The organism is Citrobacter sp. CK189, from assembly GCF_030333505.1.
GTDB lineage: Bacteria > Pseudomonadota > Gammaproteobacteria > Enterobacterales > Enterobacteriaceae > Citrobacter_B > Citrobacter_B koseri.
In genome coordinates this window covers 267,759-377,821 of sequence record NZ_JAOWFV010000040.1, presented here as the reverse complement: position 1 = coordinate 377,821, position 110,063 = coordinate 267,759, and the positions used below count along the sequence as shown (strand labels likewise).

The window sequence follows — 110,063 nt, the reverse complement described above, 5'->3', positions numbered from 1 at the left end:
TTTATCGACATATGGCTGGAATGTGTCGATGCGGTAAACATATCCAGAAGACATGTTTAAAAAAGCGAATTTCATCGACATATAATAAGAACGTGTCGATGCCATAAGCATATTCCGGCAACACGTTTAAAAAAATGAATTTTATCGACATGTTCTAAGGTTTTCACCATAGACTATCACATAGACATCATCACCACTTTTCTCGTCTGGCTAGAGAATCTCTATATTTATCAGTTAACTTATATGAATTTATGGCTGATGAAGCCAATGGAGAAGAAAGTTCTATTTCAACGCCCAACACAGTAAACACTTTGAACAACCGCTCAATACTGGCGCTACCTGGGTTCGCCTCCAATCGCGCATAGGTTTGCTGTGTTACGCCAAGCCTCTCTGCAATATCCTTTTGGGTCAGTCCATTTACTTTACGAAAGCCAATCAGAAGAGGGCGTAACTGATTTAAGGTCTTCAACGGATAAACAGTATTCATAAGGCATTCACCATTTTCTAGAACGTTTTACAGCCTATAAGCTGTTTTTAACCAATACTCCCTATAGACTGTAAAAAAGACGACTTAACCTAATGAACTCTACTCAATCACCGAGCTGAAACGGGAAATTGTTAAATTCCCCAATTCAAGTTTTTCGCGCGAATAACTTGAAGAAAAGGTGTGAATTAATTCTAACGCCAGATGGTTGGGCTAAGAGTGACAAATAAGGGAGTTTTTTATCTCTACATAAAAGAGAATTTTACGTGCCCTTTATGTAGAGATAAAAGGAAAAATAAGCTTTGATGCCAGTGAAATCACATCAATACCTATCAATCCAACACCAATCAATAGGTAAAAGGGTGATGCCATTGGCATCACATAAACGTCTATCAATCCGCAACTAATCAATAGGCAAAAGATGATTCCAACGGCATCACATGAATACCTATCAATCCATCACAAATCAATAGATAAAACGACAATATCACTGGCTAGCCAAGAGAGCAGTATTATTCCACAGAGTTTTTAGTTAGACATGCTTGGTAACAATGAATGAAATATTAATAACCATAGTATTGCTTTGATTTAAAATAAAGGCTATAAAAGCAAATAACTATAAAACATGAAAATAATGATTCTATTATATATGTACATTAGATTTAAGTATTCACTGACTTAGGGGTAATAAAGTGATCATACAGATGTCACTAACGAAAAACACAGGAAAACTTAACTGCTTGCATTATAAAAATAAGTACAATGCTTTTATGAAAATTAAAACCACAAGAAAAGTATAAAAATCATCATTTACTAAAAAAATCAAGTGGAGATAAAAACTTCACACTATATAATATTTAGAACTGAGGTTAAAAGATATGCCCGTTAATGAATCAGAAGAGAGGTTGCTTAACTTCACAAAGAAAACATTTCTGTCAATGTGGTCTCACAGTAATATTTTCTATAAGAAAGGAAAGGAATTTTGCGATGTAATGGTCGTCTTTGGCAATGATGTAATCATCATGTCAGATAAACTTATTAAGTATAATATTGAAATTGACGAAAAAATCGCATGGAATAGATGGTATAAAAGTGCTATCGAAAGCAGCATAAAACAGCTAAATGGTGCATATAACCATATAAACTCATATCCCGACAATCTATATACTGATGCTCAAGCAACAGAGCCATTCTCAATGGAATTACCACATTCGGATGAAATATGCATTCATTTAATTGCTATCGCAAATGGTTGCTCTAACGCATGCTATAGAAAATACGGTCGCTATGGATTAAATATTGATACAGCATGTACCGGAAAAGACACCTTATTTACTATAGGTATACCCACAAGAAAATTCGTCCATATATTCAATGATAGCAGCCTAGATAAAATATTTACATGTTTAGATACAACCAGAGATTTCATTGATTACATTCAAGCTAGGGAAAACTTACTTACAACTTCAGATAAGCACATTAAAATATATGGCGAAGAAGAGCTATTGGCAGCCTGGATGCTTAGCCAGCCAGGTAATGCTCCGTTCCATATGCCATATGAACTATTTCGTACAGCAGATGACATTTATCATATCGGCCCAGGCCTTTGGGAACAATATAATAGCGATGAAAATCAAAGAATAAGACATGAAACTCGACAAAACTCCTATACTATAGATAATTTGATAGATCACATTCATACCGAATATGAAAACCAAAGTTTAATCATTGGTCAAGATGAATCAATTAATTACCACGAGAGGGCTTTCAGATTATTAGCCTCTGAATCAAGACTTGGACGTCAACTTATTTCAATGCCATTAATTGAAGTCGCACAAGAAGATCCTAGATTCTTTTGGGCTAACATTGTCGAATCCAATGATTTTCCGGGATTGTTATACTTATGGTTAATTTACCCTGAGATACCAGAAGATGTATCTGATGATATTGTTCTAAATATATTATTTTCTCAACTCAGTAAATATTTACTTGTTGCACAATCCAAGTTTAGAGATATGAAAATAATTTTTGGTGCATGCTTGCCGAATATACAATCATCACGCAGGGATCGCCTTTTTATTGTTAATGATGCGTCACACTGGAATGAAGAGATGCAAAAGCTAGCAATTGAATATGAAAAAAATGAAGGTATACTTGCTAATATAACCAGCACTAAGAATTTTAGCATTAGAGCATAGCCTTTCTGGCGTTGATAATTCAGCGCCAGAATGACATTAATTTATAGATATAAAAAGTGAAAGTATATAATTAAAAAACAAAGTTACAGGGATAACTAATCCTCGACATCAATTAATAAGAGGGAAGTCCTTACAAACTTAAAAATATTATCTAACCGAGTATAACGTTATTAATCTCTCTCCCAGCAATCTTCCCGCCTGCGTTTTTGTTTTCCCATTGCTCACAACCCCTCACGCCATCACTCTGCGCGAACACCCACCCGCAACAGGAAACACATATGTCGGACTACACCTTCAACATGGGTCCCCTGCGTAGTGCGATCCATATTCAGCTTCACACCCATAACGCCACCCGACTGTGGACCGGGCGACGGGCAACCGAGAATGGCCCTGCACCAATCATCGGAATGCCGCGCTTTATCGAAATCCTCAACCAGATGCGCATTGCCGCAGAACATAACGATCCTTACGCCGATCTGTGGATGCTGCGCATGGAAGAGAAACTGGTGCAGTCGCGTAAGTTGATGCAAGTGATGCTGGATCAGGCGAAAGCCATGTTCAGCGAATTGCCAGAAGGCATCGATATTGAAACCTGCTTCAATGTTCAGCCTGCCCGCTTTCCGCTATTTATCAACGCCCCGCTGGCCTATCAGGGTGTTTATCTGCTGACCGACTTCGACCAGCTCGCACGCCAGCTTTTGCTGGCCTCGCATATCGCCGTCATCTCCCGCAGGGAAATGCACAACCGGTTAAATAACGGCGCAACGGTTATTCGAAGCGCCTTCGGCCTGGCGCAGAAATATCACGGCTCCGGGCTGACCCGTCAGGACTTTATCGACGATACACCGCAGGCCAGAGCCGCCATTGAACGTTTAGGCCCGCTACCGGAAGCGATATTGAGCGGCAAGCTGCGCTCATCGTTTTCATCACCATTGCCTGGCAAGACCGACAACCCCGGAGCTGCCGATGATGAATAACCTCGTAACCGGCTATCAGTCGCTGGCTGATGAAGACTATAAAATGCTGGCTTACGTCTCCTCGCTAAAAGGCCTTTTAAAGCCTTTTAAGAGTAAGGGGGAGCTGGAGTTGCTCGAGAGCAATGCCCGAAGCGTGCGCGAGATGATGGAACCTTTGATGCAACGCCTGATCCAGAGCGCCAGACGCTACCCCGTGCGCCAACTGCCGCTGATATTCACCATCGGCCCAGCCCCGTCCGGCGCAAACTTCCTGCGCTGGCGGAACCAGCAGAACAACAAATCCGGCACTCCGGCATTCTGCAACCTGATTGGCGATCCCAAAATCCCGCAACGCGCCAGAGATGCCTTGCTGGAAATCGAGCGGGACCGCATCGTATTCAATATGCAGATGTCGGTACTGACCTTCATTATCCGCCAGGCGCGGGAGTGTCAGGAAAAGATGGAACAGGCGGAAAAGCTGTATCAGGGGCGGCAAAATAGCTGACGCAGGACATGAGTTGCAGCGCGACACTAAGCGACTGCACGATTACTCTCACGCCATACCTGACTGCGCGGCTTGTTTTGCCTGTTCGCGCTCGTGACGTTTCCGTCGCGCAAAACAACCTTTACGCTCCTGTTCAGCCTCATTCCGAGCGGATAGCCAGCCGACAGCCGTCTCGCTATCCGCCCGGACCTCCTGCATTTTTCCGGCGCCCACCGGATAACAACGGGATCCGTTTGTGCGCAAGCGCCAGTTATTGCGATTTACACTGCTGGCAGAAATCGCGCGTAACCCTACGCGAACAGTGATACCTTCAGCCCGCTGCACCTTAACAGCCTCCGTACGGAACACGATATTTAAGGTGCAGCAAACAGAATATCGTCTCGCAATTTCTCTTCCCCCTCGTTTAAATCCCCTTGCTTATCTGGTAGCCGGAACCTGCACGCTACCCGCCGTAAGGCGTGGTTCCTGACACACAATCCTTTTAATTGCGCAGCATCACACAGGCGCATCCCTTTCACCCGATGCACTCTGCATATCACCAGGTAACGCGTGTTGTCACGCGGGAGGATCCTATGAGCGAGAAAACTTACTTCAATCTGTACACCAGCGGTCTGGGTTACGTTAACCGTGTCCGCACCGTCACCCCAAAACGCGGCGAGCCTTTTTTATGCTGTGACATTGCCGCATTAAGCGGGGCCGCCGATGACGTGGACTATGTCCGCTTTGACTGCAAAGTCACCGGTAGCGAAGCGCGTAAGCTGATCGCCCGTTGCGACCAGGCGGTCAATGAAAAGCGCAAGGTGCTAATCCACTTCCGGTTGGGCGACTTATACGTCGATATGTTCACCTACAGCAAAGGCGAGCGTAAAGGCGAAACAGGCGTCAGCCTGAAAGCCCGGCTGCTCTATATTGGCCTTGTCAAAATCGACGGTGAAGTCGTCTGGCAGGCCGGAAATCAGGAAGCAGAGGCGGAAGCTGATGCAGCCTGAATCTTTATCGTGACGCCCATTCCGGGCGTCTTTTTTTCATCACCAAAAAACAATTTCCCGTTGTTTGTCCTCCCTCCTTTGCACACCCTCTGGCTATTCCTCACCAGACTCAAAGAGACAATGGCGCGAATAACAAGATGGATTATCACACTTCTGATGCTGGGCGGCTGCACCACACCCCAACAGCCTGCTGTGCCTGCGCCAAAACCAGTGCCCGCACCCGCGCCTGAAGTGGTGCGCTATGACCGCTATCTACTGATTAACACCCGCCCCGACGAAGCCCAGCGCAACCCGCTGCACCAAATCGTCAACATCAACCTGCCGCTGAACCTGAAGCTCACCGTTGGCGACGCCTTCGCCTGGCTGCTGAAACAGAGCGGCTACAGCCTGTGCGTCGATGACCATCCCACGCAGTTTCTGGCTGGCAAACCGTTGCCGCTTCCGCAATACCGACTCGGCCCGATGCGGCTGGAAGAGGCACTGAAAACGCTGGCCGGGCCGGGCTGGTTGATGCAGACCGATGTACTGAATCGCGAAGTCTGTTTTCACCTGAACACGCCGGGAACGGGAGACCATCATGCTTAAACGTCTGGCTTACCTGACTACCGGCGCTGCTCTCCTGCTGCTGGCGACGGCGATGTTCTGGTGCGTCAACCGCCTGAACACCCTGACACTGGCGCAGCAACAAACACAACGCCAGATAAATCAGCCGCAGCCAGACAGCGATTATCACGAACTGGAGGTTGCCGTAAAAAACATCACCGATCGCACGGAAGCCCTTGCCAGACAGCTTAACAATGCCGCCAGCGCGCAGGCCGAACAGCTTCAACCCATTAACGAACAGATCAAGGAGCTGGAGAGACAGGTCCAGACCCTGAGCACCAGTTATCAACACCTGCAACAACAGTCCGCCACGCGCAGCCGCGCCACGGCAAAGCGTCCCGTCCTCTCTCCGCTTTGGGCCGCAAAGGCCCCTTTTTCTCTCATTGGCAGCGAGTTTCGCGCCGGGCGGCAGTTCGCCATCATCGCCCCATCCGGCTATCGCTCGCTCTCACAACTTCAGCTTGTGGCCCCCGGCGACAGCGTGCAGGGCTGGCAATTGCTGCAACTGGACGGCAGTCACGCCACATTCCGCAAAGGCGGGCAGCGGCTGACGCTGAACGCCGGAGGATAAACCGCAATGCGCAGATATCTGTTGCTGTGCCTTTTGCTACTGCCGCTGTTTGCCAGCCCGCAGCAAACCCGTATTGAAGAACAGACCATCACCCACACGCAGGCACAGCAGTGGGGATTAACCGACAGCGAATGGCAGCACTACCAGCAACTGCGGCAGGGCGAGCGCGGTATCTGGTCGCCGGGACTCGATCCTCTTACCACCCTCGGCGTGGAGGCCAACAGCGACACCGAACGCCAGCGCTATGCCGAGCTGTTGGTTCGTAAAGAGCATCAACGGGTGGAGAAAGAGCTGGCGTTCCAGCGAGCCTACAACCAGGCGTGGAAACGGCTTTACCCGACGCTGACGCCCATCCGCAGCGTCGTCCAGCCACGACTGGCGCTGTTCGTTAGTGAAAAATGTCCGGTCTGCGAGACGCTGGCGCAGAAGCTTATCAACGACGACCGCCCGCTGGACATCTGGCTGGTCAACAGCCGTAACGACGATGCCAGCCTGCAACGCTGGGCTCAGCGCCAGCATATTGATATGCGCAAAGTCGAACGCGGGCAGATAACGCTTAATCACGATAACGGTCGCTGGCAACGCCTCGGCGGCGGAAAGCTGCCGTTATTACTCGAACAACAGGGGGAGCAATGGCGTCCCGTCTCAGCCCCCTGATAATCGGCCTGCTTATCAGCGCCCACGCCTGCGCCGTACCACCACTGTATGCGCAAATCGCCCAGCAGCAGCAGGTTCCGGCGGAACTGCTCTACGCGGTAGCCCGCGCTGAAAGCGGCACCCGACTGGCGCAGGGACTGCATCCGTGGCCGTGGACGCTGAATATTGCTGGAACCGGCTACCGTTACCCCAGCCGTTCTTCAGCCTGCCAGGCATTACTGGCCTTCGCCCGCACCCGCAGCCTGAAACGCATCGATGCCGGGCTGGGACAGATTAATCTCGGCTGGAACGGCCAGTGGTTTCCGTCGCTGTGCGCCAGCTTCGATCCGGCGGATAATCTCACCGTCACCGCCCTGCTGCTGCGTCAGTGCTACAACGCTTCCCCCGGAAGCTGGCTGGACGCCGCCGCCCACTACCACCATCCCGCCGGAGGCAAGCCCGCCGCCGTTTACCGCCAGAAAATCAGCCTGCAAATCCGGCTGCTCTCCGCATCAGGGACGTCGCCATGAAACACCTTATTCCAGCCATGCTGCTGTTTACTGCCGCCGCGATTGCCGGACCTGCCGTTCCCATGCAGGCGCTGGATGAGGCCAGGTTACTGCCAGTCATCACCCACAATCTGCATCCCGGTCAGCAACCCCATCTGGCGCTCAGCCTGCCGGGGATGACGCCGCTGTTCTTAATCGGCGACGATCCACAGTCCACAGAATGGCTGCGCCAGCACCGGGACGTGTTAAAAACCCTGCACGCCACCGGGCTGGTCGTGAACGTCACCACGCTGGCGCGGTTGAATGCCCTGCGGACCATCGCTCCAGCGTTAACGCTGCTGCCCGTCAGCGCCGACGATATGGCAAAACACCTGCCCATCACCGCGTATCCGGTACTGATCACCGACAAGGGGCTGGAACAGTGAGGCTCGATTTTATCCTGCGCCCAGCGGTGGAGCTTTACAGCGCCAGCGCGGCCCTGCTGGCGGCAGTATGGTGCGTGACGGCACCACAAACACTATTACTTACGCCCTGTTCCGGCTGGCTGCTAGCGCTGGCATTACTTGCGCTGTCCGTCCTGCGGCTAAATCAGGGATTATGCATCCTGCGCTTTCGCCGTCGCGTGCGTCATCTGCCGCTCTGGATGCTCTCCTCCAGCCGCATCCCATTACTACCTGACGCCCTGTTTCTCGGACGCGGCTTTCGCTGGCTACCCACACATACCCAGCGGCTGTATCTGTGTCGCCTGCCACAGTGTGAGCACTGGCTGCGCGCGGATCGTCCTTCTGCCAGCGGCGGCGATCCACTGCTGCACGGCGTGGAGCTGCACGAAGGCAGCGTCACATTGCCGCTGCGCGACAGACCGGGGCATACGCTGGTGCTCGGCACCACCCGCGTCGGCAAAACCCGGCTGGCGGAGCTACTGATTGCCCAGGATATTCGCCGTGGTGACACGGTGATTGTTTTCGACCCGAAGGGTGATGCCGACCTGCTGCGCCGCGTGTGGGCGGAGGCGCACCGTACTGGACGGGAAAGCGTCTTCTGGCTGTTTCATCTGGGATGGCCGGAGATCTCCGCGCGCTATAACGCCGTCGGACGCTTTGGTCGCATCTCGGAAGTTGCCAGCCGCATCGCCGGGCAGCTTTCCACGGAAGGGAACTCCGCCGCCTTTCGCGAGTTCGCGTGGCGCTTCGTCAACATAATAACCCGCGCCCTGGTGGCGCTGGGCCAGCGCCCGGATTATGCCCGTATCGCCCGTCACGTTATCAATATCGACGAACTGTTTATCGACTACGCCCGCGTCTTTCTACCCGGTCACGACCGTCAGGCATGGGACAACGTGGTGCGGATTGCCGGTGGCATCACCGAGAAAAACACGCCGCGTAACCTTCAGGGACGGGACAGCTACGTCGTCGCGCTGGAGCAGTACCTTTCCACCACCCGCCTGCATGACCCGATCCTCGATGGCCTGCGTTCCGCCGTCCGCTACGACAAAACCTATTTCGATAAGATCGTCGCCTCGCTACTACCGCTACTGGAAAAACTGACCACCGGGAAAATCTCCCAACTGCTGGCCCCGGACTATGGCGATCTCAACGATCCGCGCCCGGTATTCGACTGGCAGCAGGCCATTCGCCAGCGGGCGATTGTCTATGTCGGGCTGGATGCGCTGTCCGATGCGGAGATTGCCGCCGCTGTCGGCAATTCAATGTTCGCCGATCTGGTCAGCGTCGCCGGGCATATCTACAAGCACGGCGTGATGGACGGTCTGCCGCAGGCGGAAGAGAAAGCAGCCATCAACCTGCACTGCGATGAGTTCAGCGAGTTGATGGGCGATGAATTTATTCCGCTGATTAACAAAGGCGGCGGCGCGGGCGTGCAGGTCACGGCCTACACCCAGACGCTTTCCGATATCGAAGCCCGCATCGGCGATCGCGCCAAAGCGGGCCAGGTAGTCGGCAACTTCAACAGCTTGATCATGATGCGGGTACGGGAGACCGCCACCGCCGAATTGTTGACGAAGCAACTGCCGCAGGTGGATGTGCTCAGCAACAGCGTCAGCTCCGGCGTCACCGACAGCGCCGACGCTCAGGGTAATATCGGGTTTTCCAGCAACACCCAGGATCGAGTGAGCAGCGTACAGGTGCCGCTACTGGAACCAGCGTCACTGGTGCAGCTCCCCAAAGGCCAGGCGTTTGCCCTGCTGGAAGGTGGCCAGCTCTGGAAATTACGCATCCCGTTACCGGATACCGCGCACGATCCGCTGATGCCGGAAAACATCGCGCAAATCGCCCGTTATATGGAAAAACAATACGACAGCGCGCCCGTCTGGTGGAACCGCCCGGAGACAGTTGTAACGGAGAAAAATGACCCTATTTTATGGCTGAATGACAGCGAAACCACGGAGAAACTGACCGATGACACCCCGGACACACCGCCAGCTCGTGAGCGTTGAAGTGATGTGGCCTGCGCAAACGCTGCCTCTTCCCCTGCAACAGGCGGTGGAAGCGCTGACGCAGGGAGAAACGCCCGACCAGATTATCGCCCGCATGAATTTACAGGGCTTTCAGGCATGGCGCGAAGCCACGTCGCCGCAGGGCGAACACGACATTTTTCAGATACGGCTGGATGAGGCGCACGAGGCTCGATTCCTCTGCCACTATACCACTCTGCCGCTGCACTGATGCCCGACCACGCGTCACCAGGACCCGTGCGTCGCCCCGGACTGCTCGGCTGGATAGCATTACTTCCCGGCGTGCTGGCTGGCTTTTGCCTCGGCGCATGGATGCTGACAATAGCGCTGGAGTGGCTGGGCGATGCATTGTTCTGGCAGAATGCCTGCGCCAGCCATAGCGAACAGGTATTGCAGGCAACATGGCAGTGGTGGCGGGGTTCAGCTAGCGCACCAGTGTGGTTAGTAGAAGATCTGGCGCTTGTCAGCGGTACGTTGCAGCAAGGGATTGCGACACTGGTTCATTCGCTCAACGGGCAAAGTGGGTTGTTCTGGACAGAGACGGTCACTACGGTGATCCGCTGCGCGTTACTGTCTGCGGGTAACGTCACCCTAACCTTTTTGCTGCGACTGGCGATTTTGTTGCAGGCTCTGCCGCTGTTTGCGCTCACCATTACCATTGGCCTCATCGACGGGCTGGTAAGACGCGACTTACGGCGATTCGGCGCAGGCCATGAGTCCGGGTTTGTTTATCACCATGCCAGGCGTATGGTTTCTTCCAGTCTTGCTGCAATAGGGTTGGCATGTTTGTCGCTGCCTTCCTTGAGCCAAAACTAATCTTTATGCCAGGAGCTGTAGAAATAGGTTTTATAGTATTTATGATATTTAGCTCTTTTAAGAAATATTTATAATCGAAGTCAATCACAGGTTTAAGTAGCAGATTAACATCGTATCAACCTGGAGAAGAGGTAATTGTTAAAATAACAATCCGTTAAAATAGCACCAAACACATAAATATACCCCACAACAAGAACACTATATAAAGCCCCCTCACACCTTATATTAGGTAATGAGGAGGGCGTGTCAGCCTATATCAATTAAACATTATTCATCCGACTATTAAAATCATCAAGTATAGATTGAAACTCTGTTCTATTTTTTTCTTCAATTAAATACTTTAGTAACCGAGGCATTTCAGTTTCAACCCCTGCAACGATAAAATCCAAGTCAGATAGTTTACTAGGTATATTACACTTAATAAATAACGCTAGTTCCTCTAAAAAACTAGCAGACATAGGATATCCATTAGCCAATAGCAACAGACGTTCTATATAATCCTTTGGTGTTACACACGGTAAGATCAGAACATCTCCCACGATAAAATCATCTATAATACGTTTAACTTTCTCCGAACCAATGCGCTTAAGATTCAACAATAATTTATCTGTAATAAATTTTTTCCACTCATCACTACGAGCTTTAATTATCAATAAAGCATTTTTTATCAACTCAGTATTTTCGTAAATATGATTGTGATTCTCAGACAAAGCATAAATATTGCGCAAAGTATTGGTCTGTATAATTTGTTGGTCATAGCCATTTAATTTATTGTTAGCTATTTTTATCAGTATGACATCAAGAAGCCTTAAGATATCAGGATGTGTTTTTTTATATAAAATAGCATTCACAGCCAGAAAATATTGTGTATTTTCAAAAACCATCATATTTTTCGTTCTATGTTCTAGTAAAGAAATCAAGCTATCAATTATTAACTTCATTTGATTTTGATTCCATTTTACATAACCTATCAGAATCAATAAGTTATTAAGCCACTTATCAATGGATGTCATATGCATTAAATTTGGATTTTGCATATCAAATAATTTAATTAAATTCTTTAAAGTTAGAAGAAAATACCTTTTAATAAGAGAAATTTCTTTGAGGTTGAACTCGCTTATATTTATAATTTTCTGTTCTTTAAGCATTTTACCAGCAAATTCTTTAATTTTCTTCTCATCACAATATTTTATCAAAATAAACAGATCCATAATATTTACATGGAATTTTCCCTCAATGAAATAATGTTCTAAGCTCCCCAGCATGATGGACTCAAAGAATTGTTTCACCTCTCTAAAATCTTCAATAAAAATATCATTACCCAAAATAAAACACACATATGGATACAACTTTGATCTTATACTAAATTCTCCGTCGGAAAATGCAACGCCACCTTCCTTCCTAATCCTGGCATAACCTAAGTTCTTTTGATTCTCAATATTAAATTTATAATATGCTTTATATATTTCATTAAATTCAAGAATATCTATCAAGTCGTGTAGATCTTTTTGCATTTCCCTGGGAAAGTCCAGCACTTTATTCTTATAATCAAATAGTGAAAATTTCTCTAGTATTTTCTCTGATCGCTCTTTAAATTCATCAAATTTAGTTGATACAGTACTCTGAACAAAACTATAAATAAAATCAAAGTTAGCCATATAAATGGTTGCACGTATATAGTTTCTTTCTTTGAGAAAATACTTTACTTCTGATATTAGGTATTCCAATGATTTTTTGTAATCATTATTAATAAAGGATATATCCACACTATTCTTAGAATATTCGAAAGTGATCTTTTTATAAATCACATCATTAAAAAGATATGTCGACTTTCTTAATTCATAAGAGTTTTTATCGTAATTAATTTTATTTATAAACGCCTTCTCTAAAATAGATAGGAAGTTATTCGTATATTTACTTCTAACACTTAGTATATTGTTAAGAAATATACTATTGATTTTTCTGCTATGTCTATTATAATCACCAGTCAGAAATTGCCCGTGAGATATCAATGTGATATCAGAGGAATTATAAGCAATAGTACTGTTTGTCAGTCTTCGACTAATCTGCTCAGGCAACAATACTTTATACTGAGATAATGTCTTAAATTTATTATCCAAGGCCTTATTTATTTTGCTTGTAAGGAAATCATAAATATGGTCCTTTGCGTTTTCCTTATCTGTAATTGAGGCATTTATATCTTCATCTACTTTTATTAATTCAATTTCAGCAGAAATCAAAATCTCCTTAATAAGTTCATCTTGGTTATTTATAGTTTTCAGGTTCTTAAAAAGATTTGAATATAATTCATGATAATCGATGTTAGGCTTTATTGGCGTGAGTAAGGATATCCCATGATTTCTTAAGTAGTAGGCTTGGGCATCATCAAACGTCCGTTGAAGCAAATACTTTTTAGGTGTCGCCTTAGATATACTTGTAATCCAAGACACTATCTGCTTTAAATCATAATCACTATAAGAATAGCCCAAAAATACTATTGTGCAGGTTGAAAAAATACCTTTTATATAATTTTCTACAAGAGGGAAATTTTGACTATATTGCAAATAATCGTCTTCTTTAAAGACAAAATTATGTTGTCGAAAATCCCCATGCATTTTTATAATTTTCTTGTCCAACTGACTTTGCGCCAAGTCTACATCAGAACTGATCAGATCGTAGGCAAGCCCCATATCCTGTGCAGTTTTCTCAATTAAGTCATCCCAATTAGTTGTAATAATATAGTGGGGATTTAAATCAAATAAACTTTTATGGAAAGAACTAGGCTCTAAGTCTTTAATGGAAGATTTTATTTTCTGAACATACGAGTGCTGACCGTATTTGAGAAAATACAGTTGTGCAATTTTTAAAAAATCGCTTTCATAGGGAAGATTTAAATCTTCTTTTAACTCATTGATCAACTCAGTCCAGTCAGGAATTTTTACAAACTCAGTTTCACTAAATTTAGAGAAACCAGAACCTATAAAAAACACCAATTTATTGTCTTGTGCCGATGTCAATATTTCCTTTAAATCATGCTCGGGAAATGAAAGGTAATTAAACTTAACCATAAACTAACTCCACAATTCGACATTACAAAATTATAATATCTTAACCGAAGCATGCCTAATAAACCATAGGCATCTCAAACAGATACATAAGAATTTAAAATAATCCGGCAAAAAGCCAAGGCGTAGTTTGTTTGTTTACACCTTATATATTTTATGTCAAATAAATATTTTTCACGGACAATCCGATATCAAATATTGATATCGTATAATGTGATTGCAATCACATTAATACCATTAATTTTACAACTTAAAAGATATTGCTTCTAAATCTAGTAACTGCATTTTCAATTTCGTACTGCCACCCCTTCTGGTTTGTAGCATGTTATCTAATAAATAGGAAAGGGGAAAACCATACCATGCAGTTGATCACTTCACTTCTAATCGCCCTATTCTGTGCTTCTCCCGCCTTCGCTGCCCCCCTCACCGAGCGCGAAGAGCTAACCCTGTCCCTCAACCAGCTTAGCCAAATCGAAGCCTCGCTCCACCGCGCCCAGCAAAGCGCCAGAACCGGCATTAACGAGCGCTACTACTTCGACTATCCGCGTATCCACGGCGATATCACCACTCTACGTAGCGGGATTGAACATTACCTCACACCCACCCGCGCCCAGCCGCGAAATACAGCAACGCTGGTCGGGCAATACCGTGAGGAGAAAACCACGCCATGAGTCCTGAACAAATCAGCGCGTTCCGGGCCGCCAGTCTGGTGAAGCCCGATGCTGTCAGCCTGGTGATGCTCAGCTTGTTCAGCGCCTTCCTCCTGTTGTGGGTGGTCTGGGTGCTGAATGATGCCTACCGGGGCGTGGCGACTGCGCGAGTGAGCTGGCGGGCGCTGGGCAGCATCGGCGGGCGCACCATCTTACTGCTACTGGTCAGCTTCTGGCTGGTGCTGAGCTAGCGGATTTCAGGAGGCACAATGAAAAAACGCATCTTCAGATGGCTGCTATGGTTCCCGGCCCTGCCTGCATATGCCGATCTGCCAGAGATGGAAGATCCCTCACGCGGTCAGGGCGACGGCATCATGGAGACGTTGCAGAACTACGGCTATGACATCGTGATCCTGATGACGCTGGGCGTCTGCGCCGTAGGCTTTCTGGTGGTCGCCAACAACTGCATCGCCACCTACTCCGAAATTCAGGGCGGACGGAAGCAGTGGAAAGATTTAGGCGCAATGGCGGGCGTCGGCGCAGTTCTGCTGGTGATCACCATCTGGTTGCTCAACCAGGCCTCGGACATCCTGTAAACCATGAGCACCATCCCCTTTCTCCCGGAACGGCTGAACCGCGAGCCTGCGGTGTTTCGCGGCCTGACGGTCAGCGAGCTGCTGATAGCACTGCTGGTCGGGCTGGCTACCGGTGCAATCGCCGGGACCATTCCGGCAATACTGTGGCGCAACTGGAGCCTTATCCCCGGCAGCTCCCTGCCCGGCGGTGCGCTGGCGATCCTCTGCGGCGGGCGCTGGCTGGCACGACTAAAACGCGGTCGCCCGGAAAGCTGGCTGTACCGGGCGCTGGAGCTGAAACTGGCCTGCGTCGGCATCGGCGCACAACGTTTTATCCTGCACGATGGCGTCTGGGCCATTCGCCGGAGCCGACGATGAGCGCCTTTAAACATGCACTGGCCGCGCGGGATGCGCATATCCGCATCCTGCATATTGCGCTGGTCGCGTTATTCCTGCTGGCATCAGGCATGGGATTCGGCTGGTACAGCGCCCCTCACCAGCTCACTGTGTACCTGCCGCCGGATCTCCGTGCCGCCAGTCAGCGTCCGTGGTGGGAAGTGCCGCCCGCCACGGTGTATGCCTTCGCGTTTTCAGTGTTTCAGCAGATTAACCGCTGGCCGACCAACGGCGAGGCCGATTATCCCCACAACCTCAGTGCCCTACGCGCTTACCTCACTCCCGGCTGCTACAGCCAGATTGACCATGAGTTTCGCCAGCGTCTGCAAAACGGTGAACTGCGCGACCGGGTGCGCGGCGTGTATGAAATCCCCGGTCGGGGATTCAGCGACAAGCGGGTGCAGATCCTCGACCGCGATAACTGGATTGTGACGCTGGATCTGACCGTCGATGAGTATTTCCACTCCGAACCCGTCAAGCGGGCGATGGTCCGTTACCCCATCAAAGTACTGCGCTATAACATCGACCAGCAGAAAAATCCGTGGGGACTGGCGCTGGACTGCTTCTCATCGCCGCCGCAGAAGCTGGAGGCGGCTAAACCATGAATGTCCGCCCACTGCTGATCCTGCTGGTTACCCTGCCCCTGCACGCCGTCGAGCTGGTGAAGTGGGAGCGCATCCCGCTGCCGGTGGCGCTGAACATCGGGCAGGAGCGGATCGTCTTTGTCGATCGTAATGTCCGGGTGGGCTATCCCGCCGCGCTGGAAGGTAAGCTGCGCATCCAGAGCAGCAACGGCACGCTGTATTTACTCGCCAGCCAGCCGTTTGCCGCCACCCGGCTACAGCTTCAGGACACAGAAAACGGCGAGCTGATGTTGCTGGACGTCTCCGCCAGCAAGGGAGAGCGCATCCGGGAACCGATGCGCATTGTCCGCGAAGAGAAAAAGGCGACTGACGCGAAGCCCGATGCAACTCCTGAACCCTTACCCTCCACGCCGCTGCCGGTCGCGCTCACCCGCTATGCCGCGCAGATGCTGTATGCTCCGCTACGCACCGTCGAGCCTTTGCCGGACGTGCAGCCCGAAGGCGTGCGGCTGGCAAAAACTATCACCACGCTGCTGCCCGCGCTACCCGTCCGCGCCATACCGATCGGCGGCTGGCGACTGGATCCTTATCACCTGGCGGCGATCCGGCTTCAGAATAAAAGCGCCACCCGACTGGAACTCGATCCGCGCCAGCTTCAGGGGCAGTTTTACGCCGCCTCCTTTCAGCATCGCTGGCTGGGGGCTGCGGGCAGCGCCGAAGACACCACCGTGCTATATCTCATCACCCGCAATCAGCATCCTGAACAGGCGATCCTGCCGGAGCCTGCGCCGGAGAAGAAAAAATGAAGCTCCAGGCGAATATCCTATTGCGGGTTCTGACGCCGCTCATCCTGCTGGCGGGAAGCATTCTGCTGTTCCATGCCTGCCAGGATCGCAAAACCACGCCGACAAAATCCTCTGCACCTGCAACGCCCCTCAGCCACGACGAGCTGAAAGCGCTGGGAATTGAGGGCGACACGCCAGCCGATACCGTCGCCACGCTGGTCGGCCAGATGAAACTCTGGCGTAAGGAACTGGAAACGGTAAAAGCCAGTAACACCGCGCTGTTACAGGAAAATCAGCGCCTGCGTGAGCGCGAGCAGAACACCGACAGCCGCATCAACGAAGCTATTAACCGCCAGCAGACCAGCGCCTCAGAGCAGCAAAATGAAATGCTCAGTTCGTTACAGGCGCAGATCCGGCAGCTTAAGGGCAACAGAACAACGGACGACTCGCTGGCCGGGCTGGGCATTGATGAACCGGAGGCAGCTTCCGGCGAACCACTGCGCTGGATAGCCCCCGCCGACGCCCTGCCAACGGATAAAAACGGTCGCCCGCTGCAACCTGCACTGGCCTTTCCTTCCGCGATGCAGAACACTGCGCCACAACCAGAAGTACCGCCTCCCGCCGTCGTCAAACCGGTCTACACCCTGCCGCAGAACAGCACGTTAATCGGCTCGGTGACGATGACTGCGCTGCTGGGGCGCATTCCGCTTAACGGCAGCGTCACCGATCCTTACCCGTTCAAGGTGCTGATTGGCCGCGATAACCTCACCGCCAACGGCATCGAGTTGCCCGATATTGAAGGCGCGGTGATCTCTGGCAGTGCCACTGGCGACTGGACACTCTCCTGCGTGCGCGGCAGTTTAACGTCAATCACCTTTGTCTTCCGTGACGGCACGGTGCGCACGCTACCCGCCGAAGGCGATAAAACCGGAAGCGGTACGGAAGGTAATATCGGCTGGCTGTCCGATCCCCACGGTCTGCCCTGCATCCCCGGCGAACGCAAATCCAACGCCGCCGAATATATCGGCTCGCAGTTCCTACTGGCCGGATCGTCCGCCGCCGCGCAGGCACTGGCAAACAACCAGACCACCTCCACCGTGGAAGATGGTTCCATCACCACCGCTCTTACGGGCGACAGCGGGCAGTACGTTCTCGGCCAGGCGCTGGGCGGCGGTCTGAAAGAAAGCGCCGACTGGTTTAAACAACGCTACGGCCAAATGTTCGACGCCATTTACGTGCCGCCCGGCCAGGACGTCGCCATCCATATCACTCGCCAGTTAGCTATCGACTACGAGCCTGACGGACGGCGGGTGAACTACCGCACGGCGGGCGAACGCACTGGAGACCTAGACTGATGCGTACTCTGATACTGCTGTTATCACTGCTGCTGACCGCCTGTAGCACCGACCAGAAAACCCTGCTGCCGGTGGATGAAAACACCACCATGCTGAACATCTGGGGCCGACAGAATAACGATGCGCAGGCGCTGTACGATGCACGCTCAGTCCTACGTCGCCCGCTGGATGACGCCACGCTAACCGAGCAACAGCAGCAGACCACACGCAGCGACGGCAATGCCACGCAGGCGCTGTTCCGGCGGCTGCCGAATCCGGATCTGGAGATGTATATCTTCCCTCATCTGGCAGGCAGCGAAGGTGTCCCGGTGCCAGGCTACACCACCATCTTCCCCTTCTATAACCGGGTGCAATACGCCCTGCCCGGCGAGCGGACCGATCCGCTGTGATGATGCGCAGCGGCACCCTGACCGAACAGACGGTAGACAGCCTGTACCAGAAAGGCGCGTCGTTCGTCGATTTTCTGCCGTGGGTGGAGTACCAGCCGGAAAGCAAAACGCTGCTGCTGGATGACGGGCGCTCGGTCGGCGCGGTGTACGATATCACGCCGTTCGGCACCGAAGGCCGCTCTCCGGCACGGCTGGAAGAATTACGCGATATCCTGAAGGACGCGCTCCAGGACAGCTTCACGGAATACGACCGCCATCCGTGGGTGGTGCAGTTTTACTGTCAGGATGAGGACGACACCGCAAGCTGGCTGGCCGCACTGCATGACTACGCCGTACCGGAAGCACGGAACTCTGATTTTACCCGTGCCTGGCTGGAGGAAATGGAACGCCATCTGCACGCCGTTTCCCGCCCGGAAGGCTATTTTCTGGACGATGCCGTCAGCCATACCCGCTGGCGTGCTCAGCAACGCCACACCCGCATAGTGGTCTACCGCTGGCTACCCAATAAATCCCGCGATCCGCTGGAAGACTCGCCGGAAGAGGCGCTGAACACCGTTTGCGAACGGATGATTTCCGCACTGGCGGGCGCGGGTATTCACGCCCGCAGGCTGGAGTGTGAGGCCATTCGCCACTGGCTGCTGCGCTGGTTTAATCCCGCCCCGCAGATGGCCGACTCGCCCCGGCAATTTTGGCAACAGATGACGCAGCAGGATGACTCGCCGGAGTTGAACGATTTTGCCGAGAGCCTGCTGTGCAGTGAACCACGCTCGCAGTCCGCACAAGGGGCATGGCTGTTTGACCAGCGTCCTCATAAGGTCATCGTACTGGACAGGCTGCGCAAACCGCCCACCGTCGGCCATATGACCGGAGAAGCCGCACGCGGCGACGGCATTAACGCACTGTTCGACCTGCTGCCGGAAGGGGTAGTTATGGCGCTGACCATCGTCGTCTGGCCGCAGGATCGGCTGGAGGAACATTTAAGCCGCCTCAGCGACCGCGCCATCGGTGAGAACGTCGAATCGGAGTACACCAAAAAAGACTGTCAGGAGGTGCGCCACTGGCTGAAGGACGGCCACAAACTCTACCGCAGCGCGCTGGCGTTTTATCTTTCCGCCCCGGATAACGGCGAACTGACCCGACACGTGCGCAGCCTGAACAGCCTGCTGCTGAACGCGGGTATGGTTCCGGTACAGGAGAATGACGAACTCGCCCCGCTCAGTTCATGGCTGCGCTGGCTGCCGATGTGCTTCGACCCAGCGCGAGACAAGCGCCAGCTCTATACCCGCTTCAGCTTCGTACAGCATCTCGCCAACCTGCTGCCGCTGTTTGGCCGCGAGAGCGGCACCAGGCATCCGGGCGTCAGCTATTTCAACCGGGGCGGCGGAATGCTGTGCTGGGATCTGCTCAACCGTGAGGACCGCGCCCAGAACGGCCACCTGCTGCTGCTCGGCCCGACTGGCGCAGGCAAATCAGCCACCCTGAACGCAAAAATTGCGCAACTGATGGCGCTGCATCGACCGCGCCTTTTTATCGTCGAGGCGGGCAATTCCTTCGGGCTGATGGCCGATTACGCCCGCGAACATGGCCTGACGGTGAATAAAATCAGCCTGAAACCCGGCTCCGGCATCACGCTGCCGCTGTTTGCCGACACATGGAAGCTGGCGGAAAGCGACGCGCCTTCAGCAGAACCGGATGATGACGATCCAGAAGACGCCGATAACGAACAGCGCGATCTGCTGGGCGAGATGGAGATCACAGCCCGCCTGATGATCACCGGAGGTGAGCTGAAAGAGGATGCCCGCCTCACCCGCTCTGACCGGGCATTAATTCGCGAAGCGATTCTGCACGCGGCCCGGCTCACCACCCGAGAGAAAAGACAGACGCTGACCCAGGATATCCGCGATGCTCTGTTTACGCTGGCACAGGATGCAGCGCTACCGGAATCCCGCCGTAACAGACTGTGGGAGATGGGCGAAGCAATGAATATGTTCTGCTCCGGGTTTGAAGGGGAATTGTTTAACCGCGAGGGTGAGGCGTGGCCGGAGGTAGATATCACTCTGGTGGATCTGGCGATGTTTGCCCGTGAAGGATATGAAGCGCAACTGGCGATCGCCTATATCTCTCTGATTAATCATATCAACAACCTTGGTGAGCGTGACCAGCATCTGGCCCGGCCCATCGTCAATATTACCGACGAGGCACATATCATAACCGTCAACCCGCTGCTGGCGCGGTTTCTGACCAAAGGCTCGAAGATGTGGCGCAAGCTGGGGATCTGGCTGTGGCTGGCGACGCAGAACCTGAGTGACTTCCCGGACGATGCGAAAAAACTGCTCAATATGATCGAGTGGTGGGAACTGCTGGTGATGCCGCCCGAGGAAGTAGAACAGGTCAGCCGCTTTAAATCTCTGACGCCAGAACAGCGTCAGCTCCTGCTCAGCGCGACTAAAGCGCCAGGAAAATATACCGAAGGCGTGGTGCTTTCGCCGCGAGTGGAAGCGCTGTTCCGGGTAGTCTCCCCTGCCCTGTGGCTGGCGCTGGGGATGACGGAGAAACATGAAAAGGCGGAAAGGATGCGGATTATGCGGGAGTTTGGGTGTAGTGAACTGGAGGCGGCGATGAGGGTGGCGGAGAGTGCTTTACAGGTAGATGGCTTGTATTGATACGCTGTTGCTATAAAAACCAGTGGTCAGTCCGGGCCAAAAAAGAGCAATAACCTTAGAAAATTCATCAGTTGAAATGATAGTGTTTACGCGCTAGCTTAAAGGTCAGCATTCATGGTAGCTGGTATACCGATCTAATAAAATACTAGTGACCATATTAATTTAAAAGATTCTGGGAGCTAGTGATATATGCAAGAATACAAGAAAAGCTGTGAAGACGAGCTAGACTGGGTAATAGTTAATCAACTTCATGAAGCAACCTTGCAAATAAGCAAGAGTTGTTTTGAATTCAAAAAAATATGCGTAGGACTAATTGGGGTTAGTTTAACTTTATTGGTCAAGCTTACTGATAGCAAACTTGACTACTCTTATTTTATTATACCGCTTCTAATATGTATTGGTTTCTGGATAGCAGATTCTTCGGCATATTACTTTCAACGAAAAACTCGGATAGCAATGAATAGAAAATTAATTTCCATTGCTAATAGAAACTCAATTGATAAATATCAAGCTGAACAATTAACTGTCACCAAACTTAGCGCAGTATTTAATCATTCAATGAGCCTTTACTACATATTATCTATTATCGGTTGTGGTGGATGGTTAGCTTATTACTGCTCAGGAAATTAAATGCGTATTTTTGTAAGTTACACAACTAAAGACAGCTATATAGATCGTGAGTTGTTAAACGATTTATATAAAATTATCTCACGTTGTGGTGATTGCTATATTGACTTATTACACAACAATGCAAATAATAAACAACATCATGTTGAAAACATGTTATCCCAGGCTGACTTACTTGTTTTAATCGAATCAAGTTCAATAGTCAAATCGAGTTGGGTACAGTGGGAATTAGCCGAGGCCAAAAAGAATAATATACCAATTATTGTGATCAAAGCTATGCCTGAAAAAAGTATAACTTTAGCCAACTTAAAAAATACATTACTTCATGAACAACTCACCCCATACTAACAATTACACTTAAAAAATGAGAAGTTATTATCTAAATATTGATCTTTTATTCTGCAACCTCATTGGTTATTAAAGGATATCAGATTAAATAAATTACCTTAAAATTTTATTATTTTTTATTGGAGTTCAGATCAATGCAACATGAACAATCACTTGCAGATATGTTTAGAGATTTTATGAGAGAGCAATCACATGCAGCAGGTTGCCGTTTTCATGCTTTCTCTCTTGATGGACAAGATCGCGATACGGGGGCTGATTATGTATTAACCGACGCAGATAGATTTGCAATAGTTGAATTCAAATATACAGATAAAAATTTAGTTAGTGAAAAATACAAACCTAAACGTTTAACGTTGTGTCAGAAATTATTGACTCGTGAAGATATGACTCGATATCATGACAAGTGTCATTTTATATCTTGGGCTGATTCAAAAAGCAATCAAATAAAAACAAACATTTACCGTAAAGAAATTTGTAACATTACCGTTTTTGGTTGTAAATGTGGATTACCAGATTTAAATCCTGTTCATTCAGAACAAATATCTGCACTTGCGTTTGCTCAGGACTTTTTCAATATTCAAGGCTTACGTTCATTATCACTTCCTGAATTTGAGGCTTATTTAGCCTGGGTGCTTACTGAAACAAGTGCTTCAACAAACTCTACTCTCGAATTACTTGCAAGAAATCCTAATACTAAAGAACTAATGATTATGAGGCTTAATTCCCTTTCTGATGCACAAAAATGGGTGAAAGATCATATTAAACCTCCGTCACCAAGAAAACATATGGGTATGGGCTATTAATCAGAGACATCATCATTAACATAAAGTAACCTACTATCATTAGATACGTTGATTAATTATAATTTCACTTATTCGAAATGAGAAAAAACCACCTACAGAGGAGGTGGTTTAGGGATGATAACAAAATTCTAATGCAGGGCTGTAAAGAGCTGCACTAGAAAATAATCATTATGTTCTGAAATTTCTTGTATAATTATTAACTATATCTGATGCACGTAGCCTGCACGATATTAGCCTTTCACGAATAAATGTTTCATCATGTTTTTTATCACAGCTACATATAGCATTAATAAAATCTAAGATTGATTTTTTGAAATTATCAAGATCTGCTATTGTCATGATCCTAGAGCCTTCATTTAAAGTTGCTGCGTACTCTGGAAAATTAGAGTGATGTATCATTATAGGACGGAAGGTGGCAGTTTGATCATACATACTTCTGAACCAAGCCCCTGAACCATTCAGTTGATTACAATCATGTTTACTGATTCTATCTGCTGTAGCGCCATTTTTACATTCAATCACCAGGTAATCATTGTCACCCATTGACCATAAATTATCAGGCCCTTTCCCTGTATCATTCTCAGGACGTTGACTTCTAAATCCAATTAATTTTGCAACTTGGTCGATTGCATTTTCAAATGGATTTGAGGTACCTTCCATAAAAATCAAATTTTCAAGAGTAGAATTCGTATAGACGACTATTTCATTATTATTCTTAAAATTTTCCCTCAGATAATTACTACACTCCTTTGCTTGTTCCAATGCGGCTCCATCTAATCTACTATATCTAACTCCAGACAAAGGTTTTAAGACTCGATAATTATCACCAGATGCGGACTGCAATAATACCTGGGCTTCACTTTGGTCATAAAGATTAACATATTCAGCCGCATGTTCCTTCAAAAAGCCTTTATGAATAATGTCAGTAACATTGCTATCACTTTTTAAAATTTGTGCGGCTTCGTGTGCCATATTCCTTGATGCAAAATCATACGCTCTTCTTTTATTGATCGTATGAGAATCAATTTCTTTTGGACTTGAAGTTAATCCAGCTAATGCACCTTTACTCATTGAGGTCCATCCCTGTTCTCTTAATAAACAATAATCTAGAGCACCTTTAATAGTCGCAATAGTTGAATCAGGGAATATCCTAACCAATTCTTGTGATAGTTTTATTTGAGCTTTTGTTGCAGGTGAGAATTTTTCTAACGATGTACCAAGAAATACAGCACCATTTAATGCTTTACCAAGTAATATTACACCGCAGAAATCATCGCTGGAACGTACACCACGCCCCATGCCCTGTTCAATTTTTTGTATAATTTCATCTTTAGTTTTTTCACTACCTAAGAGCATACTTTGAGTTGTTTTATCTACCAATCTGCGAACATCTGGAAGACCATCAATGACCAAAAGGCGACATGCTGTGTTTGGCAAGTCAATACCATCATATCTATTAATAAGAACAACAAGACCAACATGTCGGTTTTTAAGGTCTTTTACCCCATCATACAAATTATCTTTATCAAGTGTCTTATCTGCAACATCCTGCCAAAATCTTGCTCTATATTCAGAGGGAACTATGACAACAACATTATGGTTACTTGAGATCTCTTTACACATGGATTTAATTTCTAAATCACTTAGCTCAGGATTAATAACCTGTGGCATCAAGATCATTCTATCACCAATATCACCTATTGTTTTTGGTGTAATAGGGCTAGATAATGAATCATCCGTAATACCGAAGTGACTTGCTAATATTGACTCATCAACAAGCGTTGCTGTCATGAATATTTTTCGGCGAGCATTTGCTAGACTTGGAATCATATGAATAGGAATGCAATGAGGTGATATCTCAATTTTACTTGCGCTTACTATACATTTCGAGAGGATTAAATTTTCTTTTACCAATGACCATTTAAAGTTAAGATCCTTATGATCTTTATTAGCCAGAAGTATTTTTGTTATATCATTAATACTCTCTTGCCACTTCCAAAATGGGACTCTCACATATGCATTTCTATCTCCAGATTTTATCTCTAGAGTTTTAGCACTCCCTTGTGTCATTAAAGAATTTTCAAATATTTTAAATAAATTATCATATGCAGGGTTATCTCTGCTAATACTTAAAGTAAATTGATCTTCAATCGTTGAAAGACAAGCATGGGCATCATCAATTATTATAGAACCAATGGATATTTTCTCACCTTCATCTCCAACCCCAAAAACAGAGCGCCCATTGACCAATTTAAAAATATTTGTAACAAGAATTTCCTGCCCTGCAATAAATTTTTGAGATTTCTCATCTGATGTTACTGGAATACCAAGCTGATTCGCCTCTTCAATAACTTGTTCGACTAAATAGTTATCAGGAACAAGATATACTACGGGACCAACCCCTTCATTAATACAACTTTTTAAAATAATCAATCCTACAGAGGTTTTTCCGCTACCAGTATTCATTTTAATAACGGTAGTAGGATTATTTCTAATGTTAAACCATTTTTCCCAAACCTCTGATTGAACATCACGTGGATACTGAAATTTAGCATTTTTACCAGGAAGAGCGGTGAATATATCTCTTGGAGGAATTGCGGTATTACTATCGACACCTTTAGAAAGTTTTGACAAATCAAGAAAAAGCCCAGGCATGATATTTTCCTTTAGTCTAATAAATGAACATATAGCCAATTTTCCCTATAATAATTAGCATAATCTGAATGTTCGTGCAGTAAATTGTACATTTTATTTTTCAGTTAACAAAAACACCTTAATGTTAATTTTTGGTTAAACACAACCTAATGATGATCAATCAACCTCCGCAACAAAACCAGCTTGCATCTTTTAACAAACTATCAATGTAGTCATAGCAAAAAGATGAGGTGTTCGCCAAAAATTAGAGGTGTTAGGTTACCTTTTATTTAATCGCTCTTGAGGTGTTGTCCACTTAAGCAATCGCTCAACAGCAGTATCCACCGACAAAAGCTGGCGGGCCAGCTGTAGACGCTCCATTACCTGTCCCTTATGCTTTCCTTCAACCAGAGATACATCCGATTCTGCTTCACGAAAAAACTGCTCTATACGCTTATCTTCCACCCACTGCGCCATGATAGATTTCAATTCAGCTAAACTGGCGTTATACGCCTCTTTCTCTTCTTTTATTCGATCCCGCTCCCGATATCTCTTCTCATCTAGTTCCCACTGGATCCGCCGAGCTTCTGCTTTGACTCTCGCCTCTTCCAATTGCTTCTTAATCAACGGAACAGCTTCATGCATCGCAGAAATGATTTTCGGGATTTGGCTTATAAGCCCGCACTGTTTTGTCTGGCGAAACTCAACCTGCCAGTTAGTTGACGAGTATGGCGAGTAGAGCTGTAGAAAGAATCGTCCGGTAGGTAAGGCATGTTTAAGGACATAGCGAAATGGCTTGTCATATTTTCCCCTCATCCAGCGGATCATCGTTTCATCGCGGATGTATCGACCATCAACCTCTTCTGCTGGAACATATTCCGTCATTTCAGCTAGGTTAAAGGCGAACAGCATATCCCCAACGCAGATAATACTGGCTGAACAAGGGCGCCATAAGCTGTCATAACGCAAACCGCCCTCTTTTGGGTCTTCTTTGATATCTATGCCCTGACAATGAAGTCCTTCATTTCCTTCAGCTAACCTTACCCAATAACCTTGCTTTCCCAGTGCAGCAAAAAACCGACTCAGAAAATCGATAGCACTATTGAATGCCGTTTCTGAAACATTCAGATCGAGTAGCTTCTTTTTCGTTGGTTTGTAGTAGCCGTCTTTTGTGACGGAAGAGACGGGAAGGTAAGTTTTGAGATCATCGATCAGTGCATAGCCACTACCCTCTGTCCTCACTCGCTTTCGCGGTGCTGGCGTTACTACTTTCGATGATATTTTTGTGGGAGGAGGAATGGCCTGGCTGGTTTTTCTGGGGGATTTTTCTACCTTGCCACTCTTCAAATCAGGCAAAGCAGGTACCGCCGGTGCAGTTCCTTTCGCTAGCGCCTTCCAGTATCCGGCGAGCGGTCTCGGTATTAGTAATTCAGCGCATCGTTTTGTCAGTTGTTCTTTGCTGATGCTATAGAGGGAAGTGATTCGCTCCGCAGGCTCGCGCCAGACAAGGTGATACAGCTCTTCCCTATCGTCAGGTAACGTTTGAGTGACATTAGGTTGCAGACTTTCTAACATGGCATCCTCCCTTTGCGGGAGACATTATCAGAGAATCTAACAGGCAAGTGATTGAACCAAGTCACTTTTTGGCAGTATATTTCCTAAGAAAAGGAATAATTAAATGACCTATAAAATTAATTAACTAAATTCAAAAAGCTTACTAATTTCAATCTCTAGCCCTGCCGCAAGGACACTGATCACTTCAAGAGTAGGATTTCTGACCCCTCTTTCAATACCACTCACATACGTACGATCGAGGCCACACTTGTCAGCAAATGCTTCCTGAGATAAGCCTGATTCTAACCTGAGCTTTTTAAGATGCGCTCCAAAAAGAGCTTGAATACTGGATGAATTTTTCATCCAGAAAAGATGACGTGTTGATGCCTATCAGACCACGGACTATGAGTCACAAGGCGTGGTTTCTATTTCTACTTTGGTATTTGTCTCGAACATAAACAGATGACTAAGATCTAAATCCAGACCACCAGATATTGCCCACAAAATTTCAAGTGTAGGATTCCGTACTCCGCGCTCAACTCCACTCATGTATGAACGATCAATACCGCATTTGTCGGCAAAGTCCTCCTGAGACAGCCCCATCTCCCGACGAAGTTCCCTGATTCGGTTGCCTAGCAGTTTTTTGATTGATCCGGTCTTTTCCATAGGGCCAGCATCAATCTTTGTCGCCTATTGTTCCACGGACTATAAGTCACATAAAAAGCGTGCTAGCATACTCATACGTGACTTATAGTCTACAAAAAAGGTAACAGGAATGACTAAACAAGACTGGCACCCAGCCGATATCATCGCCGCCCTGCACAAACGCGGCACCAGTATGGCGGCAGTATCGCGGGAAGCGGGGCTGGCCTCTTCCACGCTGGCGAATGCGCTTTCACGTCCCTGGCCGAAAGGCGAATGGCTGATTGCTCGCGCACTCAACGTTCACCCTGCGGAAATCTGGCCCAGCCGTTACGAGGAAGAAGGCGAACAGCGGCAACCAAAAAATCCGCTCCCCGTCAGGTGCAGGCTATGATTATTCCAGACACCAACCTCCACAGTATCTCTACGCCAGTTCAGGTTCAGCAGGCCGCCATACCACCGCCGGTGGAGATGCCGTTTCTCGCAGCTCCAGTGCGCAACCGCTCCGCCTTCCACTACGCCCACTTTTCCCGCCATGCCCTGCTACGCCCTATCGCTCGTGAAACAGGAAGCAAAATCTATCTACAGGAAGAACCCATCTGCGGCTTTTGGTATCTCAACCATGGCGTCGTCGGTTTACACCACACGCTGGAAAATGGCAAAGAGATGCTGGTTCGCGCCTGCCAACAGGGGGACTGGTTTGGCTATCTGGGGTTGTTTGGCTCTGAGTTCTACCACTGCCACGCCTGCGTTTTGCAGACAGCATCGCTGTGCCACGTCATTCCCCACTCCAACAGCGACTTCCTGCGCTATCACCCGCAGTTCACCCAATTTCTGTTAAATCAGGTGGTGGCAAGTCTGTCTGATTCGGAGCATCGCATGACCTGGATCGCTCGTTACCGCACCCGTCACCGGGTCCTGAGCAGCCTCTGGTATCTGACGCAGTATTTTCCCGGTTATGACTGGACGTGGCGTGAAGTAGCCGAGTTTGCAGGATGTGAGACTGAAACCGCTTTACGGTTCAGCAAAGAATTGAGACAGGCAAGCATACTGGATGACTCACAGCGTCGCCTGCATGTTCTTCACCCGGTGCGGTTACTGGCATTGCTGGATAACAGTATCATTGCACCTCAGCAGTAAAGCCTTATGTATAGCATTTGATGTACTTAATCAGTCGCATGATGAACATATAATCCCCGTTTTTCTTGTGTTCTCTTGGTGGTGATATGTTTGAAGACAATTCCCCTTTTAGCTCAATTAAAGATGCTTTCTTGCAAAGAATAAATAATTCTTTTTTTGGTTTTATAGCACTCTCATTTTGTGTGGATAACTGGCGAGATATTATATATGCGTTCTCTACATCTACAAATGTAGATACCAGAATAAACTATATAGCACAGAATACCTCCATCATATTCCCTATCGTGTTTGGGTGTATAGCAGCGGCTTTGTACCCATATGTACAGTGCCTCTTCGAAATCATACATAAAAAGGCAATCATATTTCGCTGGACATTAAAATCCTCAGAGCTGATTGCTAAAAAAGTTGCCGAAGATTCTGTCACCTATGACAAAGAACTTCGTGATGCAAAACAAAAAGCCGCATTAAAAGAAATAGAATATAGTGCTAAAATAAAAAACCTCGAAGAGTCCATCAAGGAATACGAGGCAAAGATCGTACAATCAGAAGATGACAGCAAGATGGCCAACATTCGCTTTGACCAAATTAATAATCAGCTACAAGAATATATCAGGATGCGGAATGGCGTCTACTCTGACATTGAAACCGGGCTCTCGTTTATTAACGAAATTAAGAATGCTATAAATAAATCTTTACCTTACATAGATGACCTTAACAATACTGATCATGCTGAAAAACTCAGCTATTACATTGAGACAATACACGATAACTTCAAAAATATTAAGACTGATAAAATGGTAAAATTCACAAATCAAATACTTAATAATAAGCACGATTTACCCGCTAAATTTTAATCATTCTTAGGAACCGGGGGAATCTTCACCCGGTAATTTCATCCTTAACATGAGAGCTACGTTATCAGTTATGGCAGCACGTGATGTCGCAGGCATGTTATTACTAATATGCAACGCAATGTCATTCGCTACCGACATCACCCCAGCCGGAGACTGCTGCATACGGATCTGCTGCGCCATATAGGTCATATACGGATCCATATGGCTAAACATCATGCGATATCCGGCACAAAGATGATTCAGCCGCTCGTGTAGTCGATGCTTTGGACAACCACCCTGGCAGGCAAAGCGCCACGGACAACGATGGCAATCATCCGGGAGCTGCGCTTTCTGCTGGCCGAACCGTCGTTGTGCTTTACCCACAACCAGCTTTTCCAGCGGCTGCTGTAGCAGATTGCCTAACCGATGTTCCACATCCACATAGTGATCGCAACTGTAAACATCTCCGTTCTGCTCAACCACCAGCCCCCGTCCACAGGTAGACTGCATCACGCACAGCGCCGGACGTTCACCCAGCCACGCCGCCAGTGCGTTATCAAAAAGCTGAACGAATACCCTCCCGACATCATGACGTACCCATTCATCGAAGATGGCGATCATAAATCGCCCGTAATCTTCCCCCGTCACTGACCAGGGCAGCAGCCCGCGCTGGGCGTCATACTCCACCACCGGAATAAACTGGAGAAATTCAGCTCCCACCTCACGCGTCAGGAAGCGGTAAATGTCCAGCGGAGCCTGTGCCGTCACATTGTTCACCACGGTCAGGATATTGACGTCCACACGATGGCGCTTCAGGGTATCCAGCGCCGCCATCACCTGTTCAAACACAGGCTTACCGCAGCCCGTCTTGCGGTAATGATTATGCAGATGCGCCGGACCATCCAGCGATATCCCTACCAGAAACCGATGCTGAGCCAGAAATGCCGCCCATTCGTCGTTAATCAGTACGCCGTTGGTCTGTAAGCTGTTAGTGATACGTTTATTCCCGGCAAAAAGTTGCTGGAGCGCCACGGCCCGGCGATAAAAATCCAGCCCGGCCAGCGTGGGCTCGCCGCCCTGCCAGGTAAAGTTCACCTCCGCGCCGGGCGATGCCGCGATGTACTGGCGAATATACGTTTCCAGCACCTTATCGGACATATGCCGCTGTCCGCTAGTATCCCGCAACACCCCCTGCCCTTTTGCCAGGTAAAAACAGTAATCACAGGCCAGATTACAGCGCCAGCCCGCAGGTTTTGCCATCAGATGGAAAGCGTGTTTCATAGCGTCACCAGAATCAACGTGGCAATCATCAGCAATACTCCGGAAAAAACGCGCTGTAGCCAGCATTCAGGTAGCAAAGTGCGCAACCTCATGCTGATCGGCTGAAACGCCAGCGTGCAGAGAAAGATCACGGCCACAATAGCCATATTGACGTAACCAAACTGCAACGCCGGTAGTAATGCACCGGTATCCGGTGCAGTGCGATACAGATAGCTGACCACCGTTCCGGCGCTGCCGAACAGCATCATCCAGTTGCAGTACACAGCGATATGCTGGCGCGGGATCCCGGAGAGCTGCGACATCAACGGCGCGAGCACGGAACCGCCGCCCAGCCCGGTTAACCCGGCCACAGCACCGCCAGCGGTACACAACAGCATCCCGGCGCTGCGCGTCCGGCTATCCGGTTGTACGTTTTGCTGAGTTGTCGGGTGCGAATATCCACAGCGCAATGCCAGCCCCACCAGGACCAGCGCAAACAGTATCAGCAGCATCTTATCCGACAGCAAAAAGCTGGCGTACACGCCTGCTTGCATTCCCGTCGCCATACCCAGCGACCAGAGCACCAGCAGCTGCGAATTTAACCGGATACCCTGACGCCAGAAGGCGCAGACGTTAATCAACGCACTCAGCATCACCACCGTCAGGGACGTCGCGGCCAGCACCTGCACAGCGCATTTCGGAAAGAGCAGATGCAGTACCGGCACGAGCAGGATACTGCCCCCGACGCCAAATAGCGCCGAGAGCAAACTGGTTGCCATACCACAGCCGCATAGCGCGACAATCATCCATCCAGTCATCACTTACTCCACAGGGACAATGACGGGCAGGACTTCACCAATCGCCGTCATTTTGCGGCCAATATCCTGACGTAATTTTTCACGGATCCGCGCATGTTCCGGGCTGGCAATCAGGTTCTGGCGCTCCCATGGGTCATTCAGCAGATCGTAAAGCTGGCTCTCTACATAGATCTCTGCGGCTGCCTCATTCCACGGATCGCTTCCGGGCGCGACAATTTCATATTTCCAGCGAGGTGTGCGCAGCGCCCGCCCTACTTCCGACTCACTAATCTGGATAAGCACCTCTTCATCCCAGTGCTCAGTATCCAGAGCCGTTTGCAAATCACGCCCCACCATGGCATCAGGCACCGTAATACCTGCGGCGCTCAGCATCGTGGCCGGGATATCCAGCAGCGTCACCAGATGTTCCACCGTTCTGCCGCCGCTGAACGGCCCGCCCCGCGCCACGCAGGGAATACGAATGCTGGACTCATGGCATGAGCGTTTGTATTCATCGTTACGGGTACGGAAGTGACAGCCGTGATCGCTGAAGAACAGGATAATGGTGTTGTCGTATTCGCCGCTGGCCTTCAGGTAATCGACGATACGCCCAAGGTTTTCATCCAGGTTCTGGCACATGCCGTAATAATCAGGAAGGTTTTGCGGCCAGTCGCCGGGGCGGTTAATCAGATCCGGCGGCACCGATGCGGTCTGAAAGCGTTCAGCGTAGCCATCCGGGGCGACAAAACGCGCCATATCATTCTGGAAGTGCGGTTCCAGGTAAGAGAGAAACAGCAGGAATGGATTATCCTGCTGGCGATTTTTCAGGTAATCGAGCGCGAACGTGGTCTGGTCATCCACCCGGTAGCCATCAAAATGCACTGGCTGGTTATTGTTATCAAAAAAGTGACCGCCGTAAGGATGCGATGTATGTTCCAGCGCATCTGCCGCCAGCCAGTATTGCCAGCCACCGCGCAGTGCTTCCGGCACCGGTTTTTCATCCAGATCCGCCAGGTGCCATTTCCCGATGTAGGCAGTGTCATATCCCGCCTGATTGAACAGCTTCGCCAGCGTCACCTCATCCTGTCGCATGGCGATATTATTGCGGTAACAGCCGTTCTGCGTCGGGTAACGCCCGGTTTGCAGGCAGGAACGCGCCGGGCCGCAGACCGGCTGGACGGTAAAGGCGTTTTCGAACTTCACACCCTCGCGGGCAAGCTGGTCCAGCACTGGGGTAGTACTGACAGCAGGGTTATAGCAGCCCACCGTGTCCCAGCGCTGTTGATCGGTGAAAAAGACCAGAATATTCGGTTGCATAATGTTCTCTCCGTTAGAGTGTGGCGGGCGCGCAGGCGTCCGCCGTTTTTTGGCGTGGGGTTGAAGTCAGCAGGAAAGCGGACAGCAGAGTGAACGCGGCAGTAATGCTGCCGAGGATAAGATAGGTGCTATGGAAGCCGATGGTGTCGTACAAATGACCTGCGACTGTTGATAAAACAATGGCGGCGGATTGCTTGATAAACATCACGCCCACCAGATAGATAGTCCCTGACAGGCGAGTATCAAAAACATCAGTAATATATTTGAAAATACCAATCAGCAGGAAAGGTACTTCAAAATTATGCAGCATCCGTAAAAAGAGCACTTCGATCGGTCCGGTGGCAAAGGATGAACCAACGATCCGAATCGTCATAATGGTACCGGTAATTAATAATGCATTCTTACTACCAATATATTTATTAATCAGTAGTGGAATAAAAAACATCACCGCAGCATCACCAAGGTTCCCGGCGGTAGTGATATAACCGAATGCTCTTGCCGCCTGTTCCTGATGGTCGAAGAAACGGGTAAAGAAATTAATAAATTGCTGGTCGAAGACATCATAAATACAGGCCACACCTAATACATATAAGGTGAAATACCAGAACCGGCGGAGTTTAAACAACTCCCACACGCTGACCTTCTGCTGGCGGACTTTTTCCGCTTCAATGCCCGGCAATGGCTCAGAGCGGGCAACCAGCAGGATCACCACCAGCAGTAACGCCAGCGCCGAACCAATCCAGTAAATCCATGTCGGATCGAAGCCATACAGAATGCCGGAGATAGTCGCGCAGGCTGCCGACCCAAAGCAGCCAAACAGCCGGGGGCGGCCATACTCAAAGCCCCGATTACGGCTGACTTTCTCGACAAACGCCTCCACCGCGCCATAGCCCGCGTGGAAGATAAATCCCAGATACAGCCCGCCCACTACCAGCCCAATCGCAAAGTGGCTTTGCAGCAGCGGGGTATACACGTAAATAAAGAACGGCGCGAAGAGCACCATCAGGATAACGATCAGCCACAGCAGGTGTTTTTTCGGCCCCAGCTTATCTGTTACCCAACCCAGCAACGGTTGCAGGCAGATAGCGGCCACAGCGAAGGAAGAAAACACCATACCAATATGCGTTTTATCCAGCCCCACCATCCGGGTTAGCCACATGGGTAAAAACAAAAAGCAGGAAGACCAGTTGTAGTAATAGAACAGGAAAAACAATCCCCAGAGGATCACATTCCATCGGGTGTCATGTGTTTTAATCATTGCCGCCCCCTTAAATAAGCATCATCAAACAGAGGCACTGTTTTCCGACGACAACGACGCAGAACAGTGTGCGGGAATGGTAAAAAACAAAGGGCCAGAATGCTTATAACAACTGTCATATCAAAATTGATAATTTTGTGACTCTTACCACATTCGTGAGCAGAAACGTCGTTTCATACCCGGTATTTACCGTCTGTATCAAACCGTAAGCAAATGGCACCGTGTGGTCTGTCTGGCAATATCCCTTTCTTAATTTTGTTAATGATTAACAGCCAGTTTTATTACCCCGATTTATTCAGAAATGAGGCTAATATCATGACAACTTATCTATCAAAGAATATCAGCCGGTATAAGGGGAGTAATCTGCGGTACAGGTTATTCTTTACGGCACTCACGCTGTTATTTTCTTTTTCCCTCCAAGCACAGTCACTTTATATAGATTGCTCCGCTACCGTTGACGGTGATGGTACCGCCAGCAATCCTATTAATTCGATCAGTACGCTTAACAACCATGAGTTGCATCCGGGAGACAGCATACTGTTTCGCCGTGGCACTACCTGTAATGGCGAAGTGGTCGCCGCAACTTCCGGCTCAGAGAATGCCCCAGTTATCTATGATGCCTGGGGCGAAAGAACGGCGTTACCTCGCATAGAAGCAAACGGCAACGAAGCGGCTTTCCACATGACAGATGTCAGTTGGGTAACGGTACAGAATCTGGAACTTTCGGCCAGCGGCGATGGAAAATCCCCCCGCCGGGGATTATGGGTTAGCGCCACCGACAGTGGAGAACATCAGGGGATCCGCCTTCAGCACCTGAATATTCATGATGTCCGTGGAGAAATGCCAGCCACAAAAAATCCTTCGGACAGCAGCATAGGCAAATATGCCCATGCTTCCGGCGGCATTGTGGTGGAGGCGCTCGGTAACACCACACCCACCTGGTTTAGCGGGCTGGATATCAGCGATAATATTATTCACGCCGTCGATCGCGAGGGTATCTACACCTGGTCCAACTGGTGTCAGCGCCCGGAACTGGTCGAGTTCTGGTACAGCTTATGTACTGCGAAATGGCAGCCATTCAACAATACCCATATCAGTCATAATATGCTTTCTGACATTGGTGGCGATGGCATCGCGCCCATGACCAGTACGGACAGTACGGTGGAATACAACGTACTGAACGGTTTTAATATGCGCTCCGGCTCGCCAAATGCCGGAATGTGGTCGGCCAACAGCGACAATATCGTTTACCAGTACAATTTCGCTTCAGGCGGCCATACCACACAGGACGGCATGTCTTACGATGTCGATCACTCAACGAATGGCATTGTCTATCAGTACAATATTTCCTCGGGTAATGAAGGCGGCTTTTTCCTGCTTTGTCCCTATGGGTACGATGTACCCGGCAAATCGCGCAACTTCGTAATCCGCTATAACCTGTCCGTAGCGGACAGAACCCGCACCTTCCAGGTATGCAGCGGCGGCGTGATTAACGGACAGATCTATAACAACACCATTCTGCTGCCGCCAGACACAACCAGCGCCCATCTCATTCTGACAGAAGGGGCAACCAACGATGGTGCAGTTGAGCTGAAGCTGACTAACAATATCCTGATGGGCGATGGCTCTGGCGTTACTCCAGTCTGGGACTACAACGACTCCGCAATTACTGGCGACCACAATCTCTACAACCATGTTCCGGTAATGCCCTCTGACAGTTATGCGTTAATCGACAATCCACGACTGGCTAACCCCGGCCCGGAGAATGTGCTCTGGAGAGACTATTTGCCGCAACCCGGCTCACCAGCCATTAATGCGGGGATCGCTGTTACAGGCGCACCTGCACACGATGCGTTAAATCAGGCTATCGGAACACCACCGACTATCGGCGCGCTGGAGCCGGAAAGTAGCTCCCGGCGATAACCACAGCAGTATATCTTTCCAGGCAGTATTGAATTTCTTACTGCGCTAAATGCTTCCTCCGCGTACACCATTTTGTATTCATCGTGTCGCGGAGGAAACATGCTCAGGCGTAAATTGTTCTTCATACCGCTACTGTGCCTGTCCAATCTCGCGCAGGCCATCACCACGCCAGAAATCGCCGCCTCAGCCCTGTCGCCGACGTGCGTAAAATATCAGGTAGTCGGTGTCTGCTACTGGCTGTTCTGCACGCCGTTTGGCTGCTCGGTGCGTACATCGGTGAAGGTTCGCCATTTCCGCCCGGACCTGGTGGTATCAGCCTACAGCGTGACCGGGCAAAACCCGTGGGCCGAGATGTCGCCGTTAAGCTCTCCGCTGCCCGGTATCGCCGAAGCCGGCGGCGATACTAATCCCCGTGCCGTCGGCCAGCACAGCAAAGTCCGGTTTAAGAACGCTGATGCGATTGGCTTCCCTGCCGGTGATGCGCTGGCAAAATTCTTCGCCCAGTTTGGCTACGTCTGCGCCCCATCGTCACAGCCTTTTCTCCCCTACTTTCTCAGCACGCTGGATGCGCTCGCCTGGCGCAACGGCGTGCCGGAAATGTTCTACCCGGAGGCGTTAACACCCGGACTGCGTGAGGTGAGTAAAGACGGCGATATGTGGGGCAATATCTACCCGCGAGCCGGGGCGCTCAGCCAGACGCATGACTACAAGGCCGGGGCAGTCATCGCCCAACGCGCTGCCGATCTGGTAACACGCAATGGTCAGCTGCATGTTTATATTCCGCTGGCTGCCAGTTCACACGATGGCTACTGGCCTCCAGATCCGGTCACGGAGGGCGACAGCAGTAACCATCAGTGGCAGATGCTGGTTCCAAAAAAATCCACCTCCTGCGCCATCTTCCCTGATGGCTCCGCCACTGACTCTTACGCCGATAAACTGGCGGAGGATGGCGCATATGTCTGGACGCTGTGGCGGCCCTATAAATGCTGCCCGCGTCGTGGGCAGACCTTTCTCGGCAGCAGCGGAGGTTAAAGATGCGCTCAGCCTGGTGTCTTCTGTTCGTCGCCTTTCTCGCCTCGGCGGCTGATAAATACCAGTATCAGCAACAGGGGGCGATCAGCGACTGGATGTATTACCGCATCGGCGGCGGTGCGGCCATTCCCCCTTCAGCAACCCGGCGTAACACCTTCCCCCTGACGGCAGGCGTAAGCTGGAACAGCGATATGATGTGCGGCAATTTCGATATCGATACCACAGTCCGTAATCAACTCAACGGCGTGACGGACGGCTTCCAGCAACTGATGGGCGAGGTTATCGAAAGCGCGACCAGTGCGGTCGCCAGCCTGCCCGCGATGGTAATCCAGCGTGCCAATCCTCAGCTCTACGATCTGCTAACTAACGGTGTGCTTCAGGGACGGCTCGACTTCGATAAATCTCTGCTAAGCTGCCAGAAGATGGCAGGCAAGATGACGGATTACGCGCTCGGCCCGGCGTGGACGCAGAGCGCCCAGGCAGAGAACTATCAGGGCATTGCCGCCAGCGAAAAAGACGCCGTTCGCGCCGACCAGCGAGCGGCTGAAGAAGCAGCAGAGAAAGGCAAACGCTGGGTTGGTGGTGAACATCGCGGCGGCAAAAGTCAATCGCCCATCAAACTGGTTCGCGATACGACAGTCGCAGGCTACAACATCCTCAATAATCGCAGCGCGACCAGCACCAGTTCAGTATCCAGCAACGACTGCCAGGGTGAGCTGTGTAAGGTATGGAGCAAACCCGACGACGCTGCGCAATGGCTGACTCGGGTGGTTGGCGAGCAGACCATTAACGTCGCCCCGGATAACGATCAGTCCGGTGATACGAGCCAGCAAAGCGGCGCACAATCCGGCGTCGGGCTGACGCCGCTGATTCAGGAAGAGCAGGATAAGATCCAGCCGCTGATTATCGATATGGTGAACCGCAGCCAGCCCGTTAACGATGACACGCTGGCGCAGGCCAGCGGCGGCGAACTGCATCTGACGCGCGGCGTGATTGAGGCGCTACGCGACGATCCCGATGCTGCGGTACTTATCCAGCGACTCTCCGGCGAACTGGCGCTCTCCCGCGTGATGGAGCAGGCGCTGATGGCCCGACGCACGCTGCTGGCCGGAATGCGCGAACCCAATGTATCCGGTGAAAAAGAGGCACAAACCGCGCTGACCCAGACCACTGCCCAGCTCGACCAGGAACTGTCACAGCTTAAGCTGGAACTGGATATGCGTCAGGCACTCGCGGATAACGCGGCGCTCACAATCCTTGAACGCCAGACAACGCGAGCGAAGACCAAAGGCCTGGCGGTCGGCGTGGAAGACGACACCGACAAACGGGTGGACGATCTCAGCAAACCCACAGGCGGAGAGACGCAATGAAACGGCTGATGCTCTCTGGCATCATGCTGCTGGTTTGTTCAGCGGTGGTGTTTTATCTCGCATCGGGTAACACGCCGCAGATTAACCGCAGCGATCTGCTGCTCTGGCGTATAACTCTGTACGGCGTGGTTTGTGGTGTGGGCTGGCATCTGTATGACCGCTTACCGCTACATCGTCCGGCAATCCGCCGTATCGCACTGATATTTATCGTACTGATTGTACTCAACGAAATCGTGCCGGAGGTATTCCGGTGACAACTAACAGCTATCTGGAATACTTTCTGACGCTGCTCGGCTGGGTGGTCAATAACGGACTGTGGAACGCGATCAGCGCCACCGGATTATTCGCCCTGCCGCTGCTGATTAAGTTGCTGGCGCTGTGGCTACAGGCCAGAAGTCAGGGAGCCGATGAAGGCAACAAAGCCGCGCTGTCCCTGGTATGGACCGAGCACCTGATGTACACCTCGCTGCTGGTCATTATGTTCACCTGCGTGCCAATGTTGAACATCGACCTCGATACCATCAAATATGACACCACCCGCTCGAAGCAGTGCGGCATGTCGGTGCCGCAGCCCGCCGATACCGGCTATCAACCGATTATAAACTCGCTGGGCGGTAAAACCGCCGCCGTCCCGGTCTGGTGGTATTTTATTCATGTGATCAGCAAAGGCATCACTAGCGCAACGGTTGCCACCCTTCCCTGCCAGCCGGATCTGCGTCAGATCCGCTTTGAGGTACAGCACACCCGAATTAAGGATCCGGCGCTGGCTCAGGAACTGCGGGATTTTGTCGAGGAGTGTTATGCCCCTTCCCGCGCCCGTCTGAAATTCCGCGCCGGAGAGCTGGACGATGACACCAGTGACGATACGGCCTGGCTGGGATCATCGTACTTTCTTAACACGGCGGGTTACTACGATACCGATCATGCGCTTTCACCACATAGCGACTGGTCGTATAGCGCATCACGCGATGCTGGGCTGGTCGATACAGGTGCCGGTGGCTACCCTACCTGTAAACAGTGGTGGGCCGATGACACCGTTGGTCTGAAAGCCCGGCTACTGCAACTCCCGGCCCCGGATATCTGGACGGCGTTTAAAAAGCTCGGTCAGTCGCAGGCAGTATATGAAGAGGCCGTGCTGCGTTCGTTGGTCAGCGAGCGCAATATGCAGGTATCGCAGAATGGTCGCGTTTACCCCGGCTATGGCGGCAATGTCGATGGCACCGTCGCTAATGCCGCCACCCGGTTGGCATCCAGCGCCGGAAATATCCTCGGCAGCATAGCGGCGTTCCCGGCATTCGACAGCGTGCGTCAGGCACTACCGATGGTACAGGCGCTGCTGCAAATGGCGCTGGTGATCTGTATTCCGCTGATAACGCTCTGTTCGACGTGGGATGTGAAGGTGGTGATGACGCTGACGTTTGTGCAGTTCGCACTGTTCTTCCTCACCTTCTGGTGGGAACTGGCGCGGTGGCTCGATAGCTGGCTGCTGGATGTACTCTACAACAGCGATACCCACAGTAGCTGGAATCTGGCTGGGATCCAGAATACGCAGGATGACGTGATTATCAATCTAGTGATGGGGTCGATGTTTTTGGTGCTGCCGACATTCTGGCTGGGGGCTATGACGTGGGCAGGAGTGAGGGTTGGTGTGACGGTGAATGGGGCGCTAGCGGGTGGGGTTAAGGTGGCTCAGGATAGTGGAGGCAAAGCTGGGGGAAAATTGTTGTAGCAAGTAGGCTGGTCAAAGTAGACTCTCGTCTTCAACAACTAACAACTGTGATGATGTGCTTTGGCGCACAAAATGCGCAGTTCAATTTTATCCCGGCTAAGAACATAGCTGGTGCGGTAGCTATGGCCTTACTGATTTATCGCCTAATATTATAGATTTTAACATTCTAGTGAATTACTAGCTCATGCTGGGTATTTTAAACATCGAGAATTCAAAGAGTTATATTTCTTATTGGCACAATAGCTTTTTCGTCACACACGAGCCGAATTTAAGTCAGATGGTTACAGATAAATCAAAAAATGCCAAATGGACGAATCTAGCGGCAGTAGACAGGGAAGCATTGAGACTAGATCTTAAGAATGTTCCCGAATTACATTTTGTTATTAGCCGCAAATGTGAATTTAGAGGATAAAAGAGATTGACATATGTTATTGTTTTGTTGCAACAAGCAACTTCAATTAGCCAAGCAGGCTTCTTGGCAAACCAAAACTCCAACCAGTCCAGTTTGTACACAAAAAACGCAATGGTTATCTGAACAAAACAACTGTATATATACACAGCATAAAAAATATGATAACATGTGCAACAAAGCTATGCTTAACGAGATTAAATAAATGTTAAATATCAATACATTAGGTTTCTTTTCTGGTGGTGGTGGTCTAGACCTTGGATTCTCTGCCGCTGGGTATAATATTATTTTATCTTCAGATATTGATGCTCACTCCTGCGAAACATTAAAGCTTAATCAGGGGAAAAAAAGTTATGTGAAAGAGCATCCTGTTTTATGTGAAGATGTTAGAAAAATTGATAAAAAAGCGATTAAAGAAATCATCGGAGATCAAAAGATTGATTTTGTGATTGGTGGGCCGCCATGCCAATCGTTTTCGGTCTTTGGACGGCGTAAAGGTCTTGATGATCCACGAGGAAACTTAGTTTTCGAATATGTAAGATTAATAAAAGAATTAAACCCAAGAGGGTTTCTATTTGAAAATGTTGCTGGGCTAAAAAGCATCCATGGTGGTGAACTATATAAGGAGCTAGCTAAAGTCCTTTCAATGGATGGGAAATACAAAATATCAGCACATGAATATGAAGTTGCTGAATATGGCATTCCACAATTTAGGAAAAGAATATTTTTCATAGGTTCATTAGACGGTAAAACAATACCTCCAATGGTACCAACCCATGCTCAGGAAAATGCCTTACCATTAGATTTTAAAGCATTTAATACTGTACAACAGGTATTAACAGGATTACCTACACCTATAACAGATTGGAAAGCTGCGCCCTATGTTAATGGACATGTTGGAAGAAAACATAGCCAGTTAATTATAGATAGATATAAATCCTTAATATACGGAGAGAGAGATCACAAAACTAGAATTAATAAATTAGATCCAGATAAACCTAGCTATACAATTATTGTTGGCTCGGATGCTGGTGGTGGAAAAGGACATGTTCATCCTTTTGAACCTCGTGAAGTAACACCAAGAGAAAGTGCAAGAATCCAAACATTCCCTGACTGGTGGGAATTTTTTGGTACTGGACGTCATATAATCCGACAAGTTGGGAATGCTGTCCCGCCATTGTTTGGTGCATTAATAGCAAATCATGTTGCAAAAGAAATGTTCTCTATCGATACAGAACGAAATATTGATGATTTCATAGACATTCTTGATTTGGGGTTTTTCCAAAATGCTAATAACGGATCTCTTCAGCCACAAGATACATTCGAGTGGTGATGATTGGCCAGAAAAATTAATAGATATAGCCACAATTTTTAATAAGTTCGATGGTCATCCTTACGATAGGTTGGCTATCGAACAAGAGTTGCTAAAAATCAGTCCAAGAGCAACTAAGGTTGCTCGTGACCCTTCAAAATTCAGGGATGAAATAAGTGCATATCCAGCTTATTTAGGTCTATATCGCCTTAGTATTGTAAATGGAGTTTGGCATATTTATCTAAGTAATTCTGCTAAACGATTCTTAGTTAATGAAGAACCAAATGTATCGGCTTTTTTATTAATACAGCTATCAATATTCCAGTATCCTAATGGAATGGGAGTAGCTTATAGCTCAGGGAGCTCTAACCTGCGAATCCAGGCAAACACAAAGGAAAGAACTCTTAGTTTTATTAGAGATAACATTCATTTATCGCCTTTAAGACTGATATGTAAAGCTATTCATGCTGATTCTATAGTAAATAATATCGATATTTTTGAAGCCAGTGTATCTTATGAGGAAATATTTATTCTGGCAAATGATAAAGATATAAATACTAATGCATCTCCTGATGAATCATTGATACAAGAAAAGTTGTATTTAATAAGAGATCAAGGCATTAAATTCCAAGGAAAATATGAAAGCCGCTTTCATATTTTGAAACATACAGATCTTTTTGAAGTTGAACGTTCTCGAATAAAGTTAAGAGCACCAATAACTAAAGCCGAGAAAGAATTAATTTTCGATAAAATATCCACAATTAATAATATTAGTATTCAGTTCAATGGATTTGACAACGTTGAAAATGAGGTTGATTTACATAACGAACTTCGAACTTGTTCATGGTCTAATTATTATGATGCTTTAAAAACTCTTGACCAAGAGACAATTTTTAAACTAACACACGAAAACAATGTTGTTACTAGTGATTTAGCAGATTTTACCGAAAAAGGAAAAATGGTTGAAATTATCTCCTCTGATAAGCTATATGAGCTCAGAGAAATAAATAAATCTATTTCGACAAAGCAAAACAACTACAAAAACAAGGTATATGTAGACCCTGAATTGACAAGAATTCGACGCCAAAGAGCAAATCTCACACACAAAATATTACTTGAAAAACTTAACGATTATTTAGTATCAAAAGGTGCTACATCTCTTGAAAATGAACATATTGATTTATATGCCAAATTAAAAAACAATAAAAAATTCTTATTTGAAGTAAAGAGCATTGATGATAAAAACCTTTTAAGTCAAACCAGAAAGGGAATCAGCCAATTATATGAATACAGATATCGATATCAAAACATCATTGGCTATGACGTTAATCTATGCCTTGTCTACCCCCACGAGCCTAAATACGTTCCATGGTTGCAAGAGTATCTATGTACAGATCGAGATGTAGGTATTATGTGGTTCGAAGAAGATAAGCCTATTTTTTCAAAATTCTGTGAGCATCTTGAAAAGATTATTTAAATCTAGAATATGAAAAATTCACGATATTCAGTAACTACATTGTGAATTTTTCATATTAGTCAGCCCATTACCAAATTAATTCCTATGATATCTGTCGAAACGCTGCAATCAGCCATTTCCAACGTTTCTGTATGGCGTCATGGAGACGTATGTGCTCCGCATAAACCGTTGCTGCTATTGTATGTGTTGTCACAGTACAAAGCAGGCCACCCGCGCCTGTTTAACTACGGCCTGGAGATCCACGAACCGCTCACTCGCCTGCTGAAAGAGTTTGGCCCCAAGCGGCGTACTGACTATCCCAATATGCCTTTCTGGCGGCTCAGAACTGACGGCTTCTGGGAAATTGCCAATGCGGAAGGCTGCAAACCCCGTAGAGGCAACACCCAGCCGACAAAGAAAGAGCTGATTGATAACCAGGTAGTGGGCGGCTTTGATGAAGCCGCTTACCAACAGTTACTTGCACACCCTGAAGTAATCGACCAACTGGCCCAGAAAATCCTGATGGACCGCTTCCCCGAAAGCATTCAGAGGATCCTCGCCAATCAACTGGGTCTGGATTTTATCGACCGATCAAAGAACCGCGATCCGCGCTTCAGAGACATCGTTCTCCGGGCTTACCATTCGCGATGTGCTTTCTGCGGTTACGACCTACGGCTGGATGGTGCGCTGGTTGGTATTGAAGCAGCCCATATCCACTGGAAAACCTATGGTGGGCCGTGTGTAGTAAACAACGGTCTGGCACTGTGTTCACTGCACCATGATGCTTTTGATATGGGCGCATTCGGGCTGGATGAGAATCTGACTATCCACATCTCCGGCGGCGTCAGCCGTAGCCCGGTGGTGGATAACCTGTTCTGGCAACGGAACGGCCAGCAGTTGCATCTTCCTCATGACACATCACTGTGGCCCACTGAACAATATGTCGGCTGGCATCGTAAGCAGATCTTCAAAGCCTGAGATCGTGAGCTTCGCAGGTATCATCGAGTGCCCAATATGCTTTATCCCCTAAAGAGGATAAATTGCCTTTACCCCTATAGCGGATAAATCACACACCAGACTAGCTCTTGATTATTATTAATCCCGTATTAATCTGTACGAAGTTCAATCCGCAACCAGAGCCTTCAGGTTGCCACCTTCCCGGTGAGGCTCGCCTTTTCGTCCGCTCCGTATCATCCTCGCGGACAGCGCTTAGCGCCTGATACATCCTCTACCCCACCATGCAGGGAACCCTCCCTGCCGGGCGGTGTTTCTCTGCTTTCATCACTGGAGAAACACTATGCCAACTTCATCTTGCCCCGAAGTAAAATCCTTATCGTTGTCTGTCTCAACCGAAGCCTGGGAAAAGGTAGTCAGTTTTCCACCCGATCCCTCTCAGGAAGACGACCGTCTCGAAAACCTGATTGTCGCCACCATGCTGACATTCAAAAGCGCTGGCCCGGACCGTGAGAGCATTAATTTCGGTCTGTACTGTTTGCCTTCTGATGGCAGCAGCAACGTACCGCTGATGACGCCGCTGCGCTTGACGCTTGAAGATAACCATCTGTTGGTTACTGCCCTTCATACCAGCTGATTACCTCAGCATCCTTCACTCCCGTGCCGGGCGACTCCCGACCGGGAGCGCTGTACCCGGCTTCTTTATCATGAGGTTACGCTTATGAACAGAAGCAACGATCTTTACCAGAAAGTCACCGATGAAATTATCGCCGCGCTGGAGAAAGGCGTGATCCCTTGGGTTCGCCCGTGGCGGGAAGGGGAGCCGGTGGTGCCGATGAATGCCCTGTCCGGGCGGTTTTATCACGGCATCAATATTCCTCTGCTCTGGAACAGCGCAGAACGACAGGGATATGAGAGCGATCGCTGGCTGACCTTCACACAAATTCGCAATGCAGGCGGTAACATCCGCAAAGGCGAAAAATCTACACTGGCCGTTTTTTATCTGCCCCAGCAGCGTGAGGTAGTGGACAGCAACGGGAACACGGTTCTTGATGCTGACGGCAACCCCAAAGTGACGTCTTACGCCGTGGTACGCGAGTTCCGGCTGTTCAACCTTCAGCAATGCGAAGGACTGCCGGAAGCCTTCTCACAGCCTGTGGTGATGGTCGATGATCCCATCGCCGCTGCCGAGCAGGTTGCCCGACAAAGCGCGGTGGTAATCACTCACCGACGCCAGAACCGGGCGTATTACTCCCCAGGACGCGACTGCATCATCATGCCGCATCCTGAGCAGTTCACTTCACGTGAAGATTACTATGGCACGCTGCTGCATGAACTGACGCACGCTACCGGACACGCTTCACGGCTGAACCGGGACGGCATCACTGCCGGAAAGCATACCTTCGGCGATCCGACGTATAGTTTCGAAGAGCTCGTCGCCGAAATGGGTGCAGCTTTCCTCTGTGCTCATGTTGGCATCCAGTCGAAGCTACAGCATGACAGTTACATCGCATCGTGGCTGAAGGTGTTGCAGCAGGACAAAAAAGCGATTTTCCGCGCCAGTGGATTAGCGCGTAATGCCTGCGAATATCTGCTTGAACGGGCGCAGCAGCCGTTAGCGCTGAGCGCATGACCTTCATATCAACGGCGGAGCATCCCTGCTCTGCCGTTTTTCTCCACTCCAATAAATTTGCGCGACCCAATAAACAATTTCACCCCAAATCTGACGGCACCAAAAGGCAAAATCCAAAAGGTTAAGGGGAAGAGAGTGAAGGGGTAACGGGCTTACCCGGAAAAGGGGAAGAGCCATTATGCGGATATGGCTGACGCGCAAAAAATCAGAGACCATACCATCCGACGGCAAGCCGAGCGCCACGGAGGGGTGGCTGCATCCTGAATCGGCACAGACGTTACTGGTTGAAGCTACCCGCCAACAGCTGATCCAGTTTATTCGCCAGAGCACCGCGCTTCCTGCCTCACTATTTGAACACTTCTGGCTGATACCAATCCACCGCTTCGCAGAACTGGCGCAGTTGTTCCCAGCCTCGGAAAACCACCACCACTCCCACGCAGGTGGCCTGCTCGATCACAGTCTCGAAGCCGCCTGCTATGCCGCACGACTGCGGCAGAGTTATCTTTTTCCGCCTGATGCAGCGCCGGAAGATCAGGCCGCGCAGTCCGAACGCTGGACAACGGTCATCATCTACGCCGCGCTGTTGCACGATCTGGGCAAACTCATCACCGACATCGAAGTGGAAGATATTAGCGGGAAACGCTGGTTTCCATGGCATGGTCCGCTGACCCAGCCTTATCGGTTCCGCTATCTGCCACAACGTGATTATCTGCGCCATCCGGCTGCGGCAGCCCTTCTGCTTGCACAACTTCTCCCGCCAGAAAGCCTCGACTGGCTCGCCGCCGATGCCGCTGCGTTATCCACTCTGCTGCACTGCCTGAACGGACAGTATCAGTATGCCGGGCTGGTGGGTGAACTGGTGCAGAAAGCCGACCGGGCGTCGGTGGCGTTTAATCTCGGCGGCGATCCGGTCAAGGCTATCCACCGCCCACAAACCTCGCTGCCGCAGCAAATCATCGCCGCCCTGCGCGACCTGCTGGCAAATGAGTTCCGACTCAACAACCCGAATGGTGGTTCTGACGGCTGGCTGACGGAGGAAGCTCTGTGGCTGGTCAGCAAGAACGCTGCCGATGCTGTCCGTGGCTGGTTGCTGCGCCAGGGTATTGACGCCGTACCGCAGCATAACGTGCGGCTGTTCGATGAGATGCAGGCACACCAGTTACTCATCCCCTGTGAGGACAAAGCCATCTGGCATTGCCGGATTGAGGCCAGCGGCGGCTGGAGCAGTGAACTGACGTTACTGCGCTTTTCCCCTTCACTGATTTGGGAAGATCCACAACAGCGGCCCGCAACCTTTAGTGGAACCGTCACACCGATAGCGGGGGTCCAGAATGCGACAGAAACAGTGATTGCACCGGACTGCGTAGTAGAACAACCATCCCCTCTACCCGAACAGGACGATACCCCACTTTCAGGCGAAGCCTTCTGGCAGTGGCTGATTCGTAATGTTCAGGCTCAACATCTGGAAGTCAATGAACCTAACGCCCGGATCCATACCGTCGCCGGGTCGGTGTTTCTGGTGACGCCCGGAATTTTCAAACTCTGGCTTAGCACCTGCGGTCAGAATGTCCCTGAAGAATACTGGCGGGAGGTACAGAAGAAGTTCCAGAACCTGAATCTTCACCGAAAACAAAAAAACGGCCTCAACATCTGGCACTGCGCCGTTGTCGGCCCACGCCGTTGTTCACGTCTGAAGGGATATCTGCTTGACGATCCCACGCCGCTTTTTGGAGATGACGTTCCCTTTAATAACCCTCATCTCTTGCTCAATGAAGGAAGTCACTCAAATGACCTTTGAACAGATCCTGGAAGAGTATTTTTTTGCCCGCTTGTTGCGACCTGACACCCAGAGCTGTTATCGCACGGCAGTAAACCAGTTCACTCACTGGCGCAACGTGTTACCCGCCGAAGTGACGTCGCATATGGTGCTGGAGTGGCGTCATTACCTGCTAAATGTGCGCTGTATCAAGCCAGTGAGCTGGAACCACTATATGCGCCATATGCGGGCTTTATATAACTTCGCCATTGAACAGGGATTACTGGAGCAGTTCATCAATCCATTTCAGAAAACATCGCTGCGGGAATCTCGTAAGAAAAAGAAAACCCTGACCCGCGAGCAAATCCTCGCATCCCGTAAAGTGCTGAACCAATATATCGAACGGGAGAAAATGCAGCGTGGCTATCGTTCGCCTTTATATCCGGCATGGTTTTGGCTGACCGTGGTTGAAACCTTCAACTACACCGCTATCCGGCTGAATCAGCTTATTCACCTGCGGGTCAGGGATATCGATCTGGTCCATGACACGCTGTTTATTCAGAGCGAAGGCAGCAAAAGCCATGATGAACACGTTGTTCCTATCGCCTCCCGGTTACGGCCCTATCTGGAGCAGATGCTTGAAGAAGCGAAAACAAAGGGAATGCGGACTGACGATCAGTTGTTCAACATCAATCGTTTCAGTCGAAGGACGCTGCGCCAGGGTAAACCGATGACAGAAAATCAGGTGAGTTATTTCTTTGCCAAACTCAGCAATGCCTGCCACAGCCGTTTTTCATCACATCGCTACCGTCATACCGTTGCCACAGAATTGATGCAGAAACCGGAGCAAAATTTGTATGTCACGCAGAAACTACTCGGCCACCGCGATATTAAGGTAACGCTCAGCTATATTGAACACAATGTCGAGATGCTCAGAAGTTGCGTGGAGAGAGATTGACAAAACAGGGAGTGAGTGAAAAGATCCGGCCCGAGGCTTTATAAACAAAAAAAGCCGGAGATGCGGCCATTTTGTAGTTGCCGTCAACGTCCAGCTTCATTGTACAACGTACTGATTGTTGTAGATTTTCCGATTATCACAATCGTTTTTGGTGCCGAAGGCCGGACTCGAACCGGCACGTATTTCTACGGTTGATTTTGAATCAACTGCGTCTACCGATTTCGCCACTTCGGCACTGAAGAGGTATGCGGAAAACGTTGTGGATTATACCTGTCACACGCCACCATGCAAGCGGTAGCATATGCCCGGCTCGCTAAGTGTTGAAAAAATCAGCACAACCCCACGGCTGGCACCTCCTTAACCCCTCCTTCTGCGAAGCGACTCCGTTTCCCATGCTCTACACTTCCAGTTCAACACCACACTGAGGGAAACACGATGTCTATTATAAAAAGCTATGCCGCAAAAGAGGCGGGCAGCGAACTTGAACTCTATGAATATGATGCGGGTGAACTCAAGCCGGAAGATGTTGAGGTACAGGTAGATTACTGCGGTATCTGCCACTCCGATCTGTCGATGATCGACAACGAATGGGGCTTTTCTCAGTATCCACTGGTTGCCGGGCATGAGGTGATTGGCCGCGTCGTGGCACTCGGCAGCGCCGCGCAGGATAAAGGTCTGAAGGTAGGTCAACGCGTCGGGATTGGCTGGACGGCGCGCAGCTGTGGGCACTGCGATGCCTGTATCAGCGGCAATCAGATTAACTGTCTGGAAGGATCGGTGCCAACCATCCTCAATCGCGGCGGCTTTGCAGAGAAGCTGCGAGCAGACTGGCAATGGGTGATCCCGCTTCCAGAAAGCATCGATATTGAATCCGCAGGCCCTCTGCTGTGCGGCGGCATCACCGTCTTCAAACCGCTGCTGATGCACCACGTTACCGCCACCAGTCGTGTTGGGGTGATCGGTATCGGCGGCCTCGGCCATATCGCCATTAAGCTGCTGCACGCGATGGGCTGCGAGGTTACCGCATTCAGCTCCAGCCCGGCCAAAGAACAGGAAGTGCTGGCGATGGGCGCCGATAAAGTGGTCAACAGCCGCGATCCAGAGGCGTTGAAAGCGCTGGCAGGTCAATTTGATCTCATCATCAACACCGTCAATGTCGATCTCGACTGGCAGCCTTACTTCGAAGCGCTGGCCTATGGCGGCAACTTCCACACCGTTGGCGCGGTGCTGAAGCCGCTACCGGTTCCGGCGTTTACCCTGATTGCAGGCGATCGCAGCATCTCCGGTTCGGCAACCGGTACGCCGTATGAACTGCGCAAGTTGATGAAATTTGCCGGGCGCAGCAAGGTCTCGCCGACGACCGAGCTGTTCCCGATGTCGCAAATCAACGAGGCCATCCAGCACGTTCGTGACGGTAAAGCTCGCTACCGTGTGGTACTGCAAGCCGACTTTTGATTGCCTTCACCGGGCGGCATTCGCTGCCCGGTTTTGTTCCCCCTTTTGGAATTCTTCTCGCAATCTCCGCAATTTAGCGGTGAAGAGTACGCCGCAGTTGCCTATACTCCAGGCAGGATAAATGGAGAAAATCTCATGAGTGCACCCCTGTTAATTGCCCGCACGCTGGAAAGCGAACTGTTCCTGTTGCCGGGCATGACCAACCGTCACGGGCTGATTACCGGCGCAACCGGAACCGGCAAAACGGTTACCCTGCAAAAACTGGCTGAGTCCCTATCAGACATCGGCGTTCCGGTATTTATGGCGGATGTGAAAGGTGACTTAACCGGCGTCGCGCAGGAAGGCGAACCTTCTGAAAAACTGCTCGCACGGCTGAAAAATATCGGCATCACCGACTGGCAACCGCACGCTAATCCGGTGGTGCTGTGGGATATTTTTGGCGAAAAAGGTCATCCACTGCGGGCGACCGTCTCCGATCTTGGGCCGTTATTGCTGGCTCGCCTGCTGAACCTGAACGAGGTGCAGTCCGGCGTGCTGAATATTATCTTCCGCATCGCCGATGACCAGGGGTTGTTGCTGCTGGACTTTAAAGACCTGCGGGCGATCACGCAGTATATCGGTGATAATGCCAAATCCTTCCAGAACCAGTATGGCAATATCAGCAGCGCATCGGTCGGGGCGATCCAGCGCGGGCTGTTGTCGCTGGAACAGCAAGGCGCGGCGCACTTCTTCGGCGAACCGATGCTGGACATCAAAGACTGGATGCGTACCGATGCCAACGGCAAAGGCATTATCAACATCCTTAGCGCCGAAAAACTCTACCAGATGCCCAAACTGTATGCCGCCAGCCTGCTGTGGATGCTCTCCGAACTGTATGAGCAACTGCCGGAAGCGGGCGATCTGGAAAAACCGAAGCTGGTGTTCTTCTTCGACGAAGCTCACCTGCTGTTCAACGACGCTCCGCAGGTGTTGCTGGATAAAATCGAACAGGTTATCCGCCTGATCCGCTCCAAAGGCGTGGGCGTCTGGTTCGTCTCACAGAACCCTTCCGATATCCCGGACAACGTGCTCGGTCAGCTAGGCAACCGCGTACAGCACGCCCTGCGCGCCTTCACCCCCAAAGATCAGAAAGCGGTGAAAGCCGCCGCGCAAACCATGCGGGCGAATCCGGCGTTTGATACCGAGAAAGCGATTCAGGAACTGGGCACCGGCGAGGCGCTGATCTCCTTCCTGGATGCCAAAGGCAGCCCGTCAGTGGTTGAACGAGCGATGGTCATCGCGCCGTGCTCACGCATGGGGCCGGTGACGGACGATGAGCGTAACGGGCTTATCAATCACTCCTCGCTGTACGGCAAATATGAAGACGAAGTCGATCGCGAATCGGCGTATGAAATGCTGCAAAAAGGCGTTCAGGCCACCACCGAGCAGCAAAACAATCCGCCAGCAAAAGGCAAAGAAGTCGCCGTTGATGACGGAATTCTTGGCGGGCTGAAAGAGATATTGTTTGGCAGCACCGGGCCACGCGGCGGCAAACGTGATGGCGTGGTGCAGAGCGTCGCCAAAAGCGCAGCGCGTCAGGTAACGAACCAAATTATCCGGGGGATGTTAGGTAGCCTGATGGGCGGTAGAAAACGCTAGCAGAAGGAATCCTGGTTTGCTAAGCGCAGCGCTTGATGGCGCTGCGCTGTATCTGGCCGGATAGCGGCGTAAACGCCTTATCCGGCCAACAACGAGAGATCGATTTTACGACTTACGCATCATCAGCCAGAGGCTAATCAGGAAGAACGAGGCGCTTGGCAGCAGCGCGCCGATAATCGGCGGAATGCCATAAACCAGCGTCAGCGGGCCGAAAATTTGGTCCAGAACGTAGAAGACGAAACCAAAGCTGATCCCGGTCACCACACGCACGCCCATCGGCACGCTACGCAGCGGGCCAAAAATGAACGACAGCGCCATCAACATCATTACCGCCACGGAAAGCGGCTGGAAGATTTTACTCCACATATTGAGCTGATAACGTCCGGCGTCCTGGCCGCTCGACTTCAGATACTTCACATAGTTATGCAAACCGCTGATGGAGAGCGCATCCGGGTCCAGCGCCACCACGCCCAGTTTGTCCGGCGTGAGGTTGGTTTTCCAGGTGCCGCTCACGGTCTGCGAACCGGTGATCTGTTTCGGGTCTTTCAGGTCAGACTCGTCCACCTGCGACAGACGCCAGACCTTGTTGTCTGCGTCGAACTTCGCAGACGCGGCATAACGCACTGACTGTAAGCGACGCTGATCGTTAAAGGCGTAGATGCTAATGCCCGCCAGCTCTTCGTCGCCCTTCACCCGCTCGATATAGACGAAATTGTTGCCATCTTTCGCCCACAGGCCTTGCTGAGTAGAGAGCAGCGAACCGCCGTACATCGCCTGCGCACGGTAGTTACGCGCCATCTGTTCGCCCTGCGGAGCGACCCATTCACCGATGGCCATTGTCAACAGCACCAGTGGAATAGCGGTTTTCATCACCGACAGCGCCACCTGCATCCGGGTGAAACCCGAAGCCTGCATCACCACCAGTTCACTGCGCTGCGCCAGCATCCCCAGCCCCAGCAGCGCGCCAAGCAGCGCCGCCATCGGGAAGAAAATCTGCACATCTTTCGGCACGCTGAGCAGGGTATACATCCCCGCGCCCAGCGCATCGTAGCTCCCCTGCCCGGCTTTTTTGAGCTGGTCAACAAACTTGATGATGCCGGAGAGCGACACCAGCATGAACAACGTCATCATGATGGTGGTGAAAATGGTTTTACCGATATAGCGGTCAAGTACACCAAACGGCTGCATTATACCGCTCCTTTACGCAGAAGACGGGCGCGCAGGCGGCGTACCGGCACCGTATCCCAAAGGTTCAGACCAACCGCCAACGCCAGATAGATCAGGTTGACCGCCCACATCCAGATAACCGGGTCCAGTTTGCCCTTACCGCCGTTTGATTTCAGGGAGGTTTGCAGGAGGAAGAACAGCAGATACAGCAGCATAGCTGGCAGCATCGACAGCACGCGCCCCTGTCGCGGGTTAACCACGCTCAGCGGTACAACCATCAGCGCCATCATAAATACGGTGAATACCAGCGTAATACGCCAGTGCAGTTCCGCACGGGCGCGATTGGTATCGGTCTGCCACAGCGTGCGCATATCCATCTGATCGGTATCGTTCGGGTCCAGCGCAACGGCTTGATGACCAATAATAGCCTGATAGTTCTGGAAATCGGTGATGCGGAAGTCACGCAGCAGGGCAGTACCTTCAAAGCGCGTCCCTTTGTTCAACGTCACAACCTGGGAGCCGTCGCGCAATTGCGTCAGATGTCCAGAATCGGCCACCACCACAGAAGGACGGGCGTTGCCTTTCGGGCGGATTTGCGCAAGGAACACATCTTTAAAATCGCTGCCGTCAACGCTTTCAATAAACAGCACGGCGCTGCCATTGGTCGCCTGCTGGAACTGCCCTTGCGCCAGCGCGGCCATGCCGGGATTGGCTTTTGCTTCCGCCAGTACCTCATCCTGGTGTCTGGATGACCAGGGCCCCGCCCACATGACGTTGACAGCGGCGACAACGCCGGTAAACAGCGCCAGCACCATCGCGGCTTTCACCAGCACAGCCCGGCTCAGACCACAGGCGTGCATGACCGTTATTTCACTTTCGGTATACAGTTTGCCCAGCGTCATCAACAGCCCGAGGAACAGGCTTAATGGCAGAATGAGCTGCGCCATTTCCGGCACGCCCAGCCCCAGTAGCGAGAGCACCAGATTTGCCGGAATGTCACCGTCAACCGCCGCCCCGAGGATCCTCACTAGCTTTTGACAAAAGAAGATCAAAAGCAGGATGAAAAGAATCGCCAGTTGGCTTTTGAGCGTCTCCCGCACCAGATATCTTATGATTATCACTTTAAATACGCCCGTAAAAACTCGTCTTTTGCAGGAATTTAGCTTGTTTCATGGCTTAAACGTCATTTATTCTCTTGAGTCGTCGAAATCGTCGCTAAAATTATTATACTCAGCGGATTCGCCACTCAGAACGCGTTCTGACGTGCCAATGCCGTAATAACGTTAAGATTAACACGAAGTCACCGCAACTGCGGACATGAGTTACGAAAGCTTGCAATTCTAACTGTAGCCGCCGCCGTTGTCTTTAAGATTCAGGAGCGTAGTGCATGGAGTTCAGTGTAAAAAGCGGTAGCCCGGAGAAACAGCGGAGTGCCTGCATCGTCGTGGGCGTCTTTGAACCACGCCGCCTTTCTCCGATTGCAGAACAGCTCGATAAAATCAGCGACGGGTACATCAGCGCCCTGCTGCGTCGTGGTGAACTGGAAGGAAAACCGGGGCAGACCCTGTTGCTGCACCATGTTCCTAACGTTCTTTCCGAGCGAATCCTCCTCATTGGTTGTGGCAAAGAGCGCGAGCTCGATGAGCGCCAGTACAAGCAGGTCATTCAGAAAACCATCAATACGCTGAATGACACCGGCTCAATGGAAGCGGTCTGCTTCCTGACCGAACTGCACGTCAAAGGCCGCAACAACTACTGGAAAGTACGTCAGGCTGTCGAAACGGCCAAAGAGACGCTGTACAGCTTTGATCAACTGAAGACCAACAAGAGCGAGCCGCGTCGCCCGCTGCGTAAAATGGTCTTCAACGTGCCGACCCGCCGCGAGCTGACCAGCGGCGAGCGTGCGATCCAACACGGTCTGGCGATTGCCGCCGGGATTAAAGCAGCGAAAGATCTCGGCAATATGCCGCCGAATATCTGTAATGCCGCCTACCTGGCCTCTCAGGCGCGCCAGTTGGCCGACAGCTACAGCAAGAACGTCATCACCCGCGTCATCGGCGAACAGCAGATGAAAGAGCTGGGTATGCACTCTTATCTGGCGGTCGGTCACGGTTCGCAGAACGAATCGCTGATGTCGGTTATCGAATACAAAGGCAACCCGTCCGAAGACGCGCGTCCGGTTGTGCTGGTCGGCAAAGGGCTGACCTTTGACTCCGGCGGCATCTCCATCAAGCCTGCCGAAGGCATGGACGAGATGAAGTACGATATGTGCGGCGCGGCGGCAGTGTACGGCGTGATGCGCATGGTCGCGGAACTTCAGTTGCCGATTAACGTCATCGGCGTGCTGGCAGGCTGCGAAAACATGCCTGGCGGGCGAGCGTATCGTCCGGGCGACGTGCTGACCACCATGTCCGGCCAGACGGTCGAAGTGCTGAACACCGATGCCGAAGGCCGCCTGGTACTGTGCGACGTGTTAACCTACGTTGAGCGTTTTGAGCCGGAAGCGGTGATTGACGTCGCGACCCTGACGGGCGCCTGCGTGATTGCGCTGGGCCATCACATCACTGGTCTGATGTCGAACCACAATCCGCTGGCGCATGAGCTGATTAGCGCGTCCGAACAGGCGGGCGACCGCGCATGGCGCTTGCCGTTGGGCGATGAGTTCCAGGAACAGCTGGAGTCTAACTTTGCGGATATGGCGAACATCGGCGGCCGTCCTGGCGGCGCAATCACCGCCGGTTGCTTCCTGTCGCGCTTTACCCGTAAGTACAACTGGGCGCACCTGGACATCGCCGGCACCGCATGGCGTTCCGGTAAAGCGAAAGGCGCAACCGGTCGTCCGGTGGCGTTGCTGTCGCAGTTCCTGCTCAATCGCGCGGGTTTTAACGGCGAAGAGTAAGTTTGCATGATTGCCGGATGGCGACGCATATGCGCCTTATCCGGCCTACATGGAGTATTTAACCGTAGGCCGGATAAGCGTAGCGCCATCCGGCTTCGCATTTAAATTCACCACAAGAAGCCCCATATATGAAGAATGCAACGTTCTATATTCTGGACAATGACACCACCATTGATGGCCTGAGCGCCGTTGAACAACTGGTGTGCGACATTGCCGCAGAACGTTGGCGCAGTGGTAAACGCGTGCTGATTGCCTGTGAAGACGAAAAACAGGCCATCCGTCTGGATGAAGCGCTGTGGGCAAGACCGCCGGAGAGTTTTGTCCCGCATAATCTGGCGGGAGAAGGTCCAAGAGGCGGCGCGCCGGTGGAAATCGCCTGGCCGCAAAAACGCAACAGCAGCCCGCGTGATATTCTGATCAGCCTGCGTACTGGCTTTGCAGATTTTGCCACCGCTTTCACAGAAGTGATAGACTTTGTCCCTTACGAAGAAACTTTGAAACAACTGGCGCGCGAACGCTACAAAGCCTACCGCGTGGCTGGTTTTAACCTGAATACGGCAACCTGGAAATAATGGAAAAGACATATAACCCACAAGATATCGAACAGCCGCTTTACGAGCACTGGGAGCAGCAGGGCTACTTTAAGCCGAATGGCGATGAAAGCCAGGAAAGCTTCTGCATCATGATCCCGCCGCCAAACGTCACCGGCAGTTTGCATATGGGTCACGCCTTCCAGCAAACCATCATGGATACCCTGATCCGCTATCAGCGTATGCAGGGTAAAAACACCCTGTGGCAGGTCGGTACTGACCACGCCGGGATCGCTACCCAGATGGTGGTTGAGCGCAAGATTGCCGCAGAAGAGGGTAAAACCCGCCACGACTATGGCCGCGATGCCTTCATCGACAAAATCTGGCAGTGGAAAGCGGAATCCGGCGGCACCATTACCCGTCAGATGCGCCGTCTGGGCAACTCCGTGGACTGGGAGCGCGAACGCTTCACCATGGACGAAGGTCTTTCCAATGCCGTGAAAGAAGTGTTTGTCCGCCTGTACAAAGAAGATCTGATTTACCGTGGCAAGCGCCTGGTCAACTGGGACCCGAAACTGCGCACCGCGATCTCTGACCTGGAAGTGGAAAACCGCGAGTCCAAAGGCTCTATGTGGCACATCCGCTATCCGCTGGCTGACGGTGCGAAAACCGCAGACGGTAAAGATTACCTGGTGGTTGCCACCACCCGCCCGGAAACCCTGCTGGGCGATACCGGCGTAGCCGTCAACCCGGAAGATCCGCGTTATAAAGATCTGATTGGCAAATTCGTGGTGCTGCCGCTAGTGAACCGTCGTATTCCGATCGTGGGCGACGAGCATGCCGACATGGAAAAAGGCACCGGCTGCGTGAAGATCACCCCGGCGCACGACTTTAACGACTATGAAGTGGGCCGTCGTCATCAGCTTCCGATGATCAATATTCTGACCTTTGACGGCGATATCCGTGAAAGCGCGGAAGTGTATGACACCAAAGGCGAAGAGTCCGACGTTTACTCCAACGAAATCCCGGCTGAGTTCCAGAAGCTGGAGCGTTTTGCCGCGCGTAAAGCGGTGGTTGCCGCTATCGATGCCCTCGGCCTGCTGGAAGAGATTAAACCGCACGACCTGACCGTACCGTACGGCGACCGTGGCGGCGTGGTTATCGAACCAATGCTGACCGACCAGTGGTACGTCCGTGCCGACGTGCTGGCAAAACCGGCGGTGGAAGCGGTAGAGAACGGCGATATCCAGTTCGTGCCAAAACAGTACGAAAACATGTACTTCTCCTGGATGCGTGACATTCAGGACTGGTGTATCTCCCGTCAGCTGTGGTGGGGCCACCGCATCCCGGCATGGTACGACGACGCGGGCAACGTCTACGTTGGCCGTAGCGAAGACGAAGTGCGTCAGGAAAACAACCTGAGCGCCGACGTTGCGCTGCGTCAGGACGACGACGTACTGGACACCTGGTTCTCCTCCGCACTGTGGACCTTCTCGACTCTCGGCTGGCCGGAAAACACCGACGCGCTGCGTCAGTTCCACCCGACCAGCGTGATGGTCTCCGGTTTCGACATCATCTTCTTCTGGATTGCCCGCATGATCATGATGACCATGCACTTCATCAAAGATGAAAACGGCAAGCCGCAGGTACCGTTCAAGACCGTCTACATGACCGGTCTGATTCGCGATGACGAAGGCCAGAAGATGTCCAAATCCAAGGGTAACGTTATCGACCCGCTGGATATGGTTGACGGCATTTCCCTGCCGGATCTGCTGGAAAAACGTACCGGCAACATGATGCAGCCGCAGTTGGCTGAGAAGATCGCCAAACGTACCGAGAAACAATTCCCGGACGGCATTGAGCCGCACGGTACTGACGCCCTGCGTTTCACCCTGGCGGCGCTGGCCTCTACCGGCCGCGACATCAACTGGGATATGAAGCGTCTGGAAGGCTACCGTAACTTCTGTAACAAGCTGTGGAACGCCAGCCGCTTTGTGCTGATGAATACCGAAGATCAGGATTGCGGCTTCAACGGCGGCGAGATGACCCTGTCACTGGCAGACCGCTGGATCCTGGCGGAATTCAATCAGACCATCAAAGCGTACCGCGAAGCGCTGGACAGCTTCCGCTTCGATATCGCAGCGGGCATTCTGTACGAGTTCACCTGGAACCAGTTCTGCGACTGGTATCTGGAGCTGACCAAGCCGGTCATGACCGGCGGCTCTGAAGCAGAACTGCGCGGCACCCGCAACACGCTGGTCACCGTGCTGGAAGGTCTGCTGCGCCTGGCACATCCGATCATCCCGTTCATCACCGAGACCATCTGGCAGCGTGTGAAAGTGATTTCCGGCATTACCGCCGACACCATCATGCTGCAACCGTTCCCGCAGTACGATGCCTCCCAGGTGGATGAAGCCGCGCTGGCCGATACCGAATGGCTGAAGCAGGCGATCGTTGCCGTACGTAACATCCGTGCGGAAATGAATATCGCGCCGGGCAAACCGCTGGAACTGCTGCTGCGTGGTTGCAGCGAAGAAGCGATTCGCCGCGTGAACGACAACCGCAGCTTCCTGCTGAACCTGGCGCGTCTGGAAAGCATCACCGTGCTGCCAGCCGATGACAAAGGTCCGGTTTCCGTGACGAAGATTATCGATGGCGCCGAGCTGCTGATCCCGATGGCGGGGCTGATTGACAAAGAAGCCGAGCTGGCGCGTCTGGCGAAAGAAGTGGCGAAGGTCGAAGCTGAAATTGGCCGCATTGAAGGCAAGCTGGCGAACGAAGGTTTTGTCGCCCGCGCACCAGAAGCGGTGATCGCCAAAGAGCGTGAGAAGCTGGAAAACTACGCGGAAGCGAAAGCGAAGCTGATTGAGCAGCAGGCGGTTATCGCGGCGCTGTAACTTGATGGAAACGCCGGAGCCCCTCTTCGGCGTTTTCTTTTATAAGGCATTTTTTATTCGTACCAGCTTCCCGTCCGGCATGGTGATCCAGTAATACTCTATGTTGCTGAAAGAAAATCTTTCGTAAGATCCCGCGTCGAATTCCACGATTAGCAGCACATTTTTTTCAATACAATTTTCTTTTGTGTTTTTTTGTGGCGGAAAACAAAACAGATCACCATCGCCTGATTTCTCATCATCGATAAACCCGCCGCCAATATCCCAAAAAACAATATAGTAAGAGGCACTTGTTGGTATATGGTATTTTGCCTTCAGCTCATTTTTGTGCTGCAGATACCAGTGTATCCGTCCCCACTCGGTTAATGCAAAGTGCTTAACTGCAATATCATAAGCCTCAAAATCCATAAAACCACGTTCACTGCTAACATAAAGCCCATGAAAAAGCGTAGGATCATACTCAAATCTCTCGCCAGCCCGAAGGATTGTCACAGGTCGTTGAGCCCAGAGGAGATAACCGCATATCAGCAACACCAGGCTGCCGATAATGACGTTACGTTTCGGCTTCATACGCTTCCCTTAATATGCGCATGAGCATTTAAATTTGTCAGAAACGGCCTGTACGCATAGTCACGATGACGCTGTAGAAAAAACCAGATGCGGAAGAAGCGAAAGTTTTTATATAACGTATTGGTAATATCCTCTTTGCCCAGACCAAAATGATCCTGCCCTTTAAAAGAAAGTAATCCCTCCCATGACATGGCATAGCGCTGAAAACGCACCAGTTTGATTCGTTGTGCATAAATATCATGTACGCTTACCCCCAAACCATTTACCCTGTCGATATAACGGTTGAATTTTGGCAGTTTAGAATCTTGCATTTCTGATTTAAGTCTTACAAAGAAGAAATCATCCAGGCGTGCGTCCCGTTTACTATGCAATTGTTTATTGATCTCATCCCGAATTTTCATCAACATATCATTCGTTCCAGCTCCCCTAATGACATCTGCATACGCGCGATTTAGAAGTTCTCCAAACCATGGCTGCCCGTTACCGTAATGGAAATGATCAATCAGTTCCCCAATAATAGGAGAATATAACCCTTTAGCGAATTGTGCTGACAGTTCTTTCATCTCATCAAACAGAATATCTGCACAATGCTGGCGACTAATCGGCCTGCCTTGTGGTTGTTGATGGCCGAAATCCAAAGCCTGCGAATTAAAAGTAGTCATCATATCAAATTGCAAATACCTGAACGGGTCAACCCGAGCAGAGATATCCTTCAACCCCAGAGTGTAAAAATCCCAGTCGTCCAAATCACCATACTGCATATCATCAATATGATAATCTTCAAAGCGATGGGATGTAGCAAATATCTCACGGGGCAGAGACATTAATAAATACATATCATTATTCATAACTCATCATCCTGGTAAATAATATAATCGCGTTTTACTCCGGGAGAAAAATTAAGATAAGCTCAAATAATAAAACTTGAGCAATGCAACGAAAACAGCAGGTTAATGATAAAAATTTTTCTCAGAGAGAATAACAGTCTTGCATGTTCGAAAAGAGGGTGGTATCAAATATAACTATGATAATTTATCATTTGATTGAGTAATAAAATGAGTTCTACGCTATTTCCCCTTACGCTACGTCGTCTTACCGCTGACGATAACGCCGCTATCGCCCGCGTCATCCGCCAGGTTTCCGCTGAATACGGCCTGACCGCTGATAAAGGCTATACGGTTGCCGATCCTAATCTGGATGAATTGTTCCAGGTTTACAGTCAGCCAGGCGCGGCCTATTGGGTCGTCGAGCAGAGCGGTCAGGTGGTGGGCGGCGGCGGCGTGGCGCCGTTAGGCTGTAGCGAACCGGATATCTGCGAACTGCAAAAAATGTACTTTTTGCCGACGGTACGCGGCCAGGGGCTGGCGAAGAAACTGGCGCTGATGGCGCTGGAGCACGCGCGTGAGCAGGGGTTTAAACGCTGCTACCTGGAAACCACCGCATCCTTACGCGAAGCAATTGGCCTGTATGAACATCTGGGATTTGAGCATATCAGCGAACCACTGGGCTGCACCGGGCATGTTGACTGCGAAGTCCGCATGCTGAAAACGCTGTAAGTCACCCACTAGCCGGATAAGGCGACGCCATATCCGGCAATTTATGCAAACATTCCGCTTCTGAGTTAGTGGCGTACGCCGTCATCGTCTTCGTCGACGTAATCTTCATCGTCGCCGTCTTCACCCTCTTCACCGTTCGGATCTTCGAAGTACGTACCCCAGCCGTCATATTCCACGTCAAATTTCTCAGCCAGGTTCATCAGTTGTTCAACCTGAGCATCAATCAGATCGGCATTCAGCGCACATTCGCTGAGGATATCGCAGCAAATCACCGTATCGCCTTCTTCCACTTCCAGCTCTTCCGGCTCGGTCACTTCATAACCGAGTTTGAACGCTTCTACGGCTGCTTTTTCCAGCGTTTCGAAGTCGTCAGCGGAAAAGTGATGCTCGATAGTGTACAGCGCATCTGGATCGCTGCCATCTTCAAGTAATTCTTCAATAATCAGACGCGTCTCTTCACGCTGCTCTTCCAGTAGTTCCGGGTTTGCCATGGCTCGTTCCTCATAAATGTCCTGCCGATACTCTTATTGTCACACACCGCTGTCATTGCCTCCACCTTTCCAGGAAAGATTTGTTAAATGGGGTTGCAAATGCATAATCATCCATATAAATTGAATTTTAATTCAACAAATGGCCTTTGCCATGTGAGGGAACCATGCCTACGTTTTATCAGAAACATTTTTTGAAATTACTCGATTTCACCTCCGCTGAACTCACCGCTCTGCTGCAACTCGCCGCCAAACTGAAAGCCGACAAGAAAAACGGCGTAGAAGTCGCCAGACTGACCGGCAAAAACATCGCGCTCATCTTCGAAAAAGACTCGACCCGCACCCGATGCTCTTTCGAAGTTGCCGCATACGATCAGGGCGCTCGCGTAACGTACCTTGGGTCAAGCGGCAGCCAGATTGGGCATAAAGAGTCAATTAAAGACACCGCCCGCGTGCTGGGACGCATGTATGACGGTATTCAGTACCGCGGCCACGGCCAGGAAGTGGTAGAAACGCTGGCGGAATATGCAGGCGTTCCCGTGTGGAACGGGTTGACCAACGAGTTTCACCCCACGCAGCTGCTGGCGGATTTGCTGACCATGCAGGAACATCTGCCGGGCAAAGCCTTCAATGAGATGACCCTGGTTTACGCTGGCGATGCGCGTAACAACATGGGAAATTCCATGCTGGAAGCCGCCGCGCTGACAGGACTGGATTTACGTCTGGTGGCTCCGCAGGCCTGCTGGCCGGAAGCAAGCCTGGTCGCAGAGTGCAAAGCGCTGGCGCAAAAGAACGGCGGCGATATTACGCTGACTGAAGATATCGCAGCGGGCGTGAAAGGCGCGGACTTTATCTATACCGACGTATGGGTGTCGATGGGTGAAGCAAAAGAGAAATGGGCGGAGCGTATCGCACTGCTGCGTCAGTATCAGGTAAACAGCGCAATGATGGCGCAGACCGGTAATCCTCAGGTGAAGTTTCTGCACTGCCTGCCCGCATTCCACGATGATCAGACCACGCTTGGCAAGAAAATGGCCGAAGAGTTCGGTTTGCACGGCGGGATGGAAGTGACCGATGCGGTGTTTGAATCTCCGGCCAGCATCGTGTTTGACCAGGCGGAAAACCGGATGCACACCATCAAAGCGGTGATGGTGGCGACGCTGGCGAAATAACGATTACGTCTTATCCGGCCTACAGATCGTGCTCCCGTAGGCCGGGTAAGACGTTTTGCGTCGCCACCCGGCAATGCAACTTACTCGACCAGCAGCTTAACGACCGCTTTGCGTACCTGAGCAGGTGCCCCTACTGCGCACAGCGGCTTATGGACTTCCCCCGGGTAAAAGACCACAAAATCGCCTTCATTAAGGATCACCGTTTTCTCCTCTGCCCCTTCAGGCAAAAACGCGATATCTTTATCCGCCAGCCAGTCAGTTTCCGGCGCGCCCGCAGGCTGGGTGCTGAAGGTCATTCCTTCCTGCCCCTTTAATACGATCTGAATATCGAGATAGCGCGCATGATACTCCGCACGACGCTTTTCAAACGGCTCGGTCATGTCTTCCGAAACCAGATAAAACAGGCGATTGCCGTCGATATCATGCTTACCCTTTGCCGTTTCATCCGTCACATGCGCTTTAATATGTTCAATGGCCTGACGCAGCGCGTCCGGCAGCCAGGGTTGCAGATTGTGGATATTGCCAACGATCATCACAGACTCCTTAAATAAAACAACGTTTCATTTTTATGGTTATACGAAAAAAACCGCTGCCATACCACTTCTATTTCACGATGTTTTGCGTCAGCGCATGTTTATCGCTGAAGATGTTGTCCGACTGTTAATCGTCATCGAAGATTATGCATATCCTTTGCATAACTTTCCCCCTCCACTTTACAGTAAAAACCGTAATATGCTGTTATAAAAAGGTTTATTAGAAAAACACCTTGTTGATCACACTTCCTTTTCCCTGCATAACCTGCATTTATCACCATAGTTATTTTATGATTTACGTTAAGGTAAAAATAATAAAATAACCCTCCCGCATACCTATGCACAGACAAAAATAAAACACCATAAAATCAACAAGATAGAATTAAATAATAAATTTAGATTATCTACAAATAATTAACAAGAAAGAATAACAAGACATTTTATTGCGTAGTAATTCAGTTATTACTCTCTTTATTTTTCAATTTCTCTGACCTCGCTCATATATTAAATAAGAAAAATTAAATATCCCTTCCGATGTGAAACACATCACATTATCAGACCGAATTAGAATCAATGATGATTTCCGAAAATTAGCTGAACAGTAATGACTGCAAACAATTTAATTATTTGCAGCCACCACTTCTTTATTCCTGAATAATTGAGTAAAAGGTATCGTGATGGAAAAACATTATGTCGGTTCTGAAATCGGTCAATTACGTAGTGTGATGTTGCACCGCCCTAATCTCAGTCTGAAAAGACTGACGCCGTCAAATTGCCAGGAGCTGCTTTTTGATGACGTTCTGTCGGTGGAACGCGCAGGCGAAGAGCACGATATTTTCGCTAATACGTTACGCCAACAAGGCATAGAGGTGTTGCTGCTAACCGACCTGCTGACGCAAACACTGGATGTTATCGAAGCCAAAACCTGGCTGCTGGAAACACAAATCTCCGACTATCGCCTGGGCCCGACTTTCGCGGCGGATATTCGCGCCTGGCTGGCGGATATGCCGCATCGGGAATTAGCGCGCCATTTAAGCGGTGGGCTGACATATGGCGAAATCCCCGCCTCGATTAAAAATATGGTGGTTGATACACACGATATTAATGACTTTATTATGAAGCCATTACCCAATCACTTATTTACCCGCGATACCTCATGCTGGATATATAACGGCGTGTCGATCAACCCAATGGCAAAAACAGCGCGCCAGCGTGAGACCAATAATCTGCGGGCAATTTATCGCTGGCATCCACAATTTGCAGATGGCGAATTTATTAAATATTTCGGCGACGAAAACATTAATTACGACCATGCCACGTTAGAAGGCGGAGACGTGCTGGTTATTGGTCGCGGCGCCGTACTGATTGGCATGTCTGAACGCACCACCCCGCAGGGGATCGAGTTCCTCGCCCAGTCGCTGTTTAAACATCGCCAGGCCGAGCGCGTCATCGCCGTTGAGTTGCCAAAACACCGTTCCTGCATGCACCTCGATACCGTCATGACCCATATCGACATCGACACTTTCTCCGTCTACCCGGAAGTGGTTCGCCCGGACGTCCAGTGCTGGACCTTAACACCGGACGGGCGCGGCGGGCTGAAGCGTACCCAGGAAAGCACGCTGGTACACGCCATCGAAAAAGCCCTCGGCATTGATCAGGTGCGTTTGATCACCACTGGCGGCGATGCCTTCGAAGCCGAACGTGAGCAGTGGAATGACGCCAATAACGTTCTCACCCTACGCCCCGGTGTGGTGGTCGGCTACGAGCGCAACATCTGGACCAACGAAAAATACGACAAAGCGGGCATCACCGTTCTGCCCATTCCTGGCGATGAACTGGGACGCGGACGCGGCGGCGCGCGCTGCATGAGCTGCCCGCTGGAACGCGACGGCATTTAAGGAAGCGATTATGGACAACAAACCCACTCTGGTTGTCGCACTGGGCGGCAATGCGCTGCTCAAACGCGGCGAACCGCTGGAAGCGGATATCCAGCGCAAAAACATCGATCTGGCGGCAAAAACCATCGCCCAACTGACGCAACAGTGGCGCGTGGTGCTGGTACACGGCAACGGCCCGCAGGTTGGCCTGCTGGCGTTGCAGAACAGCGCCTATGACCGCGTCACCCCCTACCCGCTCGATATTCTCGGCGCGGAAAGCCAGGGGATGATCGGCTACATGCTGCAACAGTCGCTGAAAAACCAGCTTCCGCAGCGTGAAATCAGCGTCCTGCTCACTCAGGTGGAGGTGGACGCCGACGATCCGGCATTCCGCAACCCAACCAAATATATCGGCCCGGTTTATGACAGCGCCCAGGCCAACGCGCTACAGGCGGAAAAAGGCTGGATTTTCAAAGCCGACGGAAAAGCGTTTCGCCGCGTAGTGCCTTCGCCACAGCCCAAACGCATCGTTGAGAGCGACGCGATCCGCGCCCTGATCGCCCGCGACCATCTCGTGATCTGCAACGGCGGCGGCGGCGTGCCGGTAGTGGAAAAAGCCGATGGTTTTCATGGCATTGAAGCGGTGATCGACAAAGACCTCTCTGCCGCTCTGCTCGCCAGTCAAATCCACGCGGACGCGCTGCTGATCCTGACCGATGCCGACGCGGTGTACCTCGACTGGGGCAAGCCGACCCAACGCCCGCTGGCTCAGGTAACGCCGGAACTGCTCAGCGAAATGCAGTTCGATGCCGGTTCGATGGGGCCGAAAGTCACCGCCTGCGCCGAGTTTGTCAGCCACTGCCAGGGGATTGCCGGTATCGGTTCACTGGCCGACGGCCCGGCCATTCTCAGCGGTGACAAAGGCACCCTGATTCGACCCGAAACCGTCGATTACGACGCATAAGGCGATTTCTGCCGGATGGCGGCGGCGCCTTATCCGGCCTACAGCACGCGCATAACCGTAGGCCTGATAAGCGCAGCGCCATCAGGTAATTCATTTTAACAAGGACACTGTAATGGCTACTTCACTGAAAAATCGCAACTTTCTTAAACTGCTCGACTTCACTCCGACGGAGATCCAGTACCTGATCGATCTGGCCATCGAGCTGAAAGCGGCAAAAAAAGCCGGACGCGAGAAGCAAACGCTGGTCGGTAAAAACATCGCGCTAATTTTCGAAAAAACCTCCACCCGCACCCGCTGCGCGTTTGAGGTCGGCGCATTCGATCAGGGCGCACAGGTGACCTATCTCGGGCCAAGCGGCTCGCAGATTGGGCATAAAGAATCCATGAAAGATACCGCCCGCGTGCTGGGCCGGATGTATGACGGCATTGAGTATCGCGGTTTTGGTCAGCAGATCGTTGAAGAACTGGGGCAGTACGCGGGCGTACCGGTGTGGAACGGCCTGACCGATGAATTTCACCCTACGCAGATCCTCGCCGACCTGATGACCATGCTGGAACATGCGCCGGGCAAAACGCTGCCTGAACTCAGCTTCGCTTACCTCGGCGACGCCCGCAATAACATGGGTAATTCGCTGATGGTCGGCGCGGCAAAAATGGGGATGGACATCCGCCTGGTCGCGCCGAAATCCTTCTGGCCGGACGACGCGTTAGTGGCGCAGTGCCGCGACATCGCCAGCGTCACCGGCGCGCGCATTACGCTAACCGAGGACGTGGAGGAAGGCGTTTATGACGTGGATTTCCTCTATACCGATGTCTGGGTGTCGATGGGCGAACCAAAAGAGGCATGGGCGGAGCGCGTCAGCCTGATGAAGCCATACCAGATCAACCAGCAGGTCATCAACGCCACCGGCAATCCCAACGTGAAGTTTATGCACTGCCTGCCCGCCTTCCACAACGAGCACACCAAAGTGGGCCGCGAAATCGAGGCCGCCTATGGCCTGAAAGGACTGGAGGTGACGGAAGAGGTGTTCGAGTCAGCCCACTCCATCGTGTTTGACGAAGCGGAAAACCGTATGCACACCATTAAAGCGGTCATGGTGGCGACGCTCGGCGACTAACCCCTCCGGGCATGTGCCGCCTGACGACGCATGCCCGTGTTATCTGGAGAGAACACCATGGGCAAATTTAAATTTCCCAGCGCGTATACCATCCTGTTTATTCTTATCGCACTGGTCGCTGTGATGACCTGGATTGTCCCGGCGGGCAAATACCAGATGGCGATGAACCCCACGTTGGGTAAAGAGGTTCCGGTCGCGGGCACCTATGCTCCTGCCGAGTCGCATCCGCAAGGGATTACCGCCGTACTGTTGGCCCCCATTGACGGCCTCTACAACCACGAAACCTATACCGCAGGCGCAATCGATGTGGCGCTGTTTGTACTAATCATCGGCGGCTTTCTCGGCGTGGTGAACAAAACCGGTGCAATTGATGCGGGTATTGAACGCGTCACGGTACGGCTCAACGGCAAAGAGGAGTGGATGATCCCCATACTAATGGGACTCTTTGCCGCAGGCGGGACGATTTACGGGATGGCGGAAGAGTCACTCCCCTTCTACACGCTGTTGGTCCCAGTGATGATGGCCGCCCGCTTCGATCCGCTGGTCGCGGCCGCCACCGTGCTGCTCGGCGCAGGTATTGGCACACTCGGTTCGACCATCAACCCTTTTGCCACGGTGATTGCCGCCAACGCCGCCGGAATCCCGTTCACTCAGGGTATGCTGTTACGCATCATTCTGCTGGTCGTTGGCTATGTTATTTGCGTGGTCTGGGTGATGCGCTATGCCCGCAAAGTGCGCAGCAACCCGGAGTTATCTATCGTGGCGGATAAGATGGAGGAGAACCGCGCTCACTTTCTTGGCAACCGTTCCAGCACGCTGCTGGAGTTCACCGCAACCCGCAAATGGATCTTGCTGATTTTCGCCGCCGCCTTTGCCGTGATGATTTACGGCGTCGCGGTTCTCGGCTGGTGGATGGCGGAAATTTCCGGCGTTTTCCTGGCGTCCGCGATTATCGTCGGCGTTATCGCCCGGATGAGCGAAGAGGCGTTCACCAGTACGTTTATCGACGGCGCGCGGGATCTGCTTGGCGTAGCGCTGATTATCGGTATTGCACGCGGCATTGTGGTGGTGATGGATAATGGCATGATTACGCATACCATTTTGCACAGCGCGGAAAATCTGGTATCTGGCTTGTCCACCACCATTTTTATCAATGTCACTTACTGGCTGGAAGTATTGCTCTCATTCCTGGTGCCCTCTTCCTCTGGTCTGGCGGTGTTGACCATGCCGATCATGGCGCCGTTAGCGGACTTCGCCCATGTGCAACGGGATCTGGTGGTGACGGCGTATCAATCGGCGTCCGGGATTGTGAACCTGATTACGCCGACGTCGGCGGTCGTAATGGGAGGGCTGGCGATTGCGCGCGTGCCGTATGTGCGGTATCTGAAGTGGGTCGCGCCGCTGCTGCTGATCCTGACGCTACTGAATATGGCTGTTTTGAGCGTTGGCGCAATGCTGTAACTCCCGCCGGATGGCGCTTCGCTTATCCGGCCTACAAGTTACGCATTTCGTAGGCCGGATAAGGCGCTTTAGCGCCGCCATCCGGCAAACGAACGCAGCCAATACGCTTTCTTTTTTGACTGGCTTCTCACTTTCCTGCAAAACCGACCGGTTGATTCGTTATCAATGTGACAAACAGGATGAATTTCGCTAGTCCATTGATATCAATGACAAAGCAAGGTGCATATATGAAGGAATACAATGATTGCTCCGCCAAAGAACAGCAGCAACTGGCGGTATGTCAGCGCCTGATTACAGAAAAAAGTTACTTATCCCAGGAGGAAATACGTCGCGATCTGCAAAACCACGGCTTCGAAGGCATCAGCCAGTCGACCGTTTCACGTCTGTTGAAACTGCTCGGCGTCATAAAAATAAGAAATACAAAGGGACAAAAAATTTATTCCGTAAATCCGCAATTGCGCCCCGCTCCTGACGCTGCGCGATCGATATCCGAGATGGTGGTCAGCGTGGAACACAATAGCGAATTTATCCTTATCCACACGGTGGCCGGTTATGGCCGCGCCGTTGCCAGAATCCTGGATTATCACGCCCTGCCGGAAATTTTAGGTGTGATCGCGGGCAGCAGTATCGTCTGGGTCGCGCCACGGGTCGTACAGCGCACCGGGCTTGTTCACAAGCAAATTAATTATTTATTAAAAATGAATTCTTATTCATGAGAACCGTTTGCGATGAATAAAATGTGCATTAATCGCTTGATCCCATAACATAGCTGAGTATAATCGCGGACAATTTGCCGGGAGGAAGTATGGTTCAGTGTGTACGACATTCTGTCTTACCGCGTCTGAAAACAGACGCTGGACTGCCGTTTTTCTTCCCGTTGCTCACCTATTCCAGGCCCCTCATTGAGGGGCTTTTTTTTTGCCCAGGCGTCAGGAGATAAACATGGCTAACCCGCTATACCAAAAACACATCATTTCCATAAACGACCTCAGCCGCGATGACCTCAATCTGGTCCTGGCGACGGCGGCGAAATTAAAAGCCAATCCACAGCCGGAGCTGCTGAAGCATAAAGTGATCGCCAGCTGCTTCTTCGAGGCATCCACACGCACCCGCCTGTCGTTTGAAACCTCGATGCACCGCCTCGGCGCCAGCGTGGTGGGCTTCTCCGACAGCGCTAACACGTCGCTGGGCAAAAAAGGCGAGACGCTGGCAGATACCATCTCCGTTATCAGCACTTATGTGGACGCGATTGTGATGCGTCACCCACAGGAAGGCGCAGCGCGTCTGGCGACCGAGTTCTCCGGCAACGTGCCGGTACTGAACGCCGGCGACGGCGCAAACCAGCATCCGACCCAGACGCTGCTGGATCTGTTTACCATTCAGGAAACCCAGGGCCGCCTGGACAATCTGAACATCGCCATGGTCGGCGACCTGAAATATGGCCGAACCGTACACTCACTGACGCAGGCGCTGGCGAAGTTTGACGGCAACCGCTTCTACTTTATCGCGCCGGACGCGCTGGCGATGCCGCAATACATTCTGGATATGCTGGATGAGAAAGGCATTGCCTGGAGTCTGCACAGCGCCATCGAAGAGGTGATGGCGGAAGTGGATATTCTGTATATGACCCGCGTGCAGAAAGAGCGTCTGGACCCGTCCGAATACGCCAACGTCAAAGCGCAGTTTGTCCTGCGCGCCAGCGACCTGAACGGCGCGCGTGAAAACATGAAGGTTCTGCATCCATTGCCGCGTATTGATGAGATCACCACCGACGTAGATAAAACGCCGCACGCCTGGTATTTCCAGCAGGCAGGAAACGGTATTTTCGCTCGCCAGGCGTTACTGGCACTGGTTCTGAATAGCGATCTGGCACTGTAAGGGGAAAAGAGATGACACACGACAATAAACTACAGGTTGAAGCGATCAAACGTGGCACCGTAATCGACCACATTCCCGCGCAGGTTGGCTTTAAATTACTGACGCTGTTCAAACTGACCGAGACCGATCAGCGCATCACCATCGGCCTTAACCTGCCGTCCGGCGAGATGGGGCGTAAAGACCTGATTAAAATCGAGAACACTTTCCTGACCGAAGAACAGGTTAACCAGCTCTCCCTGTACGCGCCGCAGGCAACGGTAAACCGCATCGACAACTATGATGTGGTGGGCAAATCGCGCCCGAGCCTGCCGGATCGCATCGACAACGTGCTGGTCTGCCCGAACAGCAACTGCATCAGTCATGCTGAGCCGGTTTCATCCAGTTTTACAGTGAAAAAACGCACAGATGACATTGCGCTCAAATGTAAATACTGCGAAAAAGAGTTTTCGCATTATGTGGTGCTGGCCAACTAATTGAGGTTGGTAATGGGTATCCGGCTCCCTATAATGGCCTGTACCTAATTTACCGCTGTAATTCAGGAGAAATCATGAGCAAAACTATCGCGACGGAAAATGCACCCGCAGCTATCGGCCCATACGTTCAGGGCGTTGACCTGGGCAGCATGATCATCACTTCCGGTCAGATCCCGGTTGATCCAAAAACCGGCAGCGTACCGGATGACGTGTCCGCTCAGGCGCGCCAGTCGCTGGAAAACGTAAAAGCTATCGTCGAAGCCGCAGGCCTGAAAGTGGGCGACATCGTGAAAACAACCGTGTTCGTTAAAGACCTGAACGACTTCGCGACCGTGAATGCGACCTATGAAGCATTCTTCACCGAGCATAATGCGACCTTCCCGGCACGTTCATGCGTTGAAGTTGCGCGTCTGCCGAAAGACGTAAAAATCGAGATCGAAGCGATCGCTGTTCGCCGCTAAGTCTCCTTAAAAATATGTCTGCGCCGGATGGCGGCTTTGCCTTATCCGGCCTACGACAGTGCCGTTTGTAGGCCCGGTAAGCGCCAGCGCCACCGGGCATTGCGCCGGATGGCGGCTTCGCCTTATCCGGCCTACGGCAGTGCCGTTTGTAGGCCCGGTAAGCGCCAGCGCCACCGGGCATTTATCACATCACCCCAAACAGTTTCGGCAGGAACAGCGAGATCGCCGGAATATAGGTCACTAACATCAACACCAGGAAGAGTACCGCGTAGAACGGCAGCATCGCCTTCACCACCTGCTCTATTTTCTGCTTACTCACCGCACTGGCAACAAACAGCACCGATCCCACCGGCGGCGTAATCAGGCCGATCCCAAGATTCACCAGCATGATCATGCCGAAATGCACCGGATCAATACCCAATGCCGTAGTGACCGGCAGCAGAACAGGCGTCAGGATCAGGATCAGCGGCGCCATGTCCATCAGTGTCCCGATCAGCAGCAGCATAATGTTAATGCACATCAGGATGACGTATTTGTTATCTGAAATACTGGTGAACGCCTCGGTAATGCGCATCGGCAGCTGCATGTAGGTCATGATGGCGCCAAATGCGGCGGCGAACCCGATCAGGATCATCACAATGGTGACCGTTTTTACCGTGCGGTACATCAGCTTCGGCAGTTCAGACCATTTGTAGTCGCGGTAGATAAACATAGTGACGAAGAAGGCCCACAGACAGGCGATCGCCGCCGATTCCGTCGCGGTGAAGATGCCAGAGAGAATCCCGCCCATGATGATGACAACCGTCATCAGCCCCCACAGCGTATCGACAAAAATCTTCAACGCCTGGCGAAACGGCACCCGCTCGCCTTTCGGATAGCCGCGCTTATGGGCAAAACCGACGCACATCACCATCAGGGTAAAACTTAACAGCAGCCCCGGCAGAATGCCGGCGATAAACAGCGCGGCAATCGACACCGTACCGCCCGTCGCCAGCGAATAAATCACCGAGTTGTGGCTGGGCGGCGTCAGGATCGCCTGTACGGAGCCGCTGGCGGTGACCGCCGCCGCAAAGTCACGCGGATAGCCTTTTTTATCCATCTCCGGGATCATCACCGAGCCGATAGACGCCGTATCCGCGACGGACGAGCCGGAAATCGCGCCAAAAAAGGTAGACGCCACAATGTTCACCAGCGACAGCCCGCCGCGTATAAAGCCGACAAAGATGTAGGCGAAGTTCACCAGGCGACGCGCAATACCGCCCTCCGCCATAATCGCCCCCGCCAGAATAAAAAATGGGATCGCCAGCAGCGAAAATTTGTTCACGCCGCTGGTGAGCTGGATCATGACCGCTTCCAGGGGAATGTCGATATACCAGGCGCCAATGATCGCGCTAATGCCCACCGCGTATGCTACCGGCACCCCAATCGCCAGCATAATGCCGAGCGTAAAGACGAGAATAAATGCATCCATCTGCTTTCCTTTATGAAGTGGGGTCGCGCATTAATGGGTTGAGCCCAGCATGACGACAGGACGTTGATACTGCGAACCACGGAAAATTTTCTCGATAATGAAAAGCAGCGTGATGGCAGAGCCGACAGGCAACGGCAGGTAGTTCTCACCCGCTGATAACAGAGGAAATTCCGCCACCGGCTGTTCCCACAGGTCGTAGCACAGCAGGGAGCCGTACCAGAGGATAAACAGGCTGACGGCCATCAGCATCAGATCCGCCACAATGAAACAGATTCGCTGCGCGCCCTCGCTCAGGCGGTCGGTCACCATGCTGACGGCAATATGGGAACCCGCGCGATAGCTCACCGCTGCGCCAACAAAGGTGAATGTCACCATGCAAAGAATGGCGACCGGTTCCGGCCATGACAGCGCGCTGTTCATCACATAGCGCGCAAATATCCCGACGGGAATAACGGCCACCATAATCAACAGCGCCAATCCGGCAACCCACATTGAGATTCGGTAAAACAAATCCATTACCGACGAATAAAATTCACCCATGGTCGTCCCCTTGAATTAATCTTTAGGTTCAGGCGGATAAAGTCCTTACCCCGCCAGAGGTATTACTTCATATCCTGAATCCGTTTAATCAAATCCTGGCGATCTTTATAGGGTTCGCTGGCAGTTTAAAAAATGCCATGAATAGCGCTAACTGACAGGATAAAAGAGTGCCGGGCTTAACTTACAGTTATATATGACCTTTTACAGCGTAGCCTGCGCAGGCCAACGCATGTAAGAAAGTATTACGATAATTATGTTCATAAAATATGACTGAATGGAAATATTTTTAGCACGCTGTTTCATTTTTGCAATGAAGGTCTTTTTCCTGATAAAAAGATGTCTGAAAGAGGAGTAAAATTGTGATCCGTCACACTCTTTAGTATTTCAAAAAAAATAAAACAGGAACTTTCGTGAGGATATATTTTCGGAGTTATAGAAAAGCGTAATGGCTGCCGCAGCAGCCATTATTCTGGATTATTGCCAGCCGTAACGACGGCTATAAAAACCTTTCACTAATTGTGTCAATGTCATATAACCCGCGAGAATAGCGATCAGCCACGGGAAGTAGCTCAGCGGCAGCGCCTGTAATTGCAGATAGCCCGCCAACGGCGAGAACGGCAGCGCGATACCCACCACCATCACCACCAGCGTCATCAGCATCAACGGCCATGCGGCGCGGCTCTGAATAAACGGTACGCGGCGCGTGCGAATCATATGCACAATCAATGTTTGCGATAACAGCCCGACGACAAACCAACCCGACTGGAACAGGGTTTGCGCTTCCGGCACATTCGCATGGAATACCCACCACATCAGGCAGAAGGTCAGGATGTCGAAAATCGAACTGATTGGCCCGAAGAAGATCATAAAACGCCCCAGATCGGCGGGATTCCAGCGTTGCGGCTTCTGGATCTGCTCGTCATCCACGTTATCAAACGGGATCGCCACCTGGGATACATCGTACAGCAGGTTCTGAATCAGTAAGTGCAGCGGCAGCATTGGCAGGAAGGGCAAGAATGCGCTCGCCACCAGCACGCTAAAGACGTTACCAAAGTTAGAACTCGCGGTCATTTTTATGTATTTCAGCATGTTGGAGAACGTGCGACGCCCTTCGATAACGCCCTCTTCCAGCACCATCAGGCTCTTTTCCAACAGGATGATATCCGCAGCTTCGCGGGCAATATCCACGGCGCCATCAACGGAAATGCCGATATCCGCCGCACGCAATGCCGGAGCATCATTGATGCCATCGCCCATAAAACCAACCACATGCCCTTCGCGTTTCAGCAACGTGACGATGCGCTCTTTGTGCATCGGCGTCAGGCGGGCAAACAGCGTGGTGCGCGCGGCAAGTTCCGCCAGTTCATCATCGTTCAGCCCTTCGATATCACTGCCAGTCACCACATCGCCCGCATCAAGCCCGACTTCATGGCATACTTTCGCCGCCACCAGTTCGCTGTCGCCAGTGAGGATCTTCACGGTAATGCCGCTCTCTTTCAGCGCCTTCAGCGCCGGAGCGGTCGTCTCTTTCGGCGGATCGAGAAACGCAATGTAGCCTTCGAGGATCAGGTCAGACTCATCAATGCGTTGATAATCCCCTTCCCGCGCAGGCAGATACTTCGTGGCAACAGCCACCACGCGCAGCCCCTGGCGGTTCAGCGTATCCGTTACGCGCTTCACCCGGCGCAGCATGTTGTCATCCATCGGCACAATATCGCCATTGTGGCGCACCTGGGTGCAGACGCTGAGGATCTCCTGCAACGCGCCTTTGCACACCAGTTGATGCACATCGGCTTCTTCCGCCACCACTACGGACATCCGGCGACGCTCAAAATCAAACGGGATCTCATCGATTTTCTGCCAGCGCCCGGAGAGCTGACGCGCAGACTCTTCATCCACGCCTTCCAGCACTGCGGTATCCAGCAGATTTTTCAACCCGGTCTGGTAGTGGCTGTTCAGCCAGGCGGAATGCAGCACGCGTTCGCTGGGCTTGCCGGAGACATCCGTATGGTTCTCCAGCACAATTTTATCCTGAGTCAGCGTGCCGGTTTTGTCGGTGCAGAGAATATCCATCGCGCCGAAGTTCTGAATGGCGTCCAGGTGCTTAACAATGACTTTTTGCTTCGACAGTTTCACCGCCCCGCGCGCCAGCGTGGAGGTGACAATCATCGGCAACATTTCCGGCGTCAGCCCTACCGCGACCGAGAGCGCAAACAGCGCCGCTTCCCACCAGTCGCCTTTGGTATAGCCGTTAATGATCAACACGATAGGCGCCATGACCAACATAAAGCGGATCAACAGCATACTGACGCGGCTGATGCCTTTCTGAAACGCATTTTGCTCGCTTTCCTGCTCGCTCACGCGGCCAGCCAGTTGACCAAACCAGGTCTCGCCGCCCGTTGCAATGACAATCGCCTGCGCCGTTCCGCTCACCACGTTGGTGCCCATAAAGCACAGCGTGTCGCATTCCAGCGGATTGCTTTGCTTAGGGTCGCGGGTTGTCGCCACTTTTTCTACCGGCAGAGATTCGCCCGTGAGCGAAGCCTGCGCGACAAACAGATCGCGCGCCTGAATAACGCGTAAATCCGCCGGGATCATATCGCCCGCCGCCAGCTTGATAATATCGCCCGGCACCAGTTGGTCGATGGGCAGCTCAACCCAGCTGTTCTCGCCTTTTTCATTGATAACGCGCAGCACCGTAGCGGTATTGCTGACCATCGCCTTCAACGCATCTGCCGCTTTGGTCGAACGCGCTTCCTGCACAAAATTCAGCAGAGTCGAAATCCCGACCATCAGCGCAATAACGCCTGCGGCAAACAGATCTTCCGTGGCATAGGAGATGACGCCGAGAATGGTCAGCAAGATATTGAAAGGGTTGCGATAACAGACCCACAGGTGTCTCCACCACGGAGTCGGCTTCTGTGTGGGCAGCTGATTTTCACCGTATTTCTCGCGCGCATCCTCCACCTCTGCGACATTCAGCCCCTCAGGATGCGCATCGAATGCGCGCCAGAGCGCCGCCTCTTCCATCACCGCCATTTTCAGGCAGCGATCGCTCAATGACGGGGGAATCGGAGTATTCGCAACGCTCTGCGCACTGGGCAGAGGGTCGCGATGCACCAGACGATGAGGTAAATGACGGTTAAGGCGGGCAAACAGCTCGCGGGTGATATTTTTCAGCATAAGCAGTCCCTCCGCGCCGAAAAAGTGGCGCAGAAACATCTCTCAGGCGCGGCAAAACCTTACCTGACGATAATTTAAAGCGATAACAGGGACGTCGGGAACGTCACTGCCTTACGTATCCGGTAAGACAGTGAAAAACAGGCTTACCGGAAAGGGCTATTTCTCCATCGCGGGAGAGGGGTGGGTTCGGGATCCATGCAGCCTCCGGTAAGTGAATGATTGGCGCCGCGCATTATACGCAGAAAACCATAAGGTTTGTGGCAATTATGGCGGTATGATACCGCCGTGTAATTAAACCAAACGTATACACAAAAACATTTAGCTTGAAGGATGAAGCGTATAAACCAGACTTTACCCATTGCCCCTGGCTTGAGTAAAGTTACTCTTTTTGACACAACTTGATGCGCACCACGGGAAAACAGGATGCAGAATCGGCTGACCATTAAAGACATTGCCCGCTTAAGCGGCGTAGGGAAATCCACCGTTTCCCGCGTGCTCAACAACGAAAGCGGGGTAAGTGAACGGACTCGTGAACGTGTGGAAGCCGTAATGAATCAACATGGTTTTTCCCCTTCCCGTTCCGCACGCGCCATGCGCGGACAAAGTGATAAAGTGGTCGCCATTATCGTTACCCGTCTGGATTCCCTGTCAGAAAACCTCGCCGTCCAGACCATGCTGCCCGCGTTTTACGAGCAGGGTTACGATCCCATCATGATGGAGAGCCAGTTCTCGCCAGAACTGGTAGAAGAGCACCTGGGGATGCTCAGACGGCGTAATATTGACGGCGTGGTGCTGTTCGGTTTTACCGGTATTTGCGAGGAGATGCTTGCGCCCTGGCAGGCCTCGCTGGTGCTGCTGGCAAGGGACGCCAGCGGTTTTGCGTCGGTGTGCTATGACGACGAAGGCGCTATCCATACCTTAATGCAGCGTCTGTATGACCAGGGACATCGGGCGATCAGCTTTCTCGGCGTGCCTCACAGCGACGTCACGACCGGTAAGCGCCGTCACGAAGCCTATCTGAGTTTCTGCAAAAAAAATAAACTGCACCCTGTCGCCGCTCTGCCAGGCCTGGCAATGAAACAAGGCTATGAGCACGCAGCGGATGTCATTACGCCAGACACCAGCGCGCTGGTCTGCGCGACCGATACGCTGGCGCTGGGCGCCAGTAAATATTTGCAGGAACAGCGTATCGATTCTCTGCAACTGGCGAGCGTCGGGAACACGCCGCTGATGAAATTTCTCCACCCGGAGATTATCACGGTTGATCCCGGTTACGCTGAAGCCGGGAAACAAGCGGCCTTACAGCTGATCGAGCAAATCAACGGCCGCAGCGATCCCCGCCAGATCGTCATTCCGTCTACCCTCTCCTGATTCTTTTCTGAACGGTAATTTGTGATCTTCGCTGCGTTTCGGGAACGTTCCCATTTTTTAATATTCACCGAAGATATACTCTTGCGCCAACAACGTAAGAGCTGCCGGATGGCGACGCTAAAGCGTCTTATCATCCGGCTTACAGGGACACATTTCATCTGCCACGGGGCTTTATGATGAGCAAAGTAAAACAAGCTGATATAGACCAGCTGATTGAACTGGTCGGCGGGCGAGACAATATCGCCACGGTGAGCCACTGCATTACTCGCCTGCGCTTTGTGCTGAACCAGCCAGCAAATGCCAGACCGAAAGAAATTGAACAATTACCGATGGTTAAAGGCTGCTTCACCAACGCCGGGCAGTTCCAGGTGGTGATTGGCACTGACGTTGGCGACTACTACAACGCGCTGCTGGCGACCACCGGTCAGGCGCACGCCGACAAAGAGCAGGCTAAAAAAGCCGCGCGGCAGAATATGAAATGGCACGAGCAGTTGATCTCCCACTTCGCTGAGATCTTCTTCCCGCTGCTGCCTGCGCTGATCAGCGGCGGTCTGATCTTAGGTTTTCGCAACGTGATCGGCGATCTGCCGATGAGCAACGGCCAGACGCTGGCGCAGATGCATCCCGCGCTGAAAACGATCTACGACTTCCTGTGGCTGATCGGCGAAGCGATCTTCTTCTACCTGCCGGTCGGGATCTGCTGGTCTGCGGTGAAGAAAATGGGCGGCACGCCGATCCTCGGTATCGTACTCGGCGTAACGCTGGTGTCGCCGCAGTTGATGAACGCCTATCTGCTGGGCCAGCAGGCTCCTGAAGTGTGGGACTTCGGCATGTTCAGCATTGCGAAAGTCGGCTATCAGGCGCAGGTCATCCCAGCATTGCTGGCGGGTCTGGCGCTCGGCTTTATTGAAACGCGCATGAAGCGCATCGTGCCGGATTACCTCTATCTGGTGGTGGTGCCGGTATGCTCGTTGATCCTCGCGGTCTTTCTCGCACACGCCTTTATCGGCCCGTTTGGCCGCATGATTGGCGATGGCGTGGCCTTTGCGGTGCGCCATCTGATGACCGGGAGTTTCGCCCCTGTCGGCGCGGCGCTATTCGGCTTCCTGTATGCTCCGTTGGTCATTACCGGCGTACATCAGACTACGCTGGCTATCGATATGCAGATGATTCAGAGCATGGGCGGTACGCCGGTATGGCCGTTGATTGCGCTGTCGAATATCGCCCAGGCTTCCGCTGTGGTGGGCATTATTATCTCCAGCCGTAAGCACAACGAACGCGAAATTTCCGTTCCGGCCGCCATCTCCGCCTACCTCGGCGTGACCGAACCGGCGATGTACGGCATCAATCTGAAATACCGCTTCCCGATGCTGTGCGCCATGATCGGCTCTGGCCTCGCCGGGTTGTTATGCGGCCTGAACGGCGTCATGGCGAACGGGATCGGCGTCGGCGGCTTGCCGGGCATCCTTTCCATCCAGCCGAGCTACTGGCAGGTGTTTAGCATGGCGATGGCGATCGCGGTCGTCATCCCAATCGTGCTGACTTCCGTTATCTATCAGCGCAAGTACCGTCAGGGCACGTTGCAGATTGTCTGATTCTTCTTCGGGGCGCAGTTGCGCCCCATCGCATATGTAGGTTACAAGCATGAATACCCTTCCCCACTGGTGGCAAAACGGCGTTATTTACCAGATCTATCCCAAAAGTTTTCAGGACACGACCGGCAGCGGAACCGGCGATTTACGCGGCGTTACGCAGCGTCTTGATTACCTGCAAAAACTGGGGGTGGATGCTATCTGGCTGACGCCATTCTATGTTTCACCGCAGATTGATAACGGCTACGACGTCGCGAACTACACCGCCATCGACCCGGCCTACGGCACGCTGGATGATTTTGACGAACTGGCGGCGCAGGCCAAAGCGCGCGGCATCCGCATTATTCTGGATATGGTGTTTAACCACACCTCCACGCAGCATGCCTGGTTCCATAACGCGCTGAATAAAGAGAGTCCGCACCGGGAGTTTTATATCTGGCGCGACGGTACGCCGGATGCGCCGCCCAATAACTGGCGCTCCAAATTTGGCGGCAGCGCCTGGCGCTGGCATGCCCAGAGCGAACAGTATTACCTGCACCTTTTCGCCCCGGAACAGGCCGACCTGAACTGGGAAAATCCGGCGGTGCGTGCTGAGCTGAAAAAAGTGTGTGAATTCTGGGCCGATCGCGGCGTGGACGGGCTGCGCCTGGATGTCGTGAACCTCATCTCCAAAGATCAGCGTTTCCCGAACGATCTGGACGGTGATGGTCGCCGCTTTTACACCGACGGGCCGCGCGCGCATGAGTTCTTGCACGAGATGAACCGCGACGTTTTTACTCCGCGTAACCTGATGACGGTGGGCGAAATGTCATCCACCACCCTGGAAAACTGTCAGCGGTATGCCGCTCTCGATGGCAGCGAACTGTCGATGACCTTTAACTTCCATCATCTGAAAGTCGATTATCCCGGCGGCGAGAAATGGACGCTGGCAAAGCCGGATTACGTGGCGCTAAAAGCGTTGTTTCGCCACTGGCAGCAGGGGATGCATAACGTTGCCTGGAATGCCCTGTTCTGGTGTAACCACGATCAGCCGCGTATCGTGTCGCGCTTTGGCGACGAAGGCGAACTGCGGGTTCCGGCGGCGAAGATGCTGGCGATGGTGCTGCACGGTATGCAGGGTACGCCCTATATCTACCAGGGCGAAGAAATTGGCATGACAAACCCGCATTTCTCCCACATCACCGATTACCGTGACGTGGAAAGCCACAACATGTTTGCCGGGCTGCGCGCCCAGGGCCGGGAAGCCAATGATCTACTGGCTATTCTTGCCAGCAAATCCCGCGATAACAGCCGCACGCCCATGCAGTGGGATAGCAGCGCGAATGCAGGGTTTACGCAAGGCGAGCCGTGGATCAACCTCTGCGATAACTATGCGGACATCAACGTGGCGACGGCGCTAAATGATGAAGACTCGGTGTTCTACACCTATCAAAGACTGATTGCCTTGCGCAAAACAGAGCCGGTCTTAACCTGGGGGAATTATCAGGATCTGCTGCCGGACAGCCCGCATGTATGGTGCTATCGCCGCGAATGGCAGGGGCAGCGGTTACTGGTGGTCGCCAACCTGAGCAACGCCTGTCAGGCCTGGCTGCCAGAGCATCACGAAGGAAACTGGCAGGCGCTGATGCACAACTACGACGAGGTTGCCACCCGCCCAGCCGCCATGACGTTACGCCCGTTTGAGGCCGTCTGGTGGTTGCAAAAGTAATCACAACGGGATACGGACAGACCTGTCTGTATCCCGGATTATTCAGCCCACAGATATTTTCTCCGTCTTTCTGACAACGTAAAAAAATGCCGCGTATAGTGATACTTAGAATGTACCATCATAAAATTTACACGCGCTAAAGAATAAAACAAAAATAGACCTGCCACTGACACTTATCATATAACCGGCAGGATATCATGAATAAACCTCTTATTAAGTTAAGTTTACTTTCAGCTTTACTCATTAGCAGCCAGGGATGGTGCGGTAATACCTCTGTTGATTTGCGTTTTGGTCATAATACCAATTCAGAAGCTAATGATTCCAGAATTAAAGTCATGCACCAGGCTGACAATGGTTTTTATTTCTCCGTTGAAGCTGCGCAAAACCATAACGATACGTTTTTTGGCGATACCGATCGCTACAGTTCCGATGATAAAGGCGTGACCGAAGCGGCCCAGGAAATAGAAACTCGCTGGCGCTTTGATTTAGGTGACGGTTACGCGGTCGCACCGGGGATGGTCACCGTATTTACGTCCAGTAATACCCATTATCGCCCTTTTATTCAGGGCTGGAAATCCTTCGATAATGGCCTTAACCTTTCTGCCCGTTATCGTTACAACACGGTGAACGATGCGCACAGCGACAGAGAGTTAGACGGCAGCGGTTATACACGTCGTGAATCTCATCAGTTCGATATATGGTTTGCCTACAATATTGGTAACTTTGGCATGTCTTATAACCCCCGTTTCCGCTATCAGGATGGCGTCGATCAGGGGACGGGCGACGATACTTACTGGGAACATACCCTCGCATTCAACTACAAACTGGACGATGGCTGGACGCCGTACGTCGAGCTGGTCTCTCTTGATAAAACCTATATCAATGACGACGGTCATCATGAAAATGATTACGCCGTACGTCTTGGTATCGTAAAACAGCTTTAACGCGCTATGCCGCATCGTATTGCAGCAGATAACATCCGATGCGGTCTACTACCGTCAGCAGTTCCAGCTGGCCTTCTCGTTGATATAACGAGATTGCGTCAATATCAATATCCAGAGGCCAGCATAATGTTGAAATCATCGCTAACGTGGATTCTCGTTTTGTAATCGCAATGATTTTTAATCCCTTACGTAACGCGTTTCGCGCCATTTCGACTAACGACGCCGTTTCACCCGATTTGCTGATCAACACCAGCGTACCTTTAGAGACACGCGTCAGCTGATGAACATCATTGAGAATGAGGTGCGGCAAGCTCGCCAGCGACAAAAAACGCGACAAATAATTCAGGCTGGTCAATGACGCGCCGCGCGCATATAAGAAGATATGGCTGGAATTAACCAGTATGTTGCACAGTTGTGTAATGGTCTCTTCTTTTTCATCACCAACAACATATCTTACGGGTTCGGCTATTAACCTGTCGCGAGAAAACTGATACCGTAGCTCGGTATAGCTCCGGTATCCCATTTTTTTACACACCCGATTAACGGATGTTGTAGTGGTGAATGTTTCGCTCGCAATCACCTTAGCTGAAATACCCGATATTTCATGAGCATGACACTGAATATACTCAAATATTAATCTTTCACTACCCTGAAAGGAATTCATAAAACCCACCCTTAACCTACGAATATAATATATTCTATCAATATCGTATTTATAACACTGGAATGCGAATCACACTCTATTCAACAGGTATGGTGATACGCAATTAGTACCATCAAACCTTTTATTGCCTTTTTTATTTCTCTTTATAATTTCTGCAATTCTATTGTTAGGGGTTTTACAATGACAAGGCAAAAAGTCGTCGCGATAACGGCATGCCCGACTGGCATCGCTCATACCTTTATGGCTGCCAACAAAATTGCAGCGTGGGGAGAAGAAAATAACGTCATCGTCAAAGTGGAAACACAAGGAAGCGATGGCGTCAAAAACAAGCTTTCCCGACAAGATATTGCCAGCGCAGATGCCGTCATTCTGGCAATCGATGTTCCCATCCAGGACGCTGAACGATTCGATAACGTTCCTCATCTCAAAATACGCACTCAGGAACTGATCAAAAATACCGATCGTTACCTGCGTCAGGCGCTGGCGATGGATAAAACCGTAACGGTAGCGTGTGAAGAACAGGAAGAAGCTCGCTCCGCCTGGCAGATCTTCATCGGCCATATTATGGCGGCGATCAGCTATATGCTCCCGGTCGTCGTCCTCGGCGGATTACTGATGGCGGTCGCCAAAATAACCGGGCAGTTTATTCCAATTGCCGGTACGCCGTTCGAGGTGTTGGATAAACTGGGCTTTATGGTGATCAAGTTCATGTACCCGGTTTTTGCCATGTACCTCGCGTTCTCTATTGCCGGTAAACCTGCGCTGATCCCCGGACTTATCGGCGGCATTATGTCCGACGAGGTCTATAAACGCTTTTTTGATCTCGACGGTTTTATGCCTTCAGGCTTCTTCGGCGCCATCGCCATCGGCTTTTTTGTCGGTCATCTGGTGCAGTGGCTCAACAATACCATTAACGTTCGCGCCCAACTTACCACCATTAAAACGATGCTTATCGTGCCGCTGTGTACCGGCATTACGCTCGTCATCGTTATGCAGTACCTGATCAACCCCTTCTTTGGCGCAATCAACCAGGCGATGGTCGAGTTTTTCACCTCCGCTGGCGACACCGGGCGCGGTTTTTACGCCATGATGATCGCCGCAGGGACGGCCTTCGACCTCGGCGGCCCCATCAATAAAGCCGCTGGTTCGGTGGCGCTGGGGCTTAACGGCGTCAGCGAAACCTTCGATTTAACCGCCAGAGAGCTGGCGATCGTCATTCCATCTATCGGCGTCGGCCTGGCGGCGTTGCTGAATAACCGTTTTGGCCTGCCCAACGTGTTTAGCAGCGAAGAAAAAACCGTCGGCGGTACGTCTTTACTGCTGGGATTCATTGGCATTTCAGAAGGCGCCATTCCTTTCATCCTGAAAAATCCACGCCTGATTCCGGTCTTTATGGTCGGCGCAATGTCCGGCGCGCTTATTGCTATCGAACTCGGCGTGAAGCAATCGCTGCCGTTGCCTGCCATCTGGGGATGGCCGCTGGCGACAAATGTCACAGGGTATCTGATCAGCGTGTTTGCCGGTTCTCTTGTATGCGCGCTGGGCGTGCTCTTCGCCAGCCCTAAGATCGCCAAATAATTCAGGAAGTAGAAATGAGCAACATTCACGTCATCGCCCATACGCACTGGGATCAGGAATGGTATTTCACCTTGCAGGATAGCAATATTCTCGCGTCCTGGAATTTTGCGGATGTGATCCGAACCCTGGAACAGAACCCTGCGTATACCTGTTACCACTTCGACGGCCAAACCGCTGTCGTGGAAGATTTCCTGGCCGTCAACCCTCAATACTGCGAGCGGCTGAAACAGCTGGTCGCTGACAGACGGCTTTTTATCGGCCCGTGGTACACCCAGACGGATACGTATAATGTTCATGGCGAATCCATCATTCGCAACCTGAAATACGGGATACTTTCCGCGCGTAAACTGGGCCATGCCATGATGGTCGGCTATTTACCCGATACGTTCGGCCATAACAGCCAGCTCCCGACCCTGCTTCGCGGGTGTAACCTTGATAACATCGTTTTCTGGCGGGGCATCAACCATGATACGCAAGTCGAAAAGAGTCAGTTCATCTGGCAAGCGCCGTCCGGTGCGCAGGTTATCGCTTGCGCCATGCCCTTCGGCTATGGCGCGGCAAAAAATATTCGTGCAGACAACGCACATCTGCACGACAAAATATTCCCAATCGTTAACCACATCCGCCAACGCTCCGGCCTGAATGATCTGCTCCTGCCCTGCGGTGGCGACCAGGTCAATATTGATCCCCATCTGCCAGAGATACTGCGTATCGCCAGCGCATGTTCCCCTGAAGGCGATCGTTTTCAGATCTCCTCTCTGGAAGCGTACATTGACCGCCTTCGACAACAGGCATCGGGATATGATCGCTGGCAAGGGGAATTAAAATCTCCCCGCTATACCCGCATTCATAAAACAATCGGTTCAGTACGTTACGACATCAAAAAGAAGAATTATGATGTTGAACAGTTCCTGTTAGGCAAGCTCGAACCCACCATTGCGCTGGCGCGTTATCAGGGCATTGAGGTCAACGTGCAGTGGGTTGACCAGATATGGAAAAACCTTCTGCGTAATCATGCGCATGACTCCATCGGCGGGTGTAACAGCGATGCCACCAATCGCGATATTCTCCATCGCCTTGAGCAAACGGAACAACTTAGCCATAGCCTGTGGAATCTGGTCGTAAAAGAACTGGCGACCGCCAGTTGTGAAGAGGGCGATCTTTTCGTCATCAACCCCAACGCCACCGCCTGGTCGGGCATTATCAAAGCCACATTATATAGCCGTACGGCCGGTATTGAACTCAGCCATCATGCGCGTCCTCTTTCGTTCTGCGTTCTCGAACGCACGCAGGTCTCCGGCGGGCGCACGGTTCAGGTTACTGTACAAGGCGAAAAAGAGGTCGAACTTCCGCCTTATTACCGCTGGCAGGTCGCTATTGACGCGCCAGCGTTACCGCCGCTGGGTTATACCCACATTCAGGTGCAGGAATCGTCACGCATCGCGCCTGCAATGCGCAACTGCGCTGAAAGCGCCATTGAAAACAACGATTACCGGCTGGTGCTGCATGCCGGTTCGCTGTCGCTTCATGATAAGCGCAACGGCCGGGTAATATCCGACCTGCTGACCTTTGAAGACTGTGCGGATGCGGGCGATAGCTATGACTTTTCGCCGCTGGAGGGCGATGTTCCGCAGCGCTGCCACACATTTACGCTTATTGACTGCGAGAAAGGCCCGCACATTGAACGAATGACGCTAAGCGCCACGCTGATGCTACCCCCTTCGCTGGCGGCACGAGCGGCGCAGGATGTTCAGCCCTACCCTGTACGCCTTGTCTGCGAGCTTCGCCAGCATGACGCTCAGCTTTTTATCGACGTTTCGCTGGAAAACACCGTCTGCGATCACCGCCTGCGCTTACTCATCAACAGCGACATTCGCACCACGGAATCCATCGCCTCTCAGCCCTTTGCCGTCATCCGGCGTCCTGTTACCGATGCGCCAGCCGACTGGCGTCAGCACTATCGGGAAAAGCCGGTCGATATTGAAACCAGCGAGGGCATTATCGCCATCGAGGAAAACAACCGCTCGCTCATCATCAATAGCCTGGGCATGAAAGAGTTTCAGATATGCCAGAACGGGACGGCGCAGATAGCGTTAACGTTGTTTAAATCAACGGGAGTCCTGGGACGTGACGATCTTGACTGGCGACCCGGACGCGCTTCCGGCATTAATAATACCGTCGTCAACACGCCCGACGCGCAACTGCTTAAACCGCTGCATTTCAGCCTGACGCTGGCGCTCGCCGATCGGGCCGCCCCTGTGACGTTAAGGCATCTTGAAACCCGCGTGACGCGCCAGCCATTCACCTGGCAAAATCAGACGTTGAACACGCTGGACAACCGCCTGGAGCGTTTTACGCTCAATTTTGTTTCGCGCTCGCTGCCGGAAACATTCAGCCTGCTGACGCTTCCCGAACCGCTGATGCTTTCCGCAATACCCCATGCCCATACGGTAGACGGAACAATCATTCGCATTTTCAATACCGGAGAGCACCCGGTGCCGCTCCCGCCTTCGCTAAAAAATATTCCGCAGATCAATTATCTGGAAGAACCTGTCGCAGATTGCGCCACCATTTTGCCTTGCAGTACGTGTGATTTTCTTTTTACTCATCAGGAGCGTAACGAAAAAGTATGAGCCAGAACGCCCATCATACCTTCATCAAAAACACGTTAGCTCAGCTTTATCCCCATGCGGATCGGTACGCGCTGGCGGCGAAAATCGAGCAACTCTGTCAACGCTGGAAGCTACGGGAGCAAACCGCCGCGCCTTTGGATCAGAGCCGGGTGTGGATGATTGCTTATGGCGACAGTATCCATAGCGGGGACACAAACGCTCTTACCTGCCTGCATCAGTTTTCGACACGCTGGCTTAAAGGCGTCATCAGCGACATTCACCTGCTGCCCATGTTCCCGTGGACATCTGATGATGGCTTCAGCGTTAAAGATTATCGCCACATTGCGCCAGAGTTAGGCCAGTGGTCAGACATTGCAGCGCTGGCAGGCGATTTTAATCTGATGTTTGATTTCGTGATTAACCATATCTCTCAGCAAAGCCGCTGGTTCCAGGGCTATTTACACGGCGAACCGCGTTATCAGCACTACTTTATTAGCGCCGACCCTGACGATGACTACCATCTTGTCACGCGTCCACGCGCCCTTCCCCTGCTTACGCCATTCAAGCGCAAAACGGGGGAAACCGTACATATCTGGACGACATTCAGCGCCGATCAGATCGATCTGAATTTCCGTGAACCTGACGTGTTACTGGAAAGTATCGACATCCTGCTGGAATACGCAGCGCGCGGCGCGCGCGCAATCAGACTCGATGCGATCGGTTTTTTGTGGAAAGAGCGAAACAGCACCTGTATTCACCTGCCGCAGACGCATCTGATCGTTAAACTCTGGCGCGCCATTCTGGATACGACCTGGCCTGACTGCCTGTTGATTACGGAAACCAACGTCCCGCATCAGGAAAATATCAGCTACTTCGGCAACGGCGATGAAGCTCACATGGTGTATCAGTTCCCCTTGCCGCCGCTGACGCTCCATGCCTTTTTACGCGGTAACGCACGCTGGTTACGCCAGTGGGCGCAACGTCTGGAACAGGATGCGTTTCCCGACAAGACGACCTTTTTTAATTTCCTCGCCAGCCACGACGGCATCGGGCTGCGTCCCGTGGAAAATCTCCTTTGCGCAGAAGAGCGGCAGTTTCTGATAAGCGAGGTAGAACGCAAGCAGGGGCGTATTTCATGGAAAACCAACCCTGACGGCAGCCAGTCGCCGTATGAACTTAACATCAACTTTCTGAGCGCATTGAGCGAGCCAGGGGAAAGTCCCGACGACCAGCTCGCCAGATTCACCGCCGCGCACGCCATCCTCTTTATGCTGCGGGGCGTGCCTGCGATCTATTATCACAGCCTCTTCGGCAGTGAAAATGACAACGCCGGGCTGCTCGAATCGGGCATAAATCGCCGCATTAACCGGGAAAAACTGGACGCTGCCACGCTCCATGAGCAGTTGCTCTCGCCGGAAACGAGACAATCCCGAATCTACGCGTCTCTGGCAAAGTTAGCGCGTATACGTCAGCAGCATTCCGCATTTTCTCCGTTCGCCTCGCAGCACGTTCCTGAATTGCCTGACGCGCTCTTTGGCGTCGTTCGCCAGCATCCTACAGAAGGCGAAACGCTGTACTGCGTCGTGAACGTCACAGGAATACCACAATCACTTTCACTGCCTGTCACAGGAACAGATCTGCTGACGGGCGCAGCATTCAACGGCGCTTGCGAGCTTTCCGGCTGGCAAACGGTATGGATTCTCGCTGATACGCAACCGGAGGCATAACATGGAGTTGTCCGCGCTTACGCATTCTGAACTGATTTTTATCGATCCGCCGCACCGCACTCCTGAAGCGGTGATCGGGGAAATGTCCGCCGCCCTGTTCAGGCAGGGCCTGATCAACGACAAGGCGATGTTTATTGATAGCGTCCTGCGCCGTGAAAGCGAAGGGCCCACGGCGTTGGGAGAGTCGCTGGCTGTCCCACATGGGAAATGCGGCTCGGTTGTCCAGGCCGCATTTAGCGTCGCCCTGTTTCGCCAGCCCGTCATGTGGCCGGGTCTTGAGGGTGACGAGGAGGTGCAGTTGGTATTTCTGCTGGCGATTCCCCCAGAAGAAGCTGGCAGTACGCATATGCAATTATTAACCCGGCTGACCTCATCTCTGGTGGACGATAAAGTGCGTGAATCACTCATCAACGCTTCCTCTGCCGAAGAGGTGCTTGCGCTGCTCTCGCCAGATGCGCCTTCGGTTTCGCCAGAACCCGCCATTGCGGTGAAAAACACCCGGCTTGTCCCCCTGGTTTTGGGGATCGTCGCTGTTGCTGCATTTATCAATGCGGGTATTCACTGGATGAACGCAACAGCGCAATAACCCCTCCTGCGTCAAACCGGTCGTTTCTTTTCGCGCCGGTTTGACGAACGCCTGGCTTAACGCCCGAATTTTGTTGAATTTTTACGCAATTTTTAAGTCCAAAAATTTACATTAAGCGCAAGCGCCCGCCATTCGTACTCTTAAATTTTTACTTTGTTCTGAATCAATAAAATCGTAAACATCTTTGATGCAAATCACTACATATAGAACTTAAAATGCAACCCGACCCAATATGTTGTATTAATCGACTACAATTGCTACAAACACAACACGACGCCATAACGGTGATGTTGTGGATAACGTGGGTCGGGATTGCGGGAAGTCGTTGGATAGAGAGATGAATAAACCCACGCAGACTTCCTCAGCCTCTGTGGATAACCTGTTCTTATAAATATGGAGTGATCATGACACCGCATGTGATGAAACGAGATGGCTGTAAAGTGCCGTTTAAATCAGAGCGCATCAAGGAAGCCATTCTGCGTGCAGCTAAAGCAGCGGGAGTCGATGACGCAGATTACTGCGCCACCGTCGCAGAAGTCGTTAGTAACCAGATGAATGAGCGCAGCCAGGTTGATATCAACGAGATCCAGACAGCCGTTGAGAACCAGCTGATGTCCGGGCCGTACAAACAACTCGCTCGCGCTTACATTGAATACCGCCATGACCGTGATATTCAACGTGAAAAACGTGGCCGTCTGAACCAGGAAATTCGTGGCCTGGTTGAGCAAACTAACTCCGCGCTGCTGAACGAAAACGCCAACAAAGACAGTAAAGTGATCCCGACCCAGCGCGATCTGCTGGCCGGTATCGTGGCAAAACACTACGCCCGTCAGCATCTGCTGCCGCGTGATGTGGTGCAGGCGCACGAGCGTGGTGACATTCACTATCACGATCTCGACTATTCTCCGTTCTTCCCGATGTTCAACTGTATGCTGATCGATCTGAAAGGCATGCTGACGCAGGGCTTTAAGATGGGGAATGCGGAAATCGAGCCGCCGAAATCCATCTCCACCGCCACGGCCGTAACCGCGCAAATCATCGCGCAGGTCGCCAGCCATATTTATGGCGGCACCACCATCAACCGTATTGATGAAGTGCTGGCGCCGTTTGTTACCGCCAGCTTCAATAAACACCGTAAGACCGCCGAAGAGTGGCAGATCCCGGACGCTGACGGCTACGCGCACGCCCGTACCGAGAAAGAGTGCTACGACGCTTTCCAGTCTCTGGAATACGAAGTGAATACGCTGCACACCGCCAACGGACAGACGCCGTTCGTCACCTTTGGTTTTGGCCTCGGCACCAGCTGGGAATCGCGCCTGATTCAGCAATCCATCCTGCGTAACCGTATCGCAGGTCTGGGTAAGAACCGTAAAACCGCCGTGTTCCCGAAACTGGTGTTTGCGATTCGCGACGGTCTGAACCACAAGTTTGGCGATCCAAACTACGACATCAAACAGCTGGCGCTGGAGTGCGCAAGCAAACGCATGTATCCAGACATCCTGAACTACGATCAGGTGGTGAAAGTGACCGGTTCGTTCAAAACGCCTATGGGCTGTCGCAGCTTCCTCGGCGTCTGGGAAAATGAGAACGGCGAACAGGTTCACGATGGCCGCAACAACCTGGGCGTCATCAGCCTCAACCTGCCGCGTATCGCGCTGGAAGCCGGTGGCAATGAAGCAACGTTCTGGAAGCTACTGGACGATCGCCTGGTGCTGGCGCGTAAGGCGCTGATGACCCGTATCGCCCGTCTGGAAGGCGTGAAAGCCCGCGTTGCGCCAATCCTTTATATGGAAGGCGCCTGTGGTGTCCGCCTGAAAGCTGACGATGACGTTTCCGAGATTTTTAAAAATGGCCGCGCGTCAATTTCGCTGGGCTATATCGGTATTCACGAAACCATCAACGCGCTGTTTGGCGACAAACATCTGTACGACAGCGAAGCGCTGCGCGCTAAAGGTATCGCCATTGTCGAACGCCTGCGTCAGGCGGTGGATCAATGGAAAGACGAAACCGGCTATGGCTTCAGCCTGTACAGCACGCCGAGCGAGAACCTGTGCGACCGCTTCTGCCGTCTGGATACCGCTGAGTTTGGCGTCGTGCCGGGCGTGACCGATAAAGGCTACTACACCAACAGCTTCCACCTCGACGTGGAGAAGAAGGTGAACCCGTACGATAAAATCGATTTCGAAGCGCCGTATCCGCCGCTGGCGAGCGGTGGCTTCATTTGCTACGGCGAATACCCGAACATTCAGCACAACCTGAAAGCGCTGGAAGACGTCTGGGATTACAGCTATCAGCACGTGCCGTATTACGGAACCAACACGCCAATCGATGAGTGTTACGAGTGCGGCTTTACCGGCGAGTTCGAGTGCACCAGCAAAGGGTTTACCTGCCCGAAATGCGGTAACCACGACGCCGCGCGTGTTTCAGTCACCCGCCGCGTATGCGGTTATTTAGGCAGCCCGGATGCGCGTCCGTTTAACGCCGGTAAGCAGGAAGAAGTGAAGCGCCGCGTTAAGCATTTAGGCAATGGGCAGATCGGTTAATCCTCCGTTTGCAATACGTAAATGCCGGATGGCGGTGTAAACACCTTATCCGGCCTACAACCGCTGGCTATAGTTCCAATTTCATGAGTTTCCTCTAAGCAGTTGGTGTTGTAGCAAGGCGGCAAACGAACGAATCCCAGGGAGCTTACATAAGTAAGTGACCTGGGTAAGTGAGAGCGGCCAACGCCGCTACAGCGCCAAATGCAACGAGGAAACAATGAACTTTCACCAGTACTACCCCGTCGACATCGTCAACGGCCCCGGCACGCGCTGTACTCTGTTTGTTTCCGGGTGCGTGCATGAATGCCCCGGGTGTTACAACAAAAGCACCTGGCGGCTCAATTCGGGTAAACCGTTTACGAAAGAGATGGAAGACCAGATCATTAACGATCTGAACGACGCGCGGATTAAACGCCAGGGGATCTCACTGTCTGGCGGCGATCCGCTGCATCCCCAAAACGTACCGGACATTCTGAAACTGGTGCGACGCATTCGCGAAGAGTGCCCCGGCAAAGACATCTGGGTATGGACGGGTTATAAGCTGGATGAACTCACCGCCGCGCAAATGCAGGTTGTGGATCTGATTAACGTGCTGGTCGACGGTAAATTCGTACAGGATCTTAAAGACCCGATGCTGATCTGGCGCGGCAGCAGTAACCAGGTCGTCCATCATTTACGTTGATCGCACTCTTTAACGCCGTTTCTCTGCTTCAGGATAAACAAATGTAATGCGTTATAGCATTACATTTGCATTAACATTCATTTCTGGAAAACGCCTCTCAAAAACGGCTCACGCACTCCATCGCTACCGCTTTGAACTCGGCAAAATTCTGGCTGGCGCAGAGTCGCGTCATGGCGCGCTCACGCAGGAAAGTGACAAAAATATCGTAGATCGCCATTGCTTCTTCGTACTCGCTTTTACTGATGGCGAGTAAAAAGATGACGTGCGCCGTCTCATCTCCCCAGACGATGCCCTGCGGCGCGAGCACGGTATAGACCACCGTTTTCTTCGCCAGCAATCCCAGGGCGTGCGGCAGGGCGATGCTGTCGCCTAACATTGTGCTGACAATGGCTTCACGCTCAACCACCGAGTCGAGAAACTCCGCATCCACAAACCCCTCGCTTTGCAGCTGATCGCACAATGTCTTAAACAGCGTCTGCTGATCCATTGTTCCGTCGATAATGCGAAAGTGGGCGGCGTCGAAGTATTTGTTCAGCATCCACGGGCGGGTTCTGTCCACCAGCACCAGCTTGCCGATCTGCTCCAGCTGGTAGTCGGTAGGGAATGGCGCAATCATGACCACCGGCTTATCTTTTTCGCTGACGCGCGCGGTAGAGATGACAAAATCTTCGGCAATGCTGTCCCGCTGCTCATAGTCACGCAGAGTCAGGGTTCTCACGATCTCAATCTGCGGATATTTCCGCGCCAGCACCGCTTCGATCATGCGTACCATCGCATTTCCCGCGTCACATACCAGCAGGATTTTAGGCTGCCGTTGGTAACCGATGTTGTAACTACGCTCCAGCCCAACGCCGATATGCAATACCAGAAAACCAATCTCGTTTTCGCTGATGGTATATGGCGTGTATTTTCCCCAACCCGACACGGCCGCCAGCGTCATATCCCACGCCATAGGGTAGTGCTGCTTAATGTTTTCCAGTAGCGGATTGGGGATCATTATCTGATAGCGCACCCGCGTGATCATCGTTTTGATGTGGGTGAGCAGGTCGGCATGTAACTGTTTGTCATTCAACAGGTTATAGTTGTACTGCGTGTTGATAAAACGGAGGATATAGTTAACCAGCGCTTCATCGTCATCGGCATTGATGGCGCTGGGAGCAATCTCCTGCACCTGCCGTGCGGCAATGTGTACCTTCAGCCAGTTCTCTTCAGACGCCGACAGCGGTTTATCCGCCAGGTGTTGCAGCACCGCCGCAATATCCCGCGCCGCGAAGCAGACGTTGTCCTCCACCTCTTCCGTGGTAAATTCCGACAGCGGATACCCTTCGCTGATGCGCCGTACCGCGACGGCGCAATACAGGCGTAAAAACAGCTCGCCTTCATCTGTCAGACGAATACGAAAACGGGTAAATATTTCCTGTAAAATCGGCTGCAATTGCTCCGGCACGCCCGCGTTAAGCGCTTCTTCCACAATCAGCGGGTTCGCCGGATCCTGCTGCGCCAGCGTCCACAGGAGATCGGTCAGACACGCGCGGATCGCCATTTCGCTGCCGAACAATTTCATGCCGTGGCGCGGGCGGGTTTCCAGCGTCAGATGATAGCGGCGCAGCCACTCGCGAACTTCCGCCATATCGTTTTGCAGCGTCGCGCGGCTGACGAACCACTCATCCGCCAGATCTTCCAGTTTGAGCGAGAAAGCGGACGTCAGGAAACGAACCACCAGATAGTGCACCCGTTCCTGGCTGGTTCGCGGGATGCGCAGCGTACTCGGCTGCTGCTCCCGCAGGGTTTGATAGCGGGTCGGATCGTCAATTCGGAGCTGATAACCGTTGCCCCGGCTCAGAACAAACTGCGCGCCATACTGCGTCAGCAACGCATTCAACGCAGTAATGTCCGCCCGCACGGTGCGCGTGGAAACCGACAACCGCTGCGCCAGCTCATCCTGCGGCAGCGTCTCGTTTTGCAACATATCAAACAGCTGTGCCAAACGTTGGTTGGGGAATCGCACGTCACTTACCTCACTCTTGCTATTAACCTACGCACGTCCGGGTAATGGCCAACAGCTGGCGCACATCGTCTGGACGGGTGTTGCCACTCACCTTATCAATAATCGAACTATAAATGTGAGGAATGATTTTGCTGACGCCAGCATCAAGCGCAATCTGCAAAATCTCGCCAAAGTTTTCCAGATCGATACCGCCAGTCGGCTCCAGCCAGAAGTCGTGACGGGCGCAGGCTTCCGCTACCGCTTTGTACTCATCACGGCATTTCAGGCCGCCCATCGGGAAGTATTTAATCGAGCTGCCGCCCATGTCTTTCAGCAGGGCAATCGCCGTCTCAACGGGAACAATGCCGTCCGGCGTTTTGCTGCTCAGCGGGCCGGTAGAAATTTTCACTCTGCCCGGCGTCCCCGTCGGGGAGACCAGACCGTTAACGACCGTTTCACTCTGCCCCAGCAGCGCGCGGCTGGTCGCCACGCCGGTAAAGACCTGATTAACGTGCTGCGGCTGCACCTGACGAGAGATTTCGCTCACCATCGCTGACTGATTCGGATCGCCAGCCCCCAGGCCAACAGAGAGGGCATTGTCGATAAGCGCCGCGTATTCGCGCATATCCGCCACCGCGCTGTCGACATCCGGGTAATTTTTGGAGAGCACGCCGACCAGCACATGGCCTTCCGCCGCCGCATAAATCTCACGGGCGTTCTCTTTGGAACCCGCCAGAACGTTCAGACAAACGCGGTCACGGTAAAAGTTAGGGGTCAGTTTCATGCTTTTTTCTCCTGATTAATCACGTCGCGAATACGGCGTGCCACAATCTCCAGTTGCGCCTGATTTACGCTGCGGACATCCGCCTCAATAATGCCTTCGTTAGCTTTGTAGCCACGGAAATAGATGGCGTACTCACCCTGTTTGAGGGCTTCCACCAGATCGCCGGTGGCAATGCCGGTCACGGCCTCATCGAACTTAATTTCCGTTCTCGCGATATCGCGTCCGGCGCTGTCCCACACCACGCGGGCGCTCACGCCATTAAGCGCATTCAGCGCATCAATAAACGGCGTCATTTTTTCGACCATCTCCGCACCGCTCTCTTTCTGCGCGTTCAGGTAGAGTTCGATGGCGCAGGTCAGCCCGAGGATGCCCTCTTTACCGACTTTCATGGCGCGGCCAATGCCCGCCGTCTGGCGTTTCACCCACTCGACGTACTGAGTTTTACCGAGCACCAGACCGCTGGTCGGCCCTTCAATCGCTTTCGCGCCGCTGTAGATCACCAGATCCGCGCCGACGCGGTAGTAACACTGCAAATCCTCTTCTGCCGCCGCATCCACAATCAACGGTAAATTGTGCGTGCGCGCGACTACCGCCGCCTGCTCTACGCTGAGCATGCTTTTCTGCACGCAGTGGTGAGATTTGATATAGAGGATCGCCGCCGTGCGCGGAGTGATCGCCGCCGCAAGCTGCGCTGCGGAACATTCGTTGGCATAACCGGCTTCGACCAACTTACCGCCGCCCAGCGCCACCATCGTGCCAACCGGCGCGCCAAAGTTAACGTTGTGCCCTTTCGGCAATACAATTTCGTTATTCTCGATCGGAGTAACATGCAGGTTTTCCAGCAGCCAGTCGCTGTCCTGAACCAGTACCGCCGCTACCGACTGGGCAATCCCCGCCGAGGCGCAGGAGACGACCGTCGCCCCTTCCACATCCAGCAGTTTTGCAATGTACTCCCCGGTTTTATTGACCAGATCTTTCATCTCAAAGTACTGGTTCATGCCATCCATTGCCGCCTGCACCACTTCCGGGCGCGGGGTGGAAACACCGAGCGCGGTCATACGCCCTGATGTATTAATCACTTGTTTCAGATTGTATTTTTCATAAATCGAAGTCACGTTCAGCACTCCCTTGTTCGGTTACATAGCCCTTACCCGCACGGATGGCGGCAAGCGGCACCAGCAATTTTTCAGCCTGTAAGCTGTCGTTTTCAGCGTCCACCAGCACGGTTGGCTGACGCCTGAGCGTAAAGAGGGTCAAGTCGGCGTCCAGACCTGGCTCAAGGCGGCCTTTGCTTTTCAGGTTCAGGCCATCAGCAGCATTTGCCGTCACACAGTCGATGACCTGCGGCAGCGTCATGCCGATGGCGAGGAATTTCGACATCACGTTGGCAAGCGAATAAACCGGGCCATTGATGCGGTTACGACAGTAGATATCCGAGCTGATGGTGTGCGGCAAAATGCCTAAGCTAATCGCGCGCTGCGCGACCGCAAAGCTCAGGCTGGCAGTGCCGTGACCAACGTCCAGGCGCACGCCGCGCTGTAGCGCCCGGGTGATTGACGCGCGCAGCTCACCGTCCGGCGTCAGAATGCGATTAGGTTTGCCGTTATAGCAGTGAGTGATGATATCGCCCGCCGTCAGACGCTCAGCGATCTCATCCAGATCCGGCGGGTTGTTGCCGATGTGTACCATCAACGGCAGATCGCCGTTCTCTTTCTGCATCTCTTTGGCGCATTCCAGCGGCGTAATGCCGTTTTCACCCACCACGCTGCTGCTCATTCGCGCCTTCAGGCCCACAATGAAATTCGGATGGCGTTTCACCGCCTGTTTCACGGCGTCCGCATCGACATTGGCCATATTCGCCAGTTCGTTTTGTGCGATCAGTCCTACGCGGGAGATATTCAGCAACGCATAAACTTCAGTGGCCGCTTCACGGGTCAGCGTGTAGAAATCATCAATGTCGTCTGCGCCGGTACTGCCCGCATCAACAACGGTGGTGACGCCTGTCGCAATACCGACGCTGTCCGGCTCATCGTGATAAATCGGGGATTTCGGATAGCAGTGGACGTGGGAATCAATCCACCCTGCGCTAACGTAATACTCGCCGCGCAGATCGACGGTTTTCGCCGCCGGTTGCTGGATATTGCCCAGCGCGGCAATTTTGCCGTCCTTCAGGGCGATATCGCTCACCGTATCGTCAACCAGACGCGCACGGCGCAGGAGTAAATCATACATCACTCTCTCCTTTGCCGGATGGCGGCGTAACCGCCTTATCCGGCCTACAAATCAACCGTTAGCTAATGGCAATCGGGAAGATCGAACCTAAAATCATGGCGCCGAGGATCGCGCCGCCGGTGATCGGCTTCTGCCAGAGATAGAACAGCAACGCCCCCAGCAAAGAACCCACGCCGATTGGAATCGAGGCGGTCATCGCGCTGAGGATGATCAGCGGCCCCAGGAAGCGGCCTGACGCATTACCCGCCCCCATCATCACGTCCGCCCCGTAGGTGGAGTCGCTCTGATTGATGGTGAACTTACGCGCCAGAATGATGACGTAGCCAATTGCCAGACCAATCACCAGACCGGTGATTAACGAGGCGACAAAGTTAGCGACCGGGAAAACGATCCCTGCGCCCAGCAGCAGCGCCGGAACCCCAAGACCGACGCCGGTCTGGATCGCCCCGCCGATGTCCAGAATCCCCACCAGCGACCCTTCGATAATGCGGGCAAACAGGAAGCTTGCGCCAAACGCAGCCACCGCACCGTAAACGCCAGTGTCCATCCCCGCTTTCAGCATTGCCACAAAGGCCACTTCGTTAAACGCGCCGATACCGTACAGGTAGTACATATGCGTCCCGGCAAAAACGCCGGATGAGAGCAAGCCTACAAAGATCGGGAACGACCAGTCGGCATACCAAAAACCTTTATTCTGTTCCATTATGATGGCCTCCGTTATTTGCCGCTGAGCGAGCCGTGGATCAGTTCGAGCCAGTTCGGCACGGTCATATTGAAGGATTCGATCATCTTCATGTCGAAGCCGCGGAAGAAGCCGCTCAGGACAAACAGCGCCACAATGGCGACCATCATCACTTTGGTGACGTGGTTCCAGCCGCTCTCTTCAACGCCTTTGCCGATCAGAATACCCAGCACCAGACCCGGAACGGCGTTACCCATGATCAGCTGCGCCGCGCCGCCAAACACGGTGGCCCAGAAGCCTGATTTTTTCCCGGCGTCGATCGCCGCCAGCCAGAAGATAACCGGCATCACGGTATTCACCAGCAGGTTAGCCGCAGGCACCAATACCTTAACGGCGGTGACCTGCAACGCTTCCGGTACGGAAGAGGCGGTAAGGTTGAGGAAGGTCACGACGATCATGCCGATGATGCCGCAGGCAATCGCCATTTTCTTCGGATCGTGCAGCGTCTCGCCGACATTGCGGTTTTTGATCATCAGCGCTGCCGCGCCCCAGTTCGGGATGATGCGGTGATCGACATCCTGCGTGAATGAACCCGCCGCAACGGATGAAGCCCAGGCGTTGAAGAAGAAGCCCAGACCGAAGGAGAAGTGAGAAGCCGGGTCCCCTTCACAGGAGTTCAGTTCCCCCAATGTACGAAACGCGCCCATACCCTGTGTAGTCGGCGCATGAAACATGCGTGCAGCCCCGGCGCCCACACCGACGCCGACCAGGCCACCAATGATGAGCGATTTTATTAATATTATCAGGAACATATTTATGCCTTTTAATAAAGAATCAGCGTTGCGCGACGAAGTCCACCTTGTCGAGATTGATGGCAGTCACGTTGACGGTCACTTCCAGCTCCACGCTGTAGGTGCGTCTTTCCCGGCGCAAAAAGACAAATAAAAACGCTTCTTTGCGCACCGTTTCACGCGCTTGAACAACCTGCACATCCTGTGGCTCAATACGCAATAAAATATGCGGCGATGCTTTCATCACCGCGCCCTGAACGTGGTTCAGGGCATCGGCAAAGGCGCGCGCTTTGGCTTCGCCTTTACCGGTGACTCTCACCGTAGTGGTGAATTGTTCTTTCATACTTAAGCGCCGTATTTCTTCTGCCACGCCTGAACCAGACGCTCGCCAAGTTCTTCTTTATCCATAAAGCCGAACCCCAGCACGTTGCAGCCTTCGTTGATAGCCGTGACGCCTTCATCCACAGAGCGCATCCCGTATTTGGCTTTGTAGCCATACTTGTTTTGCGCCGTGATGGCGCCCGCACCGCCGCTACCGCAAAAAGAGATGCCAAAGGTGGCGTTTTCCGCTTTCATCACGTCGCCCAGCTTCATATCCGCCGCCACGCCCGGCACCACCACCGCACGACCACCGGCTTTTTCCACACCTGCCGCCACTTTCTGGCCCTTACCCAGACGATCGCCAATTACGACTGTAATCTGTTCCATTTTTTGCTCCTTAAAGGTTGTCTTTCGCGACTTCGAAATGTACTGACAGCAGCCAGGCTTCTTCCTCTGGAAGGTTGCCAAACGCCGCCACGATGTCGCGGGCAAGTGCCATTGATTCGGCTGAAATTTCATCAAATAAACTGGCATCCACTTCCGGCAAAGGCTCGCCGGTCACTGACCGGTGCGCCATGGCGCGAACATGAGACGTCAGCATTTGTTCCTGTACGGCGTTGGGAATGATGTGATGTTCGCTGAGTAAGGCATACACCTGCGCCAGCATGCGATCAGCCAGTTCACCGATCTCCGTCACCTGCTCCCCCATGTCGTTCATTACTGCTCCGTTATTCACTCGTCTTACCCCGTTAATGGCTCTGGGTTAAAACTAACGGCAGGGGTTAAAAGTTTGTAGCGAGTTGTTTTCCACTTCGAAGTGGAAAGGCGAGTGGCGACAGTGATCTGTTCCACAGAAAAGGGGGATTTGGCGATTTATCGCTGAAAAACTGTGACATACATCGCAAGGAAAGGCGGAAAAACCGATGAGAAAAAGCACATTCGCGCGATCGCCGAATGTGAAAAAGTGTGACGGGAATAGGGATTACTTATGGCCCAGGGGAAATGCCGGATGACGACGCGATGCGTCTTATCCGGCCTACATCACGTTATTAACGATACTTCTTATGGTACGCGTTGCGAGTGGTTTTAAACGCTTCCGCCGCCGCTTGCGCCTCTTTGATTTTTCCTTCATTCGCCAGTTTTAATGCGCCGTCAATCTGACCGACCAGCGTATCTAAACCGTGGCGAAAATCCTTCATCTCCGGGCTATCCGGGGCTTTATCTTCCAGCTTAGGCGGCGTGCCTTTTTGCGCATCCAGCGCAGCGGCGCGCATTTTGCTTAACGCGTCTTTCAGTTCGGTCGCGTTATCCGTTTTTTCCACCACCTTCAGATTGTCGTTAAGCGTGTCCATATTGTCTTCAAGATCGGCAGAAAACACCGCCGAACTGAACGCCAGGGATGATATGGCAAGAACAGCTAACAGGTTTTTACGCATTGCTCACTTCCTCATTTTTATTATGAAAAGAAAACAAACGAGTGCTACTGCCCGGCGATTTTCATCTCCGGTAACAGCACGGAACCACACTGTATATTGCTACGCGTTTCAATATCGTTACCCACGGTGACGATATTGCGCCACATCTCTTTTAAATTCCCGGCGATGGTGATCTCGCTGACCGGATACTGGATCTCGCCGTTCTCAACCCAGAAACCGGCCGCGCCACGGGAGTAGTCGCCAGTAATGCCGCTCACTCCCTGGCCCATGAGTTCGGTGACGACCAGACCGGTGCCCATCTCTTTGAGCAGTTGTTCAAAGCTCAGCCCCTGCCCGGCAATGCGCCAGTTATGGATGCCGCCCGCGTGCCCGGTGCTTTTCAGCCCCAGTTTGCGCGCGGAATAGTTGGTCAGCAGCCACTGGGTCAGCACGCCGTCTTTCACAATGTCGCGACGCTCTGTGCGCACACCTTCGCTGTCGAACGGCGAAGAGGCCAGCCCTTTCAGCAGATGCGGGTGTTCTTCGATGGTCAGCCATTCCGGCAGAATTTGTTTACCCAGCGAGTCGAGCAGGAAGGTCGATTTACGGTATACCGAGCCGCCCGCAATCGCGCCGACCAGATGGCCAAACAACCCGGTCGCCACTTCATTCGCGAAAATCACCGGCGCTTTCATGGTCGAGAGTTTGCGCGGCGCCAGGCGAGATAACGTACGGCGCGCGCACTCGGCGCCCACCCATTCAGGCGTTTGCAGATCGCCTAACGCGCGGCCAATGGTGTAGGCGTAATCACGCTCCATGTCGCCCTTTTCTTCGGCGATGACACAGCTTGAGAGCGAATGGCGCGTGGAGCAGTACCCCTGCAACATGCCGTGGCTGTTGCCGAACACTTTGATGCCGTAATGGCTGTTAAAGCTGCCGCCTTCGGTATTGGTAATACGTTTATCCGCCTGTAACGACGCCTGCTCCGCGCGAGCAGCCAGATCAATGGCTTCATCCGGGGTCACTTCCGCCGGGTGGAACAGGTCGAGATCCGGCGCCTCAAAGGCCAGCAGATCTTTATCTGCCACGCCCGCGCACGGGTCCGGCGAGGTATAGCGAGCAATATCCAGCGCCGCCTGTACGGTACGGGCAATCGCCTGCGGGCTTAAATCGGTGGATGACGCGCTGCCTTTACGGTTCTGGTGATAAACGGTGATCCCCAGCGCGCCGTCACTATTAAATTCTACGTTCTCCACTTCACCATAACGGGTGCTGACGCTGATGCCGGTGGTCTTGCTGACAGAGACTTCCGCGCCGTCTGATTTGCCTGAGGCGAGCTCCAGGGCTGTCGAGACCGCTTCTTCCAGAATCTTACGCTGCGCTTCAACTTGTGAGATTACTTTCATCGCAAATGCCATACTGTAGAGAGAGTTTCTCTGAAGTCTAACAGAGAACCGTTTTTCAGTGCGCATCTTAACTGGTAACATTAGCCTCTTTTTTTAAGGAGCCTGACATGACAAAGCAGCCCGAAGACTGGCTCGACGACGTTCCCGGTGATGACATCGAAGACGAAGACGATGAAATTATCTGGGTCAGCAAAAGTGAAATTAAACGCGATGCCGAGGAGTTAAAACGCCTGGGCGCGGAAATTGTGGATCTGGGGAAAAACGCGCTGGATAAGATCCCGCTTGATGCGGATCTGCGCGCCGCCATTGAGCTAGCCCAGCGTATTAAGATGGAAGGCCGCCGCCGTCAGTTGCAGCTGATCGGTAAGATGCTGCGTCAACGCGACGTTGAACCTATTCGTCAGGCGCTGGATAAGCTGAAAAACCGCCACAACCAGCAGGTGGTGCTGTTCCATAAGCTTGAGCAACTGCGCGATCGCCTGATCGTTGAAGGTGATGATGCGGTGGAGGAAGTGCTGAGCCTGTGGCCGAATGCTGACCGTCAACAGCTTCGCTCGCTGATCCGCAACGCGAAGAAAGAGAAAGAAGGCAATAAGCCGCCGAAGTCGGCGCGGCAGATCTTCCAGTATCTGCGTGAGCTGGCGGAAAACGAAGAGTAATGCGTACGTAAGTTAAGTGTGCCGGATGGCGACGCAAAACGTCTTATCCGGCCTACAGCCTGGTGTATTTGGTATTTGCCGGATGGCGACGCAACGCGTCTTATCCGGCCTACAGCCTGGTGCATTGGTATTTGCCGGATGGCGACGCAATGCGTCTTATCCGGCCTACAGCCTGGTGCATTTGGTATTGCCGGATGGCGACGCAACGCGTCTTATCCGGCCTACAGCCTGGTGCATTGGTATTTGCCGGATGGCGACGCAATGCGTCTTATCCGGCCTACAGTTTGTAGGCCCGGTAAGCGCAGCGCCACCGGGCATATGATTACTCCGCCGCCTCCGCCTTTTTCGCCAGGCCATCCAACAGTTTTTGATGGATGCCGCCGAACCCGCCGTTGCTCATCACCAGAATATGATCGCCAGGCTGCGCGGTTTTCACCACCATATCGGCCAGCGCGTCCACATCCCCGCTCCAGTGCGCAGGCTGAACACAGGCATCCGCGACTTCCGCCACCTGCCACGGAATATGCTGCGGTTGCAGCAAGAACACTTCATCCGCACGCCCTAACGACGGAGCCAGATCGTCTTTGCAAAGACCCATCTTCATGGTGTTGGAGCGCGGTTCCAGCACCGCAAGAATACGCGCCGTACCGCCCACTTTACTGCGCAACGCCGCAAGCGTCGCCAGAATCGCCGTCGGGTGGTGAGCGAAATCGTCATACACCGTCACACCGTTGGCTTCACCGCGCAACTCCAGACGACGACGGGCGTTGATGAACGATCCCAACGCGTTAGCCGCATCCGCAGGCATCACGCCAACATGACGAGCGGCGGCAATCGCCATCAGCCCGTTATTCATATTGTGTTCACCGACCAGCGACCACTTCACTTCACCGGCTTTTTCACCGTCCAGCCACACTTCCCAAACGGATGCATCCGCGTTCAGTTTCTTCGCCTGCCAGTGCCCCTGCTCGCCCACCAGCTCCTGCTCGCTCCAGCAGCCCATCGCGATCGTCTGCTTCAGGTTGATGTCGTGTTCCGGGAAAATAATGCGCCCTTGCCCCGGCACGATGCGCACCAGGTGGTGGAACTGCTTCTGAATCGCTTTCAGATCGTCAAAGATGTCCGCATGGTCGAACTCAAGGTTGTTGAGGATCAGCGTGCGCGGGCAGTAGTGCACAAACTTGGAACGCTTATCGAAGAACGCGCAGTCGTACTCATCCGCCTCAATGACGAAGAAGTGACTTTCACCCAGACGGGCAGAAACGTCGAAATTACCCGGAACGCCGCCAATCACGAAGCCCGGCTGATAACCGCAGGCTTCCAGAATCCAGGTCGCCATGCCTGCCGTGGTGGTTTTACCGTGCGTACCGGCTACGGCCAGCACCCAGCGATCGCGCAGAACAAAGTCATGCAGCCACTGCGGGCCGGACATATACGGAATGTTCTTTTCCAGCACCGCTTCAACACACGGATTTCCACGGGTCATAGCGTTGCCGATGATCACCAGGTCTGGCTGTGGATCGAGCTGGCTGGCGTCGTAACCCTGAATTAAATCAATGCCCTGCTTCTCAAGCAGGGTACTCATCGGCGGATACACATTGGCGTCCGAACCCGTTACTTCATGACCGAGCGAGCGCGCCAGCATCGCCAGACCGCCCATGAAAGTGCCACAAATTCCCAAAATATGAATGCGCATACGTCACTACCCTTTTTTAATCTGGGGGCCATTTTACGCACATGTCAGGCAAGTGAGAAACGCATTTCAGGATATTCCGTACTTTGCTGGCGCGATTCACCTGAGCGCGGCCGCTGAAATATTTGTTAAGATTGTTACGGTCGCTTTACTCCATATCAATTGCAGGGAAAGTGTTATGAAAACGTTAGGTGAATTTATTGTCGAAAAGCAGCACGAGTTCTCTCATGCTACCGGTGAGCTCACTGCTTTGTTGTCGGCAATAAAGCTGGGCGCCAAGATCATCCACCGCGATATCAACAAGGCCGGTCTGGTCGATATCCTGGGTGCCAGCGGTGCTGAGAACGTGCAGGGTGAGGTTCAGCAGAAACTCGACCTGTTCGCGAACGAAAAACTGAAAGCTGCACTGAAGGCGCGCGATATTGTGGCGGGCATCGCTTCTGAAGAAGAAGATGAAATTGTCGTCTTTGAAGGCTGCGAACACGCGAAATACGTGGTGCTGATGGACCCACTGGATGGCTCGTCCAACATCGATGTTAACGTCTCTGTCGGTACTATTTTCTCTATCTACCGCCGCGTAACGCCTGTCGGCACGCCGGTGACGGAAGAAGATTTCCTGCAACCGGGCAACAAGCAGGTGGCTGCGGGTTATGTGGTCTACGGCTCTTCAACCATGCTGGTTTACACCACCGGCTGCGGCGTACACGCCTTCACCTACGATCCGTCGCTGGGCGTTTTCTGTCTGTGCCAGGAGCGTATGCGCTTCCCGGAGAAGGGCAACACCTACTCCATTAACGAAGGCAACTACATCAAATTCCCGAATGGCGTGAAGAAGTACATTAAGTTCTGCCAGGAAGAGGACAAGTCCACGAATCGCCCGTACACCTCGCGCTATATTGGCTCCCTGGTGGCGGATTTCCACCGCAACCTGCTGAAAGGCGGGATCTACCTCTACCCGAGCACCGCCAGCCACCCGGAAGGGAAACTGCGTCTGCTGTACGAATGCAACCCGATGGCCTTCCTGGCTGAGCAGGCGGGCGGCAAAGCGAGCGACGGTAAAGAGCGCATTCTGGATATTACGCCGGAAAGTCTGCACCAGCGCCGTCCGTTCTTCGTCGGCACCGATCATATGGTGGAAGACGTAGAACGCTTCATCCGCGAGTTCCCGGACGCATAATTATCATTAATCGCACGGATGTAGGCCGGATAAAACGCGCAGCGTTGCCATCCGGCAATTTATTGCCTGATGGCGGCTTCGCCTTATCCGGCCTACGTTCGGTTACGCTGCCTGTAGCTTAAATACGGCCATCGCCTCCAGCAGCGCATGAGACTGCTCTTCCAGCGAACGGGTAGCTGCGGAAGATTGCTGTACCAGCGCCGCATTCTGCTGTGCGGTTTCATCCATCTGACTGACCGCGATATTCACCTGCTCAATGCCCCGGCTCTGTTCCTGAGAAGCACTGGCAATCTCACGCATCAGTTTGGTCATGCGCATCACTTCTGTCGCAATCTCATCCATCGTTTCACCGGCCTGCATCGCCAGATCGCTGCCCTCTCCGACATGCGTTTGCGAGTCGCTGATGAGCGCGCGGATCTCTTTCGCGGCATCGGCGCTGCGGCTGGCGAGATTACGCACCTCACCGGCAACCACCGCAAAACCGCGCCCTTGTTCACCGGCGCGCGCCGCTTCAACGGAGGCATTCAGCGCCAGAATGTTGGTCTGGAAAGCGATGCCGTCAATTACGCCGAGAATATCGGCGATACGGTCAGAGCTGCCGGAAATATCACGCATTTTCTCAATGACATAGCACACCATCTCGCTGCCGCGATCGGCGGTGTCCGAGACTGATTTCGCCAGTTGGTGCGCCTGATCGGCATTTTCAGCGTTCAGTTTCACCGTCGCAGTCAGCTCTTCCATGCTGGCGGCTGTCTGTTCCAGCGAGGTGGCCGTAGACTCCGTGCGTTGCGCCAGATGCAGGTTGCCCGCCGTCAGTTCACGGCTGCCGGTATCAATTTGCGTGCTGGCGTCACGAACGCGTACCACGGATTCACTCAGCGCCGCACGCATCTCTTCAAGGGCGGTATTCAGACGGTTAAATTCAGAACTGGCAAAATGGCTTACCGTCGGCGATAAATCCCCTGTCGCCAGACGCTCCAGTTGCTCAACAACATTATCAAGAGGTTTCAGGAGCTTATTACGCAACATCAGCCATACCAGCGCCAGCAGGCCGATGGCGGCCAGCGTCGCCCCCGTCATCACCCCATAATAGACCCAGGAAGTGATAATACGGGTGGAGGCGTAGAGCCCCATACCGCCCGTCAGCAACAGGAGCAGGGTAAGTAAAGACAGTAAAACCAGTAAACTTGTACGAATAGAGAGGGATTTTGGCATCGTTATCTTTCCGGTTGTAGGGATATAGAATCTATCGACTACAACCGGAAAAAGTTTATACGTTTCAGGAAATTCAATATGTTACTTCGGTGTTGCGACCGTGTTGACACGCGTAACTGGAGAACTCTGGCGGTTCTCCCACAGCACCGTCAGACCACGCTGCAAAGCAATAAAAATAAACAACAAAATCCCGATAGCGATCTTCGTCCACCAGGAACTCAGCGTACCATCGAAGTTAATATAGGTCTGGATCAGCCCTTGGATCGCCACGCCGAACAGCGTACCTAACACCGTCCCCACGCCTCCGCTCAGCAACGTACCGCCAATCACCACCGATGCGATGGCATCCAGCTCAACGCCAACGCCCGCCAGCGCATAACCGGCCTGGGTATAAATGGAGAAAACAATACCCGCCAGCGTCGCAAGCCCGGTAGAGAGCATATAAATACGGATGGTGGTGCTGCGCGTCGAGATCCCCATCAGGTTCGCCGACGCCGCATTTCCGCCAATGGCGTAAACCTGATTACCAAACCGCGTACGGTGCGCGAGGAAAATACCGATCACCACCACCGCCAGCATCAGCAGCCCCATTGCGCTCAGACGCCCGCCGCCGGGGATTTTCCACGCCAGGCTGGAGAGCGTATCGTAAATCGGGTGGTTAATCGGGATCGACTCCTCAGACACCAGATAACTGACGCCACGCAGGAAGAACATCCCCGCCAGCGTAATGATAAACGCCGGAATCTTCAGCGCATCAATCAGCAGCCCCATAAATGCCCCGAACGCACAGCCCATCGCCAGTACCAGCGGGAAGGCCAGCAGCGGCGAGATCCCCCAGTAGCCAATGGCCTTCGCCAGAAAAACGCCGGTAAACGCGATCACCGATCCCACGGACAGATCGATGCCACCGGAGAGGATCACGAAGGTCATGCCGACCGCGATAATCCCGAGGAAAGCGTTATCGGTCAGGATATTGCAGATAACCCGGGTTGAGGCGAAACCGGGGAACTGCGTCAGGCAATAGAGGTAGCCCAGCACAAAAACCCCGAGGGTGATCATCAACGGTAAGTTACGTTTTATCACGACCACGCACTCCTTTTATCAGACTGATAAAGCGCTGCGACTGCACAATCAGCACGCATAACACCACGATGGCTTTGACGACCTGGTTCATCTCCGGCGGAAAGCCTGACAGCAGGATGCCGGTATTCATCCCCTGGATAATCAATGCGCCCACGACCGACAGCAGCAGGTTAAAGCGCCCGCCCATCAGCGAGCCGCCGCCAATAACCACGGCCAGAATAGCGTCCAGCTCCAGCCAGAGTCCGGCGTTGTTGGCGTCCGCGCCGCGAATATCCGCCGTGATGATGATGCCCGCAATCGCCGCGCACAGGCCGCTCAGAACATAGGTGAGCATGACGATAATGCGGGTGTTCACCCCGGCATTTTTCGCCGCCCGAATGTTGATTCCCACCGCTTCAATGAACATCCCCAGCGCCGTTTTACGGGTCAGCAGCCAGAACACCATCAGGGTAAGCAGCGCGATAATCACGGGCGTCGGAAACAGCAACAGCGAACCGCTGCCGAACCACGATAAGTTGGGTGAGTTAAAGGTGACGATCTGCCCGGAGGTGATGAGTTGCGCCACGCCACGTCCGGCCACCATCAGAATGAGCGTGGCGACAAACGGCTGAATTTTAAGGATCGCCACCAGAATGCCATTCCACAAGCCCGCCAGTACGCCTGTTCCCAGCGCCGCGAGCAGCACCACCGGTAAGCTGTGCCCGGCCACCGTCATGGCGGCAGTGGTCGCCCCGGCAATCGCCATTACCGCCCCGACGGAGAGATCGATACCGCCAGTGGCGATCACCAGCGTCATCCCAATCGCCAGCAGCGCAACGGGAGCCGCGCGGTTAAGAATGTCAATCGGGCTGCCGAACAGGCGGCCATCCTGCAAAATCACCTGCCAGAAATGCGGCGCCACCAGGCTGTCCACCAACAGCACCAGCAGCAATGCCACGATCTGCGGCATACCTGTCGGCCAGCGAAAACGTCGCTTCGGCGGTGTGGTTTGCGGGAGAGACTGAGGCATCACACTATTCTCCTTACGCCGCAATGGCGTTCATGATCGCCGGAACGGACAGTTCCGCCAGCGGGATCTCCGCCACCTGTTTACGATCGCGCATGATGATCACCCGATCGGCATAGCCCACCAGTTCCTCCAGTTCAGAGGAGATGACCAGCAGCGCCAGCCCGTCCGCACACAGCGTTTCAATCAGTCGGATGATCTCCGCATGCGCCCCAACGTCGATACCGCGTGTCGGTTCATCCAGGATCAGGAACTGCGGTTTGGTCAGCAACCAGCGCGACAGCAACACTTTTTGCTGATTGCCGCCGGAGAGAAATTCAATCGGCTGTTC

At 52.1% G+C, this 110,063-nt stretch carries 106 protein-coding genes, 1 tRNA gene and 1 pseudogene (1 of these 108 only partly in view); 68 read left to right on the top strand and 40 right to left on the bottom strand.

Going from position 1 to position 110,063, the window contains the following annotated elements:
* Nucleotides 1-190: 190 nt before the first annotated feature.
* Complete coding sequence (locus OGV83_RS20130; protein ID WP_032170376.1) at nt 191-487, bottom strand: helix-turn-helix transcriptional regulator; 297 nt, start codon at nt 485-487, stop codon at nt 191-193.
* Nucleotides 488-1,362: 875 nt separating this feature from the next.
* Here OGV83_RS20130 and OGV83_RS20125 point away from each other — a divergent pair.
* From OGV83_RS20125 to OGV83_RS20070, 12 genes and pseudogenes are all read left to right on the top strand, one after another.
* Entirely contained in the window at nt 1,363-2,682 is a 1,320-nt protein-coding gene (locus OGV83_RS20125) for a hypothetical protein (RefSeq protein WP_286464504.1), read from the top strand.
* Nucleotides 2,683-2,960: 278 nt separating this feature from the next.
* The gene (locus OGV83_RS20120) at nt 2,961-3,659 is read left to right on the top strand and encodes a PFL_4669 family integrating conjugative element protein (protein ID WP_286464502.1); all 699 of its coding nucleotides are present in this window, start codon (nt 2,961-2,963) and stop codon (nt 3,657-3,659) included.
* On the top strand, nt 3,649-4,143 hold the full coding sequence (locus tag OGV83_RS20115; protein ID WP_286464501.1) for a DUF3158 family protein: 495 nt from the start codon (nt 3,649-3,651) through the stop codon (nt 4,141-4,143). The genes OGV83_RS20120 and OGV83_RS20115 overlap by 11 nt, the downstream gene beginning before the upstream one ends.
* 572 nt (nt 4,144-4,715) lie before the next feature.
* Nucleotides 4,716-5,132 carry an STY4534 family ICE replication protein gene (locus OGV83_RS20110; protein ID WP_286464499.1) on the top strand — a complete coding sequence of 139 codons (417 nt, stop codon included), beginning with the start codon at nt 4,716-4,718 and terminating at the stop codon, nt 5,130-5,132.
* A 120-nt stretch (nt 5,133-5,252) separates the two neighbouring features.
* Nucleotides 5,253-5,717 (top strand): PFGI-1 class ICE element type IV pilus protein PilL2, encoded by a 465-nt coding sequence (gene pilL2 / locus OGV83_RS20105; protein ID WP_286464498.1) that lies wholly within the window; start codon nt 5,253-5,255, stop codon nt 5,715-5,717.
* A complete protein-coding gene (locus tag OGV83_RS20100; RefSeq protein WP_286464497.1) occupies nt 5,710-6,306 on the top strand; it encodes a hypothetical protein in 597 nt (198 codons plus the stop codon). The genes pilL2 and OGV83_RS20100 overlap by 8 nt, the downstream gene beginning before the upstream one ends.
* A 6-nt stretch (nt 6,307-6,312) precedes the next feature.
* Nucleotides 6,313-6,963: a TIGR03759 family integrating conjugative element protein gene (locus tag OGV83_RS20095; RefSeq protein ID WP_286464495.1), complete on the top strand. Its 651-nt coding sequence runs from the start codon at nt 6,313-6,315 to the stop codon at nt 6,961-6,963.
* Nucleotides 6,939-7,472 carry a lysozyme family protein gene (locus tag OGV83_RS20090; RefSeq protein ID WP_286464493.1) on the top strand — a complete coding sequence of 178 codons (534 nt, stop codon included), beginning with the start codon at nt 6,939-6,941 and terminating at the stop codon, nt 7,470-7,472. The genes OGV83_RS20095 and OGV83_RS20090 overlap by 25 nt, the downstream gene beginning before the upstream one ends.
* A complete protein-coding gene (locus tag OGV83_RS20085; RefSeq protein ID WP_286464492.1) occupies nt 7,469-7,876 on the top strand; it encodes an integrating conjugative element protein in 408 nt (135 codons plus the stop codon). The genes OGV83_RS20090 and OGV83_RS20085 overlap by 4 nt, the downstream gene beginning before the upstream one ends.
* Complete coding sequence (traD, locus tag OGV83_RS20080; RefSeq protein WP_286464491.1) at nt 7,873-9,906, top strand: type IV conjugative transfer system coupling protein TraD; 2,034 nt, start codon at nt 7,873-7,875, stop codon at nt 9,904-9,906. The genes OGV83_RS20085 and traD overlap by 4 nt, the downstream gene beginning before the upstream one ends.
* Complete coding sequence (locus tag OGV83_RS20075; RefSeq protein WP_286464490.1) at nt 9,869-10,135, top strand: hypothetical protein; 267 nt, start codon at nt 9,869-9,871, stop codon at nt 10,133-10,135. Before traD ends, OGV83_RS20075 begins: the two co-directional genes overlap by 38 nt.
* Nucleotides 10,135-10,814: pseudogene (locus OGV83_RS20070) on the top strand (TIGR03747 family integrating conjugative element membrane protein). The gene OGV83_RS20075 and the pseudogene OGV83_RS20070 overlap by 1 nt, the downstream one beginning before the upstream one ends.
* A gap of 186 nt (nt 10,815-11,000) precedes the next feature.
* On the opposite strand, the gene OGV83_RS20065 reads toward OGV83_RS20070, so the two are convergent.
* Nucleotides 11,001-13,808 carry an SIR2 family protein gene (locus OGV83_RS20065; RefSeq protein WP_286464488.1) on the bottom strand — a complete coding sequence of 936 codons (2,808 nt, stop codon included), beginning with the start codon at nt 13,806-13,808 and terminating at the stop codon, nt 11,001-11,003.
* Nucleotides 13,809-14,170: 362 nt separating this feature from the next.
* On the opposite strand from OGV83_RS20065, the gene OGV83_RS20060 reads away from it, so the two are divergent.
* The 12 genes from OGV83_RS20060 (at nt 14,171) to OGV83_RS20005 (ending at nt 22,980) form a co-directional block, all read left to right on the top strand.
* Nucleotides 14,171-14,476 carry an integrative conjugative element protein, RAQPRD family gene (locus tag OGV83_RS20060; protein WP_464223474.1) on the top strand — a complete coding sequence of 102 codons (306 nt, stop codon included), beginning with the start codon at nt 14,171-14,173 and terminating at the stop codon, nt 14,474-14,476.
* Nucleotides 14,473-14,706: a TIGR03758 family integrating conjugative element protein gene (locus OGV83_RS20055; RefSeq protein WP_286464484.1), complete on the top strand. Its 234-nt coding sequence runs from the start codon at nt 14,473-14,475 to the stop codon at nt 14,704-14,706. Before OGV83_RS20060 ends, OGV83_RS20055 begins: the two co-directional genes overlap by 4 nt.
* An 18-nt stretch (nt 14,707-14,724) precedes the next feature.
* Nucleotides 14,725-15,051 carry a TIGR03745 family integrating conjugative element membrane protein gene (locus tag OGV83_RS20050; protein ID WP_049059555.1) on the top strand — a complete coding sequence of 109 codons (327 nt, stop codon included), beginning with the start codon at nt 14,725-14,727 and terminating at the stop codon, nt 15,049-15,051.
* Nucleotides 15,052-15,054: 3 nt separating this feature from the next.
* A complete protein-coding gene (locus tag OGV83_RS20045) occupies nt 15,055-15,408 on the top strand; it encodes a TIGR03750 family conjugal transfer protein (RefSeq protein ID WP_286464482.1) in 354 nt (117 codons plus the stop codon).
* Nucleotides 15,405-16,031, top strand: a complete 627-nt coding sequence (locus OGV83_RS20040) for a PFL_4703 family integrating conjugative element protein (RefSeq protein WP_286464480.1) — start codon at nt 15,405-15,407, stop codon at nt 16,029-16,031. The genes OGV83_RS20045 and OGV83_RS20040 overlap by 4 nt, the downstream gene beginning before the upstream one ends.
* On the top strand, nt 16,028-16,816 hold the full coding sequence (locus tag OGV83_RS20035; protein ID WP_286464478.1) for a TIGR03749 family integrating conjugative element protein: 789 nt from the start codon (nt 16,028-16,030) through the stop codon (nt 16,814-16,816). Before OGV83_RS20040 ends, OGV83_RS20035 begins: the two co-directional genes overlap by 4 nt.
* Nucleotides 16,813-18,150, top strand: a complete 1,338-nt coding sequence (locus OGV83_RS20030; protein WP_286464477.1) for a TIGR03752 family integrating conjugative element protein — start codon at nt 16,813-16,815, stop codon at nt 18,148-18,150. Before OGV83_RS20035 ends, OGV83_RS20030 begins: the two co-directional genes overlap by 4 nt.
* Nucleotides 18,150-18,539, top strand: coding sequence for a TIGR03751 family conjugal transfer lipoprotein (locus tag OGV83_RS20025; protein WP_286464475.1), 390 nt, complete (start codon nt 18,150-18,152; stop codon nt 18,537-18,539). The genes OGV83_RS20030 and OGV83_RS20025 overlap by 1 nt, the downstream gene beginning before the upstream one ends.
* On the top strand, nt 18,539-21,202 hold the full coding sequence (locus OGV83_RS20020; protein WP_286464567.1) for a conjugative transfer ATPase: 2,664 nt from the start codon (nt 18,539-18,541) through the stop codon (nt 21,200-21,202). The genes OGV83_RS20025 and OGV83_RS20020 overlap by 1 nt, the downstream gene beginning before the upstream one ends.
* A gap of 189 nt (nt 21,203-21,391) precedes the next feature.
* On the top strand, nt 21,392-21,832 hold the full coding sequence (locus OGV83_RS20015; RefSeq protein WP_134934259.1) for a hypothetical protein: 441 nt from the start codon (nt 21,392-21,394) through the stop codon (nt 21,830-21,832).
* A complete protein-coding gene (locus OGV83_RS20010) occupies nt 21,833-22,177 on the top strand; it encodes a TIR domain-containing protein (RefSeq protein WP_286464474.1) in 345 nt (114 codons plus the stop codon). It abuts the gene before it with no gap.
* Nucleotides 22,178-22,311: 134 nt separating this feature from the next.
* On the top strand, nt 22,312-22,980 hold the full coding sequence (locus tag OGV83_RS20005) for a hypothetical protein (protein WP_286464473.1): 669 nt from the start codon (nt 22,312-22,314) through the stop codon (nt 22,978-22,980).
* 168 nt (nt 22,981-23,148) lie between these two features.
* Here the strand turns inward: OGV83_RS20005 and OGV83_RS20000 are convergent, their stop codons facing one another.
* The 4 genes from OGV83_RS20000 to OGV83_RS19985 all read right to left on the bottom strand — a co-directional run bounded on the left by OGV83_RS20000 (nt 23,149) and on the right by OGV83_RS19985 (nt 27,771).
* Nucleotides 23,149-25,635, bottom strand: a complete 2,487-nt coding sequence (locus tag OGV83_RS20000; RefSeq protein WP_286464471.1) for a DEAD/DEAH box helicase family protein — start codon at nt 25,633-25,635, stop codon at nt 23,149-23,151.
* A gap of 258 nt (nt 25,636-25,893) precedes the next feature.
* Entirely contained in the window at nt 25,894-27,189 is a 1,296-nt protein-coding gene (locus OGV83_RS19995; RefSeq protein ID WP_286464470.1) for a hypothetical protein, read from the bottom strand.
* 120 nt (nt 27,190-27,309) lie between these two features.
* Nucleotides 27,310-27,531 carry a helix-turn-helix domain-containing protein gene (locus OGV83_RS19990; RefSeq protein WP_286464467.1) on the bottom strand — a complete coding sequence of 74 codons (222 nt, stop codon included), beginning with the start codon at nt 27,529-27,531 and terminating at the stop codon, nt 27,310-27,312.
* 39 nt (nt 27,532-27,570) lie between these two features.
* A complete protein-coding gene (locus tag OGV83_RS19985; protein WP_379945284.1) occupies nt 27,571-27,771 on the bottom strand; it encodes a helix-turn-helix domain-containing protein in 201 nt (66 codons plus the stop codon).
* A gap of 172 nt (nt 27,772-27,943) precedes the next feature.
* On the opposite strand from OGV83_RS19985, the gene OGV83_RS19980 reads away from it, so the two are divergent.
* From OGV83_RS19980 to OGV83_RS19970, 3 genes are all read left to right on the top strand, one after another.
* Nucleotides 27,944-28,204 (top strand): helix-turn-helix domain-containing protein, encoded by a 261-nt coding sequence (locus OGV83_RS19980; protein WP_137383900.1) that lies wholly within the window; start codon nt 27,944-27,946, stop codon nt 28,202-28,204.
* Complete coding sequence (locus OGV83_RS19975; RefSeq protein ID WP_286464457.1) at nt 28,201-28,950, top strand: Crp/Fnr family transcriptional regulator; 750 nt, start codon at nt 28,201-28,203, stop codon at nt 28,948-28,950. Before OGV83_RS19980 ends, OGV83_RS19975 begins: the two co-directional genes overlap by 4 nt.
* Before the next feature lie 86 nt (nt 28,951-29,036).
* The gene (locus tag OGV83_RS19970) at nt 29,037-29,804 is read left to right on the top strand and encodes a hypothetical protein (RefSeq protein ID WP_286464455.1); all 768 of its coding nucleotides are present in this window, start codon (nt 29,037-29,039) and stop codon (nt 29,802-29,804) included.
* A gap of 6 nt (nt 29,805-29,810) precedes the next feature.
* Here OGV83_RS19970 and OGV83_RS19965 read toward each other — a convergent pair whose 3' ends face one another.
* Genes OGV83_RS19965 through OGV83_RS19950 form a run of 4 tightly spaced genes read right to left on the bottom strand, consistent with a single transcriptional unit; the run spans nt 29,811 to nt 34,415 of the window.
* Entirely contained in the window at nt 29,811-31,064 is a 1,254-nt protein-coding gene (locus tag OGV83_RS19965; protein WP_286464453.1) for an anaerobic sulfatase maturase, read from the bottom strand.
* Nucleotides 31,061-31,861 (bottom strand): sulfite exporter TauE/SafE family protein, encoded by an 801-nt coding sequence (locus tag OGV83_RS19960; RefSeq protein WP_286464450.1) that lies wholly within the window; start codon nt 31,859-31,861, stop codon nt 31,061-31,063. Before OGV83_RS19960 ends, OGV83_RS19965 begins: the two co-directional genes overlap by 4 nt.
* 3 nt (nt 31,862-31,864) lie before the next feature.
* Nucleotides 31,865-33,157, bottom strand: coding sequence for a sulfatase family protein (locus tag OGV83_RS19955; RefSeq protein ID WP_032170338.1), 1,293 nt, complete (start codon nt 33,155-33,157; stop codon nt 31,865-31,867).
* 13 nt (nt 33,158-33,170) lie between these two features.
* Nucleotides 33,171-34,415 carry an oligosaccharide MFS transporter gene (locus tag OGV83_RS19950; protein WP_286464449.1) on the bottom strand — a complete coding sequence of 415 codons (1,245 nt, stop codon included), beginning with the start codon at nt 34,413-34,415 and terminating at the stop codon, nt 33,171-33,173.
* A 681-nt stretch (nt 34,416-35,096) separates the two neighbouring features.
* Between OGV83_RS19950 and OGV83_RS19945 the strand changes: the two genes are divergently transcribed.
* The 12 genes from OGV83_RS19945 (at nt 35,097) to OGV83_RS19890 (ending at nt 48,947) form a co-directional block, all read left to right on the top strand.
* Nucleotides 35,097-36,338, top strand: a complete 1,242-nt coding sequence (locus tag OGV83_RS19945; protein ID WP_286464447.1) for a pectate lyase — start codon at nt 35,097-35,099, stop codon at nt 36,336-36,338.
* A gap of 99 nt (nt 36,339-36,437) precedes the next feature.
* Complete coding sequence (locus OGV83_RS19940; RefSeq protein WP_286464445.1) at nt 36,438-37,370, top strand: TIGR03756 family integrating conjugative element protein; 933 nt, start codon at nt 36,438-36,440, stop codon at nt 37,368-37,370.
* A 2-nt stretch (nt 37,371-37,372) separates the two neighbouring features.
* Nucleotides 37,373-38,740 carry an integrating conjugative element protein gene (locus OGV83_RS19935; protein WP_286464444.1) on the top strand — a complete coding sequence of 456 codons (1,368 nt, stop codon included), beginning with the start codon at nt 37,373-37,375 and terminating at the stop codon, nt 38,738-38,740.
* Complete coding sequence (locus OGV83_RS19930; RefSeq protein WP_032170335.1) at nt 38,737-38,994, top strand: hypothetical protein; 258 nt, start codon at nt 38,737-38,739, stop codon at nt 38,992-38,994. Before OGV83_RS19935 ends, OGV83_RS19930 begins: the two co-directional genes overlap by 4 nt.
* Nucleotides 38,991-40,469 (top strand): conjugal transfer protein TraG N-terminal domain-containing protein, encoded by a 1,479-nt coding sequence (locus OGV83_RS19925; protein WP_286464442.1) that lies wholly within the window; start codon nt 38,991-38,993, stop codon nt 40,467-40,469. Before OGV83_RS19930 ends, OGV83_RS19925 begins: the two co-directional genes overlap by 4 nt.
* A 614-nt stretch (nt 40,470-41,083) precedes the next feature.
* Nucleotides 41,084-42,211 (top strand): DNA cytosine methyltransferase, encoded by a 1,128-nt coding sequence (locus tag OGV83_RS19920; RefSeq protein WP_286464441.1) that lies wholly within the window; start codon nt 41,084-41,086, stop codon nt 42,209-42,211.
* Nucleotides 42,165-43,667 (top strand): hypothetical protein, encoded by a 1,503-nt coding sequence (locus OGV83_RS19915; RefSeq protein WP_286464439.1) that lies wholly within the window; start codon nt 42,165-42,167, stop codon nt 43,665-43,667. Before OGV83_RS19920 ends, OGV83_RS19915 begins: the two co-directional genes overlap by 47 nt.
* Nucleotides 43,668-43,751: 84 nt before the next feature.
* Complete coding sequence (locus OGV83_RS19910) at nt 43,752-44,624, top strand: phosphorothioated DNA-binding restriction endonuclease (protein ID WP_286464438.1); 873 nt, start codon at nt 43,752-43,754, stop codon at nt 44,622-44,624.
* A 319-nt stretch (nt 44,625-44,943) separates the two neighbouring features.
* Nucleotides 44,944-45,237, top strand: coding sequence for a hypothetical protein (locus OGV83_RS19905; RefSeq protein WP_286464437.1), 294 nt, complete (start codon nt 44,944-44,946; stop codon nt 45,235-45,237).
* A gap of 84 nt (nt 45,238-45,321) precedes the next feature.
* Nucleotides 45,322-46,233, top strand: coding sequence for an ArdC family protein (locus OGV83_RS19900; protein WP_286464435.1), 912 nt, complete (start codon nt 45,322-45,324; stop codon nt 46,231-46,233).
* A 178-nt stretch (nt 46,234-46,411) separates the two neighbouring features.
* Nucleotides 46,412-48,031, top strand: coding sequence for a MobH family relaxase (gene mobH, locus OGV83_RS19895; protein ID WP_286464431.1), 1,620 nt, complete (start codon nt 46,412-46,414; stop codon nt 48,029-48,031).
* Nucleotides 48,021-48,947 carry a tyrosine-type recombinase/integrase gene (locus OGV83_RS19890; protein WP_286464426.1) on the top strand — a complete coding sequence of 309 codons (927 nt, stop codon included), beginning with the start codon at nt 48,021-48,023 and terminating at the stop codon, nt 48,945-48,947. The genes mobH and OGV83_RS19890 overlap by 11 nt, the downstream gene beginning before the upstream one ends.
* A gap of 149 nt (nt 48,948-49,096) precedes the next feature.
* Here the strand turns inward: OGV83_RS19890 and OGV83_RS19885 are convergent.
* Nucleotides 49,097-49,181 (bottom strand) — tRNA-Leu (locus OGV83_RS19885).
* A gap of 201 nt (nt 49,182-49,382) precedes the next feature.
* On the opposite strand from OGV83_RS19885, the gene ahr reads away from it, so the two are divergent.
* Together ahr and OGV83_RS19875 are read left to right on the top strand one after the other, a co-directional pair.
* Nucleotides 49,383-50,402, top strand: coding sequence for an NADPH-dependent aldehyde reductase Ahr (gene ahr, locus OGV83_RS19880; RefSeq protein WP_012134312.1), 1,020 nt, complete (start codon nt 49,383-49,385; stop codon nt 50,400-50,402).
* Between the two features lie 135 nt (nt 50,403-50,537).
* A complete protein-coding gene (locus OGV83_RS19875) occupies nt 50,538-52,040 on the top strand; it encodes a helicase HerA-like C-terminal domain-containing protein (RefSeq protein WP_049009363.1) in 1,503 nt (500 codons plus the stop codon).
* Nucleotides 52,041-52,145: 105 nt separating this feature from the next.
* On the opposite strand, the gene lptG is transcribed toward OGV83_RS19875, so the two are convergent.
* From lptG to ytgA, 3 genes are all read right to left on the bottom strand, one after another.
* Nucleotides 52,146-53,228 (bottom strand): LPS export ABC transporter permease LptG, encoded by a 1,083-nt coding sequence (lptG, locus tag OGV83_RS19870; RefSeq protein ID WP_012134314.1) that lies wholly within the window; start codon nt 53,226-53,228, stop codon nt 52,146-52,148.
* Nucleotides 53,228-54,328, bottom strand: a complete 1,101-nt coding sequence (gene lptF / locus OGV83_RS19865; RefSeq protein WP_012134315.1) for an LPS export ABC transporter permease LptF — start codon at nt 54,326-54,328, stop codon at nt 53,228-53,230. Before lptF ends, lptG begins: the two co-directional genes overlap by 1 nt.
* Before the next feature lie 62 nt (nt 54,329-54,390).
* Nucleotides 54,391-54,441, bottom strand: a complete 51-nt coding sequence (ytgA, locus tag OGV83_RS19860) for a protein YtgA (RefSeq protein WP_211180521.1) — start codon at nt 54,439-54,441, stop codon at nt 54,391-54,393.
* Nucleotides 54,442-54,594: 153 nt separating this feature from the next.
* On the opposite strand from ytgA, the gene pepA reads away from it, so the two are divergent.
* The 3 genes from pepA (at nt 54,595) to OGV83_RS19845 (ending at nt 59,533) form a co-directional block, all read left to right on the top strand.
* Nucleotides 54,595-56,106 (top strand): leucyl aminopeptidase, encoded by a 1,512-nt coding sequence (gene pepA, locus OGV83_RS19855; protein ID WP_047459338.1) that lies wholly within the window; start codon nt 54,595-54,597, stop codon nt 56,104-56,106.
* 128 nt (nt 56,107-56,234) lie between these two features.
* Nucleotides 56,235-56,678 (top strand): DNA polymerase III subunit chi, encoded by a 444-nt coding sequence (gene holC, locus OGV83_RS19850; RefSeq protein WP_012134319.1) that lies wholly within the window; start codon nt 56,235-56,237, stop codon nt 56,676-56,678.
* Nucleotides 56,678-59,533: a valine--tRNA ligase gene (locus OGV83_RS19845; RefSeq protein ID WP_112001292.1), complete on the top strand. Its 2,856-nt coding sequence runs from the start codon at nt 56,678-56,680 to the stop codon at nt 59,531-59,533. The genes holC and OGV83_RS19845 overlap by 1 nt, the downstream gene beginning before the upstream one ends.
* Nucleotides 59,534-59,572: 39 nt before the next feature.
* Here OGV83_RS19845 and OGV83_RS19840 read toward each other — a convergent pair whose 3' ends face one another.
* Nucleotides 59,573-60,100 carry a DUF943 family protein gene (locus OGV83_RS19840; protein ID WP_153258721.1) on the bottom strand — a complete coding sequence of 176 codons (528 nt, stop codon included), beginning with the start codon at nt 60,098-60,100 and terminating at the stop codon, nt 59,573-59,575.
* The gene (locus OGV83_RS19835) at nt 60,097-60,948 is read right to left on the bottom strand and encodes a DUF3289 family protein (protein ID WP_286464422.1); all 852 of its coding nucleotides are present in this window, start codon (nt 60,946-60,948) and stop codon (nt 60,097-60,099) included. The genes OGV83_RS19840 and OGV83_RS19835 overlap by 4 nt, the downstream gene beginning before the upstream one ends.
* A 207-nt stretch (nt 60,949-61,155) precedes the next feature.
* Here OGV83_RS19835 and OGV83_RS19830 point away from each other — a divergent pair, with 207 nt between their 5' ends.
* Nucleotides 61,156-61,656 (top strand): GNAT family N-acetyltransferase, encoded by a 501-nt coding sequence (locus OGV83_RS19830; RefSeq protein WP_286464420.1) that lies wholly within the window; start codon nt 61,156-61,158, stop codon nt 61,654-61,656.
* 65 nt (nt 61,657-61,721) lie between these two features.
* Here OGV83_RS19830 and rraB read toward each other — a convergent pair whose 3' ends face one another.
* The gene (rraB, locus tag OGV83_RS19825) at nt 61,722-62,147 is read right to left on the bottom strand and encodes a ribonuclease E inhibitor RraB (protein WP_047459344.1); all 426 of its coding nucleotides are present in this window, start codon (nt 62,145-62,147) and stop codon (nt 61,722-61,724) included.
* 164 nt (nt 62,148-62,311) lie between these two features.
* On the opposite strand from rraB, the gene argF (OGV83_RS19820) reads away from it, so the two are divergent.
* Nucleotides 62,312-63,316, top strand: coding sequence for an ornithine carbamoyltransferase (argF, locus tag OGV83_RS19820; protein ID WP_286464417.1), 1,005 nt, complete (start codon nt 62,312-62,314; stop codon nt 63,314-63,316).
* 80 nt (nt 63,317-63,396) lie between these two features.
* Here argF (OGV83_RS19820) and OGV83_RS19815 read toward each other — a convergent pair whose 3' ends face one another.
* Nucleotides 63,397-63,849, bottom strand: coding sequence for a YhcH/YjgK/YiaL family protein (locus tag OGV83_RS19815; protein ID WP_047459346.1), 453 nt, complete (start codon nt 63,847-63,849; stop codon nt 63,397-63,399).
* 677 nt (nt 63,850-64,526) lie between these two features.
* Between OGV83_RS19815 and arcA the strand changes: the two genes are divergently transcribed.
* The 5 genes from arcA (at nt 64,527) to OGV83_RS19790 (ending at nt 69,984) form a co-directional block, all read left to right on the top strand.
* Nucleotides 64,527-65,747 carry an arginine deiminase gene (arcA, locus tag OGV83_RS19810; protein WP_012134333.1) on the top strand — a complete coding sequence of 407 codons (1,221 nt, stop codon included), beginning with the start codon at nt 64,527-64,529 and terminating at the stop codon, nt 65,745-65,747.
* Between the two features lie 10 nt (nt 65,748-65,757).
* On the top strand, nt 65,758-66,690 hold the full coding sequence (gene arcC / locus OGV83_RS19805; protein WP_047459348.1) for a carbamate kinase: 933 nt from the start codon (nt 65,758-65,760) through the stop codon (nt 66,688-66,690).
* Between the two features lie 112 nt (nt 66,691-66,802).
* Nucleotides 66,803-67,807: an ornithine carbamoyltransferase gene (gene argF, locus OGV83_RS19800; protein ID WP_012134335.1), complete on the top strand. Its 1,005-nt coding sequence runs from the start codon at nt 66,803-66,805 to the stop codon at nt 67,805-67,807.
* 57 nt (nt 67,808-67,864) lie between these two features.
* Nucleotides 67,865-69,268: a YfcC family protein gene (locus tag OGV83_RS19795; RefSeq protein ID WP_024130766.1), complete on the top strand. Its 1,404-nt coding sequence runs from the start codon at nt 67,865-67,867 to the stop codon at nt 69,266-69,268.
* Nucleotides 69,269-69,495: 227 nt separating this feature from the next.
* A complete protein-coding gene (locus OGV83_RS19790; protein ID WP_024130767.1) occupies nt 69,496-69,984 on the top strand; it encodes an arginine repressor in 489 nt (162 codons plus the stop codon).
* Here OGV83_RS19790 and OGV83_RS19785 read toward each other — a convergent pair.
* Nucleotides 69,975-70,094 (bottom strand): hypothetical protein, encoded by a 120-nt coding sequence (locus tag OGV83_RS19785; RefSeq protein WP_077956855.1) that lies wholly within the window; start codon nt 70,092-70,094, stop codon nt 69,975-69,977. The two genes, OGV83_RS19790 and OGV83_RS19785, sit on opposite strands and share 10 nt — an antisense overlap.
* Here OGV83_RS19785 and pyrL point away from each other — a divergent pair.
* The 4 genes from pyrL (at nt 70,074) to ridA (ending at nt 72,080) form a co-directional block, all read left to right on the top strand.
* Entirely contained in the window at nt 70,074-70,208 is a 135-nt protein-coding gene (gene pyrL, locus OGV83_RS19780) for a pyr operon leader peptide (RefSeq protein WP_024130768.1), read from the top strand. The genes OGV83_RS19785 and pyrL overlap by 21 nt on opposite strands.
* 2 nt (nt 70,209-70,210) lie before the next feature.
* Nucleotides 70,211-71,146: an aspartate carbamoyltransferase gene (gene pyrB, locus OGV83_RS19775; protein ID WP_012134340.1), complete on the top strand. Its 936-nt coding sequence runs from the start codon at nt 70,211-70,213 to the stop codon at nt 71,144-71,146.
* An 11-nt stretch (nt 71,147-71,157) separates the two neighbouring features.
* Complete coding sequence (gene pyrI, locus OGV83_RS19770) at nt 71,158-71,619, top strand: aspartate carbamoyltransferase regulatory subunit (protein WP_275055355.1); 462 nt, start codon at nt 71,158-71,160, stop codon at nt 71,617-71,619.
* A gap of 74 nt (nt 71,620-71,693) precedes the next feature.
* Nucleotides 71,694-72,080: a 2-iminobutanoate/2-iminopropanoate deaminase gene (ridA, locus tag OGV83_RS19765; protein WP_012134342.1), complete on the top strand. Its 387-nt coding sequence runs from the start codon at nt 71,694-71,696 to the stop codon at nt 72,078-72,080.
* A 184-nt stretch (nt 72,081-72,264) separates the two neighbouring features.
* Here ridA and OGV83_RS19760 read toward each other — a convergent pair whose 3' ends face one another.
* From OGV83_RS19760 to mgtL, 4 genes are all read right to left on the bottom strand, one after another.
* On the bottom strand, nt 72,265-73,551 hold the full coding sequence (locus OGV83_RS19760) for a TRAP transporter large permease (protein WP_047459361.1): 1,287 nt from the start codon (nt 73,549-73,551) through the stop codon (nt 72,265-72,267).
* Between the two features lie 30 nt (nt 73,552-73,581).
* Nucleotides 73,582-74,091, bottom strand: a complete 510-nt coding sequence (locus tag OGV83_RS19755; RefSeq protein ID WP_012134344.1) for a TRAP transporter small permease — start codon at nt 74,089-74,091, stop codon at nt 73,582-73,584.
* A 474-nt stretch (nt 74,092-74,565) separates the two neighbouring features.
* Nucleotides 74,566-77,274: a magnesium-translocating P-type ATPase gene (gene mgtA / locus OGV83_RS19750; protein WP_048902443.1), complete on the bottom strand. Its 2,709-nt coding sequence runs from the start codon at nt 77,272-77,274 to the stop codon at nt 74,566-74,568.
* Between the two features lie 143 nt (nt 77,275-77,417).
* Nucleotides 77,418-77,471 carry a mgtA regulatory leader peptide MgtL gene (gene mgtL, locus OGV83_RS21575; RefSeq protein WP_223849130.1) on the bottom strand — a complete coding sequence of 18 codons (54 nt, stop codon included), beginning with the start codon at nt 77,469-77,471 and terminating at the stop codon, nt 77,418-77,420.
* Between the two features lie 226 nt (nt 77,472-77,697).
* On the opposite strand from mgtL, the gene treR reads away from it, so the two are divergent.
* The 4 genes from treR (at nt 77,698) to OGV83_RS19730 (ending at nt 82,889) form a co-directional block, all read left to right on the top strand.
* A complete protein-coding gene (gene treR, locus OGV83_RS19745; RefSeq protein WP_012134348.1) occupies nt 77,698-78,645 on the top strand; it encodes a trehalose operon repressor TreR in 948 nt (315 codons plus the stop codon).
* Nucleotides 78,646-78,821: 176 nt separating this feature from the next.
* On the top strand, nt 78,822-80,240 hold the full coding sequence (gene treB, locus OGV83_RS19740) for a PTS trehalose transporter subunit IIBC (RefSeq protein ID WP_024130770.1): 1,419 nt from the start codon (nt 78,822-78,824) through the stop codon (nt 80,238-80,240).
* Between the two features lie 49 nt (nt 80,241-80,289).
* The gene (gene treC, locus OGV83_RS19735) at nt 80,290-81,945 is read left to right on the top strand and encodes an alpha,alpha-phosphotrehalase (RefSeq protein ID WP_286464412.1); all 1,656 of its coding nucleotides are present in this window, start codon (nt 80,290-80,292) and stop codon (nt 81,943-81,945) included.
* Nucleotides 81,946-82,142: 197 nt separating this feature from the next.
* Entirely contained in the window at nt 82,143-82,889 is a 747-nt protein-coding gene (locus OGV83_RS19730; protein ID WP_114848016.1) for an oligogalacturonate-specific porin KdgM family protein, read from the top strand.
* Nucleotides 82,890-82,893: 4 nt separating this feature from the next.
* On the opposite strand, the gene OGV83_RS19725 is transcribed toward OGV83_RS19730, so the two are convergent.
* Nucleotides 82,894-83,553, bottom strand: coding sequence for a MurR/RpiR family transcriptional regulator (locus tag OGV83_RS19725; RefSeq protein ID WP_286464410.1), 660 nt, complete (start codon nt 83,551-83,553; stop codon nt 82,894-82,896).
* Between the two features lie 180 nt (nt 83,554-83,733).
* Between OGV83_RS19725 and OGV83_RS19720 the strand changes: the two genes are divergently transcribed.
* From OGV83_RS19720 to nrdG, 6 genes are all read left to right on the top strand, one after another.
* On the top strand, nt 83,734-85,131 hold the full coding sequence (locus OGV83_RS19720; RefSeq protein WP_286464409.1) for a PTS fructose transporter subunit IIC: 1,398 nt from the start codon (nt 83,734-83,736) through the stop codon (nt 85,129-85,131).
* A gap of 14 nt (nt 85,132-85,145) precedes the next feature.
* Nucleotides 85,146-87,764: a glycoside hydrolase family 38 N-terminal domain-containing protein gene (locus OGV83_RS19715; RefSeq protein WP_286464407.1), complete on the top strand. Its 2,619-nt coding sequence runs from the start codon at nt 85,146-85,148 to the stop codon at nt 87,762-87,764.
* Entirely contained in the window at nt 87,761-89,470 is a 1,710-nt protein-coding gene (locus OGV83_RS19710) for a sugar phosphorylase (protein WP_286464405.1), read from the top strand. The genes OGV83_RS19715 and OGV83_RS19710 overlap by 4 nt, the downstream gene beginning before the upstream one ends.
* Before the next feature lies 1 nt (nt 89,471).
* A complete protein-coding gene (locus OGV83_RS19705; RefSeq protein WP_012134357.1) occupies nt 89,472-90,056 on the top strand; it encodes a fructose PTS transporter subunit IIA in 585 nt (194 codons plus the stop codon).
* A gap of 404 nt (nt 90,057-90,460) precedes the next feature.
* Nucleotides 90,461-92,599 (top strand): anaerobic ribonucleoside-triphosphate reductase, encoded by a 2,139-nt coding sequence (gene nrdD, locus OGV83_RS19700; protein WP_047459384.1) that lies wholly within the window; start codon nt 90,461-90,463, stop codon nt 92,597-92,599.
* Between the two features lie 217 nt (nt 92,600-92,816).
* The gene (gene nrdG, locus OGV83_RS19695) at nt 92,817-93,281 is read left to right on the top strand and encodes an anaerobic ribonucleoside-triphosphate reductase-activating protein (RefSeq protein ID WP_115182060.1); all 465 of its coding nucleotides are present in this window, start codon (nt 92,817-92,819) and stop codon (nt 93,279-93,281) included.
* Between the two features lie 97 nt (nt 93,282-93,378).
* On the opposite strand, the gene OGV83_RS19690 is transcribed toward nrdG, so the two are convergent.
* From OGV83_RS19690 to pmbA, 11 genes are all read right to left on the bottom strand, one after another.
* Nucleotides 93,379-95,289, bottom strand: coding sequence for a BglG family transcription antiterminator (locus OGV83_RS19690; RefSeq protein WP_214143854.1), 1,911 nt, complete (start codon nt 95,287-95,289; stop codon nt 93,379-93,381).
* A gap of 22 nt (nt 95,290-95,311) precedes the next feature.
* Nucleotides 95,312-96,052 (bottom strand): 2-dehydro-3-deoxy-phosphogluconate aldolase, encoded by a 741-nt coding sequence (gene dagF, locus OGV83_RS19685; protein WP_047459393.1) that lies wholly within the window; start codon nt 96,050-96,052, stop codon nt 95,312-95,314.
* Complete coding sequence (locus tag OGV83_RS19680; protein ID WP_024130774.1) at nt 96,049-97,167, bottom strand: DgaE family pyridoxal phosphate-dependent ammonia lyase; 1,119 nt, start codon at nt 97,165-97,167, stop codon at nt 96,049-96,051. The genes dagF and OGV83_RS19680 overlap by 4 nt, the downstream gene beginning before the upstream one ends.
* A complete protein-coding gene (locus OGV83_RS19675) occupies nt 97,151-98,284 on the bottom strand; it encodes an amidohydrolase/deacetylase family metallohydrolase (protein WP_286464400.1) in 1,134 nt (377 codons plus the stop codon). The genes OGV83_RS19680 and OGV83_RS19675 overlap by 17 nt, the downstream gene beginning before the upstream one ends.
* A 58-nt stretch (nt 98,285-98,342) precedes the next feature.
* Complete coding sequence (locus OGV83_RS19670) at nt 98,343-98,987, bottom strand: DUF4310 family protein (protein WP_012134365.1); 645 nt, start codon at nt 98,985-98,987, stop codon at nt 98,343-98,345.
* A gap of 14 nt (nt 98,988-99,001) precedes the next feature.
* Nucleotides 99,002-99,778 (bottom strand): DUF4311 domain-containing protein, encoded by a 777-nt coding sequence (locus OGV83_RS19665; protein ID WP_012134366.1) that lies wholly within the window; start codon nt 99,776-99,778, stop codon nt 99,002-99,004.
* Nucleotides 99,779-99,800: 22 nt separating this feature from the next.
* Nucleotides 99,801-100,100: a DUF4312 family protein gene (locus OGV83_RS19660; RefSeq protein ID WP_012134367.1), complete on the bottom strand. Its 300-nt coding sequence runs from the start codon at nt 100,098-100,100 to the stop codon at nt 99,801-99,803.
* Between the two features lie 2 nt (nt 100,101-100,102).
* Nucleotides 100,103-100,465, bottom strand: a complete 363-nt coding sequence (locus tag OGV83_RS19655) for an SFCGS family glycine-rich protein (protein WP_012134368.1) — start codon at nt 100,463-100,465, stop codon at nt 100,103-100,105.
* 10 nt (nt 100,466-100,475) lie between these two features.
* Nucleotides 100,476-100,796, bottom strand: coding sequence for a glycine dehydrogenase (locus OGV83_RS19650; protein ID WP_012134369.1), 321 nt, complete (start codon nt 100,794-100,796; stop codon nt 100,476-100,478).
* 331 nt (nt 100,797-101,127) lie between these two features.
* Nucleotides 101,128-101,514, bottom strand: coding sequence for a cytochrome b562 (gene cybC, locus OGV83_RS19645; protein WP_115615198.1), 387 nt, complete (start codon nt 101,512-101,514; stop codon nt 101,128-101,130).
* A 44-nt stretch (nt 101,515-101,558) separates the two neighbouring features.
* The gene (pmbA, locus tag OGV83_RS19640) at nt 101,559-102,911 is read right to left on the bottom strand and encodes a metalloprotease PmbA (protein WP_047459405.1); all 1,353 of its coding nucleotides are present in this window, start codon (nt 102,909-102,911) and stop codon (nt 101,559-101,561) included.
* A 95-nt stretch (nt 102,912-103,006) separates the two neighbouring features.
* Here pmbA and yjgA point away from each other — a divergent pair, with 95 nt between their 5' ends.
* Both yjgA and OGV83_RS19630 read left to right on the top strand, forming a co-directional pair.
* On the top strand, nt 103,007-103,558 hold the full coding sequence (yjgA, locus tag OGV83_RS19635) for a ribosome biogenesis factor YjgA (protein WP_012134373.1): 552 nt from the start codon (nt 103,007-103,009) through the stop codon (nt 103,556-103,558).
* A gap of 25 nt (nt 103,559-103,583) precedes the next feature.
* The gene (locus OGV83_RS19630; RefSeq protein ID WP_286464398.1) at nt 103,584-103,880 is read left to right on the top strand and encodes a hypothetical protein; all 297 of its coding nucleotides are present in this window, start codon (nt 103,584-103,586) and stop codon (nt 103,878-103,880) included.
* On the opposite strand, the gene mpl is transcribed toward OGV83_RS19630, so the two are convergent.
* Nucleotides 103,881-105,254, bottom strand: coding sequence for a UDP-N-acetylmuramate:L-alanyl-gamma-D-glutamyl-meso-diaminopimelate ligase (gene mpl / locus OGV83_RS19625; protein WP_024130777.1), 1,374 nt, complete (start codon nt 105,252-105,254; stop codon nt 103,881-103,883). It abuts the gene before it with no gap.
* A gap of 175 nt (nt 105,255-105,429) precedes the next feature.
* Here mpl and fbp point away from each other — a divergent pair, with 175 nt between their 5' ends.
* On the top strand, nt 105,430-106,428 hold the full coding sequence (gene fbp / locus OGV83_RS19620) for a class 1 fructose-bisphosphatase (RefSeq protein ID WP_024130778.1): 999 nt from the start codon (nt 105,430-105,432) through the stop codon (nt 106,426-106,428).
* Between the two features lie 102 nt (nt 106,429-106,530).
* Here fbp and OGV83_RS19615 read toward each other — a convergent pair whose 3' ends face one another.
* From OGV83_RS19615 to ytfR, 4 genes are all read right to left on the bottom strand, one after another.
* Nucleotides 106,531-107,643, bottom strand: a complete 1,113-nt coding sequence (locus OGV83_RS19615) for a methyl-accepting chemotaxis protein (RefSeq protein ID WP_012134377.1) — start codon at nt 107,641-107,643, stop codon at nt 106,531-106,533.
* 81 nt (nt 107,644-107,724) lie between these two features.
* Nucleotides 107,725-108,726: a galactofuranose ABC transporter, permease protein YjfF gene (gene yjfF / locus OGV83_RS19610; RefSeq protein ID WP_286464395.1), complete on the bottom strand. Its 1,002-nt coding sequence runs from the start codon at nt 108,724-108,726 to the stop codon at nt 107,725-107,727.
* Entirely contained in the window at nt 108,713-109,735 is a 1,023-nt protein-coding gene (ytfT, locus tag OGV83_RS19605) for a galactofuranose ABC transporter, ATP-binding protein YtfT (RefSeq protein ID WP_198447272.1), read from the bottom strand. Before ytfT ends, yjfF begins: the two co-directional genes overlap by 14 nt.
* A gap of 13 nt (nt 109,736-109,748) precedes the next feature.
* Nucleotides 109,749-110,063, bottom strand: the 3' end of a protein-coding gene (gene ytfR / locus OGV83_RS19600; RefSeq protein WP_286464394.1) for a galactofuranose ABC transporter, ATP-binding protein YtfR. It continues 1,188 nt past the right edge of the window; the window shows 315 of its 1,503 coding nt (coding positions 1,189-1,503); its start codon lies beyond the right edge, outside the window; the stop codon is at nt 109,749-109,751.

What these genes read in the sequence shown, in the direction of transcription:
- OGV83_RS20130 (WP_032170376.1), bottom strand. Translation starts at nt 487, where the DNA reads ATGAATACTGTTTATCCGTTGAAGACCTTAAATCAGTTACGCCCTCTT.
- OGV83_RS20125 (WP_286464504.1), top strand. Translation starts at nt 1,363, where the DNA reads ATGCCCGTTAATGAATCAGAAGAGAGGTTGCTTAACTTCACAAAGAAA.
- OGV83_RS20120 (WP_286464502.1), top strand. Translation starts at nt 2,961, where the DNA reads ATGTCGGACTACACCTTCAACATGGGTCCCCTGCGTAGTGCGATCCAT.
- OGV83_RS20115 (WP_286464501.1), top strand. Translation starts at nt 3,649, where the DNA reads ATGATGAATAACCTCGTAACCGGCTATCAGTCGCTGGCTGATGAAGAC.
- OGV83_RS20110 (WP_286464499.1), top strand. Translation starts at nt 4,716, where the DNA reads ATGAGCGAGAAAACTTACTTCAATCTGTACACCAGCGGTCTGGGTTAC.
- pilL2 (WP_286464498.1), top strand. Translation starts at nt 5,253, where the DNA reads ATGGCGCGAATAACAAGATGGATTATCACACTTCTGATGCTGGGCGGC.
- OGV83_RS20100 (WP_286464497.1), top strand. Translation starts at nt 5,710, where the DNA reads ATGCTTAAACGTCTGGCTTACCTGACTACCGGCGCTGCTCTCCTGCTG.
- OGV83_RS20095 (WP_286464495.1), top strand. Translation starts at nt 6,313, where the DNA reads ATGCGCAGATATCTGTTGCTGTGCCTTTTGCTACTGCCGCTGTTTGCC.
- OGV83_RS20090 (WP_286464493.1), top strand. Translation starts at nt 6,939, where the DNA reads ATGGCGTCCCGTCTCAGCCCCCTGATAATCGGCCTGCTTATCAGCGCC.
- OGV83_RS20085 (WP_286464492.1), top strand. Translation starts at nt 7,469, where the DNA reads ATGAAACACCTTATTCCAGCCATGCTGCTGTTTACTGCCGCCGCGATT.
- OGV83_RS20075 (WP_286464490.1), top strand. Translation starts at nt 9,869, where the DNA reads ATGACACCCCGGACACACCGCCAGCTCGTGAGCGTTGAAGTGATGTGG.
- OGV83_RS20065 (WP_286464488.1), bottom strand. Translation starts at nt 13,808, where the DNA reads ATGGTTAAGTTTAATTACCTTTCATTTCCCGAGCATGATTTAAAGGAA.
- OGV83_RS20055 (WP_286464484.1), top strand. Translation starts at nt 14,473, where the DNA reads ATGAGTCCTGAACAAATCAGCGCGTTCCGGGCCGCCAGTCTGGTGAAG.
- OGV83_RS20050 (WP_049059555.1), top strand. Translation starts at nt 14,725, where the DNA reads ATGAAAAAACGCATCTTCAGATGGCTGCTATGGTTCCCGGCCCTGCCT.
- OGV83_RS20045 (WP_286464482.1), top strand. Translation starts at nt 15,055, where the DNA reads ATGAGCACCATCCCCTTTCTCCCGGAACGGCTGAACCGCGAGCCTGCG.
- OGV83_RS20040 (WP_286464480.1), top strand. Translation starts at nt 15,405, where the DNA reads ATGAGCGCCTTTAAACATGCACTGGCCGCGCGGGATGCGCATATCCGC.
- OGV83_RS20035 (WP_286464478.1), top strand. Translation starts at nt 16,028, where the DNA reads ATGAATGTCCGCCCACTGCTGATCCTGCTGGTTACCCTGCCCCTGCAC.
- OGV83_RS20030 (WP_286464477.1), top strand. Translation starts at nt 16,813, where the DNA reads ATGAAGCTCCAGGCGAATATCCTATTGCGGGTTCTGACGCCGCTCATC.
- OGV83_RS20025 (WP_286464475.1), top strand. Translation starts at nt 18,150, where the DNA reads ATGCGTACTCTGATACTGCTGTTATCACTGCTGCTGACCGCCTGTAGC.
- OGV83_RS20020 (WP_286464567.1), top strand. Translation starts at nt 18,539, where the DNA reads ATGATGCGCAGCGGCACCCTGACCGAACAGACGGTAGACAGCCTGTAC.
- OGV83_RS20015 (WP_134934259.1), top strand. Translation starts at nt 21,392, where the DNA reads ATGCAAGAATACAAGAAAAGCTGTGAAGACGAGCTAGACTGGGTAATA.
- OGV83_RS20010 (WP_286464474.1), top strand. Translation starts at nt 21,833, where the DNA reads ATGCGTATTTTTGTAAGTTACACAACTAAAGACAGCTATATAGATCGT.
- OGV83_RS20005 (WP_286464473.1), top strand. Translation starts at nt 22,312, where the DNA reads ATGCAACATGAACAATCACTTGCAGATATGTTTAGAGATTTTATGAGA.
- OGV83_RS20000 (WP_286464471.1), bottom strand. Translation starts at nt 25,635, where the DNA reads ATGCCTGGGCTTTTTCTTGATTTGTCAAAACTTTCTAAAGGTGTCGAT.
- OGV83_RS19995 (WP_286464470.1), bottom strand. Translation starts at nt 27,189, where the DNA reads ATGTTAGAAAGTCTGCAACCTAATGTCACTCAAACGTTACCTGACGAT.
- OGV83_RS19990 (WP_286464467.1), bottom strand. Translation starts at nt 27,531, where the DNA reads ATGAAAAATTCATCCAGTATTCAAGCTCTTTTTGGAGCGCATCTTAAA.
- OGV83_RS19985 (WP_379945284.1), bottom strand. Translation starts at nt 27,771, where the DNA reads ATGGGGCTGTCTCAGGAGGACTTTGCCGACAAATGCGGTATTGATCGT.
- OGV83_RS19980 (WP_137383900.1), top strand. Translation starts at nt 27,944, where the DNA reads ATGACTAAACAAGACTGGCACCCAGCCGATATCATCGCCGCCCTGCAC.
- OGV83_RS19975 (WP_286464457.1), top strand. Translation starts at nt 28,201, where the DNA reads ATGATTATTCCAGACACCAACCTCCACAGTATCTCTACGCCAGTTCAG.
- OGV83_RS19970 (WP_286464455.1), top strand. Translation starts at nt 29,037, where the DNA reads ATGTTTGAAGACAATTCCCCTTTTAGCTCAATTAAAGATGCTTTCTTG.
- OGV83_RS19965 (WP_286464453.1), bottom strand. Translation starts at nt 31,064, where the DNA reads ATGAAACACGCTTTCCATCTGATGGCAAAACCTGCGGGCTGGCGCTGT.
- OGV83_RS19960 (WP_286464450.1), bottom strand. Translation starts at nt 31,861, where the DNA reads ATGACTGGATGGATGATTGTCGCGCTATGCGGCTGTGGTATGGCAACC.
- OGV83_RS19955 (WP_032170338.1), bottom strand. Translation starts at nt 33,157, where the DNA reads ATGCAACCGAATATTCTGGTCTTTTTCACCGATCAACAGCGCTGGGAC.
- OGV83_RS19950 (WP_286464449.1), bottom strand. Translation starts at nt 34,415, where the DNA reads ATGATTAAAACACATGACACCCGATGGAATGTGATCCTCTGGGGATTG.
- OGV83_RS19945 (WP_286464447.1), top strand. Translation starts at nt 35,097, where the DNA reads ATGACAGATGTCAGTTGGGTAACGGTACAGAATCTGGAACTTTCGGCC.
- OGV83_RS19940 (WP_286464445.1), top strand. Translation starts at nt 36,438, where the DNA reads ATGCTCAGGCGTAAATTGTTCTTCATACCGCTACTGTGCCTGTCCAAT.
- OGV83_RS19935 (WP_286464444.1), top strand. Translation starts at nt 37,373, where the DNA reads ATGCGCTCAGCCTGGTGTCTTCTGTTCGTCGCCTTTCTCGCCTCGGCG.
- OGV83_RS19930 (WP_032170335.1), top strand. Translation starts at nt 38,737, where the DNA reads ATGAAACGGCTGATGCTCTCTGGCATCATGCTGCTGGTTTGTTCAGCG.
- OGV83_RS19920 (WP_286464441.1), top strand. Translation starts at nt 41,084, where the DNA reads ATGTTAAATATCAATACATTAGGTTTCTTTTCTGGTGGTGGTGGTCTA.
- OGV83_RS19915 (WP_286464439.1), top strand. Translation starts at nt 42,165, where the DNA reads ATGCTAATAACGGATCTCTTCAGCCACAAGATACATTCGAGTGGTGAT.
- OGV83_RS19910 (WP_286464438.1), top strand. Translation starts at nt 43,752, where the DNA reads ATGATATCTGTCGAAACGCTGCAATCAGCCATTTCCAACGTTTCTGTA.
- OGV83_RS19905 (WP_286464437.1), top strand. Translation starts at nt 44,944, where the DNA reads ATGCCAACTTCATCTTGCCCCGAAGTAAAATCCTTATCGTTGTCTGTC.
- OGV83_RS19900 (WP_286464435.1), top strand. Translation starts at nt 45,322, where the DNA reads ATGAACAGAAGCAACGATCTTTACCAGAAAGTCACCGATGAAATTATC.
- mobH (WP_286464431.1), top strand. Translation starts at nt 46,412, where the DNA reads ATGCGGATATGGCTGACGCGCAAAAAATCAGAGACCATACCATCCGAC.
- OGV83_RS19890 (WP_286464426.1), top strand. Translation starts at nt 48,021, where the DNA reads ATGACCTTTGAACAGATCCTGGAAGAGTATTTTTTTGCCCGCTTGTTG.
- ahr (WP_012134312.1), top strand. Translation starts at nt 49,383, where the DNA reads ATGTCTATTATAAAAAGCTATGCCGCAAAAGAGGCGGGCAGCGAACTT.
- OGV83_RS19875 (WP_049009363.1), top strand. Translation starts at nt 50,538, where the DNA reads ATGAGTGCACCCCTGTTAATTGCCCGCACGCTGGAAAGCGAACTGTTC.
- lptG (WP_012134314.1), bottom strand. Translation starts at nt 53,228, where the DNA reads ATGCAGCCGTTTGGTGTACTTGACCGCTATATCGGTAAAACCATTTTC.
- pepA (WP_047459338.1), top strand. Translation starts at nt 54,595, where the DNA reads ATGGAGTTCAGTGTAAAAAGCGGTAGCCCGGAGAAACAGCGGAGTGCC.
- holC (WP_012134319.1), top strand. Translation starts at nt 56,235, where the DNA reads ATGAAGAATGCAACGTTCTATATTCTGGACAATGACACCACCATTGAT.
- OGV83_RS19845 (WP_112001292.1), top strand. Translation starts at nt 56,678, where the DNA reads ATGGAAAAGACATATAACCCACAAGATATCGAACAGCCGCTTTACGAG.
- OGV83_RS19840 (WP_153258721.1), bottom strand. Translation starts at nt 60,100, where the DNA reads ATGAAGCCGAAACGTAACGTCATTATCGGCAGCCTGGTGTTGCTGATA.
- OGV83_RS19835 (WP_286464422.1), bottom strand. Translation starts at nt 60,948, where the DNA reads ATGAATAATGATATGTATTTATTAATGTCTCTGCCCCGTGAGATATTT.
- OGV83_RS19830 (WP_286464420.1), top strand. Translation starts at nt 61,156, where the DNA reads ATGAGTTCTACGCTATTTCCCCTTACGCTACGTCGTCTTACCGCTGAC.
- rraB (WP_047459344.1), bottom strand. Translation starts at nt 62,147, where the DNA reads ATGGCAAACCCGGAACTACTGGAAGAGCAGCGTGAAGAGACGCGTCTG.
- argF (WP_286464417.1), top strand. Translation starts at nt 62,312, where the DNA reads ATGCCTACGTTTTATCAGAAACATTTTTTGAAATTACTCGATTTCACC.
- OGV83_RS19815 (WP_047459346.1), bottom strand. Translation starts at nt 63,849, where the DNA reads ATGATCGTTGGCAATATCCACAATCTGCAACCCTGGCTGCCGGACGCG.
- arcA (WP_012134333.1), top strand. Translation starts at nt 64,527, where the DNA reads ATGGAAAAACATTATGTCGGTTCTGAAATCGGTCAATTACGTAGTGTG.
- arcC (WP_047459348.1), top strand. Translation starts at nt 65,758, where the DNA reads ATGGACAACAAACCCACTCTGGTTGTCGCACTGGGCGGCAATGCGCTG.
- argF (WP_012134335.1), top strand. Translation starts at nt 66,803, where the DNA reads ATGGCTACTTCACTGAAAAATCGCAACTTTCTTAAACTGCTCGACTTC.
- OGV83_RS19795 (WP_024130766.1), top strand. Translation starts at nt 67,865, where the DNA reads ATGGGCAAATTTAAATTTCCCAGCGCGTATACCATCCTGTTTATTCTT.
- OGV83_RS19790 (WP_024130767.1), top strand. Translation starts at nt 69,496, where the DNA reads ATGAAGGAATACAATGATTGCTCCGCCAAAGAACAGCAGCAACTGGCG.
- pyrL (WP_024130768.1), top strand. Translation starts at nt 70,074, where the DNA reads ATGGTTCAGTGTGTACGACATTCTGTCTTACCGCGTCTGAAAACAGAC.
- OGV83_RS19785 (WP_077956855.1), bottom strand. Translation starts at nt 70,094, where the DNA reads ATGTCGTACACACTGAACCATACTTCCTCCCGGCAAATTGTCCGCGAT.
- pyrB (WP_012134340.1), top strand. Translation starts at nt 70,211, where the DNA reads ATGGCTAACCCGCTATACCAAAAACACATCATTTCCATAAACGACCTC.
- pyrI (WP_275055355.1), top strand. Translation starts at nt 71,158, where the DNA reads ATGACACACGACAATAAACTACAGGTTGAAGCGATCAAACGTGGCACC.
- ridA (WP_012134342.1), top strand. Translation starts at nt 71,694, where the DNA reads ATGAGCAAAACTATCGCGACGGAAAATGCACCCGCAGCTATCGGCCCA.
- OGV83_RS19760 (WP_047459361.1), bottom strand. Translation starts at nt 73,551, where the DNA reads ATGGATGCATTTATTCTCGTCTTTACGCTCGGCATTATGCTGGCGATT.
- OGV83_RS19755 (WP_012134344.1), bottom strand. Translation starts at nt 74,091, where the DNA reads ATGGGTGAATTTTATTCGTCGGTAATGGATTTGTTTTACCGAATCTCA.
- mgtA (WP_048902443.1), bottom strand. Translation starts at nt 77,274, where the DNA reads ATGCTGAAAAATATCACCCGCGAGCTGTTTGCCCGCCTTAACCGTCAT.
- treR (WP_012134348.1), top strand. Translation starts at nt 77,698, where the DNA reads ATGCAGAATCGGCTGACCATTAAAGACATTGCCCGCTTAAGCGGCGTA.
- treB (WP_024130770.1), top strand. Translation starts at nt 78,822, where the DNA reads ATGAGCAAAGTAAAACAAGCTGATATAGACCAGCTGATTGAACTGGTC.
- treC (WP_286464412.1), top strand. Translation starts at nt 80,290, where the DNA reads ATGAATACCCTTCCCCACTGGTGGCAAAACGGCGTTATTTACCAGATC.
- OGV83_RS19730 (WP_114848016.1), top strand. Translation starts at nt 82,143, where the DNA reads ATGAATAAACCTCTTATTAAGTTAAGTTTACTTTCAGCTTTACTCATT.
- OGV83_RS19725 (WP_286464410.1), bottom strand. Translation starts at nt 83,553, where the DNA reads ATGAATTCCTTTCAGGGTAGTGAAAGATTAATATTTGAGTATATTCAG.
- OGV83_RS19720 (WP_286464409.1), top strand. Translation starts at nt 83,734, where the DNA reads ATGACAAGGCAAAAAGTCGTCGCGATAACGGCATGCCCGACTGGCATC.
- OGV83_RS19715 (WP_286464407.1), top strand. Translation starts at nt 85,146, where the DNA reads ATGAGCAACATTCACGTCATCGCCCATACGCACTGGGATCAGGAATGG.
- OGV83_RS19710 (WP_286464405.1), top strand. Translation starts at nt 87,761, where the DNA reads ATGAGCCAGAACGCCCATCATACCTTCATCAAAAACACGTTAGCTCAG.
- OGV83_RS19705 (WP_012134357.1), top strand. Translation starts at nt 89,472, where the DNA reads ATGGAGTTGTCCGCGCTTACGCATTCTGAACTGATTTTTATCGATCCG.
- nrdD (WP_047459384.1), top strand. Translation starts at nt 90,461, where the DNA reads ATGACACCGCATGTGATGAAACGAGATGGCTGTAAAGTGCCGTTTAAA.
- nrdG (WP_115182060.1), top strand. Translation starts at nt 92,817, where the DNA reads ATGAACTTTCACCAGTACTACCCCGTCGACATCGTCAACGGCCCCGGC.
- dagF (WP_047459393.1), bottom strand. Translation starts at nt 96,052, where the DNA reads ATGAAACTGACCCCTAACTTTTACCGTGACCGCGTTTGTCTGAACGTT.
- OGV83_RS19675 (WP_286464400.1), bottom strand. Translation starts at nt 98,284, where the DNA reads ATGTATGATTTACTCCTGCGCCGTGCGCGTCTGGTTGACGATACGGTG.
- OGV83_RS19670 (WP_012134365.1), bottom strand. Translation starts at nt 98,987, where the DNA reads ATGGAACAGAATAAAGGTTTTTGGTATGCCGACTGGTCGTTCCCGATC.
- OGV83_RS19665 (WP_012134366.1), bottom strand. Translation starts at nt 99,778, where the DNA reads ATGTTCCTGATAATATTAATAAAATCGCTCATCATTGGTGGCCTGGTC.
- OGV83_RS19660 (WP_012134367.1), bottom strand. Translation starts at nt 100,100, where the DNA reads ATGAAAGAACAATTCACCACTACGGTGAGAGTCACCGGTAAAGGCGAA.
- OGV83_RS19655 (WP_012134368.1), bottom strand. Translation starts at nt 100,465, where the DNA reads ATGGAACAGATTACAGTCGTAATTGGCGATCGTCTGGGTAAGGGCCAG.
- OGV83_RS19650 (WP_012134369.1), bottom strand. Translation starts at nt 100,796, where the DNA reads ATGAACGACATGGGGGAGCAGGTGACGGAGATCGGTGAACTGGCTGAT.
- cybC (WP_115615198.1), bottom strand. Translation starts at nt 101,514, where the DNA reads ATGCGTAAAAACCTGTTAGCTGTTCTTGCCATATCATCCCTGGCGTTC.
- pmbA (WP_047459405.1), bottom strand. Translation starts at nt 102,911, where the DNA reads ATGGCATTTGCGATGAAAGTAATCTCACAAGTTGAAGCGCAGCGTAAG.
- yjgA (WP_012134373.1), top strand. Translation starts at nt 103,007, where the DNA reads ATGACAAAGCAGCCCGAAGACTGGCTCGACGACGTTCCCGGTGATGAC.
- OGV83_RS19630 (WP_286464398.1), top strand. Translation starts at nt 103,584, where the DNA reads ATGGCGACGCAAAACGTCTTATCCGGCCTACAGCCTGGTGTATTTGGT.
- mpl (WP_024130777.1), bottom strand. Translation starts at nt 105,254, where the DNA reads ATGCGCATTCATATTTTGGGAATTTGTGGCACTTTCATGGGCGGTCTG.
- fbp (WP_024130778.1), top strand. Translation starts at nt 105,430, where the DNA reads ATGAAAACGTTAGGTGAATTTATTGTCGAAAAGCAGCACGAGTTCTCT.
- OGV83_RS19615 (WP_012134377.1), bottom strand. Translation starts at nt 107,643, where the DNA reads ATGCCAAAATCCCTCTCTATTCGTACAAGTTTACTGGTTTTACTGTCT.
- ytfT (WP_198447272.1), bottom strand. Translation starts at nt 109,735, where the DNA reads ATGCCTCAGTCTCTCCCGCAAACCACACCGCCGAAGCGACGTTTTCGC.